The 115,343-nt window shown below is 72.0% G+C and carries 91 protein-coding genes, 2 tRNA genes and 2 pseudogenes (2 of these 95 cut by a window edge); 63 read left to right on the forward strand and 32 right to left on the reverse strand.

The features are described from left to right. Together ruvC and ruvA are read left to right on the forward strand one after the other, a co-directional pair. A protein-coding gene (gene ruvC, locus IPJ59_RS01010; RefSeq protein ID WP_293269373.1) for a crossover junction endodeoxyribonuclease RuvC crosses the window boundary here: on the forward strand, positions 1–368 show its 3' portion. Its footprint begins 139 nt before the window's first position; 368 of the gene's 507 nt are visible here — the last part of the coding sequence; the start codon falls outside the window, past its left edge; the stop codon is at positions 366–368. Positions 369–411: 43 nt separating this feature from the next. Next, positions 412–1,038: a Holliday junction branch migration protein RuvA gene (ruvA, locus tag IPJ59_RS01015; RefSeq protein ID WP_293256180.1), complete on the forward strand. Its 627-nt coding sequence runs from the start codon at positions 412–414 to the stop codon at positions 1,036–1,038. On the opposite strand, the gene IPJ59_RS01020 is transcribed toward ruvA, so the two are convergent. Genes IPJ59_RS01020 through IPJ59_RS01040 form a run of 5 tightly spaced genes read right to left on the reverse strand, consistent with a single transcriptional unit; the run spans position 1,020 to position 5,578 of the window. Beyond that, positions 1,020–2,402, reverse strand: a complete 1,383-nt coding sequence (locus IPJ59_RS01020) for a trypsin-like serine protease (protein WP_293269375.1) — start codon at positions 2,400–2,402, stop codon at positions 1,020–1,022. The genes ruvA and IPJ59_RS01020 overlap by 19 nt on opposite strands. After that, the gene (locus IPJ59_RS01025) at positions 2,399–3,310 is read right to left on the reverse strand and encodes a hypothetical protein (protein ID WP_293269377.1); all 912 of its coding nucleotides are present in this window, start codon (positions 3,308–3,310) and stop codon (positions 2,399–2,401) included. The genes IPJ59_RS01020 and IPJ59_RS01025 overlap by 4 nt, the downstream gene beginning before the upstream one ends. Before the next feature lie 15 nt (positions 3,311–3,325). Further along, the gene (locus IPJ59_RS01030) at positions 3,326–4,201 is read right to left on the reverse strand and encodes an HTTM domain-containing protein (protein WP_293269378.1); all 876 of its coding nucleotides are present in this window, start codon (positions 4,199–4,201) and stop codon (positions 3,326–3,328) included. A 49-nt stretch (positions 4,202–4,250) separates the two neighbouring features. Then, complete coding sequence (locus IPJ59_RS01035) at positions 4,251–4,826, reverse strand: hypothetical protein (protein WP_293269379.1); 576 nt, start codon at positions 4,824–4,826, stop codon at positions 4,251–4,253. Continuing rightward, positions 4,823–5,578, reverse strand: coding sequence for a DUF5995 family protein (locus IPJ59_RS01040; protein ID WP_293256165.1), 756 nt, complete (start codon positions 5,576–5,578; stop codon positions 4,823–4,825). Before IPJ59_RS01040 ends, IPJ59_RS01035 begins: the two co-directional genes overlap by 4 nt. Before the next feature lie 76 nt (positions 5,579–5,654). On the opposite strand from IPJ59_RS01040, the gene IPJ59_RS01045 reads away from it, so the two are divergent. The 4 genes from IPJ59_RS01045 to IPJ59_RS01060 all read left to right on the forward strand — a co-directional run bounded on the left by IPJ59_RS01045 (position 5,655) and on the right by IPJ59_RS01060 (position 12,750). Further along, positions 5,655–6,785: a hypothetical protein gene (locus tag IPJ59_RS01045; protein WP_293269381.1), complete on the forward strand. Its 1,131-nt coding sequence runs from the start codon at positions 5,655–5,657 to the stop codon at positions 6,783–6,785. 212 nt (positions 6,786–6,997) lie between these two features. After that, entirely contained in the window at positions 6,998–8,032 is a 1,035-nt protein-coding gene (locus IPJ59_RS01050; protein ID WP_293269383.1) for a penicillin-insensitive murein endopeptidase, read from the forward strand. Between the two features lie 41 nt (positions 8,033–8,073). Beyond that, complete coding sequence (gene hflX / locus IPJ59_RS01055) at positions 8,074–9,447, forward strand: GTPase HflX (RefSeq protein ID WP_293269384.1); 1,374 nt, start codon at positions 8,074–8,076, stop codon at positions 9,445–9,447. Positions 9,448–9,486: 39 nt separating this feature from the next. Further along, positions 9,487–12,750, forward strand: a complete 3,264-nt coding sequence (locus IPJ59_RS01060; RefSeq protein WP_293269386.1) for a DEAD/DEAH box helicase family protein — start codon at positions 9,487–9,489, stop codon at positions 12,748–12,750. Positions 12,751–12,757: 7 nt separating this feature from the next. Here the strand turns inward: IPJ59_RS01060 and IPJ59_RS01065 are convergent, their stop codons facing one another. Then, positions 12,758–13,018, reverse strand: a complete 261-nt coding sequence (locus IPJ59_RS01065) for a MerR family transcriptional regulator (protein WP_293256147.1) — start codon at positions 13,016–13,018, stop codon at positions 12,758–12,760. A 192-nt stretch (positions 13,019–13,210) separates the two neighbouring features. On the opposite strand from IPJ59_RS01065, the gene IPJ59_RS01070 reads away from it, so the two are divergent. The 3 genes from IPJ59_RS01070 to dpdA all read left to right on the forward strand — a co-directional run bounded on the left by IPJ59_RS01070 (position 13,211) and on the right by dpdA (position 15,331). Beyond that, the gene (locus IPJ59_RS01070; protein WP_293269388.1) at positions 13,211–13,459 is read left to right on the forward strand and encodes a hypothetical protein; all 249 of its coding nucleotides are present in this window, start codon (positions 13,211–13,213) and stop codon (positions 13,457–13,459) included. 324 nt (positions 13,460–13,783) lie between these two features. Further along, the gene (locus tag IPJ59_RS01075) at positions 13,784–14,020 is read left to right on the forward strand and encodes a hypothetical protein (RefSeq protein WP_293269390.1); all 237 of its coding nucleotides are present in this window, start codon (positions 13,784–13,786) and stop codon (positions 14,018–14,020) included. Positions 14,021–14,038: 18 nt separating this feature from the next. After that, entirely contained in the window at positions 14,039–15,331 is a 1,293-nt protein-coding gene (gene dpdA, locus IPJ59_RS01080; protein ID WP_293269392.1) for a tRNA-guanine transglycosylase DpdA, read from the forward strand. Here the strand turns inward: dpdA and IPJ59_RS01085 are convergent. From IPJ59_RS01085 to IPJ59_RS01095, 3 genes are all read right to left on the reverse strand, one after another. Continuing rightward, on the reverse strand, positions 15,300–19,130 hold the full coding sequence (locus tag IPJ59_RS01085) for a hypothetical protein (protein ID WP_293269394.1): 3,831 nt from the start codon (positions 19,128–19,130) through the stop codon (positions 15,300–15,302). The genes dpdA and IPJ59_RS01085 overlap by 32 nt on opposite strands. 130 nt (positions 19,131–19,260) lie before the next feature. Further along, complete coding sequence (locus tag IPJ59_RS01090; RefSeq protein WP_293269396.1) at positions 19,261–19,488, reverse strand: hypothetical protein; 228 nt, start codon at positions 19,486–19,488, stop codon at positions 19,261–19,263. Between the two features lie 41 nt (positions 19,489–19,529). Then, positions 19,530–21,950, reverse strand: a complete 2,421-nt coding sequence (locus IPJ59_RS01095; protein WP_293269398.1) for an enoyl-CoA hydratase-related protein — start codon at positions 21,948–21,950, stop codon at positions 19,530–19,532. Between the two features lie 238 nt (positions 21,951–22,188). Here IPJ59_RS01095 and IPJ59_RS01100 point away from each other — a divergent pair, with 238 nt between their 5' ends. From IPJ59_RS01100 to IPJ59_RS01120, 5 genes are all read left to right on the forward strand, one after another. Next, positions 22,189–22,461 (forward strand): hypothetical protein, encoded by a 273-nt coding sequence (locus IPJ59_RS01100; RefSeq protein WP_293253644.1) that lies wholly within the window; start codon positions 22,189–22,191, stop codon positions 22,459–22,461. Between the two features lie 179 nt (positions 22,462–22,640). Further along, on the forward strand, positions 22,641–23,369 hold the full coding sequence (rph, locus tag IPJ59_RS01105; RefSeq protein WP_293269400.1) for a ribonuclease PH: 729 nt from the start codon (positions 22,641–22,643) through the stop codon (positions 23,367–23,369). Positions 23,370–23,466: 97 nt separating this feature from the next. Then, positions 23,467–24,147, forward strand: a complete 681-nt coding sequence (locus tag IPJ59_RS01110; protein ID WP_293269401.1) for a non-canonical purine NTP pyrophosphatase — start codon at positions 23,467–23,469, stop codon at positions 24,145–24,147. 88 nt (positions 24,148–24,235) lie between these two features. After that, positions 24,236–24,312 (forward strand) — tRNA-Pro (locus IPJ59_RS01115). 1 nt (position 24,313) lies between these two features. Further along, a tRNA-Arg gene (locus tag IPJ59_RS01120) sits at positions 24,314–24,387 on the forward strand. A 58-nt stretch (positions 24,388–24,445) separates the two neighbouring features. Here the strand turns inward: IPJ59_RS01120 and rlmN are convergent. From rlmN to IPJ59_RS37475, 4 genes and pseudogenes are all read right to left on the reverse strand, one after another. Further along, a complete protein-coding gene (gene rlmN, locus IPJ59_RS01125) occupies positions 24,446–25,576 on the reverse strand; it encodes a dual-specificity RNA methyltransferase RlmN (RefSeq protein ID WP_293269402.1) in 1,131 nt (376 codons plus the stop codon). A gap of 59 nt (positions 25,577–25,635) precedes the next feature. After that, on the reverse strand, positions 25,636–26,055 hold the full coding sequence (gene ndk, locus IPJ59_RS01130) for a nucleoside-diphosphate kinase (protein ID WP_293253655.1): 420 nt from the start codon (positions 26,053–26,055) through the stop codon (positions 25,636–25,638). 124 nt (positions 26,056–26,179) lie between these two features. After that, complete coding sequence (locus tag IPJ59_RS01135; protein ID WP_293269404.1) at positions 26,180–26,653, reverse strand: periplasmic substrate-binding domain-containing protein; 474 nt, start codon at positions 26,651–26,653, stop codon at positions 26,180–26,182. 73 nt (positions 26,654–26,726) lie between these two features. Continuing rightward, positions 26,727–28,097, reverse strand: a pseudogene (locus tag IPJ59_RS37475) (ABC transporter substrate-binding protein); the annotation flags it as partial. Between IPJ59_RS37475 and dnaE the strand changes: the two are divergent. Beyond that, positions 28,035–31,700 carry a DNA polymerase III subunit alpha gene (dnaE, locus tag IPJ59_RS01145; protein ID WP_293269408.1) on the forward strand — a complete coding sequence of 1,222 codons (3,666 nt, stop codon included), beginning with the start codon at positions 28,035–28,037 and terminating at the stop codon, positions 31,698–31,700. The pseudogene IPJ59_RS37475 and the gene dnaE overlap by 63 nt on opposite strands. Positions 31,701–31,725: 25 nt before the next feature. Here the strand turns inward: dnaE and IPJ59_RS01150 are convergent, their stop codons facing one another. Beyond that, positions 31,726–32,502: a DODA-type extradiol aromatic ring-opening family dioxygenase gene (locus tag IPJ59_RS01150; protein ID WP_366524536.1), complete on the reverse strand. Its 777-nt coding sequence runs from the start codon at positions 32,500–32,502 to the stop codon at positions 31,726–31,728. Between the two features lie 200 nt (positions 32,503–32,702). Beyond that, positions 32,703–33,245 (reverse strand): hypothetical protein, encoded by a 543-nt coding sequence (locus IPJ59_RS01155; RefSeq protein WP_293269412.1) that lies wholly within the window; start codon positions 33,243–33,245, stop codon positions 32,703–32,705. 182 nt (positions 33,246–33,427) lie between these two features. On the opposite strand from IPJ59_RS01155, the gene IPJ59_RS01160 reads away from it, so the two are divergent. The 3 genes from IPJ59_RS01160 to IPJ59_RS01170 all read left to right on the forward strand — a co-directional run bounded on the left by IPJ59_RS01160 (position 33,428) and on the right by IPJ59_RS01170 (position 47,760). Then, positions 33,428–36,112: a penicillin-binding protein activator gene (locus IPJ59_RS01160; RefSeq protein ID WP_293269413.1), complete on the forward strand. Its 2,685-nt coding sequence runs from the start codon at positions 33,428–33,430 to the stop codon at positions 36,110–36,112. 76 nt (positions 36,113–36,188) lie between these two features. Then, complete coding sequence (gene rlmB, locus IPJ59_RS01165; RefSeq protein ID WP_293253674.1) at positions 36,189–36,902, forward strand: 23S rRNA (guanosine(2251)-2'-O)-methyltransferase RlmB; 714 nt, start codon at positions 36,189–36,191, stop codon at positions 36,900–36,902. 136 nt (positions 36,903–37,038) lie between these two features. Next, a complete protein-coding gene (locus IPJ59_RS01170) occupies positions 37,039–47,760 on the forward strand; it encodes a tetratricopeptide repeat protein (protein WP_293269414.1) in 10,722 nt (3,573 codons plus the stop codon). Between the two features lie 237 nt (positions 47,761–47,997). Here the strand turns inward: IPJ59_RS01170 and IPJ59_RS01175 are convergent, their stop codons facing one another. Beyond that, complete coding sequence (locus tag IPJ59_RS01175; protein ID WP_293269415.1) at positions 47,998–48,690, reverse strand: MopE-related protein; 693 nt, start codon at positions 48,688–48,690, stop codon at positions 47,998–48,000. A 92-nt stretch (positions 48,691–48,782) separates the two neighbouring features. On the opposite strand from IPJ59_RS01175, the gene IPJ59_RS01180 reads away from it, so the two are divergent. Genes IPJ59_RS01180 through IPJ59_RS01190 form a run of 3 tightly spaced genes read left to right on the forward strand, consistent with a single transcriptional unit; the run spans position 48,783 to position 51,765 of the window. Then, positions 48,783–49,283, forward strand: coding sequence for a hypothetical protein (locus IPJ59_RS01180; protein WP_293253683.1), 501 nt, complete (start codon positions 48,783–48,785; stop codon positions 49,281–49,283). Further along, on the forward strand, positions 49,280–50,431 hold the full coding sequence (locus tag IPJ59_RS01185) for a tetratricopeptide repeat protein (RefSeq protein ID WP_293269416.1): 1,152 nt from the start codon (positions 49,280–49,282) through the stop codon (positions 50,429–50,431). Before IPJ59_RS01180 ends, IPJ59_RS01185 begins: the two co-directional genes overlap by 4 nt. After that, complete coding sequence (locus tag IPJ59_RS01190) at positions 50,428–51,765, forward strand: AI-2E family transporter (protein WP_293269417.1); 1,338 nt, start codon at positions 50,428–50,430, stop codon at positions 51,763–51,765. Before IPJ59_RS01185 ends, IPJ59_RS01190 begins: the two co-directional genes overlap by 4 nt. A gap of 76 nt (positions 51,766–51,841) precedes the next feature. Here IPJ59_RS01190 and IPJ59_RS01195 read toward each other — a convergent pair whose 3' ends face one another. After that, positions 51,842–52,171: a YkgJ family cysteine cluster protein gene (locus tag IPJ59_RS01195; protein WP_293269419.1), complete on the reverse strand. Its 330-nt coding sequence runs from the start codon at positions 52,169–52,171 to the stop codon at positions 51,842–51,844. Positions 52,172–52,227: 56 nt separating this feature from the next. Here IPJ59_RS01195 and IPJ59_RS01200 point away from each other — a divergent pair, with 56 nt between their 5' ends. Both IPJ59_RS01200 and IPJ59_RS01205 read left to right on the forward strand, forming a co-directional pair. Then, complete coding sequence (locus IPJ59_RS01200; RefSeq protein WP_293269421.1) at positions 52,228–53,013, forward strand: hypothetical protein; 786 nt, start codon at positions 52,228–52,230, stop codon at positions 53,011–53,013. Positions 53,014–53,086: 73 nt separating this feature from the next. Continuing rightward, positions 53,087–53,533: a J domain-containing protein gene (locus tag IPJ59_RS01205; protein ID WP_293253698.1), complete on the forward strand. Its 447-nt coding sequence runs from the start codon at positions 53,087–53,089 to the stop codon at positions 53,531–53,533. Positions 53,534–53,599: 66 nt separating this feature from the next. Here IPJ59_RS01205 and IPJ59_RS01210 read toward each other — a convergent pair whose 3' ends face one another. Then, positions 53,600–57,841, reverse strand: coding sequence for a hypothetical protein (locus IPJ59_RS01210; RefSeq protein WP_293269422.1), 4,242 nt, complete (start codon positions 57,839–57,841; stop codon positions 53,600–53,602). 174 nt (positions 57,842–58,015) lie between these two features. Here IPJ59_RS01210 and IPJ59_RS01215 point away from each other — a divergent pair, with 174 nt between their 5' ends. The 15 genes from IPJ59_RS01215 to IPJ59_RS01285 all read left to right on the forward strand — a co-directional run bounded on the left by IPJ59_RS01215 (position 58,016) and on the right by IPJ59_RS01285 (position 70,890). Then, positions 58,016–58,807 (forward strand): YceD family protein, encoded by a 792-nt coding sequence (locus IPJ59_RS01215; RefSeq protein WP_293253704.1) that lies wholly within the window; start codon positions 58,016–58,018, stop codon positions 58,805–58,807. A gap of 245 nt (positions 58,808–59,052) precedes the next feature. Then, entirely contained in the window at positions 59,053–59,238 is a 186-nt protein-coding gene (gene rpmF / locus IPJ59_RS01220; protein ID WP_293253707.1) for a 50S ribosomal protein L32, read from the forward strand. Between the two features lie 31 nt (positions 59,239–59,269). Further along, positions 59,270–60,337 carry a phosphate acyltransferase PlsX gene (gene plsX / locus IPJ59_RS01225; protein WP_293253710.1) on the forward strand — a complete coding sequence of 356 codons (1,068 nt, stop codon included), beginning with the start codon at positions 59,270–59,272 and terminating at the stop codon, positions 60,335–60,337. 77 nt (positions 60,338–60,414) lie between these two features. Beyond that, positions 60,415–61,353 (forward strand): ACP S-malonyltransferase, encoded by a 939-nt coding sequence (gene fabD / locus IPJ59_RS01230; protein WP_293269424.1) that lies wholly within the window; start codon positions 60,415–60,417, stop codon positions 61,351–61,353. Positions 61,354–61,406: 53 nt separating this feature from the next. Next, positions 61,407–62,156 carry a 3-oxoacyl-[acyl-carrier-protein] reductase gene (gene fabG, locus IPJ59_RS01235; protein ID WP_366524537.1) on the forward strand — a complete coding sequence of 250 codons (750 nt, stop codon included), beginning with the start codon at positions 61,407–61,409 and terminating at the stop codon, positions 62,154–62,156. Positions 62,157–62,210: 54 nt separating this feature from the next. Beyond that, complete coding sequence (gene acpP / locus IPJ59_RS01240) at positions 62,211–62,456, forward strand: acyl carrier protein (protein ID WP_293253719.1); 246 nt, start codon at positions 62,211–62,213, stop codon at positions 62,454–62,456. A gap of 23 nt (positions 62,457–62,479) precedes the next feature. Beyond that, a complete protein-coding gene (fabF, locus tag IPJ59_RS01245) occupies positions 62,480–63,727 on the forward strand; it encodes a beta-ketoacyl-ACP synthase II (RefSeq protein ID WP_293253722.1) in 1,248 nt (415 codons plus the stop codon). 3 nt (positions 63,728–63,730) lie between these two features. Beyond that, positions 63,731–64,177, forward strand: coding sequence for a ribose 5-phosphate isomerase B (gene rpiB / locus IPJ59_RS01250; RefSeq protein WP_293269426.1), 447 nt, complete (start codon positions 63,731–63,733; stop codon positions 64,175–64,177). Positions 64,178–64,180: 3 nt separating this feature from the next. Then, entirely contained in the window at positions 64,181–64,789 is a 609-nt protein-coding gene (nrdR, locus tag IPJ59_RS01255) for a transcriptional regulator NrdR (protein WP_293253728.1), read from the forward strand. After that, positions 64,779–65,966 carry a bifunctional diaminohydroxyphosphoribosylaminopyrimidine deaminase/5-amino-6-(5-phosphoribosylamino)uracil reductase RibD gene (ribD, locus tag IPJ59_RS01260; RefSeq protein WP_293253731.1) on the forward strand — a complete coding sequence of 396 codons (1,188 nt, stop codon included), beginning with the start codon at positions 64,779–64,781 and terminating at the stop codon, positions 65,964–65,966. Before nrdR ends, ribD begins: the two co-directional genes overlap by 11 nt. A gap of 60 nt (positions 65,967–66,026) precedes the next feature. Then, the gene (locus IPJ59_RS01265) at positions 66,027–66,716 is read left to right on the forward strand and encodes a riboflavin synthase (RefSeq protein WP_293269428.1); all 690 of its coding nucleotides are present in this window, start codon (positions 66,027–66,029) and stop codon (positions 66,714–66,716) included. Then, entirely contained in the window at positions 66,713–67,870 is a 1,158-nt protein-coding gene (ribB, locus tag IPJ59_RS01270; protein WP_293269429.1) for a 3,4-dihydroxy-2-butanone-4-phosphate synthase, read from the forward strand. Before IPJ59_RS01265 ends, ribB begins: the two co-directional genes overlap by 4 nt. Next, entirely contained in the window at positions 67,863–69,197 is a 1,335-nt protein-coding gene (gene coaBC / locus IPJ59_RS01275; RefSeq protein WP_293253739.1) for a bifunctional phosphopantothenoylcysteine decarboxylase/phosphopantothenate--cysteine ligase CoaBC, read from the forward strand. The genes ribB and coaBC overlap by 8 nt, the downstream gene beginning before the upstream one ends. Before the next feature lie 248 nt (positions 69,198–69,445). Beyond that, a complete protein-coding gene (locus tag IPJ59_RS01280; RefSeq protein ID WP_293253742.1) occupies positions 69,446–70,201 on the forward strand; it encodes a uracil-DNA glycosylase in 756 nt (251 codons plus the stop codon). 53 nt (positions 70,202–70,254) lie between these two features. After that, complete coding sequence (locus tag IPJ59_RS01285) at positions 70,255–70,890, forward strand: HU family DNA-binding protein (protein WP_293269430.1); 636 nt, start codon at positions 70,255–70,257, stop codon at positions 70,888–70,890. Positions 70,891–70,998: 108 nt separating this feature from the next. Here the strand turns inward: IPJ59_RS01285 and IPJ59_RS01290 are convergent, their stop codons facing one another. Continuing rightward, the gene (locus IPJ59_RS01290) at positions 70,999–71,475 is read right to left on the reverse strand and encodes a hypothetical protein (protein ID WP_293269431.1); all 477 of its coding nucleotides are present in this window, start codon (positions 71,473–71,475) and stop codon (positions 70,999–71,001) included. Between the two features lie 313 nt (positions 71,476–71,788). On the opposite strand from IPJ59_RS01290, the gene IPJ59_RS01295 reads away from it, so the two are divergent. Further along, positions 71,789–72,232: a TetR/AcrR family transcriptional regulator gene (locus tag IPJ59_RS01295; RefSeq protein WP_293269433.1), complete on the forward strand. Its 444-nt coding sequence runs from the start codon at positions 71,789–71,791 to the stop codon at positions 72,230–72,232. Between the two features lie 145 nt (positions 72,233–72,377). Here IPJ59_RS01295 and amrB read toward each other — a convergent pair whose 3' ends face one another. The 3 genes from amrB to IPJ59_RS01310 all read right to left on the reverse strand — a co-directional run bounded on the left by amrB (position 72,378) and on the right by IPJ59_RS01310 (position 76,704). Then, positions 72,378–73,595, reverse strand: a complete 1,218-nt coding sequence (gene amrB / locus IPJ59_RS01300; RefSeq protein ID WP_293253754.1) for an AmmeMemoRadiSam system protein B — start codon at positions 73,593–73,595, stop codon at positions 72,378–72,380. Between the two features lie 82 nt (positions 73,596–73,677). After that, on the reverse strand, positions 73,678–75,270 hold the full coding sequence (locus tag IPJ59_RS01305) for a hypothetical protein (protein ID WP_293269435.1): 1,593 nt from the start codon (positions 75,268–75,270) through the stop codon (positions 73,678–73,680). 57 nt (positions 75,271–75,327) lie between these two features. Further along, entirely contained in the window at positions 75,328–76,704 is a 1,377-nt protein-coding gene (locus IPJ59_RS01310) for a hypothetical protein (protein ID WP_293269437.1), read from the reverse strand. 100 nt (positions 76,705–76,804) lie between these two features. Between IPJ59_RS01310 and queA the strand changes: the two genes are divergently transcribed. The 9 genes and pseudogenes from queA (at position 76,805) to IPJ59_RS01355 (ending at position 86,725) form a co-directional block, all read left to right on the forward strand. Continuing rightward, positions 76,805–77,839, forward strand: coding sequence for a tRNA preQ1(34) S-adenosylmethionine ribosyltransferase-isomerase QueA (gene queA, locus IPJ59_RS01315; RefSeq protein ID WP_293269438.1), 1,035 nt, complete (start codon positions 76,805–76,807; stop codon positions 77,837–77,839). Positions 77,840–77,960: 121 nt separating this feature from the next. Then, positions 77,961–79,124, forward strand: a pseudogene (gene tgt, locus IPJ59_RS01320) (tRNA guanosine(34) transglycosylase Tgt); the annotation flags it as partial. A 252-nt stretch (positions 79,125–79,376) separates the two neighbouring features. Next, a complete protein-coding gene (gene yajC, locus IPJ59_RS01325; RefSeq protein ID WP_293253769.1) occupies positions 79,377–79,736 on the forward strand; it encodes a preprotein translocase subunit YajC in 360 nt (119 codons plus the stop codon). A 6-nt stretch (positions 79,737–79,742) separates the two neighbouring features. Further along, on the forward strand, positions 79,743–81,884 hold the full coding sequence (gene secD / locus IPJ59_RS01330; RefSeq protein WP_293269440.1) for a protein translocase subunit SecD: 2,142 nt from the start codon (positions 79,743–79,745) through the stop codon (positions 81,882–81,884). Between the two features lie 16 nt (positions 81,885–81,900). Continuing rightward, entirely contained in the window at positions 81,901–83,334 is a 1,434-nt protein-coding gene (gene secF / locus IPJ59_RS01335; protein WP_293253775.1) for a protein translocase subunit SecF, read from the forward strand. Between the two features lie 76 nt (positions 83,335–83,410). After that, complete coding sequence (gene recJ, locus IPJ59_RS01340) at positions 83,411–85,288, forward strand: single-stranded-DNA-specific exonuclease RecJ (RefSeq protein ID WP_293253778.1); 1,878 nt, start codon at positions 83,411–83,413, stop codon at positions 85,286–85,288. 55 nt (positions 85,289–85,343) lie between these two features. Beyond that, positions 85,344–86,081, forward strand: coding sequence for a hypothetical protein (locus IPJ59_RS01345; RefSeq protein WP_293269441.1), 738 nt, complete (start codon positions 85,344–85,346; stop codon positions 86,079–86,081). Beyond that, entirely contained in the window at positions 86,042–86,257 is a 216-nt protein-coding gene (locus IPJ59_RS01350) for a hypothetical protein (RefSeq protein WP_293269442.1), read from the forward strand. Before IPJ59_RS01345 ends, IPJ59_RS01350 begins: the two co-directional genes overlap by 40 nt. Before the next feature lie 3 nt (positions 86,258–86,260). Continuing rightward, a complete protein-coding gene (locus IPJ59_RS01355) occupies positions 86,261–86,725 on the forward strand; it encodes a hypothetical protein (RefSeq protein ID WP_293253784.1) in 465 nt (154 codons plus the stop codon). Between the two features lie 7 nt (positions 86,726–86,732). On the opposite strand, the gene IPJ59_RS01360 is transcribed toward IPJ59_RS01355, so the two are convergent. Beyond that, positions 86,733–88,682: a CocE/NonD family hydrolase gene (locus tag IPJ59_RS01360; protein ID WP_293269444.1), complete on the reverse strand. Its 1,950-nt coding sequence runs from the start codon at positions 88,680–88,682 to the stop codon at positions 86,733–86,735. 94 nt (positions 88,683–88,776) lie between these two features. Between IPJ59_RS01360 and IPJ59_RS01365 the strand changes: the two genes are divergently transcribed. After that, positions 88,777–89,865 carry a 6-phosphofructokinase gene (locus tag IPJ59_RS01365; protein ID WP_463673342.1) on the forward strand — a complete coding sequence of 363 codons (1,089 nt, stop codon included), beginning with the start codon at positions 88,777–88,779 and terminating at the stop codon, positions 89,863–89,865. A gap of 91 nt (positions 89,866–89,956) precedes the next feature. Here IPJ59_RS01365 and IPJ59_RS01370 read toward each other — a convergent pair whose 3' ends face one another. Next, positions 89,957–90,466, reverse strand: coding sequence for a hypothetical protein (locus IPJ59_RS01370; RefSeq protein ID WP_293269446.1), 510 nt, complete (start codon positions 90,464–90,466; stop codon positions 89,957–89,959). Between the two features lie 216 nt (positions 90,467–90,682). Between IPJ59_RS01370 and IPJ59_RS01375 the strand changes: the two genes are divergently transcribed. The 6 genes from IPJ59_RS01375 (at position 90,683) to IPJ59_RS01400 (ending at position 96,573) form a co-directional block, all read left to right on the forward strand. Further along, positions 90,683–91,006: a PilZ domain-containing protein gene (locus IPJ59_RS01375; protein WP_293253793.1), complete on the forward strand. Its 324-nt coding sequence runs from the start codon at positions 90,683–90,685 to the stop codon at positions 91,004–91,006. Between the two features lie 19 nt (positions 91,007–91,025). Next, positions 91,026–91,724 (forward strand): sigma-70 family RNA polymerase sigma factor, encoded by a 699-nt coding sequence (locus tag IPJ59_RS01380; RefSeq protein ID WP_293253795.1) that lies wholly within the window; start codon positions 91,026–91,028, stop codon positions 91,722–91,724. Between the two features lie 65 nt (positions 91,725–91,789). Further along, positions 91,790–92,293, forward strand: a complete 504-nt coding sequence (locus IPJ59_RS01385) for a hypothetical protein (RefSeq protein ID WP_293269447.1) — start codon at positions 91,790–91,792, stop codon at positions 92,291–92,293. A 41-nt stretch (positions 92,294–92,334) separates the two neighbouring features. Then, entirely contained in the window at positions 92,335–94,800 is a 2,466-nt protein-coding gene (locus IPJ59_RS01390; RefSeq protein WP_293253801.1) for an Hsp70 family protein, read from the forward strand. A 2-nt stretch (positions 94,801–94,802) separates the two neighbouring features. Further along, positions 94,803–95,171, forward strand: coding sequence for a hypothetical protein (locus IPJ59_RS01395; protein WP_293253804.1), 369 nt, complete (start codon positions 94,803–94,805; stop codon positions 95,169–95,171). A 4-nt stretch (positions 95,172–95,175) separates the two neighbouring features. Then, positions 95,176–96,573 carry a hypothetical protein gene (locus IPJ59_RS01400; protein WP_293269448.1) on the forward strand — a complete coding sequence of 466 codons (1,398 nt, stop codon included), beginning with the start codon at positions 95,176–95,178 and terminating at the stop codon, positions 96,571–96,573. Positions 96,574–96,680: 107 nt separating this feature from the next. Here the strand turns inward: IPJ59_RS01400 and IPJ59_RS01405 are convergent, their stop codons facing one another. The 3 genes from IPJ59_RS01405 to IPJ59_RS01415 all read right to left on the reverse strand — a co-directional run bounded on the left by IPJ59_RS01405 (position 96,681) and on the right by IPJ59_RS01415 (position 100,038). Further along, a complete protein-coding gene (locus IPJ59_RS01405) occupies positions 96,681–97,676 on the reverse strand; it encodes a phytoene/squalene synthase family protein (RefSeq protein ID WP_293269449.1) in 996 nt (331 codons plus the stop codon). After that, entirely contained in the window at positions 97,676–99,202 is a 1,527-nt protein-coding gene (locus IPJ59_RS01410) for a phytoene desaturase (protein ID WP_293269450.1), read from the reverse strand. The genes IPJ59_RS01405 and IPJ59_RS01410 overlap by 1 nt, the downstream gene beginning before the upstream one ends. A gap of 104 nt (positions 99,203–99,306) precedes the next feature. Then, positions 99,307–100,038: a redoxin family protein gene (locus IPJ59_RS01415; RefSeq protein WP_293269452.1), complete on the reverse strand. Its 732-nt coding sequence runs from the start codon at positions 100,036–100,038 to the stop codon at positions 99,307–99,309. A gap of 123 nt (positions 100,039–100,161) precedes the next feature. On the opposite strand from IPJ59_RS01415, the gene IPJ59_RS01420 reads away from it, so the two are divergent. Then, on the forward strand, positions 100,162–100,554 hold the full coding sequence (locus IPJ59_RS01420; protein WP_293269453.1) for a hypothetical protein: 393 nt from the start codon (positions 100,162–100,164) through the stop codon (positions 100,552–100,554). 88 nt (positions 100,555–100,642) lie between these two features. Here the strand turns inward: IPJ59_RS01420 and IPJ59_RS01425 are convergent, their stop codons facing one another. The 3 genes from IPJ59_RS01425 to IPJ59_RS01435 all read right to left on the reverse strand — a co-directional run bounded on the left by IPJ59_RS01425 (position 100,643) and on the right by IPJ59_RS01435 (position 104,012). Continuing rightward, a complete protein-coding gene (locus tag IPJ59_RS01425) occupies positions 100,643–102,193 on the reverse strand; it encodes a vWA domain-containing protein (protein WP_293269454.1) in 1,551 nt (516 codons plus the stop codon). Positions 102,194–102,305: 112 nt separating this feature from the next. Next, positions 102,306–103,046 carry a phospholipase D family protein gene (locus IPJ59_RS01430; RefSeq protein WP_293253825.1) on the reverse strand — a complete coding sequence of 247 codons (741 nt, stop codon included), beginning with the start codon at positions 103,044–103,046 and terminating at the stop codon, positions 102,306–102,308. 54 nt (positions 103,047–103,100) lie between these two features. After that, entirely contained in the window at positions 103,101–104,012 is a 912-nt protein-coding gene (locus IPJ59_RS01435; RefSeq protein ID WP_293269455.1) for a cation diffusion facilitator family transporter, read from the reverse strand. 139 nt (positions 104,013–104,151) lie between these two features. On the opposite strand from IPJ59_RS01435, the gene IPJ59_RS01440 reads away from it, so the two are divergent. The 4 genes from IPJ59_RS01440 (at position 104,152) to IPJ59_RS01455 (ending at position 111,310) form a co-directional block, all read left to right on the forward strand. Then, entirely contained in the window at positions 104,152–105,015 is an 864-nt protein-coding gene (locus IPJ59_RS01440) for a P-loop NTPase family protein (protein ID WP_293269456.1), read from the forward strand. Continuing rightward, on the forward strand, positions 104,904–106,364 hold the full coding sequence (locus tag IPJ59_RS01445) for a Y-family DNA polymerase (RefSeq protein WP_293269862.1): 1,461 nt from the start codon (positions 104,904–104,906) through the stop codon (positions 106,362–106,364). The genes IPJ59_RS01440 and IPJ59_RS01445 overlap by 112 nt, the downstream gene beginning before the upstream one ends. Before the next feature lie 79 nt (positions 106,365–106,443). Next, on the forward strand, positions 106,444–109,644 hold the full coding sequence (locus tag IPJ59_RS01450) for an error-prone DNA polymerase (protein ID WP_293269457.1): 3,201 nt from the start codon (positions 106,444–106,446) through the stop codon (positions 109,642–109,644). A gap of 148 nt (positions 109,645–109,792) precedes the next feature. Further along, positions 109,793–111,310, forward strand: coding sequence for a right-handed parallel beta-helix repeat-containing protein (locus IPJ59_RS01455; RefSeq protein ID WP_293269458.1), 1,518 nt, complete (start codon positions 109,793–109,795; stop codon positions 111,308–111,310). A gap of 46 nt (positions 111,311–111,356) precedes the next feature. Here the strand turns inward: IPJ59_RS01455 and IPJ59_RS01460 are convergent, their stop codons facing one another. Then, positions 111,357–112,388: a hypothetical protein gene (locus tag IPJ59_RS01460; RefSeq protein WP_293269459.1), complete on the reverse strand. Its 1,032-nt coding sequence runs from the start codon at positions 112,386–112,388 to the stop codon at positions 111,357–111,359. A gap of 400 nt (positions 112,389–112,788) precedes the next feature. Between IPJ59_RS01460 and IPJ59_RS01465 the strand changes: the two genes are divergently transcribed. Together IPJ59_RS01465 and IPJ59_RS01470 are read left to right on the forward strand one after the other, a co-directional pair. Then, positions 112,789–113,181: a helix-turn-helix domain-containing protein gene (locus IPJ59_RS01465; protein WP_293253845.1), complete on the forward strand. Its 393-nt coding sequence runs from the start codon at positions 112,789–112,791 to the stop codon at positions 113,179–113,181. A 22-nt stretch (positions 113,182–113,203) separates the two neighbouring features. Further along, positions 113,204–113,797: a DJ-1/PfpI family protein gene (locus IPJ59_RS01470; protein WP_293253847.1), complete on the forward strand. Its 594-nt coding sequence runs from the start codon at positions 113,204–113,206 to the stop codon at positions 113,795–113,797. 12 nt (positions 113,798–113,809) lie between these two features. Here the strand turns inward: IPJ59_RS01470 and IPJ59_RS01475 are convergent, their stop codons facing one another. Next, positions 113,810–114,400: a 2OG-Fe(II) oxygenase gene (locus IPJ59_RS01475; RefSeq protein ID WP_293253850.1), complete on the reverse strand. Its 591-nt coding sequence runs from the start codon at positions 114,398–114,400 to the stop codon at positions 113,810–113,812. On the opposite strand from IPJ59_RS01475, the gene IPJ59_RS01480 reads away from it, so the two are divergent. Then, positions 114,390–115,343 carry the 5' portion of a hypothetical protein gene (locus tag IPJ59_RS01480; protein WP_293269461.1) on the forward strand. It continues 246 nt past the right edge of the window, so 954 of the gene's 1,200 nt are visible here — the first part of the coding sequence; its start codon is at positions 114,390–114,392; its stop codon lies off the right edge, out of view. The two genes, IPJ59_RS01475 and IPJ59_RS01480, sit on opposite strands and share 11 nt — an antisense overlap.

The raw sequence follows: 115,343 nt of genomic DNA on the forward strand, positions 1-115,343 counted from the left end.
CCCTCGCGGGCGAGCTGTCGGCGATCATCCACGAGTACCGCCCGGCGGTGGTCGCCCTCGAGACGGCCTTCCACGGGGTCAACGCCAGCTCGGCGCTCAAGCTCGGGCAGGCCCGCGGCGCGGTGATGCTGATCGCGGCGCAGCACCAGCTGGAGCTGGCCGAGTACGCGCCGGCGCTGGTCAAGCGGGCGGTGGTCGGGCACGGGCGCGCGACCAAGCAGGAGGTGCAGATCCGGATCCAGCGGCTGTGTCGGCTGAGCCGCGAGCCCACGAGCGACGCCGCCGACGCGCTGGCGCTGGCGCTGTGCCACGCGCAGCTCGGCGGCCGCGTCGACCTGTCCGCGAGGACAGCCCGGAGGCCGCGGTGATCGGCGGTAGCGACCTGTCCGCGAGGACAGCCCGGAGGCCGCGGTGATCGGCTGGCTCTCGGGGGTGGTGGTGGCCCGCGACGCGGCCCAGGGCGTGGTCGTGATCAACGTCAGCGGGGTCGGCTACGAGGTCCGGGTGTCGCTGCAGACGCTGGCCGAGGTAGGCGACCTCGACGAGCTGTGCACGCTGTGGATCTACACCTACGTGCGCGAGGACCAGCTGCTGCTGTACGGCTTCGCGTCGCCGGCCGAGAAGCGGCTGTTCCTGCTGCTCAACAGCGTGCCGAAGGTGGGGCCGAAGCACGCGCTGGCGGCCCTCGGCGGCTTCCCCTTCGCCGAGCTGGTCGATCATCTGCGTCAGGGCCGGCACGACCAGCTGCAGAAGATCCCCGGCATCGGCAAGAAGACGGCGGAGCAGATCTTGCTGTCGCTGGGGGACAAGGTCGGCGACCTGATCACGGGCGAGGCGATCGCGGTCGCCAACGTGCCGCGGGCGGACGGCGGCTCGGGGCTGCAGGACGAGGCGCGGGCGGTGCTGGTCGAGCTCGGGTGGCGGCTCAAGGAGGTCGACGCTGCGATCGCCCGGGTGGTCGCGGCGGGCTGGAAGGACGCGGACGGGGCGCTCGACGACCTGGTGCGGCGGGCCCTGGCTCAGCTGATGGAGCGCTGAGGGCGACGGCGTCGCAGCAGGAGTGCGAGTGGTGCGGCGGGCCCTGGCTCAGCTGATGGAGCGCTAGGCGACGGCGTAGCAGCAGCAGGGAGGCCGACGGTGGCCAGCGGGATGGTGGCCGGGGTGGCGGCAGCCGCAGCCCGTCGGCGAGCTCGGTCGTGCCAGGGTTCGCCGCTGGTGTCGCTGCTGGTGTCGCTGTTGGCTTCGCCGCTGCTGGTCGGCGCCTGGGCGGTCTCGATGTGGAGCTGCAGCGGGGGCGAGATGCCCTCATTGCCGGCGAGGTCGGTGGCGACGGCCTCCAGGGTGTAGGTGCCGGGCTTGAACTCGAGCGCGGGGTCGTCGTAGAGCACGGACGCGTCGATGCGGGTGGTGCCGGGGACGTCCTTGCCGTCGACGCGCAGGTGCAGGTCGCGGAAGCCCCAGCCGACATCGGCCGCCTCGACGGCGATCAGGAGGGCCTGCTTGGGCTGGTCGGTGACAAACACGCTGCCCTCGCCGGGCGCGGTGATCTCGACGGTCGGCGGGGTGGTGTCGGGGTCGGCCGGGAATGGCGCGCCGCAGCTCGCCGACCAGTCGGTGACGGGGCCGCCGCTGCAACCATTGTCCCAGGTGCCGGCGGGCGTGCCTGGCTCGATGGGGAAGTCGGTGCATAACGCGGACGGGGCCCAGTTGCCGTCGGCGTCGCCGCAGGGGGTGAGGTCGATGCCGGAGGCGGCCTCGAGCCAGGGTAGCTGTAAATGTAGCTGCGAATAGTAGGTGCCCTCGCCGCAGGGGCTGCCGTAGGAGACGATGCCGAAGCTGCGCCAGCTGCCGTCGTCGAGGCGGAGGAAGGCGGGGCCGCCGGAGTCGCCGTTGCAGGCGTCCATGCCGTCGCCGCCGATGAACACCTCGTCGTCGAAGAACTGCACGATCGGTGTGGTGGTGATGCGCTTGGGGCCCTGGGGCAGGTTGCCCTCGGCGAGGCCGAAGCCGACCAGGGTGGCCTTGCGCCCGATCTGGACGGCGTCGGCCTCGCAGGCCGAGAGCGCGGGCACGATCGGGACGTCGAGGATCGGCGTGGCGAGGCGGCAGAAGGCGACGTCGCGGCCGAAGCCGACGCCGCCGTCCGGGTTGACCTCGCAGTGCTCGACGGGCACGCGGCGGGCCGGGCTGCGAAAGTCCTCGCCGAGCTGCAGCTCGGTGACCTCGGCGCCGCAGTGCCACGCGTAGACGATTAGCTCCGGGTGGATCAGGGTGCCGGTGCAGGTGCCCTCGTCGATGCTGACGACGCTCGGCCAGGCGCAGGTGGCTGCATTGTCGCCGCCGTAGATCGGGGTGGTCGGCGCGAACGCGAGGGCGAGGGACAATGTGAGGATCGCGGTCATGGGCAGTCCTTCGGGTCGCTGCCCTCACCGCACAGGTCGGTGCCCTCGGGCTCGTCGCACTGATTGTCGTCGGCCCACGGGCAATAGCCGCAGTCCCAGATGTCGGAGCCGGGCGGGCACATGCCGCCCATGCCCATCTCCTCGCAGACGCCGTCCTTCGGGTGGGCGCAGCAGTCGACGGCGTCGGAGCCGGGCGGGCACAGGCCGTCCGAGTCCTCGATCTCGTCGCAGACGCCGTCCTCCGGGGTGGGGCAATAGCCGCAGTCGAACATGTCGCTGCCCTGCGGGCACTGGCCGCCCATGCCCATTTCGTCGCAGACGCCGTCCTCGATGCTGGCGCAGCAGTCGTTCTTGTCGGTGCCCGGGGCGCACAGGTCGGGCTCGTCGCAGCCGCCGTCGTCGGTATAGATGCAGTAGCCGCAGTCGAACATGTCGGTGCCGGGCGGGCAGTCGCCGCCCATGCCGAACTCCTCGCAGACGCCGGCCTGGGTGGCGCAGCAGTCGTTCACGTCGCTGCCGGCGGGGCAGAACTCGGGGACGTCGCAGCTGCCGTCGTCGGTGTAGGGGCACTGGCCGTCGGGTCGGCAGAGGTTGCCCGAGTTGCAGGCGAGGTCGGGGCCGCAGGCCGCCTCGGGGCCGCAGACGCAGCCGTCGCTGCCCGGCTCGCAGTCGAGGGCGATGCAGACGGCGAACACGCAGACGAGATCGTCGGCGCAGGCGAGGTCGTCGCCGCAGGGGCAGTTCTCCTGTCCCGAAGGACAGGTCGGGCCGGTGCTCGCGGTGGTCGTGGGTTCGCCCGCGGTGGTCCCCGCGCTGGTGCTGGCGTCGCTGGCGTCGCTCGAACCCGTGGCCGAGTCGCCGGGGGCGGTGCAGGCGAGGAGGGGGACGAGGGCGAGCCAGGGGCGCATCGAGCCCGAGTCATATCAGGAATGCGCGGGTCTTGGGGGCGGCTCTCGTCGACGAGCCCAGGGCGGCGAGTCGCCGAAGAATGTCACGATCCGCTGGGCCCGCACGGGGTCGACGAATACCGCGTAGAACGCGATCATCTGCAGGCTGAAGTAGATCAGCTGATACATGGTGAGGGCGACCAGGAGGTGCATGCCGACGCCGAGCAGGAAGCCGAGCGGGCGTAATCTACGTACGCCGAGCAGGAGGGGGGCCAGCAATTCGAAGCCGAGGGCGGTGTGCTGCTGGACGGTGAAGGTCCAGGTCGGCAGGGTGCGGACCATCCAGGCGGCGGCGTCGGTCATGTAGAGGCCCTGGATCTGCATCCACAGGACGTCGTCATGCGCGAGCCAGTCGCCGTAGGCGGCCTTGCACACGCCGGAGCCGGCGTAGTGGAGGAGCAGGCTGAGCTGGAGGACGCGGATCGGCCAGGCGGGTATGTTGGCACCCGCGGGGGCGAGCAGCAGGAGCGTGAGGGAGAAGATGTAGAGGCGATTGAGGGTGAACGCGGAGATCGGGTCGGCGAGGGTGACGTAGATGACGCAGGCGAGGGCGACGGCGGTCGCGGGCCGGCGCAGGCGGCCGAACATGGCGAGGGCGACGCTGGCGAAGCAGACGATCGCGAAGGGGACGAGCCACGATTCGGGGAGCAGCGGGACGCCGGGGGCGTGGCCGCGGTCGGCGGCGACCGAGGGGTGAAAGCCGATATCGGTGAGCCACTCGCGGGCGTAGGCGAAGCGGGCGGCGAGGTAGTAGGCGAGGGTCGCGAGCATGGCGACGCGAAACAGCTCGAGGCGGGCCGCCGGGACCTGGGCGTACCAGAACTCCTGCCAATGTGCGTACAGGCGCCTCACGGGGCCTCCGGGCGGTGCGTGCGCGAGGGCCAATGTGCGTACCGGCGCCTCACGGGGCCTCCGGGCGGTGGACGGAGAGGATCCGCATGCGATTGGCGGGCAGCTTCTCCACCGGCGGCGGGTCCCAGCGGCCGGGCGGGGGGCGGTCCTCGAGCGGGGCGAACCAGGTCCACACAAAGCGCAGCTCGCCGGGCTGGCGGCGATCGGGGTGGAGCTCGCGGTGGCGGGCGAAGATGAATGCGGCGACCTCGTCGCGGCCGCGCTGGCCCTTGCTGCCCCAGTCGATCAGGAAGCGGTGTAAGCGGGTGCGATGGCCGAAGGGCTGCATCGGGAAGTATTCGCGGGTGTCGAGGGTCTGCCAGTCGGGGCGACCGGGGCCGCGGACCTGCACGTAATAGGCGTTCCAGCTGGTTGGGCGGGTGGTGAAGAGGCAGGCGATATCGTGGCAGGCGTGGAGGAAGCGCGGCTCGGTCGGCCAGATGCGGCGGCTGACGGCGCCGTGCCAGAACACGGGGATCAGCCACAGGACCAGGAAGGCGGCCACGCAGAGGCGGTCCCACCAGCGCGGCCGGCCGGGAACGCTCGGCGGATCCTCGGGGCGCGGGCTGTCGCGGGGTGGGGTCATTGCACGCGCAGCAGGGCGTCGGTGAGGGTCGCCACGTCGTCGGCCTCTTGCAGGCGGATCAGCGCGAGCGCGGCGCTCGTGGTCGGATCGGGGCGGGTGATGAGGCGGCCGAGGGTGGCGGTCTGCTGGTCGAGCAGGGCGATCGCCATGCCGTGGTGCTCGGGCGGCAAGGTGGCGAGCACGGTCGCCACGCGCCAGGCCTGCTTGCGGGCCTTGGCGATGGCGAAGCCGGCGAAGGTCTCGTCGGCGGCGCCGCAGAAGCGATCGAGGGTGGCGAGCATCGGCGAGGCCTCGCCGAGCGCCGCCTGGACGCCGGAGAGCAGCTCGGCGAGGACGTCGTTGATGCGGTCGAAGTCGGCGTGGAGGCCCTCGATCGCCGGGCCGGGGCAGACGCTGGCGGCGGCGATGCCGAGGTCGAGGTTGATGTGGGCGTTCATCCCGAGCAGCAGGTGCTGCAGGCCGATCAGCGAGACGTCGTCGGACGCGGCGAAGGCCACGCGCCAGCTCTTGGTGACCGGGCCGCCGCGCGCGTGGCCAGCGAAGGCGTCGAGGTAGCGCGAGGCGAACACGGTGTCGAGCCGGTCCATGCGCGGGCCGTCCTCGAAGCGGCCGCGCTGGATGCCCTCACGCACGCGCGCGGTGACGAGGCGGTAGAGCGCGGCGAACAGGGACAGGCGGCTGCCGCGGGCGCGGGTGTCGGCGAGGATCTGGTCGAGGCTGACGAGGACCTCGTCGATGTTGGTGGCGGGCATGTGGTTCCTCGCGGCGAGGATACCCGCCGCTGTGCCGCTTGTGCAGCGCGGGGGCGCAGGCTAGCGTCGCGGCGCCATGTCCCCCCGCAATGTCTTCGTGGTCGCCGCGCTGGCGGCCGGGTGCTCGCTGTTCAAGGTCACGATCGACACGCCGGAGAGCCGGCGAAAGGCCGAGGAGGCGCGCCAGGCCGAGGCCGCGGCGGCGCAGCAGAAGGCCGCGGCGCAGGCCAAGGAGGCGGAGCAGCAGGCCGCGGCGGCGCAGCAGGCGAGGGACCAGGCGACGGTCGCCGAGCTCGAGGCGCTGCGGGCCGAGCTGACCCGCGGACCCGACGGGGGCAAGGCGATCGCGTTCGCGGACAAGGTGGCCGCCGCGAAGGACAGCCCGGCGGCGCGCGACGGTCGGCTCAATATGGACAGCCTGCACCCCGAGGCGCTCGGGTACCTCGAGCGGGCGATCGACGCGGCGCCGAGCCACGACCTGTTCCTCGCGCTCGACGTGGCGGCGGGCGGGGCCGATGGCGATCCGGTGGTGCGGCGCGCGTGCCCGCGGGTGCGCCCGGTGGTGCCCGGCGAGGCGCTGGCCGAGTTCACGGCGATCTGCCTGTCGCGCTCCGGCGGCGACGCGAAGCTGCTCAAGTGGCCGACGGCGAAGTCCGACCTCGCGGTGATGCGCAAGGCCCAGGACGCGCAGGCGAAGGCCGACGCGGCGGCCGCGGCTGCCGAGGCGAAGGCCGCCGAGGAGGCGCAGAAGGCCGGGGCCAACGGCGCGGTGCATGCGATCGCCGGGGTGTTCGCGGCCGGGCGCTGCGAGTTCAATGACTGCATGAAGAACGGCTGGACGACGCGCACCGACGCCGGCGAGGTGCGGGTGCGCTGCAACTTCGGCAACTGCCTCAAGGACGGCTGGACGGCGCAGCTGCCCGGCGGCGGCGAGGCGCGCACGCGCTGCAACTTCGGCGACTGCATGAAGGACGGCTGGGAGACCAGCTACCCCGACGGCAGCAGCGCCCGCACCCGCTGCAACTTCAGCAACTGCGGGAAGGACGGGTGGGAGACGACGCTGCCGAACGGCGGCTCGGCGCGCACGCGCTGCAACTTCGGCGACTGCTTCAAGGACGGCTGGGAGACCTCGCTCCCCGACGGCGGCAGCGTGCGCTGCACCTGCAACTTTCAGAAGTGCCTGACGGACGGGACCTCGTGCCAGTGAGCTGCGAGTGAAGTGCGCTGTACCAGGAAGGGTGGGGCGCGCCGCACGGACGGGACCTCGTGCCCGTGCGGGCGCTCGCGCGCGTGTGACGGGCTGACCGGGACGGGCTGGCGGGGCCTGTCATTTTGTCGCGCGGATCGTGCGCGGGCGATGGTGGATCAATCACTTGCGGGCGCGTCTGCTGGCCTGCTTCTTGCGGCGCAGCGCGACCCATGCGTCGCCGCCCGCTCGCTGCCCTCGCGCTCGCCGTGCTCACGGCCGCGGGGGCGTGCGGCGAGCCGACGCGTGATGAGGTCGCCGGTCCCTCGGGACATGTCCCTGCGGCCAGCCCCGGCGACAGCGGCGAGACCGGCAACACGGAGGAGGGGCTGATCGACCAGCGCGACGCGGGCGCGCCGGCGGCGGCCGCTGTGCTGGACCCGATCGCCGCGCTGCCGCCGACCGAGCTGCCGCTGACGCTGCTGGCGACGATGCGGGCGCAGGACCCCGCCGACGCGGCGGCGACGATCCGCAACGACGAGACGGGCGTGATCCGGCAGTACCGCGTCGGCGACCCGCTGGCCGAGGACGCGACCCTGGCGGCGGTGTCGATCGCGGCGGTCCAGATCCAGCGGGACGGCGACAGCGAGTCGCTGGCGATCCGCCGCACGTCGATCGAGCTGCGCGAGGGGGATGTGTACTATCCGGATCTGGTCGAGCCCGACGACTTCGTCGGCGTGCTGACGCAGGGGCTGCAGCTGCCGGCGGGGCTGCATTATGTGGTCAAGCGCCCGGACAACGCGTACGGCACGCCGCGCACGATCCGGGCGATCCAGGACAGCGTGCGTGCCTACCGGCAGAAGGTGCAGGGCGGGCCGCAGATCCACGTCGGCGACATCAGCCAGCGCGGCGGCGGGCACTTCCCGCCGCACCTCTCGCACCGCAACGGCCGCGACGTCGACGTGGGCTATGTGCTGCTGGGCGACGAGGCCGACGACCTGCGCTTTCGTCACGCCGGCCCGCACAACCTCGACGTCGCCCGCAGCTGGGCGCTGCTCGCCAGCTTCCTCGAGGCCGGCGAGGCGCATTACGTGTTCCTCGACTACGGGCTGCAGCGCCTGCTCTACGAGCACGCGGTCGCGGAGGGCGTGTCGGCGGAGCGGCTGGCGGAGGTGTTCCAGTACCCGCGCGGCCGCGGCGCGCCGCACGGCATCGTCCGCCACTGGCGCGGCCACAGCAATCATTTCCATGTCCGCTTCCGCGAGTGACCCCTTGTGGCCGGGCGGGCATGCCCTAAAGTCGGCGCCTCATGTCCGCGCCCAGGAGACCCCCCGCCGTGCTCGTGTCGGTCCAGACCCCGGACCGCAGCGACGAGCAACACACCGCCGACCTCGCCGAACTGAAGCGCCTGGTCGACACGCTCGGCTACGACGTGGTCGACACGGTGTCGCAGCGGCGCGAGGGGCTGTCGAAGTCGCTGGTGCTCGGCGAGGGCAAGCTGAAGGAGCTGGCGGCGCTGACCGGCGGCCGCGGGCACGTGGCCTCGGCGGTGCCGATCAAGAAGGACAAGGCCCGCCAGCGCCGCGGTGAGGGCGTCGACGACGAGCCCGAGGCGATCGAGGACGAGGAGGACGAGTACGTCGACCCGTCGGCGCCGCGGCGGCCGAAGTTCGTGATCGTCGACCACGAGATCACGCCGAACCAGGCCCGCAACCTCGAGAGCGCGACCGGGGCGACGGTGCTCGACCGCACCGGCGTGATCGTCGAGATCTTCCACCGCCACGCGCGCAGCAAGGAGGCCCGCCTGCAGGTCGAGTTGGCCCGCCTGGCCTACGTGGCGCCGCGCCTGCGCGAGGCCGGCGGCCCGAGCGAACACCAGGCCGGACGCGGCTCCGGCGAATCTGCGCTCGAGCTCGACCGGCGAAGGATCCGCGACCGCATGGCCGAGATCCGGCACGAGCTCGCCGCGATCCAGCGCGACCAGGGCACCCGCCGCGGCGGCCGACACAACACGCCGACGGTCGCGCTGGTCGGATATACGAATGCGGGCAAGTCGTCGCTGATGCGCGGCCTGACCGGCAGCGAGGTGCTGGTCGCCGACCAGCTGTTCGCCACCCTCGATACGACGGTGCGCGCGCTCCACCCGGAGAGCCACCCGCGGATCCTGGTGTCCGATACCGTGGGCTTCATCCAGAAGCTGCCGCACGACCTGGTTGCGAGCTTTCGTAGCACCCTCGACGAGGCCCGCAGCGCGGCGCTATTGCTGTATGTGCTCGACGCGAGCGACCCGACCTTCCGCCACGAGTATGAGGTGACCCGCAGCGTGCTCCGCGAGATCGAGGCCGACCAGGCGCCGTCGCTGGTGCTGCTCAATAAGATCGACCGGGTGGATGAGGCGCTGCGCGAGGCGCTGCGGGCTGAATTCCCGGACGCGATCCAGCTGTCCGCGAAGGACCCCGCGGATGTGGCGAAGCTGCGGCAGACGATCATCGAGCACGTGGCGAAGGAGATGACGGAGGCCGAGCTGTTCGTGCCGTATAAGAGCCACGGGCTGATCGCGTCGCTGCATGAGCACGCGCTGGTGCTGCGCGAGACGCATGAGGAGGAGGGGACGAGGATCGTGGTCCGGGCGCCCGAGGAGCTGCTCGAGCGGCTGCGCGGGCAGCTGGCGGCGGAGGGGTAGCGATTGCCCCTGGCATGGGGGCTGCGATAAGGTGCCGCGGTGCGCGAGCTGCCGGCCAACGAGCGTGCCCTGACCACCCGTGGCGACGACGGTGAGCTGCGGGTCGCGCCGCGGCGGATGGTGGGACGCTGGGCCGAGCTGACGCTCGAGGAGCGCGGCGATGTGCTGGCGCTGATCGATCTCCTCGGCGCGGACGGTGGGAGCGTGCACTTCGAGCTCGCGGCGCCGCCGGGGGAGCGCTGGTACGCGAGCGTGCGGCGGGGCGACGCGGACTTCGCGGCGCTGCCTGGCTTCGTGGCCGGCGAGGAGCAGCACTTCCTCGATGCGCTGCGCGGGGCGCTGGGACAGGCCGAGGCGGCGGATCTGCTGGCGGCCTTCGTGCAGCGCTCGGGCGTGCGGCTGCTGCGCGATGACATGGTGGACGCGCTGCGGCGCGGGGCGCAGCTGCGGCTGTTGACCGGCGATTACCTCGGGATCACGGCCCCGCAGGCGCTGCGCGAGCTGTGCGAGCTGGCGGCGGAATATGCAGGGTTGCAGGTCAAGGTGTATTGCAGCGAGGGGCGCAGCTTCCACCCGAAGGCGTATCTGTTTCGTCGCGGCGGGTCGGCGCTGGCGTATGTGGGCAGTAGCAATTGGAGCGAGGAGGCGTTGACCGACGGCGTGGAGTGGAACCTGCGGGCGATCGACGCGGTGCACCCGGGCGAGCTGAGGGCGATCGCGGCGCGCTTCGAGCGGCTGTGGCGGGCCCCAGCGGCGGTGCTGCTGACCCAGGCGTGGATCGAGGATTATTCGGCGCGGGCCCCGGAGGCGCAGCGGCTCGCCTGGGATCCGCCGCCGCCGCGACCCGAGCCGCACGCGATCCAGCGGCGCGCCCTGGCGGCGCTGGCGAGCACGCGAGAGGCGGGGCATGTGCGGGGATTGGTGGTGCTGGCGACGGGGCTCGGGAAGACGCTGCTGGCGGCCCTGGACGCGCTGCAGATGGGGGCGCGACGGGTGCTTTTTGTGGCCCATCGCGCGGAGATCCTCGAGCAGGCGCGGCGGGCCTTCGCGTGGGTGCTGCCGGATCGCAGCGCGGGGCGGTTCATGGGCGGCGTGCGCGAAACGGCCGCCGAGTTGGTGTTCGCGTCGGTGCAGACGCTGGGGCGGCCGGAGCAGCTGAGGCAGTGGGCGGCGGATCACTTCGACCTGATCGTGATCGATGAATTTCATCACGCGGCGGCGCTCGGATATCGCAGGGTGCTGACATACTTTCAGCCGCAGTTCATGCTGGGCCTCACGGCGACGCCGGAGCGCAGCGACGGGGCGGAGCTGCTGACGCTGTGTGACGACAACCTGGTCTTTCGCGCGGATCTCACGGAGGCGATCGCGGCGGGGCGCCTGGTGCCGTTCGCGTATCACGGGCTCAAGGACTCGGTGGATTACAAGGCGATCCCGTGGCTCTCGGGTCGCTTCGATCCCGAGGCGCTGAGCCAGGCGCTCGCCACCCAGAGCCACGCCGAGCAAGCGCTGCAGGGATACCTGGCGCACGCGCCCGATGGGCCGCGCCGCGGGCTGTGGTTCTGCGCGTCGATCCGCCACGCGGAGTTCATGGCGGAGTTCCTGCGCGAGCGCGGGATCCGGGCCGTGGCGGTGCACAGCGAGGGCGGGGCGCCGCGGAGCGCGAGCCTGCGCGAGCTCGAGGCGGGCCGGCTCGAGGCGATCACGACGGTCGACGTGTTCAACGAGGGCGTCGACGTCGCGGACGTGAATGTCGTGGTGTTGCTGCGGCCGACGGAGTCGCGGGTGGTGTTCTTGCAGCAGATCGGCCGGGGGCTGCGTCTGCCGGTGAATTCACACAAGCCGCGGCTGGTGATCCTGGACTTCATCGGCAACCATCGCAGCTTCCTGGCGCGGCCGCAGGCGCTGTTCGATATGCTCGGTGTGCATATGGGCGGACGGGCGGCGATCGGTCGCCTGCGTGACCGGAGCTTCGAGCTGCCGCCGGGGTGTAGCGTCGATATCGAGGTCGAGCTGATCGATATGCTCGCGCGGCTCGGGCGCGTGGAGGCCGGGGACCCGACGCTGGTGGCGGCGCGGCGCCTCCGCGACGAGCTGGGGCGTCGGCCGACGCTCAGTGAGCTGGGACGGGCAGGGGTGCAGGTCAGGGCGCCAGCGCGGAACTTCGGGTCGTGGTGGGACCTGCTCGCGGAGCTGGGGGCGCTCAGCGACGCGGAGGCGCGGGTGGTTGAAGTGCGGCGCGATGCCCTGGTGGCGCTCGAGCGGAGCGCCGTGCGCGAGGTGGGGCCGTGGACGGCGCTGCGCCGCTGGCTGGAGGCGGGTGGCGTCGCAGCGCCGAGCGGAGGCGTGGATGCGGCGACGCTGGCGACGCTGTGGCCCGCGGGTCTGCGGCGCAGCGGCGACGCGGTCGTGCTGCGCGTCCCGGTGGAGGTCGACGATCTACCTGTCCTCGAGGCCATGCTCGACGAGGTGGCGGCCGCGCGTGAGGACGAGGCCAGGCGTCGGGCTGCGGTCGCGGCGTTGCCGGCCGGGCTGCGCTGCAAGGTGGGCCTCAACGGACTGTGGCAGCCGAACGTCGTCGGCAGGTCCGGGAAAGCACTCAAGCCACCGAAGCCGATCCTCCGCTTCAAACGCGGCGCAATGGAAGAGGGCGTCCGCGAGGTGTGGGTCGAGGGCGACCCCTATCTGTTCGACTTCGTGTCGATCGCGGTGAATGTGGCGACGACGCGGGAGGGCGGGCCGAACGTGCTCGGAGCGATCCTCGCGGGGTTGTTCGGCCCCGATGCGGGCAAGCCGGGGACCGATCATTCGGTGGTGCTGCGCGAGCGCGAAGGCCGGTTGATGCTGGAGGTGGTGAACACGGAGGAGCCTGCGGAGGTGCCTGCGCTGCCGTATTTTGCCGATCTCGCGGTGGCCTGCGGGCTCGCGCCGGTGCAGCACGCGGACGCGGTGCCGCGGGCGATCCGGGTGCGCAGCGAGCTGCGGCTCGATCCGCGACGGCACTTCGTGGTGCGGGCGAGCGGTGACTCGATGAATGGGGGTGCACGTCCGATCCGCGACGGCGAGCTGGTGCTGTGCGCGCGGCTCCCGGCGGCGCCGCCTGACCTGGTCGACGGGAAGCCGTGCCTGCTGGTGGCGGCCGTCGGGCCCGATATGAGTGAGGCGATGATCAAGGTGCCGACCCGCGGGGCCGACGGGGCGTGGGTGCTACGGAGCTGGTCCGAGGGACAGGTCGATCTGGCGATCGATCGCTGGGAGGATCTGCGGGTCGTGGCGCGGGTGATCGAGGTCGTGACGCCGCTGTGAGCTGCGCTCACGGAGCTGGTCGGAATGCGCCGGCAGCGAGGGCAGCCTTGATCTCCTGCCAGGTCTGTCCGCGCTCGAACTGATCGCGGACCCAGGCGGCCTGCTCGACGGTGTATTCGGGCCAGAAGCTCTGCTTGCCGCGCTTGCCGCCGTAGACCAACTTCGGGGCGGGCAGCAGGCCGAGCTTCACCCAGCGAGCGACGGTTCGCGTGGTCACACCAGCGGCCTCCGCGATCAGCTTGGTCGAGACCTTGGGGGGCTCGGGCACGGGCGGAGTCTAGCGGCCGGGGCGCGAGCTTGCGCGGAGTCTCTTTTTGTTCTAAGGTGTCTCTAAATGACTCTGTTTCACGAAGAAGGGACCAGGGATGGCCGCCAGCGGCCTCCTGGTGATGGTTTGGAGCCGTTGACGCCCGCCGCACACCACGGGCCTCCGAACCTGGTCTGGAGATCGGGGTGTCGCGTGAGCGACGATCTTGATCTCGAGTTCGAGGACGCCGAGGCGGAGTACCTCGGCACCTTCGCTACGGTGGAGGATTACTTCCTCTCGCAGATTGAGCACATCTTGCAGCCCGAGGGGCTGTGGCTGCTCGAATGTCTGCACATGCCGTCGGTGCTGCTCAAGATGGAGGCCGCCGGCGCGGGGCGTCGATATCGCTACTTTGTCTGCGAGGGGAAGGTCTTTCGCGAGCTCGTCGGGGTCGCTCCATGAAGGTACCTGGCGGCACGTGCAACACCTCACCTACCTGGTTGCCAGCTGCAGCGATCGCAAGTGCGGTGTGATCGAGGAGAGGTTCCAGCTGCGCTCGCTGCGTGCCGAGGCGCCTGCGCGGCGAGTCGAGCAGTGGTGGCGTCGACTCGCGGATCCCACCGAAGCGCCGCGATATCCGGCGGTGCGCTGCTGCTCCCTATTCGGCGACGTTGCGCGGGTCCCCTACCCGTGGCGCCGGACGAGCCAGGGCGTGTCCGGGTCGAAGCGGTGTGGGCCGTGCTGGGGGTTCGGGCCGAGCTGGCCCGGGGGGGGGGGCCAGGGCCGGTGACACGGTGGTCCGCGGCGCCGGAGGCCAAGCACAACCGCGATCGCATGGACGACGAGCAAGTGCTCACATTCCTGCGTGCCGGTCTGCGCCAGGACCCGCGGGCTGGCTGGACCGTGCTGCTGCGCGCGCTGCGTGGTGACGGACGGGCTTGTGAGCAGCGCCGCCTCCGTGAGCTGCACGGCCAGGCCCGCGAGGAGCTCGCGTCCGCGGGTCGGGCGCTCGACAACGATTGAAGTTAGGTATCCACCAACATGCAGTATTTCCTCCCGGACAGCCAGGATCTCGTCGATCCCAGCTTCGACTTCACCAAGGAGAATCGCTGCGCCGATCGCCTGCGGCATCGAGACGACCAGTATGCGCACGAGGTCTTCTCGACCCGTGCATTCGATGGCATCCTCGTCTCGAAGGCGATCGTCGACGGCACCGGCGGCGCCGGCCAGGCCAGGTACACCCAGGCCCAGCGGCGCCGGCTGTTGCGTGAGGGGGTCCGCGCCTTCTTCCGGGCGGAGGAGCACCGCTGGGGCCCGCTGACCTTCATGGGCGACTGCGGGGCGTTCAGCTACGTGAAGGCCGATGCGCCGCCGTACACGGTCGATGAGGTTGTCGAGTTCTATGATCGGTGCGGTTTCGACTGCGGTATCTCCGTCGATCATGTGATCCTCGAGCATCGGCCCGAGTGGGAGGACGATCTGTTCGCGGGGGACGAGCGGGGCGTGCCCGCGGCGGTCCGTGGGCGTCAGCAGCTCACGCTGGAGCTGGCGCGCGAGTTCTTCACGACGATCAAGCGGGACAGGCTGAGGGTCATGCCGGTGGGCGTCGCCCAGGGCTGGGGGCCGCGCTCGTACGCGCATGCGGCGAGGGAGCTGCAGGAGATCGGGTATCGATATATCGCGCTCGGCGGCGTGGTGCCGTTGAAGACGCCAGACCTGCTCCGCTGCCTCGAGGCGGTCCACGCGATTCGGAGGCCGGAGACCAGGATCCACCTGCTCGGGGTCACGCGCATCGCTGCGGTGTCCGCGTTCGCCAAGTTCGGGGTCGTCAGCTTCGACAGCACCTCGCCGCTGCGCCAGGCGTTCAAGGACGACAAGGACAATTACTACACCCTCGATCGCACCTACAGCGCGATCCGGGTACCGCAGGTCCAGGGCAACTTTCGCCTCGAGGCCCGCGTTCGCTCCGGCGAGGTCGATCAGGACCTGGCCCGCGCAGCCGAGCAACGCTGTTTACAGCGGCTCGCCGAATACGACGCTGGCGCACGTGCCATCAAGAGCGTGCTCGAGGCGCTCCGAGCCTACGAGCTTATCCACGATCCTCGAACGGACCGCACCGAGATCTACCGAGAAGCCCTCGAAGCCAAACCGTGGAAGACGTGCCCGTGCGAGGTCTGCAAGCAGCTCGGGCACCACGTCATCCTATTTCGAGGTGCCGAACGCAATCGCCGCCGCGGCTTCCACAATGTGTGGACATTTTATCAGCGTCTCCGGCGCGGGCTCGCAGCGACGGCGGTTTTAGCTACCCCGGCTTGCGCTTCGCCAGCGCGCTGAAGCCCGCGACCAGCTCCGCGATGTGCTGCTCCGACTTATCGTCGTTCGCCAGGCTGTAGCCCGGCTCGCGCATCGCGGCGGGCAGCAGCGGCTTGAACATCGCGTCGAGGCGTTTCTCGACCTGGTGGATCAGCACCTCGGTGAACAGGCCCGAGATCAGCGCGCCGGCGTTATCGAGGTCGAGGTGGAAGCTCGCGTCGGCGAAGCTGTAGCGGACGCCGTTGAAGCTGTAGTCGATGCGAGCGGGGCCGTCGATCTTGATCGGGGGGTCGGCGGTGAAGCTGAGGGCGTCGGCCCGGAGCAGCATGATCAGGCAGGCTTTGGGCGGCAGCAGGAGGCTGACGAGCTTGTGGGCGAACAGGACGCGGCGGCCGTGCTCGTCGACGGGGAGCTGGTCGAGGAGGGAGCTGAGCGAGGTCTTGAGGTCGCCGGGGGACTCGCTGGCGATCTGGGGGACGTTGCGGAGCTGGCGGGCGACGACGGCCTCGAGCAGGGCGTTCTCCAGCTGGCCGAGGCCGCCGACCTGGATCTCGCCGCTTTGCAGGTGGTAGCGGACGCCGCGGAGGGACAGCTCGAAGCGCAGGCCGGGGAGGGTGGCGAACAGGCCGCGCTCGCTGATCACGGAGGCCTCCTCGTCGTCGATGCGGAGGGTGACGAGGTCGTCGGCGGGCATCGAGACGAGGACCTCGCCGAACTCGCCGGGCAGCTTCACGCGGACCAGGCCGATGCGGGTGGGGTCGCCGGCGGGGACGGGCGGCAGGGGGAACTGGCGCAGGCCGAGGCGGGCGGTCCAGGCGGGGGCGCGCGGGAGGGCGAGCACGCGGATCAGGTGGCCGAGGAGGGCGAGGGTGATCGGGCTGACGGCGTGCTTCTCGAAGTAGAGGATCTCCTCGATGCCGCTGATCTCGAGGGTCACGGCGCCGGTCTCGAAGGTGTAGCCGAGGCCGTGGAGGTAGAAGTCGGGGAGCCAGTCGATGCGGGCGCCGGAGATGAAGATGCCGGCCTTGCTGTGCAGGGCGACGCTGGTGCGGTCGAGGTGGAGGGCGATCGCGCCGTCGGTGGGGACGGAGATCCGCAGCGGGCCCCAGGCGGTGTCGCGGCCGAGGACCAGGAGGGTGTCCTGGCCGATCCTGGCCGACTCGCCGGTGGGCCAGAAGGCGTCGGCGTGCTGCTTGAGCAGGCCGCGCAGGGATTGCTCGAGGATGCGGTCGAACAGGGGGCCGGCGGGGGGCCTTGTCTGGACGTCGGCGGAGAGCGGGCGCAGGCCGACGCGGACGCCGTCGAGGTGGACGTCGAAGCCGGGGATGTGGGCGACCAGGCCGTGGCCGACGGTGATGTCGACGGCCTTGCGGGTGAGCTCGAGGTCGACGACGCGGCGCGGGTCGGCGGTGACGCGCAGGTTGCCGAGCTTCGGGACGGGGCGCTCGAACCACACGACGGAGCCGGGGACCGGTGGCGGGGTCGGGGCGGCGCCGCGGGTCGGGGCGGGCAGGGCGAGGTAGCGGGTGATGTTTGCCAGCAGATCGGGCGGGGCGAGGCGGTGAACGATGTGCTGCACGACCTCGGTGACGAGCGGGCCGACGGCGGGGTCGAACTCGGCGGTCCAGGTGTCGTCGCCGGGCTGCCAGCGCAGGCGGTGGAAGCCGATCACGGGCAGGTAGTCGGGGCGCTCGGGGCGGATCTCGAGGAAGGGGTCGACGCGCAGCTCGAGGCCGTCGTGGTCGCGCTCGAGGACGATCGCGCCGGCGGCGGGGAGGTTGATCTGGATCGGGCCGACGGGGCCGGCCTCGATGCGGGCGATCTGCCAGGGGCGGGTGGCGTCGGTGGGCGTGCCCCAGGTGGGCAGGCGTTGGCGCAGGGGGGCGAGGGCGGACTTCTCGAGGAGCCTGGTGATGATGGCGCTGAGGTAGCCGCCGAGGTCGTTGTCGGCGGACAGGCCGGCGCCGAGCTGGAAGCTCAGCTGCTTGAGCACGAGCGCGAGCTGAAGCTCGGGGATGAGGAGGGCGACGCCGGCGTCGCTGCGCAGCTCGAGGGCGGCGGGCGAGAGGCTGATGGAGATGTGGTCGGTGGGGTCCTGCTGGACGGTGAGCGGGCCGAGGACCTCGACGCGGTGGGCGTAGACGACGGCGGGGCGGGCGGCGGCGATCGTGGGGTCGATCGGGGTGCTGGCGGCGGGGCCCTTGAAGCCGAGCAGGTCGGGGATCTGGGCGACGGCGCGGTGGCGGAACAGCTGGCTGACGACCTGGTTGCCGAGGCTGCCGAGCTCCGGGGTGGCGTCGAGCTCGAGCTGGCCGCTGGCCCAGGTGTAGGTCAGGCCGCGGATCTCGGCGTCGGGCAGGAAGTCGAGGCCGGGGAAGGCGAGCTGCAGGCCGGCGGGGATCTCGAGGCGGAGGGCGTCCTCGCCGTGGCGCAGGACGATCTCCTCGTTGCGCGGGGTGTGGAGGGTGACGATCGGCTTGCCGAAGGTCGGGATGCGCAGGAGCTCGTCGGAGCTGCCGAGGGCGGCCAGGCGGGCGAGCGCGGCGCTCGGGAGCTTGCTGGCGAGGGCGCCGCGGGCGACGTGCTGGATCGCGGCCTGGGCGAAGCTGCCGAGCGCGGGCTCGGTGCGCAGCTCGAGCGAATAGGGGCCGAAGGCGATGGCGAGGTGGCGGATCTGGAGGGCTTCCACGCCGGGGAGCTCGGCGGCGCGGATGAACAGGCCGCCGGGGGCGTCGAGGGCGAGGCGGGGGCCGCGACGGCGCAGCTCGAGGTCGGCGTCGGCGGCGGTGCACAGGGCCAGGCTGCCGCGGGCGCCGAGGGGGATCACGAGGATCAGGCGGGTGTCGGGGGGGAGCGGGCCGGGGCTGAGGTGCAGGTGGGCGAGGGCGCGTAGGCGGGCGAGCGGGCTGTCTGAAGGGGCAGGTTGGGTGGTCGAAGGGGCAGGTTCGGACGGGCTGGCTGAAGGGGCAGGTTGGCTGGTGCTGTCTGAAGGGACAGGTTCGGACGATCTGTCTGAAGGGGCAGGTTGGGTGGTCGAAGGGGCAGGTTTGGCGCCGAGGCGGGCGGCGAGCTCGCTGAAGTGGGCGCGGCGGGCGGGGTCGGCGAAGGGGTCGTAGCCGGGGGCGGCGAGGGCGACGGGGAGGCGGGCGCGCAGCCAGCGGGTGGCGAACCAGGCGACCAGGCGGAGCAGGGCGTTGCGCAGCGGCTGGCCGGGCGGGCCCTCGAGCTCGAGGCGCTGGGTCGCGAACAGGTAGCGGACGGCGAGCAGGCCGATGCCGAGGCCGATGAGGCGGAGGTAGACGGCGTCGGACGCGGTGAGCTCGGCGTGCTCGCGGGCGAGGCTCAGGTCGAGGCGGGTGGTGGGTTCGAGCCACACGCTGGCCGGGCCGCGCGACCACACGCGGCGGCGACCGTCGCGGCGCGCGGGGGTGTTCTGCAGGAGGAGGTCGACGAGGCTGCGGCCGGGCTGCCAGTCGAGGACGTGGGTGAAGGCGAGGCCGAGGGCGACGGACGCGGCGCGGGCCTCGAAGGCGCCGAGGCCGACGGCGTCGTGCTGGAGGTCTGCGGTGGCGAGGTCGAGGCGGAGGTGGCGGAGGGAGAGGGTGGGGAGCTCGTCGCTGAGGAGGCGCAGGCCGCCGCCGGCGCTGACGCGCAGCTCGTCGCGGTCGAGGCTCAGGCGGATCGTCGCGCTGAGGCCGAGCTCGAGGCGCAGGGGCCCGAGCATCGGTGCGGTGAACTCGGCGAGCAGCTCGGCCGGCGGCGCCGCGGCGGCGTCGGCGGCGGGGGTGCGGTAGCTCGAGGTCGGCCGATCGTCGTCCATGCAACGGGTTTAATGGATCTGGGGCGAGGCGTGGCGGCGAGTTCTGGCGCGATCGCGGGCGGGACGACGCCGCGCGGGTCGACAGGGTGGGTCCTGGGGGCCGTGGCGGGCGCTTCGCGGGGCTTCGGGCTCAGCGGCGGGGACGTGGCGGAGGGCTCAGGCGAAACGGGTCGCTCGGGGCGGTGAGGCGGGGCTGCGCAAGTGGCGTGAAGGTCGACTCGATCAGGGCGCGCAGGGCCAGGTGCTGGCGCCGCAGGCTGCTGCGGTCGGCGGCGAGGAGGCTGGCGACGACGAGGATCGGCAGCAGGAGCGCCACGGCGGTGGTGGGCCCGGCGACGATGAGCTGGAAGCCGACCATGGCGAGGCCGATCAGCGCGATGAAGAGGAAGGCGCCGCGGGTCAGGGGGTGGAGCCGGAAGTGGACGACCAGGCGAGCGCCGCCGGGGATCGGGGCGAGGGCCGCCTCGCAGATCGCCCGCGTGCCGGGGCGCCACGCGCCCGGTCCGCCGGGATCGCTGGTGAGGGTGAAGCCGTGGGGGGTCGGCTCGAGCTCGTAGATCGGCTCGGCCGGGAGGGCGGCGCCCTCGTCCCGCAGGCGCACGCTGGCCTGCGCGAGCAGCTGAGGCACGACCTGCTCGGGGGGGATCGTGAGGGCGAAGGTGAGGTGGTCGCCGCGGCGGGCGAGGGCGGACGCCATGGGCCCGGCGAGTGTAGTGCAGGTGCGGGCTGGATCGTCGAGCCGGTGGTGCTCAGGCGAGGGGGTGTTCGAACTGCGGGGGCTTGCCGCGCAGCAGGGCCTGGACGCCGATCTTGCAGGAAGAGAGGGTGAAGCTCTCGGCGGCGCGATCGGCCTCGAGCTCGCTGGCGGCGGCGAAGGGGAGCTTGTTGCAGTCCTCGATGGTGCGGACCAGCAGCTCGCGGTGCTGGCGGTCGAGGGCGACGCCGGCCTCGTTGCGCGGGCTGATGTTGGGGTCGACGAGGAGCTCCGCGGGCTCGCTGCGGAAGGCCGGGGTGACGCCGCTGGCGGCCAATTCGGCGGCGAGGCCCATGCTCGCCGCGCGGGAGCTCGCGGACCGGGACGATCTGGCTGACGAAGCCCCAGGCGTGGGCCTCGGCGACCGGGAAGCTATTGCCGGTGAGCAGGAGCTCGTTGATCCGCGGCGCGGCGGCGGGGTCGCTGAGGCGGTGGATCTGGTGGCAGCCGCCGAGGCCGGGGAGGACGCCGACGGTGGCCTCGGGCTGGCCGAGCAGGGTGCCCTCGGCGGCGATGCGGGCGTGGCAGCTGGTGGCGAGCTCGAGGCCGCCGCCGAGGACGCGACCGACGAGCGCGGCGACGGTGGGCTTGCCGGCGCGGAGCTTGGCGAGGGTGGTCTTCCACTGCTGGATCAGCTTGAGCGCGCCGGGCTTGTCGCCGAGCACGGGGACGAAGCAGGAGAGGTCGGCGCCGTGGCCGAACTCGCGGCTGTAGGTGCCGTCGGGGGCGAGGACGATGGCGCGGACCTCGGGGTCGCGCTCGAGGGCGTCGAGCTGGCGATCGAGCTCGGCGATGAAGGTGAAGTTCACGGTGCTGCGCTTGAGCGAGAGCAGGCCGACGCCGTTCATGACGCTGCGACCGACGTAGACGGCGTGCCAGCCGAGGGCGGCGCCGGGGCCCTGCTCGTCGAAGACCTCGAGCGGGGCGACCTCGTCGGCGCGGGTGATCTGTTGGTTGTGCAAGAAGCTGCGGGTGAGCTCGGCGGCGCGGGCGAGGCCCATGGACTCGATGAGGGCGGGCGGGCCCTCGCGGAAGGCGAGCGCCTTCTCGGCGAGGAAGTTGATCGCGTCGAGGCCGGCGATGTTGTGGCGGGCCATGTAGGCGGTGAGGGCGAAGAGCATGCCGAGCATGCGCTCGCGGACGACGGGCAGCTGATCGGCGGGGCAGCGCTGGCCGCGTTCGTAGGGCCACTGCTTGCCGGGATCGGCGATGTACGGCTGCCAGGCGTCAGGGATGGTGTAGAGGCTGCTGTCGACCTCCTCTTGCATGAGCTCCATGCAGTGGGCCGAGAGGCTGTTGGCGCCGCGGATCAGGTTGTGGACGAAGAAGGGCTGGGTGCCGAGCAGCTGCTTGCAGGCGTCGTCGATCTGCGCGGGGCTGAGGCCGGTGCTGGCGTGGATCCGGACGGCCTCGAGCATCATGCCGCAGAACAGGCGATCGGCGGCGAAGGCCGGCACGTCGCGCACGGAGATGAGGTTCATGCCGGCGCGGGCGAGGAAGGCCTTGACCAGCTTGAGCTCGGCCTTGCCGGTGACGGCGCCGTGCTCGGGCAGCTCCCACAGCTTGTTGGTGAGGTGGGGGAAGAAGGGGTGCAGCACGCCGCAGCGCTCGCTGCCGGGGAGGCCCTCGAACAGCTTGCGGGTGGTCAGGCCCGAGGTCGCGGAGAAGATGAAGGCCTCGGGATCGCGGGCCCGCACGGCGGCGTAGAAGGGGCGCTTGATCGAGAGTTTTTCGGGGATGGCCTCGAACACGAGGCCGATCGCGAGGTCGGCGGGGACATCGGCGAGGGTGCCCTGGATCGGGTGGATCGCGGCGGTGATCGTGGCGATCTCGGCGGCGTCGAGGCGGGCCGAGAACTCCTTGGCGAGCCGCTCGCGGACGCTGTGAACGTCGGGCGAGAGGTCGAGGGCGATGACCGGGACGCCGTGGCGCGCGAGCACGCGCGCGAACTGGCCGAGCTTGCCGAAGCCGACGTTGCCGCAGCTGCCGGCGACCAGGAGGGCACGCACGGGGCCGGCGGGATCGGGCTGGAAGATCGCGGAGATCGAGGGGTCGCGGTCGGTCATCGCCGGCGAGCATAGAGGCAGGCGCGGCGGCTCAGGCGGGCCCGTGAATGGAGCTTTCCCACGCTCCAGGGGGCCTGCACGGGCAATTCTTCGATCTGGAGGGGCCGCGGCAGGGCACCGACCGCGCGAGGTGCGCTGTCGGATATTGTCGGGATCGTTGCTCGACTCCGGGGTCTTGGACTAAAGTCGCCGTCACGACTCGATCAACCCGATCCAGGCTCGTAGGAGATTTCTGTCCATGAAGCTGAACACCCAGTTCCTGTTTGCGGCCCTGACCGCTGTTTCCCTCATGACCCCCGCCTGCGGCGGCGACGCCGGCTCCAAGAAGGTCGAGGAGAAGAAGACCGACAAGATTGAGAACAAGGCCGACGGTTCCAAGACCGAGACCAAGACGGAAGAGAAGAAGACCGTCGAAGAGGTCAAGGCTGCCCCCGCCGCCGATCCGGCCGCTCCCGCTGCCGCCACCGCTGGCGCCGCCGCTCCGGCCGCTCCGGCCGCCCCGGCCCACTGACGGACGAAGGGCGAGCCCTTCGGTACGACAACACCAAGCAAGAGGGGCGAGGTGTCCACCCGGACACCTCGCCTCGTCTTTTAAGGACTTTGTGGGCGGGGTATCTCGCCGCGTCGTCGCGTGACCTTGTGGTGAGTGCATCGGGGCGTGGTCGCGCGCGTGCTAGGGTGCGCGCCGCAATGCGCAGCGACGGACGACGACCCGATGAGCTCCGACCCTTCTCGATCGAGCCTGGCTTCATCGGCTCGGCCCTCGGCTCGGCCCTGGTCACGGCGGGTGGGACCCGCGTGATCTGTACCGCGAGCCAGGAGGCGCGCCCGCCCGCGTGGCTCAAGGAGGGCGGCTGGGTGACGGCCGAGTACGCGATGCTCCCGGGCTCGGTGCGACCCCGCGGACGCCGCGAGTCGGGCGGCCGCGAGAAGGAGATCCAGCGGTTGATCGGGCGCTCGCTGCGGGCGGCGATCGAGCTGGCGGGGCTGATCGGGCCGGCGGGGCCGGTGTCGCTGGTGGTGGACTGCGACGTGATCGAGGCCGACGGCGGCACGCGCACGGCGGCGATCACCGGCGGCTATGTGGCGCTGTTCCTGGCGGTGCAGGCGTTGCTGCGCCAGGGCTCGCTGCTACAGGCGCCGACGCTGCGCCCGGTCGCGGCGGTGTCGGTGGGGATCGTCGAGGGCGCGGACGGGGTGGCGCGGGCGCTGCTCGACCTGCCGTACGCGGAGGACTCGCGGGCGGCGGTCGACCTGAATGTGGTGATGCTGGCGAGCGGGGGGCTCATCGAGGTGCAGGGGACGGGCGAGCGCAGCAGCTTCTCGCGGGCGCAGCTGGACGTGATGCTCGACCTGGCGGAGCGCGGGGTGGCGAGCCTCGCGGAGGTGCAGCGCGCGGCGATCGGGGCGGGGCGGTGAGGCGGGGAGACGAAGGTGTGAGCGACGGTCCCCGTGAGGCACCGCGGGCGGTGAGACGGGGATACGACGTGCAGTGGGCGGCGATCGGGGTGGGGCGATGAGACGCCTGGTGCTGGCCTCGGGCAACGCCCACAAGCTCGTGGAGCTGCGGGCGATGTTCGCGGCGGCGGGGCTGCCGTTCACGTTGCACGCGGCGCGTGAGCTCGGGCCGGCGCCGACGATCGCGGAGGACCAGGACAGCTTCGTGGCCCACGCGGCGCTCAAGGCCCGCGGGATCGCGGCGTGGTTGCGAGGGCGCGGCGAGGCGGGCGAGACGCTGGTGTTGGCGGATGACTCGGGGGTCTGCGTCGACGCGCTGGGCGGGGCGCCAGGGGTCGACTCGGCGGTGTTCGCCGGGCCGCAGGCGGACGACGCGGCGAACAACGCGGCCCTGCTGGCGGCGCTCGCGGAGCGGGGCCTGACGCGATCGCCGGCGCACTACGTGTGCGTGCTGGCGCTGCGCCGCGTCGACGGAGAACCGATGCAGCTGCACGGGTCCGACGCGCACGCGGTGGGCCCGGACTTGACGCTGTTCACCGCACGCTGGCACGGGGAGATCCGCTGCGAGCGGGCGGGCGCTGCGGGCTTCGGCTACGACCCGTACTTCTGGATCCCGGCCTGCGCCGGCGCGCAGGGGCCGACGACGGCGGCAGCGCTGACACCCGCCGAGAAGAACGCGTGCTCGCATCGCGGGCTGGCGGTGCGGGCCTTGATTGCCGGGCTCGCTGTCATGGCGTGACTCGTCGGGCTCGTGCTCGTCGGGCTCGCGTGGCGGCTGTGGGGGGTGGACCGGGCGGCGGCGGTGGTATATGGTGCGCGGGCCATTTCGGGGCGTAGCGCAGCCTGGTAGCGCGCCTGCTTTGGGAGCAGGATGCCGGAGGTTCGAATCCTCTCGCCCCGACCACGCGCCCATAGCTCAGCTGGATAGAGCATCGGCCTTCTAAGCCGAGGGTCCCAGGTTCGAGCCCTGGTGGGCGCGCTCCTGCGTGCTCACCGGGGTCGTGTGGGGCCGCCCGGGGCCAGCCCGGGGCCTCGTATCAGGCGTTGCCGGACTCGAGGGCGAGCTGGCCGCAGGCGGCGCCGATGTCGTCGCCGCGCGGGGTGCGGAGGTACACGAGCAGGCCGAGGGCGCGGCAGCGGTGGACGAAGCGCTGCACGCGGGTCGAGGAGGGGCGGCGGTAGGGGGCGTGCGGGTGCGGGTTGAAGGGGATGACGTTGACCTGGCAGCGCATGTCGCCGACGAGATCGAGGAGGCGCTGGGCGTCGGCGTCGCTGTCGTTCACGTCGGCGAGCAGGACGTACTCGAAGGTGACGAAGCGGCGGCGGTGCTGCGGGACCAGGCGGACCGCGGCGAGCAGGGCGGCGATGTTCCAGCGGGTGTTGATCGGCATGACCTCGTCGCGCACGGCGTCCGTGGTGGCGTTGAGGCTGATCGCCAGGCCGACCTCGAGGGCCAGCTCGTCGCGGGCGAAGCGCTCGATCGCGGGGACCAGGCCGGAGCTGGAGATGGTGATCCGCCGGCCCGCGATCGCGGCGCCGTGGGCGTGGGTGAGCAGCTGGACGGCGCGCTTGACCTGGTTGTAGTTGTGCAGCGGCTCGCCCATGCCCATGAACACGAGGTTGGTGATCCGGCCGGGGTACTCGGCGCCCTCGGCGATGGCCTCGCGTTCGAGCAGATCCTGGGCCTGGTAGACCTGATCGACGATCTCCCAGGTCGCGAGGTTGCGCTGGAAGCCGAGGCTGGCGGTGGCGCAGAAGCGGCAGGTGAGGGCGCAGCCGATCTGCGACGAGACGCACTGGGTGTAGCCGCGGTCCTCGTTGGGGATCAGCACGCTCTCGAGGGCGGCGCCCTCGGCGGTGCGCAGGCGCAGCTTGCGGGTGCCGTCGTGCGAGCGCAGCACGGCGTCGAGGTGGAGGCGGGCGAGCGAGGCGAGGCCGGTGAGGCGGGTGCGCTCGCCCGCCGGGAGGTCCGACATGACGGCGAAGTCCGGCGCGCGGCGCTGGTGCAGCCAGCGAAACAGCTGGTCGGCGCGGTGCCGCGGCGGCGGCTCGGGGCTGTGCTGCGCGAGCCAGGCGGCGAGGTCGGCGGGGTCGAGGTCGCGGAGGTTCTGCGCGCCCGCCCGCGGGATGCCGCGTGCGGGCGGGCGGATCGCTACGACCTGGTCCATGGGACAGCTTTCTGGCACATCGCGTAGCAGCGGAGGCGAGCTCCGGCGGCGGTCGGGCGCTACAGGCCGGCGAGCTCGAGGCCGTTGAAGAAGAAGCCGATCTCGTAGGCGGCGGTGTCGGGGGCGTCCGAGCCGTGGGTGGCGTTGGCCTCGATGCTGGTGCCGTAGGTGCCGCGCAGGGTGTTCTTCGGCGCCTTGGTGGCGTCGGTCGGACCCATGAGGTCGCGCCAGCGCAGGATGGCGTTGTCACCCTCGAGGATCATGGCGACCACGGGGCCCTGGGTCATGAAGGCGACCAGCGAGTTGAAGAAGGGGCGGGCGCTGTGGACGGCGTAGAAGCCCTCGGCCTGGGCCTTGCTGAGGCGCAGCGACTTGAGGGCGACCACGCGGAGGCCGGACTCCTGGATCTTGGCGATGATGCCGCCCTGGTGACCAGCGGCGACGGCGTCGGGTTTGATGATGGCGAAGGTGCGTTGCATGGCGTTTAGGCGCGCGGAAGCTAGCACGAGGGCTCGCGCGGCCGGTAGGCGGGGCCGCGTGACGCATCACTCGCGTGGGCGCGGGCACAGCAGGGCTCCAGCGGCAATTCGCCATTGGCGTGCATCACTCGCGTGTGCGTGGGCACAGCAGCTCGATGCGCAGGCCGGCGAGCGGGTGGCGGGTGACGCCCTGCAGCCACGGCTGGACGACGTACCAGGCCTCGGGCTGGTCGATCGGCCGCACGGGGACCTGGGCGCCGAGCTGGCGCTCGAGGGCGGCGGCGGCCTGGTCGCGCGCGGGGCCCGGCGGGATGCGGGTGAAGGCGGCGAAGGCGAGGTCGTAGGCGGGGTCGCAGAAGCCGCTGTAGTTGTCGGGCGCGGCGCAGGTGAAGGGGGCGAGGAAGCTGGCGGGGTCGAGGTAGTCGGCGTCGTAGCGGAGGGCGAACAGCTGGGCGTCGCTGCTGCCGGCGAGCACCTCGCCGAGGTAGTGGGCGCGGCGGGTGACCTGGAGATCGATGTCCAGCGGGCGCAGGGCGTCGCGCAGGATCGCGGCCTCCTGGGCCTCGGCCTCGTCGGTGCCGGTCCAGTAGCGCAGCACGCGGGGGCCGACGGATGTCGGCGGCGGCGAGGATCTGGCGGGCCTGCGGGAGGTCGGCGGCGGGCGGGGCGAAGCGGTGGAGGACGGCGTCGTCGAGGGCGCCCCCGAGGCCCTTCGGGACGATGCGGGCGCGCTGCGTGGCCCAGGCGTCGTTGCGGATCACGCGTTGGTAGCGGACGGCGTCGAAGGCGAGGGCGACGGCCTGGCGCAGGGCCCGGTGCTGGGCGTCGATCGCGGGGTCCGGGTGCTGGCCGAGCTCCGGGTCGCGCATGCGGAAGACGAGGAGGTCGGTGGCGAGGGTGGGGAAGCGCAGGAGCTGGCTGCCCGGCGGGGCGGCGCCGGGGCGGAGGCGGCCGGCGGAAGGATCGGCGAGCTGCGACTGGTTGAGGGCGGCGCCGCGGGTGGAAGGATCGGCGACGAGCTCGGCGAATTGCGACTGGCCGGGGGCGATGGCGGCGAGCTCTCCCGCCTGGAAGCTGCGCAGGGCGGGCTCGGGGTCGTGGAAGTGGGTCAGCGCGACCGGGCTGGCGCCGGGCAGCTGGGGGCAGCCGAGCGCGGCGAGGCGATCGGAGGCGGGGGCCTCGGGGCTGCGCAGCAAGAGGACCTCGCGCGGGAGCTCGCTGCGGGCGTGGTCGAGGACGTAGGGGCCGCTGCCGACGGGATGGCGGGCGAAGGGCGGGTGCTCGAGGTCGCGGCCGTCGTAGTAGGCGATGCACTCGGGCGGGACGATCGCCAACATCGGGCTGGCGAGGATCGCGGGGAGCTCGGGCTGCGGGCGGGTGAGCTGCAGGGTGATCGTGTTGCTGGCGTCGTCGGCCCGGATCCCGGGAACGGTGGCGCGTGTTCGGTGGTGCTCGTCGAGGCCGACGATGCGGTCGGCGAGCAGGGCGTAGGCGGCGTGGCGGGCGGGGTCGATGCGCAGCAGCGAGGCGGCGACGTCGCTGGCGCGCACGCGGCGGGGCTGTCCTTCGAGACAGGTGTCGGCGGCGAAGCGGCGGGCGTCGGGGCCGCTGCGCAGGGTCATCGTGATCGTGAGGCCGTCGTCGCTGATCACGGGGAGCTCGGCGAGCAGCTCGGGGCGGAGGCTCGTGCCGGCGGGATCCCAGTCGAGGAGGGTGTCGAAGATCTGCGAGGTGATCCGTCGGCTCACGGTGTCGCTGGCGGCGGCCGGATCGAGGGTGGGGATCGGCGTCTCGAGGGCGAGGCGCAGCGGGCCCGCGGGCGCGAGCGGCACGCTGTTCGCGTCGCGTTCGCCAGGGCTGTCGGCGTTGCAGGCGGACAGCGCGAGCAGCGCTAGCGCGGTGAATTCTGCCGCGAGGCGGCGCTGTGCGGGGCGTCGCGCGCAGGTGGATCGGCGGGGCGACGTGATAGGGTCCGCGCCATGGCCGAAGGCGGGAACGTCATCCCCGGGGCGTCGAGCGAGGCGGACTTCGCCCACTTGCATCTGCACACCCAGTACAGCCTGCTGGACGGGGCGATCCGGACCAAGGACCTGTGCAAGACGGTCAAGGAGCGGGGCATGAGCTCCGTCGCCGTGACCGATCACGGCAACATGTTCGGCGCGTTGCAATTCTATCAGGAGGCCAAGGCGCAGGGGGTCAAGCCGATCTTCGGCTGCGAGGTCTACCTGTCCGACGGCGACATGACGGCCCGCAGCGACCGCAAGAACTACCACCTCGTGCTCCTGGCCCGCAACGAGGTCGGTTTTCGCAACCTGCAGTATCTCGTGTCGAAGGGCCACCTGGAGGGGTTTTACTACAACCCGCGGATCGATCGGAAGCTGCTGCGGGAGCGCAGTGAGGGGCTGATCGGGCTGTCGGCCTGCCTCGGTGGGCACATCTCGAAGCTGATCAACGCGGGGGACATGGACGGGGCGCGGACGACGGTGCAGGAGTACACGTCGATCTTCGAGCCGGGGATGTACTTCCTCGAGCTGCAGCCGAACGGGATGGCGCTGCAGGAGACGGTCAACGCGTCGCTGGCCCAGCTCGGGGCCGACCTGAAGGTGCCGCTGGTGGCGACGAACGACTGCCACTACGTCAACCGCGACGAGGCGCACGCGCACGAGGTGCTGATGTGCATGGGTCAGGGGCGCACGCTCGACGACCCCAAGCGGATGAAGCACGAGTGCGACGCCTTCTACATCAAGCGCGCCGACGAGATGTCGCCGTACTTCCGCCAGTACCCGGGGGCCTTCGAGAACGCGGGGCGGATCGCGGCGATGTGCAACGTGGAGCTGAAGCTCGGGCAGCCCGAGCTGCCGGACTTCAAGCTGCCGCCGGGCTGCGAGGACGACCTGCCGGAGTACCTGCGCAAGGTCGCGTACAAGGGGCTGGAGGAGCGCTTCGGCGAGCTGCAGCGCCGCGGGCAGCGCTTCGATCCCGACCTGTACCGCGAGCGGCTGCGCTTCGAGCTCGACGTCATCGTGCAGATGAAGTTCCCGGGCTACTTCCTGATCGTGTGGGACTTCATCCGCCACGCCAAGCAGATCGGGGTGCCGGTCGGGCCGGGGCGTGGTTCGGGCGCGGGCAGCCTGGTGGCCTACGCGCTGCGGATCACGGACCTCGATCCGATCCAGTACAACCTGCTGTTCGAGCGCTTCCTGAACCCGGAGCGCGTGAGCATGCCCGACTGCGACGTCGACTTCTGCATGGACCGGCGCGAGGAGGTGATCCAGTACGTCACGCAGCGCTACGGGGCGGACCACGTCGGCCAGATTGCGACCTTCCACAGCCTGAAGGCGCGCGGGCTGGTGCGCGACGTGTGCCGGGTGATGGGGCTGCAGCCGTCGGAGGCCAACGACATCGCCAAGGCGGTGCCGGAGGGGCCGAAGGTGACGCTGTCGATGGCGCTGGCCGACCCGGCGGCGCTCAAGGAGAAGGTGAAGAAGAACCCGGAGCTGGCGGGCAAGCTGCAGGACGCGATCATGATCGCGGAGGGCTCGGGCAAGCTGCGGGCGCGGGCGAAGGAGGACGCGAAGGTCGCGGAGGTGCTGAAGATCGGGACGGCGCTCGAGGGCCTGAACCGTCACGCGGGCATGCACGCCGCGGGCATCGTGATCGGCAACCGGCCGCTGTGGGAGCACGTGCCGTGCTTCCAGGCGGACGGCAAGATCGTCACGCAGTACACGATGACGGACGTCGAGCTGGCCGGGCTGGTGAAGTTCGACTTCCTGGGCCTGAAGACGCTGACGGTGCTGTCGACCGCGGTGGGGCTCATCAACGAGTTGATGGCGAGCGAGCGGCGCGAGGCCTTCGACCTGGCGGCGATCCCGATGGACGACGCGGGAGTGTTCGACATGATCAGCCGGGGCGACACGACCGGCGTGTTCCAGCTCGAGTCGAGCGGCTTCAAGGACCTGCTCAAGAAGCTGCGGCCGGACTGCTTCGAGGACATCGTCGCCGCGGTGGCGCTGTACCGGCCGGGGCCGCTCGAGGGCGGGATGGTCGACCAGTTCATCGAGTGCAAGCACGGGCGGCGGCAGATCGAGTACCCGCACCCGCTGCTCGAGGGGGTGCTGCGGGAGACCTACGGGGTCTTCGTGTACCAGGAGCAGGTGATGCAGGCGGCCCAGGTGCTCGCGGGCGCGAGCCTCGGCTCGGCCGACATGATGCGCCGGGCGATGGGCAAGAAGAAGCAGTCGGAGATGGACAAGCAGCGCAAGCTGTTCGTCGCGGGCTGCGCGAGCCACTCGCAGATCGCCGAGGCGAAGGCGAGCGAGATCTTCGACTTGATCGACAAGTTCGCGGGCTACGGCTTCAACAAGTCGCACTCGGCGGCGTACGGGCTCATCACCTACCAGACGGCGTACCTCAAGCACCACCACGAGGCGTCGTTCATGGCGGCGCTGATGACCTGCGACAAGTCGAACAACGACAACGTGGTCAAGTTCATCGCCGAGGCGCGGGCGATGGGGCTGACGGTGCTGTCGCCGGACGTGAACGAGTCGGGGCGCGACTTCTCGGTGGTCCGGCGCAGGCGCGAGACGGGCGAGAGCGAGGACCAGATCCGCTTCGGCCTGGCCGGCGTGCGTGGGGTCGGCGAGTCGGCGGTCGACGCGATCCTGAGCGCGCGCAAGGCGGGCGGGCCGTTCGTCAGCCTGTTCGAGCTGTGTCGCCGCGTCGATCTAAAGAAGGTCAACAAGCGCACGCTCGAGGGCCTGACCTGCGCGGGGGCCTTCGACCTGGTGGCCGGCGGACGCGACCGGGCGGCGGTGATGGGGGCGATCGAGTCGGCGGTCGAGCAAGGCCAGGGGGCCTCGCGGGACCGCGACAGCGGGCAATTCGGGCTGTTCGACATGTTCGCCGCGGTCGCGCCGGTGTACGTCGAGAACTACCCGACGGGCGAGGCGTGGGCGCCGAAGATCAAGCTGCTCAAGGAGCGCGAGGCGCTCGGCTTCTATCTCACCGGGCACCCGCTCGACGCGTTCCAGAGCGACATCGACGCCGGGGCCAAGCGCACCGCCCAGCTGACGCGCGAGCACGCCGGGCAGGCGATCACGCTGGCGGGCGTGGTCTGCGACCTGCGCGAGGTGCAGACGCGCAGCGGCAAGGGCTCGATGGGCTTCTTCCAGCTCGAGGACCAGTTCGGGCGGGTCGAGTGCGTGGTGTTCCCGAAGACCTACGCGCGCACGGACGAGGCGACGGGGCTGAGCTTCAGCGACCGCTTGCAGTCGATCGGGGACGAGCCCGCGTTCGTGACCGGGAAGCTCGAGGTCGAGACCGACGACGATGGCGAGGCCAACAAGTTCAAGCTGCTGGTCGACGAGATGCGGCCGATCGCGGCCGTGCGCAGCGAGCGTACGCGCAAGGTGCTGCTGCGGCTGACGCTGGACCAGCTGACCGACGATCGCATTCTCCGACTGAAGCAGATCGTCGCGGACAACAGCGGACAGTGCACGATGGAGCTGAAGGTCAGCACGGATCGCTTCGGCGCCGATATCGTGTTCGGGGACCAGTTCAAGGTCTGCGCCGACGAGAACCTGATGCACGCGCTGGCGCGGCTGTTCGGGGACAAGGCCGCGGAGCTGGTCGGCGGCCCCGAGTAGCCCGAGGCGACCACCCCGTGGGGGGTCAGCCGAACTGGACCGATCGGCGGGTGAAGGAGCCGAACCAAAAGCCGGTGATCGGGAAGCGGACGGGGTCGGTCCCCGCCGCGCCGGCGGCGACGAGCACGGGGGCGAAGTGCTCCTCGGTCGGATGGGCGAGCTGCAGCGCGGGGGCGCGGCGGCGGTAGTCGAGCAGGGCGTCGTGATCGCGGCGCGTGAGCACGTCGGCGATCCAGTGGTCGAACTCGCTGGCCCACGTCGGGACAACGGGGCTGTTGCGGAGGCTGCGGAGGTTGTGGGTCAGGAAGCCGCTGCCGACGATGAGCACGCCCTCGTCGCGCAGCGGGGCGAGGGCCTGGCCGAGCGCGTAGAGATCGTGCGGATCGATGGAGGGCATCGAGATCTGCAGGACCGGGATCTCGGCTTGCGGGTACATGCACATCAGCGGGATGTAGGCGCCGTGGTCGAGGCCGCGCTCGCTGGCGTGGAACGGGATGCCGGCGTCGGCGACGAGCGAGCGCACGCGGTCGGCCAGCGCGGGCGCGCCGGGGGCGGCGTATTGCAGGCGGTAGAAGCGGTCGGGGAAGCCGTGGAAGTCGTAGATCAGCGGGACCGGGCGGGTCGCGCCGAGGGTGAGCGGGCGGGCCTCCCAGTGGGCGGAGATCATGAGGATCGCGCGCGGACGCGGGAGCTCGTGGGCCCACTGGGCGAGCTCGGCGATCCAGGCGGGGTCGTCGAGCAGGGGCGGGGCGCCGTGGGCGACGAACAGGACGGGGCTGCGTGGGGTGGTGACGGTGGGCATGACGATCTCCTCGCGGCCGCAGGCGAGGGCGCCGAGGCCGGGCAGGAGTCCGAGCAGGTCGCGTCGTCGCAGCATCGGGGAGAGCTTGGGGGGCGCGCGACGGTTGGCCAAGGCCGACCAGCGGCGCTTCGCTGCAACCGACTGTTGCGCGCGAGCACCTCGCCGCGCGTGCTACGAGCCCCTGGCGCCGCGCCGGGCCGCTACGAGAGGATGCGTTTGCGGCGACGCCGACGCGGACGGTCGTCGGCCTCGTCGTCGAGGCGGGGCTCGGGCGGCGGCTCGGGGTCGGCCGGGGCGATGGCCTCGTCGGGGACCTCGCCGCTCAGGGGCGGCAGGCCGAGGGCGGCGCGGCGGGTGTCGCCGAGCTGGAAGAAGTTGGCGAGCTCCTCGAGCACGGCGAAGCGCAGCTCCTGGTCGAACTGCTCGGCGCCACGGGCGAGGCGCATGAGGTTGCGGCGGTAGACGGCGAGGCCGGTGAGCTCGGGGGCGCGGTCCTCCTCGTAGTCGTGGTGGTTGCCGCGGGTGGCGAGGGCGATCGCCGGGACCCGCGGGTCGACGCCCTCGAGCACGAGCTCGAGCGAGGGGACGTCGTGGACCAGGAGGACCAGCGCGGCGCGGCGCTGGCCGAGCTCACGCAGGCTCTCGTCGGTGCAGGAGCTGAGGATGTGGACGACCTTGCGGTGGACCTGCGCGGGGCTCGGGAGCCACTTGGGGGCCTGGTTCTGGGCGTCGAGGCGGTACACGCGGAGGGCGGCGTGGCAGGCGGCCCGGGCGTCGCCGGCGAGGAACTCGGCCTCGCTGACGAGGTGCCAGGCGTCCGCGTTGTTGGGGAAGCGCTCGACGGCGGCGCGCAGGAGGGGAGGGCGCCCTCGGCCGAGCCGAGGTCGAGCCAGAGGCGGCTGAGGCGGAGGGCGACCAGGACGCGGTGGACCTGGGCGGTGCGCTCCTCGGGGTCGAGGGGCTCGCCGTCTTCGTCCTCGCTGAGCTCGGCGACGGCGGCCTCGGCGTCGTCCTCGGCGTCGAGCTCGTCGGCGGCCTCGTCGGGGCCGTGGGCCTGGGCGTCGCGGACGCGGACGCTGCGAGCGCGGCGGCGGGGCGGGGCGTCGTCATCGGCGGCGGCCGGCGGGGGCTCGTCGGCGTCGGCCTCGTCGGGGTTGGCCGAGCCCTCGGCGTCGCCGGCGGGCGGGTGGAGGATCGCGGCGAACAGCGGGTGCTCACGCAGGGAGTCGAGGCGGGCGCGGGCCTCGTCGTCGCGGCCGAGCGAGATGAGGCACTCGGCGCCGAGCAGCTCGAGGTCCATCGCGTCGATCGCCGAGACGGTGTCGAGCTCGAGGGCGTCGTCGCAGTAGTGGAGGGCGCGGCCGGCGTCCCCGAGATCGAAGAGGGCGACCTGGGCGGCGGCGGCGTAGGGCTCAAAGTAGTCGGGGTCGAGCTCGATCGCCTGATCGTAGAAGCGCAGGCTCTCGGCGGCGTCGCCCTCGGCGAGGGCGATCGCTCCCAGGAGGACGGCGGCGTCGGGGGCGTCCGGCCGGAGGCGCTGGGCGTGGGTGGCCGACTGGCGCGCCGCCTCGAATTCGGCCCGGTCGAGCAGCGACCAGCCGCGGTCGAGGTGCGCCGCATAACGGCTCGTCTCACCGAAGCCCGCGTCGTCCAGATCTTCGCTGTCGCCGATCGACATGATGCCGCTGGATATAGCACGGGGCGCCACGGGTCCGGCAGGGCCATCGTGGGCCAGAATTCGGGGCGCGGTCGCGCGACGTCGCGGGCTGGCGATTCGTTTGGGGGATCGCGGCGTGGGCACGTATGGTTGACCACCATGTCGCCGCGTACCGCTCGCCATCGCCATCGTTCGCCCTTCGTCCGCGGTCTGGCCGTCGCGCGCGTGGCGGCTGTGCTCGTCGTCGGCGTCGCCCCGGGGCTCGCGGCCTGTCGCACGCCGCAGAGCACCGGCAGCGGACCGGCGATGCAGGGCACCCTCGATCCGGGTCGCGTCGCGCCGGAGTTCGAGGCCGACTGGGACGCGGTGCGTCGGGCCCAGACGCAGGATCCGGCGGGGCCCGAGGTCGCGGCCGCGGCCGATCGCTTGCTGTCGCGCGAGCCGCCGTTGAACCTCCGCCTGGCGGCGTTGCAGGCGAAGGCCGAGCAGGCGCTGCGGGCGGGTGATTATCCGGCGGCGCAGCGGCACGCTGGGACGGGGCTCGCCGAGGTGGCGAAGGCGCGGAGCGCAGGCGGCGATCTGGCGGGGCCGGAGCAGGCGCTCGCGCAGCAGCTGGCCCGCGTGCGCGCGCTCGCCGAGGCGCAGGTCGGCGATCCACAGCAGGCGCTGCAGTGGTTGGCGGCGCTCCCGGTCGTGCCGGGTCCGGACCACGAGCGCCTCGCGGCCACGGCGTCGGCGCGTGAGCGGGCGGGCGATCGGGTGGGCGCTGTGCTGGCCCTGGCGCAGTGGCGGGCGGTCGCGCGCGACGACAGTCCCGAGGCGGCGCTCGCCGAGGCGCGCATGCGGGTGCTGTGGCAGGGGGTCGACGCGGGCGTGCTCGAGGTGGCCGCGCGTGGGGCCCCGAACACGGCGGCGGCGGCGTGCCTGCTGACGCGGGCCGGGCATACGCCCGATCCGCAGGCGCCTCCCTGGGCGAGGGCGTGTGGCCCGGGCGAGGCCCAGGTCGGCTTCCTGCTGCCGCGCTCGGGCAAGTTCGCCGGCTTGGCGGATGTCCAGCTGGCGGCTGCGGCGGCGGCGGTGCTGGTGTTGGCGCGGGGCAAACCGATGGAAGTGCAATGGCAGGACGCCGGGTCAACGCCGGCCGAGGTGGCGACGGCGACGGCGAAGTTGGTCCGGGCCGGGGTCGACGTGGTGGTCGGCCCGGTCGGGCCCGGCAACGTCGAGGCCGCGGTGTCGGCCGCGGCGGCCGCGGGCGGCAAGCCGAGCTTCGTCGTGCCGGGGGAGTCGAGCACGGCCGCGGCCGGCGTGGCGCCCACGATCGAGGCTCGCTCGGCCGCGCTGGTCGCCCAGCTGAAGCGCCTCGGTCGCGGCTCCGCGGTGGTCCTCGCGCCCGACAACAACTACGGGAAGCGGGCCGCGGAGGCGCTTGCGAAGTCGCTTCGTGAAAGCGGATCCAAATTATTGAAAACACTTTACTACCCGGATGACATGACGAGCTTCGCCAAGTTCGTCGCGCCGGCCCTCACGGAGCTGCGGGGGGACGCGGCGCTGATCGTCCCGGACCGGCTCGCCCGGATGGAGTTGTTGCTCAAGCAGATGGCCCGATCCGGCATGAGCATCGAGCGTGCCGGCGGCGGCAAGGGGGTGGCCGTGCTGTCGACGGGGGAGGGGCTCTCGGCCGACGCGATCGGCGCTGGCCACGACATCCTCGAGGGCGTTTGGCTGGCGCCGGTGGCATGGCCGACGCCGGACGCGGCCGCGTTCGCCGACGCCTACACCAGCCTCGAGGGACAGCCGCCAGGTGACCAGGCGTGGCTCGTGTGGCGGGCAGTGTCGGCTGCGTGGAGTGGGGGGGTCACGACCCCTCCCGTCGCCGCCGTGCTCAGGGTAGAAGGCGGGCACCTTGTCCCAGCCCCCGCGCAAGTCGACCTCCGGCCCCGCGAGACGCCCTGATCGCCGGCCGCCGCGTGGTGGTTCACAGGCGCCGGGCGCTGCGGGGCAGCTGTCCCTCAAGCCAGACGCGTACCTGGTGCCGGGTGAGCGCGCGGTCGTCGAGTTGTTGCGCGCGCAACCTCGCCGGGTCCGGCGCCTGCTGGTGCTGGCGGGGCGGGCGTCGGGCGAGGCCGAGGCGCTCGCGGCGGAGCTCGGGCTGGTCGTAACGCGGGTCGAACTGGACGATCTGGCGACCGTGATCTCGCCGGAGCTGGCGCGCGGGATCGTGGCCGTGGCCGTGCCGCCGCGCGAGCATGACATCGCCGACCTGCTCGCGTTGCGGCCCACAGACCCCGAAGGTAGGCGTGTGATCGTTGCGCTCGATGGGGTTCAGGATCCACACAACCTCGGCGCGCTGATCCGTAGCGCCGAGTTTTTCGGGGCGCTCGGCATGTTCTGGGCCCGCGACCGCTCCGCGAGCCTGTCGCCGACGGTCGTCCGGTCGTCCGCGGGGGCGAGCGAGCGGCTCCCGCTGGCACAGGTCACGAACCTCGCCCGCGCCCTCGCAGCGGCCAAGGACGCTGGTTTCTGGGTGCTCGGCACCGTCGCCGACGGGGGCACTTCACTGCGCGCGCTGGTCGCGAAGGGGCTCCCGGACGCGCTGGTCGTGGTGCTGGGCAGCGAGGAGCGCGGCTTACGACGATTGACCCGCGAAAACTGTGACTTTCTGGCCACGATCCCGGGCGCGGGCGGGGTCGCCTCGCTCAACGTCTCGGCCGCGGCCGCGGTCACGCTTTCGTGCGTGGCATGAGGCGCTCGCCGGTTTATCCTCGCCCCGACCGGGCCCCGCGTCGACCTAGATTCGAGGCCCGATCTTCGCCACCATAGGGCGGCCTTCATCCGCCGATCGGCGGCCGCGGGTCGCTCGCGCCGCCTCCGAGGCTCGTATGTCCGAACTGCGCTCCGTCCTCTTCCAGTACCTCACCTCCTCGTCCGACGTGGCCCGCCGCGATGCCCTGGGGACGGCCCTCGCCTCCGTCGATCTGGTGGCGGCCCGCGCCGAGGCCAAGCAAGATCCTGGATCGGGAGACGCCGCGGCGAAGGTCGTCGGGCGCCTGATCCTCGACGGCGCGCCGCATGAGGAGATCGTGGACGCTGCGAAGGTCGCTGCGCAGCGGGCCCCGCGAGAGGCCGCGGGCAACGACGTGGCCCTGCTGGCCGGCATGGTGGTGTGGCGGCTCGGCGTCGCCAGCGGTGGCACCAGCGCGTCGGCGCAGGCCGAGCCCTACTTCCGTCGCGTGCGGCGCAACGACCCGGCGGCCGCGGATGTCCTGGCGTTCTATCGCGACATGTTCTCGGGCGACAGCGACGCGAGCCAGCTGATGCAGGTGCTGGTGCAGGCGCGGCGGGCCCTGAAGAAGGAGGACGTCGAGCCGCGCTTCGCCCTCGCGCAGGAGATGGCCGACCTGGCGGAGAAGAAGCTCGGCAGCCTCGATCGCGCGATCGAGGTGTGGCGCTCGGTGCTGCGCGAGGACGGCTACGATCCGCGGGCCGCGAAGGCGCTCGAGCGGCTGTACCGTGAGGGCCAGAAGTGGACCGCGCTGGTCGAGCTGCTCAAGGAGGAGTACGACCGCGTCCCCGATCGCCCGGACACGCGCGAGGATCGCATCACCCGGCTGCTCGAGATCGCCGAGTTGTACCGCGACCAGCTGCGCCTCGACGCGATGGCGCTGGGGATGTTGCAGAAGATCCTCGACATCAACCCGCGTCACGCCGCGACGATCAAGGCCCTGGCCGACACCTACGGCAACGCCAACCGCTGGAACGATCTGCTCGCGGTCTACGGCCGCCTGCTCGACGCCGCGAAGGCCGAGAAGGACGGCCCGCGCCACGTCGACATGCTGCGTCGGATCGCCAGCATCTACGCTGACAACCTCAACAACAGCTCGAAGGCGATGGAGCTGCTGGCCGAGGCGATGACCCTGGCGCCGGGCGACAAGGAGTCGCGCAACATGCTGGCGCGCATCCACGAGTCGCGGAAAGACTGGCGCGCCCTCATCGACCTGCGCAAGTCGGAGCTGGCCACGGCGAGCGGCGCCGAGGCGCTCGAGCTGCGGTCCCAGCTGGCCCGTCTCGCCGAGGATCGCCTGGGTGACCGCGGCGAGGCGATCGCGACCTGGCGCGAGATCCTCGAGCAGCACGGCGACGTCGAGGTCGCGTTGCAGGCGCTGCAGAGCCTGTACGAGAAGGAGGGCAGGTGGAGCGACGCGGCCGAGATCCTGCGCCGCAAGGTCGCCCAGGCGAACGATGAGGCGTGGGCGGTCGAGCTGCTCACCCGCCTCGCGGACATGCACGCCGAGCGCCTGCAGCAGCCGGCCGAGGCCGTGCAGGTGTGGGCCGAAGTGGCCCGCCGCAAGCCGGGGCACGAGCGGGCCAACGCGGCCCTGCGCGCGGCCTACGTCGCCGCGGCGCGGTGGGACGACCTGGTCGCGCTGTACGAGCAGCAGGGCAAGTTGGCCGGCGTGCTCGACGTGCTCTACGCCGCCGCCGAACAGCAGAGCGACGAGGGCGAGCGCCTCGGCCTGTACCGCCGCATCGCCGCGCTCGCGCGCGACCGCGTGGGCGAGCCGGAGCGCGGGCTCAAGGCGCTCGAGCAGGTGCTCGCGCTGCAGCCCGACAATCAGCAGGTCGCGCGCCAGCTGCTCCCGATCTACCGCGAGCGCGGCGACTGGGCCCACGTGCTGGCGATCTACGAGGTCTTGCTGGTCAGCTCGGTCGACGACGACGACCGCCTCGACACCATCGCGGTGATGCGGGACGTCGCGCTGCAGAAGCTCAACGACCCGCGCCGCGCGCTGCACTGGGCCGGTCGCGCCTACCAGATCCGGCCCGGCGACGAGGTCCTGCGCGCCGGCCTCGAGTCGGTGGCCGAGCGGGCCGACGCCTGGGACGAGCTTGGAAAGTACTTCGAGGCCCGCGTCCAGAGCCCGGATTGCGACAACGGCGAGCGCCTCGAGCTGCTCGACAAGCTGGCGACCATCGCCCGCGAACGGCTCGGCCGGCCTGAGGACGCGCAGCGTTACCTGCGGAAGATCATCGAACTCGAGCCGACCAACCGCGCGGCGATGGCCTCGCTCGAGGAGATCTACACCGCCACCGAGCAGTGGCAGGACCTCGCCACGATCTACAACATTCGCCTCGGCGTCACGACCGATCCGGGCGCCCGTCTGGCGACGCTGCGCCGCCTCGGCATCCTGCAGGAGCAGCGCATCGGCGACCTCGATCAGGCGATCGACACCTACAAGCAGATCCAGGCCCAGGTCCCGAGCGACGCCGAGGCGATGGACAGCTTGACCCGGCTGTTCCGCGCCCGCGAGCGCTGGGCCGAGCTGGCGGAGATCCTGCAGCGCCGCCTCGACGCCCAGGAGCTCGGCACCGATCAGCTGTCGGACCAGATCCCGCTGCTCTTCGAGCTGTCGCAGATCTACGCCACCCGCCTGCGCTCGTCGCAGAAGGCGATCGCCGGCTTCCTGCAGATCCTCGACCTCGAGCCCGATCACCTGCCGACGATCGACGCGTTGCAGGTGCTGCGCCGCTCTGACCCGGGCAGCGCGCTCGCGGTCATGCGCGGGCTCCTGCCGTACTACCGCAGCATCCGCGACCACGGGCGCGAGGCCGAGGCGATGGAGGTCATCGTCATGGCCGAGCCCGACTCGGCCGCACGGACCTCGCAGCTGGTCAGCCTCGCCAACCTCTACGCGCAGATGGAGGGCCGTCAGCTCGACGCGCTGCGCGTGCGTCGCGAGCTGCTGGTCGCTCAGCCCGACGACGCCGTCCTGCGCGCCGAGGTCGAGCGGGCCGCCCGCGAGCTCGGACGCATGGACCTGGTCGCCAGCGCATACGAGCAGATGCTCCAGACGCTGCAGCAGCGGGCCGACGCCGCCGAGGCCCAGGGCCGCGCCGTGCCGCGCGAGGCGCTGGCCCAGGTCCGTGACCTGCAGCTGGCCCGCGGCGTGATCCTCCGCGACGACCTGCGTCAGGGCGAGGAGGCGGAGCACGCCTTCGCCGCCGTGCTCGAGCGCGAGGAGACCCACCAGGCCGCCTACGAGGCGCTCGAGGAGCTGCTCAAGATGCGCGGCGCCAACGAGGCGCTGATGAAGCTGTACCGCCGCCGCGTCGACGTCATCTTCGATCCCGAGGAGCAGAAGCGCCTGCTCAGCCGCATCACGTACATCGCCCGCGACGTGCTCGGTCAGCGCGAGGTGGCGATCCGCACCGCCGAGGAGCTGCTCGACCTGGTCCCGGACGACCTGAAGACGATGGAGCAGCTGGCGGCGATGTACGAGCTGTCCGACCAGCAGGACGATCACTACGCGCTCGAGGAGCTGCTCGGTCGCTGGGCCGACCTGGTCGAGGGTGACGAGCTGCGGCACAGCATCGCAACCCGCCGCGCCGCGCTGCGCATGGACAAGCTCAACGACGCCTTCGGCGCGGTCGACCTGCTCGGTCAGGTGCTCGCCGAGGACCCGAGCCACGCCGAGGCACGCCGCCTGCTCGAGCGCCTGCTCGACCACAAGGACGTGCAGCTGCAGGCCGCCGCGCTGCTCGAGCCGATCTATCTCGGGCTGCGCGACCACGCCAACCGCGTCCGCATCCTCGAGGCCCGCCGCGCCCACGCCGAGGAGCTCGGATCGACCGACGAGGCGACCGGCTACCTGCTCGAGATGGCGAGGATCCACGAGTTCGACCTCGACAACCTCGAGGCAGCGTTCGGAGCGGTGCGCCTGGCCTACCTCGCCGAGCCGCGGCGCAGCGACATCCGCAGCGAGCTGCAGCGCCTCGGCATCCAGCTGGAGAAGCAGCGCGAGCTGGTCGAAGTGTGGCAGGAGTCGCTCGACAAGCTGCCCGACGCCGGCGCGAAGATCGAGCTGCTCTCGCGCATCGCCGTGGTCCTCGACGACCACCTGCAGGACCAGGACGGCGCCCGCAAGGCCTACGCCGAGCTGCTCGCGCTCGACCCCCCGGACCTCGAGCTGGCCCGCCGCGCCACTGTGGCGCTGGCCCGCCTCCACCGCGCCGCCGGCGACGCTCCGGCGCTGATCGACGGCCTGCGTGCGCTGCTCCGCTTCATCGACAAGGACGTCGAGCAGGTCAAGATCCTGCTCGAGATCGCCGAGTTGCAGCGCGACAAGATCAGCGACGCCGAGGCGGCCGCGGGCACCTACCAGGAGGTCCTCGACATCGACCCCGGCAGCCTCGCCGCGATGGACGCGCTCGAGCGCATCTACGTCGGACAGGGCGCCTGGGAGCCGCTTTGTCGGGTCCTGCGTCAGCGCGTCATGGCCGTCGACGAGCCCGGCGAGCGCGCCCGCCTGTGGCGCAAGATCGGCGAGATCCAGCGCGACCACCTCAAGGACGCCTACCAGGCGATCGAGGCCTACCAGGAGATCGTCGACATCGGCGCTGGCGCCCACACCACGCTGCACGCGCTCGACGCGATCGTTCGCCTCAACGAGGGCCTCGAGCGCTGGCCCGAGGTCGAGGAGGGCCTGCGTCGCCAGCTCGAGCTCGCGGAGGACGACGAGAGCCGCGCTGCGTTGCTCGGCCGCGCCGCCGGGGTCGTCGGCGAGAAGCTCGGCCGCTACCCCGACGCCATCGACCTGCTCGAGCATGTGCTCAAGATCAACGCCGAGGACGCCGCGGCCCGCGGCACGCTCACCGAGTACCTGGGCCAGGACGACTCGCGCGAGCGTGTGATCGCGATCCTGCACCCGCTCTACGAGGCTGAGCACAACTGGCCCGCGCTGCTCGACCTCGAGGAGCGCCAGGCCCGGCACCAGCCGGCCGGGCGTCGCCGCCTGCTCGCGCTGCTGCAGGTCGCCCGCACCCACGAGGAGCGCTTGGGCGACGTCCAGCGCGCCTTCGCGGTGCTCAGCGAGGCGCTGGCCGAGGCCGGCGATCAGCCGGAACTCGCCGACATCCTCGATCGCCTCGAGCGCCTCGGAAGCCTCGACGGTGGCCGCGATGCGGAGCTGCTCGACGCGAACCTCAAGGTCGTCGACAGCGTCCAAGACCCGGCGCTGCAGGCCCGCGTGCTGCGGACGATCGGTCGCCTGGCGACCGGGCAGGGGCGCCTCGACGAGGCCCGTCGCGCCTACGAGCGGCTGCTCGAGCACGACGCCGGCGACGTCCCCAGCGCCGACGCGCTCGAGCAGGTGCTCGTGCGCCAGGCCGACCACGACGCGCTGGCGGAGCTGCTGGTCCGCCGCGGCGAGCGGGCCGAGGGCGACGCACGCGACGCGTTCTTCATGCGCGCGGCCGAGATCTACCGCGGCCAATTGAGCCGCCCGGAGGACGCGATCGGCCTCTACGAGCGCGTGCGGCCCGAAGGCGCCGCAGGTCCGGCCGCGCAGGCCGTGCTCGCGCCGCTCTACGAGGGGAGCGGTCGCTGGCACGACCTGGCCCGTTTCCTCGAGGGCAAGCTGGGCGGTCAGTCGGGCCGCGAGCGCACCCTGACCGAGCTTCGCCTCGCTACGATCTTCCGCGAGCAGCTCGGCGACCTCGGCGAGGGTCTGCGTCACTTCGCCGAAGCGCTGCGCCACGAGCCCGAGTTCGTGTCCGCGGGCCCCGACCTCGAGCGCTACCTCGGCGACGAGGACCTGCGCCCGCAAGTGATCGAGCAGTTGGAGCCCGTGTTCACCGCGGCCCAGGACTGGCCGCGCCTCATCCGCGTGCAGGAGCTGCGCCTCGCCGAGGCCGGTGACGACACCCAGGCCCGCATCAAGATCCTCACCCGGACGGCCCAGATTCAGGAGGACATGCTCGAGAATTACGAAGCAGCCTTCGACACCTACGGCCGTATCTTCAAGGAAGACCCGACCCATAAGTCGGCGCGTGACCAGCTCACCCGCCTGGCCCACGCACTCGCCCGCAGCGAGGCGCTGGCGGTGCTGCTCACCGCGTACGTCAGCGGCGACGCCGAGGGCGACGAGCGCGACGAGACCCTGGCGATCGTCCGCGAGGCCGCCGAGCTGTGGCAGAGCCTCGACCAACCGGCCCGCGCGGTGCCGCTGTACGAGCGGCTGATCCAGGCCCGCCCGAGCGACACCACCGTGTTCCCCGCGCTCGAGCTGGCCCTGACCCGCGCCGAGCAGTGGAAGGAGCTGGCCGAGGCGTACTGGCGCGAGGCCGACACCAGCCTCGACGAGCAGCGCCAGGTCGACGTGCTCATGCGCCTCAGCGAGCTCGCGCTCGGCATCCTCGGCGACTCGGAGCTGGCGATCCGCGCCTTCGTCCGCGTGCTCGAGACCCAGCCCGAGCAGTCGGTCGCGCGTGACCGGCTCGAGCGTGTGTACGAGAACCTCGCCCGCTGGGACGCGCTCATCGAGTCGTTGCGCCAGCGGCTCGAGCGCGCCGAGGACAGCGCGACGCGCGAGGCGATCCTGCTGCGCATCGCCGAGCTGCAGGACCAGAAGCAGGACAACCCCGACGCGGCGATCGACACCCTCGAGTCGCTGCTCGCCGAGCAGCCAGGCCTCGAGCGCGCCATGTTGGCGCTCGAGCAGCTGGTCGAGCACCGCGCCGAGCACCGCGTGCGCCTGTTCGCGATCCTGCGTCCGCTCTACGAGGCAGCGCAAGACGCGATGCGGATGGTCGCCGTCGACGAGTGGCAGCTGACCCAGACCGAGGATCCGGTGTCGCGTCACGAGCTGCTCCGCGAGATCGCGGCGCTGCTCGAGCCGCAGGGCGCCGACGGCCCCGGCTACGCCTTCCACGCCCTCGTGCGCGCGCTCGCGGAGCCCGGCCCCGAGGGCGCGCTCGAGGCCCTCGACAGCGAGCTCGCTCGCGTCTCGCGGCAATACGGCTTCGACTACGATCTGCGCCAGGCGCTGCTGCAGGCCGAGACCACGCCGGCGCTGCAGGCCGACGTCGCTCGCCGCGTCGCGCTGCTGCAGCAGGCCGCCCAGCTCGCGGTCAACGCGGCCGACAACGACGCCGCCACCACGATCCTCCGGCATGCGCTCACGGTCAGCCCGGACGACCGCGGCGCGCTCGCGCTGCTCGACGAGACCCTCGCGCTCGCGGCCGACTTCGAGGGCCTGCGCGCGGTGCTCGATCGCCGCGTCGAGGTCGCCACCGATGACGAGGAGCGCATCGACCTGCTGCGCCGCCTGGCCCGGCTGGTCGAGGAGGGCCTCGGCCTCCCCGAGGCCGCCGAGGCCGCGTGGCGCCGGATCCTCGACATCGAGCCGGCCAACAGCGACGCGATGCTGCGGCTGCGCCGGCTCTACGCCGCCAAGGGTGACCACGTCCAGCTGATCGGCGTGCTCGAGCGGCAGATCGAGAACACCGACGACCTGGCCCCGCGCCAGGCCCTGCGCAAAGAGCTGGCCCGGATCCACCGCGAGGGCACGCGCGACCGCGCCGCCGAGATCGAGGCGCTGCGCGCCTTGTTGATGGACACGCCCGACGATGATGAGGCCCTGAACGCGCTGGCCCAGGCCCTGCTCGCCGTCGAGAACTACCCCGAGGCCGCGACGACCCTGCTCGAGCGGGTCCAGATCACACAGCAGCGCGACCGCAAGGTGGCCCTGCTGCTCGAGGTGGCCCGTCTTCACACCGGGCCGATGAACGACGCAGGCGGGGCCATCCCGCACTATGAGTCGATCTTCGGGCTCACCGCGGCCCAGCCCGAGGCCGTCGCGGACCTGATGAAGCTGGTCCAGAACCCCGCGAGCTCCGAGTCGGCGGCGGCGCTGTTGATCCCGCAGCTCGACCAGGCCCACCGCTACAACGAGCTCGCCCAGGTGTGGGACGCCCGCGCCAAGCTGGCCGAGAACCCGGGCGACGCCGTCGAGGCGCTGCGTCAGCTGGCCAAGATCCGCTTCGAGCGCCTCGGCGACATCGCCGGCAGCCTCGCCGCCAACAACCTGCTGATGGATCGCGTTGGGCCGGACGACCTCCGACCTGTCCTCGAGGCCAGCAACAAGATGTCGGTGCGCCTCGACAAGGCCGAGGAGCACGTCGACGCGCTGGCCCGCCGGGCGGCCCGCGCCGAGCTCGACCCGCAGTCGCGGGTGATGATCGCCCAGTCGGCCGCCGACATGGCCGAGGGCATCCTCGGCGACCGCACGCGCGCGCTGAACCTGCTCGCGACCCTGCTCGACGCCGGCATCGCCGACGAGACGACCTGCCGGAACATCGAGCGCCTCGCCCGCGCCGCCAGCGACCGCAAGCTGCTGGCCCGCGTGCTCGCCGAGTCGGCCAAGCTGGCCGTCGGTCAGCCGATCCACCCGGACACGCAGGTCCGCCTCGGCGACGCCCGCTTCGACATCGGCGAGCTCGAGGGCGCCACCGAGGCCTACGCCGAGGCACTCGACGATCGCCCGGGCTTCGCCGGCGCCGTCGCGGGGCTCGAGCGGGTGCTCGACCGCTCGCAGAAGCAGGGCCTGGCGATCGGCGCCCGCCTGCTCGAGGCCCTCGACAACGCCTACCACGTCGCCGGCAACAAGCCCGGACTGACGAAGATCGCCCGCCTGCGCCTCGAGGGCGCGACCGGGGCCGACCGTATCGCCGGCCTCGAGGCGCTGGCCCGCCTGTGCGATGAAGGTGGCGGCAGCGCCGACGAGGCGCTCGACGCCTGGGGCGCGCTCATCCTGCTCGACGCCGAGTCGCCGCTGGCGATCGAGCGGATCGTCGCCCTGTCGCGCACGCCTCAGCTGCTGCTCAAGGGCGTCAAGTACCTCGCCGGTGGCATCGACGCCGCCGTCAGCGAGAGCCGCCCCTGCACCGCGCTGTGCCTCGAGACCACGCGCATCTTGCTCCGCGACCTGCGCAAGCCGGCCTCGGCGCTGCAGGCCCTGAACCCGGCGCTCAAGGACAACCCCGACAACCTCGAGGCGCTCGAGCTGCAGATCATGGCCTCGCGCGCCGACGGCAACCTCGAGATCCTGCACGACGCGCTGACCCGCTACGCCCGCCTGTCCAACAACCCGGATCTGGTGGTGCCGCTGCTGCGCGAGGCGGTCAACGTCGCCGAGGCGATGGCCAACCCGACCCTCGCGCTCGCCGATCTGCGCGCCCTGATCGACGTCGACCAGAACGACGGGGCCGCGTGGGAGGGCCTTCTCAAGCTGCTGCAAGGCACCGGTGACCTCGAGGGCCTGTCCGCGGCGCTCGAGCAGCGCATCAGCATCACCACCGACAGCGACGAGCAGCGGATCTTGCGTCACCGCCTGGCCAACTTGATGGTCCATCTCGGCGGTCTCGACGAGGCCATCACGGTCTACAACGACATGCTCGAGGCCCGCCCGGACGACCTCCAGGCGATCCAGGAGCTCGAGGCCCTTCACCGGCGCCTGAAGAACTGGAAGGAGGTCCGCGACGTGCTCGAGCGCAAGCTCGACCACCTGAGCGGACCGCAGCGCGCACCGGTGCTCGAGGAGATGGCCCACCTCGCCGAGGAGCAGCTCAGCGACCTCGACGACGCCGCCGCGCTGCACCGGCGCCTGCTCACCGAGGCGCCGACGCACACCCCGAGCCTGGTCGCCCTGTGGCGCCTGCTCGACGCGGCCGAGAAGTGGAACGAGCTCGCCGAGCTGCTCGAGCAGTTCATGGCCGTGCTCCGCGATCTCGGCGGCACCGACCAGATCCGCGAGGTCGGCCTCCGCCTCGCCGAGCTGTACGGCGAGCGCCTCGCGGACCCGGAGAAGGCGCGCCAGATCCTCGTCGAGCTGCTCGAGGGCGACGCGGACTTCGTCCCCGCGATCCTCGCCCTCAGCACCATCGAGGAGCAGCAGGGCAACGACGAGGCGATGCGCGCGCTGCTGCTGCGGGCCCAGGCCCTCCAGCCCCAGGGCGTGATCGGGGCCAGCTTGCAGCTGCGTCTCTCGGTCTTCGCCGACAGCCCGGAGAAGCGGCGCGAGCACCTGGAGACGGCGCTGCACCTGAACCCGGCCAACGTCGACGCTGCTCGCCAGCTGCTCGAGCTGAGCCGCAAGGAGGGCTACTGGGAGCAGGTCGCGTACCTGCAGGCGCTGCTGGCCCAGTACGTCGAGGACGACGGCGAGCGCAAGAAGCTGATCCTCGAGCGCGTCGACATCCTGATGACCAAGGTCGGCGACCCCGAGGAGGCCCTGCGCGCCCTGGCCCCGGTCTATGAGGCCGTGCAGGACGACGTCGAGGTCAACCGCCGCATCGCCGACGCGCTGTTCGTCAGCGAGCGCTTCGACGAGGCCGGGGGCATGTACGGCTGGCTCATCGAGGTCGCCTCGGCGGCCCCGAAGAAGACCAAGATGCTGTCGCACTATCTCACCCGCATGGCTCGCATCCAGCTCAACGCCGGTGATGTCGACACGGCCCTCGACCGCCTCAAGGAGGCCTACCGCATCGACACCACCAACCCGGAGACGCTGGTGCTGCTCACCGACGTCTACGCCCACAAGAACATGTGGGAGGAGTCGCTGAAGACCGCCCGGGCGATGCTGCTGCAGAACGTCGACCAGTCGGGCCTGGTCCGCCGCGGCGACATCTACATGCGCCTGGCCGCCGCCCACGTCGGCTTGAAGGAGCAGCAGAAGGCGCTGTCGATGCTCAAGCGCGGCCTCGAAGAGGATCCGCAGCACCCGGAGATCCCGGCCCGCATCACTGCGCTGCAGACCGGCGCCTGAACGCGAGCGCCACCCCTCGCGCGAGCCTCAGCCTCGCGCGAGCCTCAGCCTCGCGCGAGCCTCAGCCGCGCGAGCCTCACACCCCCGCGCGAGCCTCAGCCTCGCGCGAGCCTCACACCCCGCGTGAGACGCTCATGTTCGTCGTCGACCACGACAAAGCCCGACCTTCGCTACGAGGGTCGGGCCTGCTGTTGTCACCCGCCCGAAGCGGGAGGCCGGTGCGGGGAGGGCAGGGGATCAGGGCTTCTTGAGCTTGGCGGCCTCTTCGGCGGTGAGGCAGCGGTCGTCGACGGCGTTGTTGCAGTCGTCGTCCTTCTGGTTGCAGATCTCCTGCGAGGGCTGGATGTTCTGCGCGCACTGGAGCTGGCCGCCGAGGCACTTCATCAGGCCCTCCGCGCACACGCCGGTCTTGCCGGTCGAGCAGCTGCCGCCGGTGCCGGGCACTTCCTCGTCGATCTGGCCGTCGCAGTCGTTGTCGATGCCGTCGCACTTCTCCGGCTGGGTCGCCGGCAGCGGGGCGTCGCAGGTGGTGCCCGAGCCGTCCGGCTTGCAGCGCCAGGTGCCCGAGCTCTTGCACTGACCGGTGCCGATCGAGCAGCTCGCACCGTCGCGCTCGAAGTTGTTGTCGACGATGCCGTCGCAGTCGTCGTCGGTCTTGTTGCAGGTCTCCTTGCGCGGCTGGACCTCGCCGCCGCAGGCGCCCCACACCGCGTCGTTGCCACAAGTTCGATTGCCGCCCTTGCAGATGCCGCGTCCCGAGGTCCCGGGCGCGCCGTTGTAGCAGGCCTCGACGATGCCGGGCCGGCACTGCGCCGGCTTGTTGGTGCCGGCCGCGTTCACCTCATCGAGGAGCCGCTGGCGTTCGACGTTCTGATCGGTGCCCGCGCAGGCCCCAATCACGAGGCCGCCGAACAGCCCCACGGAGCACATACGACGCAGCAGAGCGCCAGGAGAGAGAACTTCGCTGCTGGGATTTCCCATGGCCGGAGCATACACGGCTTTGATATAACTCCGCGAACTTCGTGTCTGCGCTGGGCAAAGTCTATCTGCTCGTCAGCCTTGGCCTCGTCGTCCTCGGGCTGCTGTGGGCCGTGATGACCTTGCGGGACAACAATGCCTGGGTGCCGATCACCCTGTGGATCCCCGTCTGGACCGAGACTGGCCTGTGGCAATCCCGCCACTACGAGGTCAGCGCCTCGGCGCTCCTCGCCGGCTGGCTGACCACGCTCGGCCTCATGGCGATCTACGCGATCCGCGCGCCGTTCAGGATCCGGGCCGCGGCCGTCGCGCAGAGGCGCCTCCGCGGCCTCGAGCGTGAGGTCCTCGAGCTGCGCACCTTGCCCCTGCGCCAGGCCGAGGAGGACGACATGCTCGCGGCCGAGGCTCGCCTCGATGTCGGCCAGCAGCGGGTGATGCAGGAGCACTACGCGGTCGCCGTGCCGGTGATGGCCGCGGCCGCGGCAGGTGCGGGTACGGGTACGGGTGCGGCGCCGGGCGCCGTCGCGGGACGAGGCGCCGCGTGAGCGCGCTCTGGATCGTGCTCCTGGCCGTGGGCAGCCTGGCTCTCGGGGCAGCTGCGGCGTACTGGCGGACGGCCGCACGCCAGCCAGCCGCGGCCGCGGTGGCGCGTCGCAGCCACGTGCTCTACGCGCTGGCCGAGGGCGACATCGAGAACGTGGCCCACGAGCTCGAGCAGATCGCCGAGGCCGAGCCCGGTGACGCCACGGTGTTCCTCGCGCTCGCGGCCCTCGATCGCCGTCGCGGCCGGGTCGAGCGCGCCAAGGCGATCCACCGCACCGTGCTCGCCGGCGCCGACCTGGCCGCCGAGCTGCGCGTCGCCGCCTTCGTCGGCCTCGGTCGCGACTTGCTCGCCCAGGGCCACCAGGAGGCCGCCGTCGGCGCCCTCTCGCGGGCCATCAGCCTCGCCCCGCAGTCGCTCGCCACCCTCGAGACCCTCGCCCGCGCGCTCGAACAGGCCGGCGCGTGGGATCGGGCCGCGGCCGCGTGGGAGCGCCACGAGAAGCTGGTCCCGGCCCGGCGCCGCCGCGACAGTCGCATCGGCCGCGGCCACGCCCTCGCCGGTCAGGCCCTCGCCGCCCTCGACGAGGGCGACGCTCGCAAGGCCGAGCGGCTCATCGTTCGCGCCCTCGAGCTCGCCCCCGACAGCGGCCACGTGTGGACCGCCCGCGCCCGCGTGGCCAGCAACCTCGGCGACGCGGCGGGTTCGTGTCTGGCCTGGCAGCGCGCGTGGGAGCTGACCCCCGCGGCGGCGACGCCTCTGGTCGGCGAGGCGCTCGAGGCCGCGGCCGAGATCGGCGGCCTCCCGGACCTGCACGAGCGCATGCTCGCCAGCCTCCGCAGCGGCGAAGACGCTGCCCTGGTCGTCGCGCTGGCGCAGCGCCTCGGCGCCAGTCACCCCGAGGCCGCGATCGCGGCGCTGCAGCGCGTGCGCAGCCGCTCCCCCGCGGCGGCCCTGAGCCTGGTACGCTTGCGCCTCGCTCAGGGCCAGCGCGACCAGGCCCTCGACGCCGCGATGATGGAACTCCCCCCACCGATCGTGGTCTGCCGGGCGTGCGCCCGGGAGATGCCACGATTCCGCTTCCGCTGCGACGAGTGCGGCGCGTGGGATAGCGCCATCAACCTCGACGCCCACCGGAGGGCCGAGGCGTGAGCCGCGAGCAGTCCGGCGTCTATCCGCGGCGTCGCAGCGAGCTGCTCAGCACCACCAGCAGGTTCCTCCGCCAGTGGGGCTTCGCCCTGTTCATCGTCGCGATGATCCTCGCCTTCCGCGAGGTGCTGATCCCCTTCGTCTTCGCCTTCGCGCTGGCGTACCTGATGGCGCCGGTGATCCACCGCCTGCAGCCCCGGCTCGGGCGCGCGCTGTCGGTGATCCTCGTCTACCTCAGCCTGTTTGGCATCGTCACCGCCTTCGTCATCGTGTTCTTGCCGGCGCTCGTGCAGGACTTCTCGCGCCTGCGGGACACCGCGCCGGCGGCGATCGAGTACGTCGACAAGACCTACCTGCCGCAGGCGACCCAATGGTTCGAGGAGAACTTCGGCACGCTCAACCAGGGCGCGCCGCCGCCTGAGACGCCGCCGCCCTCGGAGCTGATCGCCCGGCCTGGACCCGACGGCAGCTGGTCGATCAGCCTCGAGCACCTCAAGCTCTCGCTCGAGGACGGCGGCAACGGACGCTGGAAGGTCCACCCGCCGTCGCAGCACGTCGAGGCTGGCCTCACCGACACCCTGCGCAAGCTGGTGATGACCAAGGGCAGCGAGTACACCGGCCAGATCGCCGGCTTCCTGCGCGCCCTGATCAGCGGCGTCACGGCCTTCCTGACCAACTTCGTCATCACCCTCATGCTCGCGGCCTTCATCCTCATCAACCCCGCGCGGGTGATGAACTTCGCCCGCGGGCTGGTCCCGCTGCACTACCGGGCCACCTACGAGGAGCTGGTGCTGCTGCTCGACGTCGGCCTCGCCGGGGTCATCCGCGGGCAGCTGCTCATCTGCCTCGTCAACGGCGTGCTCACCTACATCGGCCTGGTCGTCTTCGGCATCAAGTACAGCTTCCTGCTCGCGGTGGTCGCCGCGGCCTTCAGCCTGGTGCCGATCTTCGGCACGATCATCTCCTCGATCCCGATCATCGTCGTCGCCCTGGTCTCGAACGAGGAGGGCCTCGCCTTCGGCCCGCCGCTGCTGATGCTCGCCTGGATCGCCGGCATCCACCTGCTCGAGGCCAACATCTTCAACCCCAAGATCATCGGCGACGCCGCGCACATGCACCCGGTCGTCGTGATCTTCGCGCTGCTGGCCGGCGAGCACGTCTACGGCCTGACCGGCGCGCTGCTGGCCGCGCCGGTCGCGAGCATGGCGCAGACCGTGTTCCTGTTCGCGTACCGCCGCTCGCGCTGGCACGCGCCCGGCAACCTGCGCGTCGAGGACCTGCCCGAGCCGCCGCCGGACCAGAGCTCGGCCACGATGACCACCGCCAACGTGCGCTGACCGTCGGACTCAGGGCCGCGGCAACAGCAGGCGCGGCAGCCTGGCGTCGCGGTGGTCGGTGAGGACCCCGCGGCGTTCAGGCGCGCAGGCCGTGGGCGCTGCGATAGCGGCGGCACAGCGCGCTCCCGGCCTCGACCTTGCGGCAGGCCTGCGGGCGGTCGCTGTAGATCGTGCAGCGCACGCGCTGACCGACCCGCCCGCGCAGCGCGAGGCAGCGACCGTCCGGGTGCAGGCGCAGGTGGGCCGCGCCGTCCTCGTTGTAGACGACCAGCCGGCGCACCAGCTCCGGTCGGCGCAGCAGGGGCGCACGCGCGTCGACCTCGATGTAGTCGGTGAATCCCTCGGCCCGGTTCGCCGGCAGGTTGCAACAGCACGCGCCGCACTGGACGCAGTCGTAGCGGGACACGAGCGCCACGATAGCAGGCGCTTGACCGCCTCGCGGCCGCGGACGATGCTGCCCGCATGCTTCGCGCCTCCCCTTGGTTGTCCCTCGCCGCGCTGCTGGTGGCCTGCAACGGCGGCATCGGCGTCACCGACGCGAGCAGCTACGGCAGCACCACGAGCCACCCCTCGACCACCAGCCCCAGCGGGTCCCCGACCACCGGCGATGAAAGCGGTGGCAGCGGCAGCGCCACGAGCACGAGCACGAGCACCGGGGGCGCCGACGGCAGCGGCAGCAGCGGCACGCCGGTGACCACCGCGCCGACCTCGGGCCCCGCGACGGGTGACACCGGCAGCAGCAGCGTCGGCGACCCCAGCACCGGCGATCCCGTCGGCTGCGTCGACGTCAGCGGTGACTACGGCGCCTGCGATCTGTTCCTCGGCTACGGCTTCGATGGCACCAGCTGCCGCGGCTTCAGCGGCTGCGACTGCGCGCCCAACTGCGAGCACTTCGCGGCCAGCCCGGTCGCCTGCGCCAGCAGCTGCGCCGCGGCGGGCGAGTGCAACGACGCGGCGATCCACGCGGCCGCGCTGGCGATGGACCCGGTGCAGGTCGGCAGCTTCTGCGACGAGGTCGACGCCTGCGCGGTCAAGGACAGCGAGGCCAACGCCTGGCTCGCCGAGCTGTACCCGGGCCTCCAGTGCGAGGGCGGTAACTTCTGCAAGATGGGCCAGCCCTGCGTCCTCCAGTTCGCGGGCATGATCGACGCCGGCCAGTGGCAGCAGCTGTGCGCCGCCAGCCTGCTGCCCGGGGCCGAGCTCTACTGCGTCGTGTTAAGGGGGTCCAGCGTCGTGTTCGGGCCGTGACCGCGCCCGCAGGGCCGTCGGCGCGCGCGGCGAAGGGGTGCGCCGCGGCGCGGAGTTTGGCATGCTGGCCGCCATGTCCGGCTTCGTCGACCATTACGCGGTGCTCGGAGTCCCGTCCTCCGCCACGACCCCGGAGATCCGCCGGGCGTACCGCCGCCTCGTCGCCGAGGACCACGCGGACCGCCACGGCGGCGACCTCCGGGCTGTCGAGCGCACGCGCAACCTGAACCTCGCCCGCGACGTGCTCGTCGACCCGCTGCGGCGCGCCCGCTTCGAGCGCGAGCGTCGGGCCCAGCTGCCACGCGCCGCCGCCAGCGACCCGCTGTTCGACACCCTGGCCCGCACTTTCGGCGTGGCCCCCGGCGGGGGCCCGGCTCCCGCGGGTCCTGACGATGCGCCGCGGTGGCTCACGGGCGTCGCCGTCGGCCTGTTCGCCGCCGCGACCGCCTTCAGCGTCGGTCTCAGCATCGCGGCCGCGATCAAGAACGCGGCCCGCGACCTCCGCCGCGACGACGCCTGACGCCGGATCGCGTCACGGCCTGGCCAGCAGGACAGGTTGTAAGCGACATGTCCGCAAGGACATGTCTCAACGGCCCGGCGGGCTCGAGCTCGGCGGCGTGGCGGACGGAGTGGCCGGCGGTGATGATGCCGGCGGTGACGATGCCGGCGACGAGGCCGGCGAGGCCGTGCTGACGCCGGGCCGTCCGAGCGGCGAGGCACCGGACCACGGCGTCGCGGGCGTCGCGGGTGTGCTCGCGGGCGTCGCGACCGGCGCCGTCTCGGCGGGCACGGGGGCAGCCGTCGATGCGCCGGCGGGCGGCGTGGCAGGCGGCGTGGCAGGCCCCGTCGCCGGCCCGTTCCCCGGCTTCGCCGGCGCTGGCTTGGTCTCGACCGGCACGAGCGAGCGGCCCGGGGCCGCCGGCCGCGTCGGCGCGGTCTCCTGCTTGGCCGCCGCCGCCTCGGCCGCGCGTCGCTGCTTCTCGGCCCGCAGCTTGCCTCGCCGCGACTCCCACACCGGCCTGGGCTTGAGCGCGATGCGCCCGCCGAACAGCGAGAAGTAGCGCTTTCCGGCCTCGTTGCCGCCGCCGATCAGGCCGAACAGCGCGCGCCAGTGCAGCCCCTCGGCCTTGCCGTGCTTGCGCGTCCACCAGCCGAGCCCAGGCCCGACCACGTTGAGGGCGTCGCCCGCCTTGTTGACGTGCCGGACCATCAGCGCCGGGATGACCTGCGTGATCGTCTTCTTGCGGCGGACGTCCCACCACAGCGCCGCGCCCACGGTGCCCGAGTTCTCGCCGCGTTCGATGTGCCACAGCAGCGGGAACTGCACCCAACTCTGATCCTCGCCGTTGCGCCGCTGCACGACCAGGCCCGGCGGGACGATGGTGAGGCTGCGGTCCTTCGCCCAGTTGTTGCTGCGCAGGAACAGCGGGATCGTCCACGTCATCCGCTTCTCCGCGTAGGCGTGGCTGGTGAAGAAGATCGGCGGCGCGACGGCCGTGGTGACCTTGTGCGGCCGGCGGAAGTTCCAGAACAGCAGGCCCGCCTCGAACCAGCGGTACTCCTCCTTGCGCCGGCCGACGTAGAGCGGCGGCAGCACGACCGTGGTGCTGCGGTCCTCGCTGCGGTGCGCCTTGCGGAAGAACAGCGGGAACACCACCGTCGTCGCGTGCGTGCGCGTGACCGTGCGGCCGACGTTGAGCGCGTACCAGGTCAGGCGCTCCTTCGGCCGCACGTTCGCGCCGCCGAGCAGGGTGTAGAAGCGGGTCCCGCCCTTGTCCTTGTCGAAGTAGTAGAGGCCCAGCGCGCCGTGAGTACGCCGGCCGAGGCCGTCACGACCGGCGAGGAACAGCGGGAAGCTGCCCCACAGCGTGTAACGGCAGCGATCGTCGTCCTCCTCGCGGAAGCCGCACTTCTGGTGGCGGAACAGCAGCGGCGCGAAGCCGGTGAAGCGGAAGTTCTTGCCCAGCCGGTGCGCGTCGACGAAGCCCGGGGGGAGCAGGCTAAAGCGCGTGAAGTTGTGCTGACCCTTGGTGCCGATCACGAAGGGCAGGGCGACCCAGGTGCGGCGCCCGTTGGCGCGGCGACGGTCGAACCAGAATGGCACGGCGATGGTCGTGTGCTCGAGCGTCTGCTTGTTCTTGAAGTGGACGACGATCGGCAGCGAGACCAGGCGCCGCTGCGTGCTCGAGTCCATCCACCAGGCCAGCGGCACGATCCCGGTGTGCAGCGACTTGCGGCTCAGGCGGTGGAAGAAGGGCCCGGCGATCAGCGTGTGCGTGTGCCGGTCGCGGTCGCGGCTGTAGAAGAAGGGCAGCGCGAGCCCGGCGTCGAGGTCGATCCCGCCGGGCTGGCGCTGGCGGAAGTACAGCGGCACGACCGCGAGGTTCTTGCGCGGCTTCTCGCCGCGCGTCGCCGTGCGCCACACCAGCGGTGACCACATGTCGAGGTCCTCGGCCGGGGCGCGGTGGAAGGCGAACAGCGGCGCTGCGACCAGGTTGCGCGCGACCCCGCCGTCCTGCGGCCGGCGATCGTAGAACACCAGCGGGACCAGGCCGAAGCTGCGACGTCGCTGCGCGGCCGGGCCCGAGCGGTCGCTCGCGCCGTACAGCAGCGGCGTCGCCATCCACGTGCTGCGATCCTTGGTCCGCAGGCCGCCGCCGAGCGGCGTGATCGTCAGCACGCGGTCCGCGTGCTGGCGCCGGTAGAACAGCGGGAACAGCACGCTGTGGCGCTCGTCGCCCTTGCGCTTCACGTCCCAGAACAGGTTCAGCACGCCGATCGTCCGCTGGTCCGGTGACTTGGAGCGGGCGAACAGCGGCGAGATCGTGAGCCGGCGCTGCTCCTTCACGTAGGTGACGTCGCCGAACAGCAGCGGCGGCAGCACCGTGTAGCGCAGCACGTCGTCGCGGCCAAACGCAGCCACCGGCATCAGGCCGGCGTGCCAGCCGGGGATCGTTCGCTTGACATACACCGGGCCGGCGACCCAGGTGTCGTGCCAGCGCGCGCGGTCGGTCTCCAGCACGTGCCCGAACAGCAGCGGCGCGAGCACCTGGTAGCGTCGCGTCGCGTCGCGCCCGAAGAACGACAGCAGCGGCAACGCGGCGACGTCGCGGCGCGGGCCCTGCTGGTTGTAGACGAACAGCGGCGGCAGCACGACCTGCTGCGAGCCCTGGCCGGCGTAGGCCGTGCGGTCGCGGAAGCGCCAGAACAGCGGCGTGACCACCTGAAAGCTGCGCCCCTTCGGGTCGTGCCGCGCCACCGTGAGCAGCGGCGGCAGCACCATGCCCCACGCGCCGCCAGGCCGCCGCGTGCCGCCCCCCAGGGGGAACACGAAGGCCGTGCGCGCGCCGGTCCGGAGGTCATCGAACTGCCAGTACAGCGGGAACAGCACCCGATTGCGCTGGTCCGGGTCGCGGTACGAGACCCACGGGAACGCGGCCCACGCGGTGCTGCCCTTGATCTTGTCGACGCTGCGCCACACCAGCGGCGTGACCGACAGCAGCGCCCGCTCCGGCGTGTCCTGCTGGAAGCTGAGCAGCGGCGGCACGGCCCAGGTGTGACGCTTGCGGGCGAGGTCGCTGCGCTGCAGGTAGAGCAGCGTCCACAGCTCCTTGCGGTTGCCGAACTCGCGCGACTGCCAGTGCACGAACGGAAACACCGAGCGGTGCACCAGGCCCTTGGCCTTGTCCGCGCCGCCGACATAGAAGGGCAGGCCCACGGTCGTGCGCGTGACCCCCTGCGTCAGCTGAAGAAACAGCGGCGCGCCGACGAAGTAGCGCAGGTCGTTGAGCGGGTCGGCGTCGGTGGTGTTCTTGTGCCCGTACCAGAACAGGATCGCGTCGAAGCCCCGCAGGCTGTCGGGCGTCTTCTGGTGGTAGTGGAAGGGGACGACGACGAGGTTCTTGACCTGCTTGTTGCCCCACCGCCACACGAAGGGGAACTGGCCGAAGTTGTACTGCTCGCCGGTCCGCTTGTAGCCCATGAGCAGCGCGGCGGCGGCCCACGCCGAGGTGCGCTCAGAGAAGGAGCCGAAGAACAGCGCCGCCGGTGCGAGGTAGCGCCGCTTCTGCGCCCGCTTGCTGTACCAGCCGATCGTCAGCGACAGATCGAAGTGGGCCAGCTTCTCCGGGTTGTTGGCCCCGCCGCTGCGGTGAAAGCCGAACGGCGGCAGGGTCAACGCGCGCGTGCGGTGGGTCGTCCAGGTGCGGTCGATCCAGAACGGCGGCACGCTCTTGCCGCGGACGAAGCGCGAGGGTCCGGTCTCCACCGGCGCGAGCGGCTGGGTCGACGGCGGCGGCCCCGACTCGCTCGGCAAGGCCCGCTCCATCTCGGCGGCCGAGGGCCCACTCGCGGGCTCGTCCTCCGCGGGCGCCGCCTCGAGCGCCGCCGCGGCCTGGTCCGGCACGGGCGCCGCGTTCGGCCGCGGGATCACGCGCGGTCCGCCCGGCGTCGCCGCGCTCGCGTCAGCATCCGCGTCGGGCTCCGCGGTTGTCGGCGTCGCCACGCTGCTGTCTGAAGGGACAGGTGAGCTGGCCTTTGGGTCAGCCTCGCCGCCTTGCAGTTGTGCACCGGCGACAGGCTCGCTGCTCGGGGCGCGCCGCGGCGTGCGGGTCGGCGGTCCGATCAGCGGAGCGACCCCGCCGCCGCGGAAGAAGGCCCGGAAGGTCGCGTCGAAGCCGAGGCCGCCGTCGGCCGCGCGTGCGAGCGTCGGCGTGCACACGAGCCCCAGCACCGCGAGCCCCCACAGCGCCGTGCAACGGAGCTCAGGCGTGGCGACGCGGCCCCCGATTCGTGGAGCTCCGCACGCGATGGGCTCAGAGGCATCCACGGGCCGGGAGGGGATAGCGAATCCTCGTTTGCCGTGTCAACCCTGGCCAGTCGGCCACGACCTCACGCGGCGACGCGACCAGCGGCCGGTTTGACTTCGCCGGGCCACGGCGCTATGGCAGCATCCCCTTGGCCCTGGTGGCCTGCTATGGCACGCGACGCGACAGACCGAGAATTGGACCGAGAGCTGGCCGCCGACCTCAACCTCGATCTCGTCGCCCTCGCACGCGGCGGGCCCGGGCCCTACCGCGTCCAGGCGCAGCTCCCGGTCGCCTGGATCGCCGCCCGCCTCGCCCACACCGACGCAGAGATCCAGCGTCCGGCGCGGGTCGACCTCGAGGTCACCGTGATCGGCGAGGGGGCCAGCGTCCTGGTCCGCGGCGCCCTGCACCTCGAATTCACGGTCCCGTGCGCTCGCTGCCTCGAGCCTGCCCTGGTGCCCGCCGGCAGCGATCTGTGCGTGCACTACGTCCGTGGTGCCGCCCACAGCGCCCGCGGTGACGGCGACGAGGACGGCGACGAGGTCGACGCCACGGCGCCCGACGAGCGCAGCTTCGCCGGCAACCACGTCGACCTGCGGCCGATGCTCGAGGAGCAGATCCTGGTCGCCTACCCGATCCGTGCCCTGTGCGGCCGCGGCGAGGACTGTCTGGGTCTGTGCATGCACTGCGGCGCCAACCTCAACGAGCAGGCGCCCGGCGAACGCTGCGCAGCGTGCGGTCAGCCCGGAGCCCGCGTCCCCGTCGTCAACGCGCCGGGTCACGCCGAGGGGGACGACGACGAGGATGCGGAGCAGCACGCCGGCTCCGGGAATGTCAGCGCCGCAGCTCCAGTAGTAGAAGGTTTCGCCGCCGAGGACTCCCCGTGGAAGCAGGCGCTCCGCGGCCTCAAGGGCCTCGGCCTCGACGCGGCGAGCGGCTCGCCCCAGTCGCCGAACGGCAAGCCGCGCAAGAAACCACCCAACTGATCACGATCTCGTCAGCCAATCTGCGGGCGATCGGCCAGCCGCGATCTGGACCTTGAGAATCCGCATTCACAGCGCCCAGGCCCTCCACTCCCGCAATTCGCCGCCCCACGCGCCATCTGGCCCATCTGGCCCATGTCTGGCCCATGTCTGGCCCGGCAAGAAAACCCTGCCTGGCGAAAAAAAAAACTACCCGTTCGGCAAAAGTCGCTATCCTCCCGCCCCTCCGCTAACCCGGTTACCTCGCCATGGCCGTCCCGAAGAAGAAGCAATCCCAATCCCGCCGCGACATGCGTCGCGCCAACCACGACAAGCGCGATCCGCCGACGCTCGTCACCTGCTCGAACTGCGAGGAGAAGGCCCTCAGCCACCGCGTGTGCCCCGCCTGCGGGTTCTACAAGGGGCGCCAGCTGATCGCGGTGGCTCAGGAGTAGTTCGCCGAGCCCCTCGGAGGATCCGGGCCGCGTGCCGACGACCATCGCACTGGACGCCTTCGGCGGCGACGATTGCCCCAACCCCGAGGTCGACGCCGCGCTCCTGGCCGCGCGCGACGGCATGCCGGTCATCCTCGTGGGTGACCGCGACAAGCTAGCCGCCGCGCTGGCCCGGCGTGGGCTGCATCTGAGCGACAATCGTGCGCCCGACATTCCGCTGCGGGTGCACCACGCGTCGGAGCTCATCACCATGGACGACGCACCGTCCAAGGTGGTGCGCAACAAGACCGACGCGTCGATGCTCATCTGCTTCGATCTGGTCAAGCAAGGCCAGGCCCAGGCCGTCGTCTCGGCTGGCAACTCGGGCGCCATGCTGGCCTGCGGCCTGCTGAAGTACGGCCGTATCAAGGGCATCGATCGGCCGGCGATCAGCGCCACGATCCCGCGGATGCGCGGCCAGTGCCTGCTCCTCGACGTCGGCGCCAACGTCGAGTGCAAGACCATCAACCTGGTCCAGTTCGCCGTGCTCGGGGCGATCTTCGCCCGCGTCGCCCACGACGTGGCTCGCCCCCGCGTCGGCCTCCTGGCCAACGGCACGGAGGAGGGCAAGGGCACCGAGCTGACCCGCGCGGCCCACCGCGCCCTCGCGGCCCACCCCAGCGCCGACTTCGCCTACGTCGGCTATGTCGAGGGCAAGGACATCTTCCGCGACGATCGCTGCGATGTCGTCGTGACCGACGGCTTCACCGGCAACGTCGCGCTCAAGGTGATCGAGGCCACCGCGGTGTCCTTCGCCGGGCAGCTGCGCGCCGCGATCGGTGAGCGTACCCTCAGCAAGGTCGGCGCCCTGTTCATGCGCCCCGCGCTCGCCTTGTTCAAGCAGCGCCTGAACCCCGACAGCCACGGCGGCGCCCCGTTGCTCGGCGTCGACGGGGTCGCGATCATCAGTCACGGCGGCGCCAGCCCGACGGCGCTCTACAACGCCATCCGCCTGGCCACCCATCACGCCGCCCGCGATCTGACGCCAGCCCTGCGCGCCGGCGTCGCGGCCCACAAGGACCTCTTCGCGGCGAGCAAGCGCGAGGCGGGCGGGGCCTAGTGTCCGATCGAACATGTCCGCGGGGACAGCCCGCGAGCTCCGGCGGCTATCGCCGACGTCCCCTATCGAGGTGAGCGATGAGCGATCTGTTGGCCTTCGTGTTCCCGGGTCAGGGCAGCCAGAAGGCGGGCATGGGCGCCGCCCTGGCCGCCGAGTTCCCCGCCGCGCGGCGGATCTTCGCGGCCGCCGACGAGGCGCTCGGCGAGCCGCTCTCGGCGCTGTGCTTCGACGGCCCGGACGAGCAGCTCGCCCTCACCGCCAACACCCAGCCCGCGATCCTCACCTGTTCGGTGGCGGCGTGGACCGTCGTGCGCGAGGAGCTCGGCCTCGTGCCAGGCGTGTGCCTCGGCCACAGCCTCGGTGAATTCTCGGCGCTGGTCGCCGCCGGTGCCCTCGACTTCGCCGACGCCGTGCGCCTGGTCCGCCTCCGCGGTCAGGCGATGCAGGAGGCGGTGCCCGCCGGCCTCGGCGCGATGGCGGCGGTCGTCGGCCTCGAGGCCGGGCCGCTGGCGACGTTGTGCGCCGAGGCCAGCGACGCCGGCGGCCAGGTCGACATCGCCAACGAGAACGGCGGCGGACAGATCGTCGTCGCCGGCCACGCGGAGGCCGTCACGCGCCTGATCGCGGCGGTCAAGGCCCAGCGCGCCCGGGCGATCCTCCTCAATGTCTCGGCACCCTTCCACTGCTCGTTGATGCGGCCAGCCGCCGAGCGCGTCGCCGCGGCGCTCGAGCAGATCACGATTCACCCTCTGCGCGTGCCGGTGATCGCCAACGTCGACGCCGAGCCCAACCTCGAGCCCACACGCGTGAAAGACCTGCTCATCCGACAGATCACCGGTCGCGTACGCTGGGAGGCGTCCGTGCGCAAGGCCGTGCACATGGGCGCCACGCGGTGTCTCGAGCTCGGCCACGGCAGAGTGCTCGCGGGCTTGATTAAACGCATAGCGCCTGAGCTGCCGACCCTGGCCGTCGGTTCTCCGGACGATATTCATGTGCTAAAGGTCGACGCCTCTTGACCGAGCAAACCCATGCGAGCGCCGCAACTGCCAGCGACTCTTCGCTGGCCAGCCTGCTGCTCACCGGGCGCGTCGCCCTGGTCACTGGCGCCTCGCGGGGCATCGGCCGCGCCATCGCACGCACGCTCGCCGCCCGCGGCGCCGCGGTGGCCGTCAACTACAGCCAGCGCGAGGACGCGGCCCGTGAGCTCTGCGAGCAGATCGTCGCCGACGGCGGCAAAGCGATCGCCGTCGGCTTCGACGTAGCGAGCCCTGCTGCGGTCGACGCGGGCATCCAGCAGGTCATCGCCGCGCTCGGCGGTCTGCACATCCTCGTCAACAACGCCGGCGTCTCGATCGACGCGCTGCTCATGCGCGCCAACCCGGACGACTTCTCCCGCCTCCTCGACATCAACCTCAAGGGCGCCTTCCTCTGCTCCAAGGCCGCCGCGCGCCATCTGCTGCGCGCCCGCGCGGACGGTCGCATCATCAACATCAGCAGCGTCGTCGGCGAGCAGGGCAACGCCGGCCAGGCGATGTACGCCGCCGCCAAGGCCGGCGTCCTCGGCCTTACCAAGTCGCTCGCGCGTGAGCTGGCCAGCCGCGGCGTCACCGTCAACGCCGTCACGCCTGGCTTCATCGACACCGACATGACCGCGGCGGCGCTCAAGGGCGACGCCCGCGAGGCGCTCCTCAAGCAGATTCCGCTGGCCCGCATCGGTCGCCCCGAGGAGGTCGCCGAGGCGGTCGCCTTCCTCGCTGCTCCCGCGGCCAGCTACATCACCGGCCACGTCTTGCGGGTCAACGGCGGCCTGCACATCTAAACACTCCCGCACCGGAACACGCTCCCGCCTGGGGCTCCAAGAGGAAATCAAGCCATGAACGCCAAGGACATTCATCAACAGGTCAGCGAGATCATCGCCGACCAGCTCGACGTACAGTGCGAGGACGTCACTCCCGACAAGAGCTTCACCGAGGACCTCGGCGCCGACTCGCTGGCCATCGTCGAGCTGGTGCTGGCCCTCGAGGAGAAGTTCGACGTCAAGATCCCGGACGACGAGGTCGACAGGATCAAGACCGTCGGGGACGCCGTCAAGTTCATCGTCGACCACACCAAGGCGTGAGCCTGGTCGGGCGAGAGGTCGCCGTGGTCACACGCAGGGTCGTTGTCACAGGCATGGGGGCGCTTAGCCCCCTCGGTATCGGGATCGCCGAGAACTGGCGTCGCCTTTGCGCAGGTGAGTCGGGGATCGGTCCGATCACTCGCTTCGACACCAGCGAGTATCCGACCACGATCGCCGGGGAGGTCCGAGGCTTCGATCCCACGCGGTGGATCGCCAAGAAGGAGGTCCGTCAGATGGACCTCTTCATTCAGTACGCGATCGCCGGCGCCGCGATGGCCGTCGCGGACGCGGGCCTCGAGCAGAGCCCGCCCGCCGACCTCGAGCGCTACGGCGTGTTCGTCGGCGCCGGGCTCGGCGGCATCAGCACGCTGGAGACCACAATCGCGGCGCTGCGCGAGAAGGGCCCGCGCCACGGGATCAGCCCCTACTTCGTGCCAGCGATCATCGTCAACCTCGCCGCCGGGCAGATCTCGATCCGCCACGGCTGCAAGGGCCCGAACCTCAGCCACGTCTCGGCGTGCTCGACCGGCGCCCACTCGATCGGCGAGGCCTTCCGAACCATCGTCCATGGCACCGCCGACGTGATGATCGCCGGCGGCACCGAGTCCACCGTGTCGCCGCTCGGCGTCGGTGGCTTCTGCTCGTCACGCGCCCTGAGCACCCGCAACGATCAGCCCACCCGGGCCTCGCGACCCTTCAGCGCCTCGCGCGACGGCTTCGTGCTCAGCGAGGGCTGCGGCATCCTCGTGCTCGAGGAGCTCGGCCACGCCCGGGCCCGCGGCGCCCGGCCACTCGCCGAGATCGTCGGCTACGGCCTCACCGGCGACGCGCATCACATCACCATGCCGCCGCCGGGCGGCGAGGGGGCCCAGCGCTGCATGAAGATGGCCCTGCGCGACGCGGGCATCGCCCCGGAGCAGCTCGGCTACATCAACGCCCACGGCACCTCGACGGCCGCCGACGCGATCGAGACCCACGCGATCCGGGCGGTCTTCGGCGCTCATGCCGACAAGCTCGCCGTGTCCTCGACGAAGTCGATGCACGGTCACCTGCTCGGCGCGGCCGGCGGGCTCGAGGCCGCCATCAGCGTGCTGGCGATCCAGCACGGCATCCTTCCGCCGACGATCAACCTCGACGACCCCGATCCTGCCTGCGACCTCGACTACATCCCCCACGTCGCGCGCGCGCACCAGGTCGAGTACGCGATGTCCAACAGCTTCGGCTTTGGCGGCACCAACGCGGCCCTGATCTTCCGCCGGCTGGAGCCCTGACCGATGGCCCGTCTCCACATCGGCAGCGACCACGCAGCGATCGAGCTCCGCCACGAGCTCGTCGCCGCGGCGCTGGCCGCCGGCCACACCGTGGTGAGCGAGCTCGGCCCGGGTGATCCCGGCGACTCGATCGACTACCCGGACATCGCCGCGCAGGTCTGCGAGCGCGTCCACAGCGACCCCGGCACCCTCGGCGTGCTCGTGTGCGGCACCGGTCAGGGCATGGCGATGGCGGCGAACAAGCACGCAGGCATCCGCGCCGCGGTCGTGCTCGACTGCTTCAGCGCCCGCATGGCCCGCGAGCACAACGACGCCAACGTCCTGTGCCTCGGCGCCCGCGTGGTCGGGCCTGGGCTCGCGCGCCTCCTCCTCCAGACCTTCCTCTCGACCCAGTTCGCGGGCGGCCGACACGCCCGCAGGGTCGCCAAGATCGACGCCTCGGGGAGCTAGCGGATGCTCTGTCCGGTCTGCCGCGGCGCGAACATCAAGGTGCTCGACTCCCGCGACAGCCGCGACGGCGTGGCGATCCGCCGCCGCCGCGCCTGCTCCGACTGCGCCCATCGCTTCACCACCTACGAGCGCATCGAGACCAGCCTGCCGGTCGTCGTCAAGCGCAACGGCGGCAAGCAGGCCTTCGACCGCAACAAGATCCTCGCCGGCCTCAAGCTCGCCTGTCGCAAGCGCCCGGTCGAGGACGAGCAGCTCGAGATGATCGTCGCCGCCGTCGAGCTGTGGGCCGCCACCCGCGGTGAGCGCGAGATCCAGGCCGAGGAGATCGGCGAGCGCATCATGCAGCACCTGCACGTGCTCGACCCCGTCGCCTACGTCCGCTTCGTCTCCGTCTACCGCAGCTTCGACTCCGTCCAGGCCTTCTCGCACCTCCTCAACGAGATGGAGAAGGCCGCCCAGGCCAACCCCGAGGGCCAGCGCACGCTGTTCGAGATCGACGCCCGCGGGCACATCCAGCTGACCCCGCGGCCCGAGGACCTCGGCGAGCCCAGCGGCGAGGTGACGCCCGAGCTGGCCGGTGAGCTGGCCGGGGAGCCCGGCGATGCCACCTGAGCTGCCGGAGCTCTCCGCTCTCCGGGCCCTGATCGCCGGCGACCCGCAGGGCCACGGAGACATGTCCTCGAGGACAGCTGTACCGGACGACGAACCGGACCTCGCGCTGATGGCCGCGGCCGTGCGCCTGGCCAGCGCCGCGACCGGCGCGACCTACCCGAACCCCTGCGTCGGCGCGCTGGTCGTGCAGGCCGGGCGCGTGGTCGGGGCGGGGCACAGCGCCGCCACCGGGGGCCCGCACGCCGAGGTGCACGCCCTCGCCGTGGCCGGTCCGGCGGCCCGCGGCGCGACCGTCTACATCACGCTCGAGCCCTGCTCGCACCACGGCCGCACACCGCCCTGCACCGACGCCCTGATCGCCGCGGGCGTCGCGGAGGTGGTCTTCGGCGTGCGCGACCCGGCCCGCCACGCGGCTGGCCGCGCCCGCGCCGTGCTCACGGCCGCCGGCATCCGCGTGCGCGAGGGCGTTGGCGAGGCCATGTGCGCCGGCCTGCACGAGCACTACCTGCACCACGAGCAGCAGCGCCGTCCCTTCGTCACGCTCAAGGCCGCGACCTCGCTCGACGGCCGCATCGCCGCCCGCGGCGGCGACAGCAAGTGGATCACGGGCGAGCCGGCGCGCCGCGTCGGTCACTGGTTGCGCGCCCGTCACCACGCGATCGCCGTCGGCGTCGACACGCTCCTGCGCGACGATCCTCGCCTCGACGTACGCCTGGTCCCGGGCGTCGACCCGTGGCCCGTGATCGTCGACAGCCAGCTGCGCAGCGCCCTCGCCGAGCCCCGCCCGCAGCGCCTGCGCGCCGGCGCGATCGTCCTCCACACCCCACATGCCCCCGAGGACAGGCGCCGCAGCCTCGGAGATGCCGGCCTGCAGCTGATCGAGGTGCCCGCCGACGAGCACGGCCGCGTCGCCATCGCGCCGGCCCTCGAGGCGCTCGGTCGCCTGGCGATCCGTTCGCTGCTCGTGGAGGGCGGCGGCCGCCTGATCGCCAGCTTCGTCGCCGCAGCCGCGTGGGACCGCTGGTACTGGTTCCAGGCCCCGTGTCTGCTCGGCGAGGGCACCCCGGTGCTCCCCGGACTGCACTGGCCGAGCGTCGCGCAGTCCCCGCGATTGCGCGTCGAACTGCGTGTCAGCGTCGGCCTCGACGATCTTCGCGTGCTGCGTCCCGCCCTGTGAGCTTGCCCCGCAGCGCCCACTCGTGCCGCCGCGCGCGGGTCTGTGCAATAACCCCCCGGCATGTTCACCGGGCTCGTGAGGTCGGTCGGCCGCGTCGAGGCCGTGCACGCCAGCGCCGAGCAGCGAACCTTCGTCGTCGCCGCGACGCTCGACCCCGTCGAGCGCGCCCTCGGTGCCAGCGTCAGCGTCGCTGGTGTCTGCCTCACGGTCACCGCCGCGACCCCGCACAGCTTCACCGTCGAGGCCGCCTTCGAGACCCTCGCGCGCACCAGCCTCGGCGCGCTGCAGGTCGGCAGCCGCGTCAACCTCGAGCCCGCGCTGCGCATCGGCGACGCGCTCGGCGGCCATCTCGTCTCCGGCCACGTCGACGGCCTCGCGCGCCTGCGCAGCCGCAGCGCCCGCGGCGACGCTGTGCTGATGTGGTTCGACGTCCCGCGCGAACTGCTGCCCTTCCTCGCGGTCAAGGGCTCGGCCTGCGTCGACGGTGTCAGCCTCACGATCAACTCCGTCGACGCCAGCGGCTTCGCGGTCGGCCTCATCCCACACACCCTCGCGGTGACCACTCTCGGCGAGCGTGACATCGGCGACGCGCTCAACCTCGAGGTCGACCTGCTGGCCCGCTATGTCGCGCGCCTGCTCGAGTTCAAGGCTGCCATGGCGCCGGCGTCGATCTCCGCGGGCGTCACCCGCGAGACGCTGGTCCAGGCCGGCTACCTCCCGGACGACCGGGCCGAAGGGACAGGACCATGAGCGAGCACAACTTCGATCACGTCGAGCGCTGCATCGAGGTCATCCGCCGCGGCGGCATGATCATCCTCGTCGACGACAAGGACCGCGAGAACGAGGGTGATCTCGTGATCGGCGCGCAGGCCTGCACGCCGGAGCACGTCAACTTCATGTGCCGAGAGGGCCGCGGCCTCATCTGCCTCGCGCTCACGCCGGAGCGGGTCGCCGAGCTGCGCCTGCCGATGATGGTCCCGACCGACCCGGGGCACATGGGCACCGCCTTCACCGTGTCGATCGAGGCCCGCCGCGGCGTCACCACTGGCATCTCCGCGGCGGACCGCGCCCAGACGATCCGCGTCGCCAGCGACGACACCTTCGGCGCCGCCGACATCGTCAGCCCTGGCCACATCTTCCCGCTGCGCGCCCAACCCGGGGGCGTGCTGGTCCGCTCCGGCCACACCGAGGGCTCGGTCGATCTGGCCCGCCTCGCCGGTCTGCGCCCCGCCGCCGTGATCTGCGAGATCATGCGCGACGACGGCGAGATGGCGCGCATGGACGACCTCGAGCGCTTCGCCCAGCGCCACGATCTGCCGATCCTCAGCATCGCCGACCTCATCGGCTACCGCCTGCAGCGCGAGCTCCTGGTCGAAGAGTTCGCGTCGGCACCGTTCGTCTCGCCGCTGCTCGGCCTGCGCGCCAGCGACGGCTGGACGATCCGCAGCTACCGCTCCAAGGTGCAGCCGCACAGCTTCTATGTCGCGCTCTGCAAGGGCGACCTCCAGCAGTCGCAAGACGGCGACGACAGCGTGCTGCTGCGGGCCCAGCGGGCCCAGCTGCTCGGCGACGTGTTCGGCCTCAGCGACGACGACAGCGCCTCACGCATGCGCGCGAGCATCCGCCAGATCGAGCGGGCCGGTCGCGGGGTGTTCCTCTACGTGCTCGGCCACCGCTGGCCGCCCGAGCCCCTGCTGCAGGCCCCGACCACCGTCGCCGCGCCCTCGCTCAAGCCCGCCGAGGCCGGCTTCCGCGAGTTCGGCCTCGGCGCTCAGGTGCTGCGCAGCCTCGGCATCCACCGCATCCGTGTCCTCACCAACCATCCGCGCAAGATCGTCGGGCTGTCCGGCTTTGGCATCGAGACAGTCGGTGCGCTCGCGTTCGAGGAGGACGCCAGTGGCTGAGACGCCGTCCGTGGCTGTCCCTGGGGACAGGTCCGGACGCCGGCGCGTGCTGCTGATCGTCGCTGGAGGCATCGCCGCCTACAAGGCGCCCGAACTGGTGCGCGCCCTGATCGCGGCCGGCTGCGCGGTCCAGGTCGTGCTCACCCCGGCCGCCCGCGCCTTCGTCAGCGAGCTCTCGCTCGCCGTGGTCTCGACCCGCCCGGTGCGCAGCAGCCTGCTCGATCCAGCCGAGGAGGGCAGGGTGGGGCACATCGAGCTCGCCGACTGGCCCGACCTCGTGCTCGTTGCCCCCGGCACCGCGGACCTGCTCGCTCGCGCCGCGGCCGGCCTCGCCGACGACCTCGCGGCCACCGTGCTGCTGGCAACCCGTGCGCCGGTGATGTGGGCCCCGGCGATGAACACCAACATGTGGCAGCACCCGGCGACGCAGCACAACCTCGCCACCCTGCGCGCGCGCGGGGCTGATTTCGTCGGGCCCGACCGCGGCTCCCTGGCCTGCGGCTGGATCGGCGAGGGCCGCATGATCGACCCGGCCCAGCTCGTCGCCGCGGCGCTCGAGCGGCTCGACCACCTGGCCCAAGAGACAGCTTCTGCGGGCGCCTGGTCCGGACGCCGTGTGGTCGTCTCCGCGGGCCCGACCCGTACGTACATCGATCAAGTGCGCTTCATCGCCAACGCCTCGACCGGCGCGATGGGCTTCGCCCTCGCCGGCGCCGCACGGGCCCTCGGCGCCGACGTCACGCTGGTTGCGGGGCCGGTCGAGCTCGCCACCCCGCCGGGCGTGCGCCGCGTCGACGTGGAGACCGCGGCGCAGATGCACGCGGCGATCGAGGCCGCGATCGTCGAGGGCCCCACCGACCTCGTGGCGATGGTCGCCGCCGTCTCCGATCTCGACGTCGACCCTGTCCCTGACAAGCTCGAGAAGGCCGCGCTGCTGCCCGCGCTCGCCGGGCTGCGCTGGCGCGTCGGCGTCGACATCCTCGCCGCCCTCACCGCCCGTCACACCGCCGCCGACCGACCCCGCTTCCTCGGCTTCGCCGCCCAGACCGTCGCGGACGGCCTCGACGCCCAGACCGTCGAGGCCGAGCTGCTCCGCCTCGCGCGGCTCAAGCTGATCGCCAAGCGGGTCGACGCGCTGTTCGTCAACCGGGTCGGCGTACCCGGCCTCGGCTTCGCCAGCCCGACCAACGCTGGCTACCTGCTCACGCGTGACCCGAGCGGTGCGATCGCCGTGGACCCCTCCGGACCGCCAGTGGCCAAGGACCGCCTCGCCGGCTGGCTCCTCGCGCGACTGAGCGCCGCGCTGTGGCCCGGAGCTTCCGCGTGAGCCGCGACGAGGCCCGCGTCCTGGCGCGGCAGTTCGCTACCTACCTCCGGCACCTCCGCGACTTCCACGGTGGGGCCTACGTCGGCGCTGCGCCGCTGCCGACCCGCGCACGTCACCCCGCGACGCCCGATGCGACCTGGCCTTTGGGACAGGCACCGGGGGCTCCAGACGTTGCGCCGGGGGAGCCGAGATCTGCCCGACCAAATCTCGGATCGACGGGGGCTCGATCGACCACACCTCGAGACACGATGCCTGTGCGCGAAGCTGCGCCGGTCGTGCGGTCGGCCGAGCCAGTGCGCTTGCCGCAGGCAGCGGCCGACGCGGTGCCGGCGATGGCCGAGACAGCGGTTCGCAACTCGGCCAGCCAGTGGAGCGCAGCGGAGAAGCTCGACTACCTGCGCCGCAAGAACATCGGCAACTGCCAGCGCTGCAAGCTGTCGACGACCCGCAAACAGATCGTGTTCGGCGTCGGTGACCCGGAGGCCGATCTCATGTTCATCGGCGAGGCTCCCGGTTTTGACGAGGACCGCCAAGGCGAGCCCTTCGTCGGCGCAGCCGGCCGCCGACTCACGCAGTGGCTTGGCCGCCTCGGCCTGCGCCGCGACCAAGTCTACATCGCCAACGTGCTCAAGTGTCGGCCGCCCGGCAACCGCGATCCGGAGGCTGACGAGGTGGAACGCTGCTCACCATTCCTACGGGCCCAGATCCGTGCGATCGCGCCGAAGGTGATCGTGTGTCTCGGTCGTTATGCCGGCATTTTGTTGCTCGGCAGGCCTACCGACACCACGCTGCGGGAAATGCGAAGCCGCAGTTGGCGCTACGTCGATCCCTCGGGCGCCCACGAGGCCTCGCTGCACGTCACCTACCACCCGTCCTATGTCCTCCGACGCGAGCAAGAGCTGGCGCCGGGTCAACGAAACCCCGCCGACGACACGGTGATGTCCGATCTGCAACAAGCGCTGAGCAAGATCCGTGTCGGTGCTGCAGCTCCGCAAAACAGTTGACGCTGCGACGACGCTTTTCTAAAGTCCTGGGTCCGCGCTGGCGGTGCTGACCGATGACCAAGGCTGAACTCATCGAGAAGATTGCACGCTCACGCGAGCTCCCGCCGGATGTCACCAAGAAGTGCATTGGCCAGATCCTCGACCTCGCCTTCGAGGAACTCGGGGCCTACTTCGTGCGGGCGCGAGTCACACGCACGCAGTGCCCGCGCTTCACCTTCCCGGCGTTCGGCACCTTCACCAAGAAGAAGCGCAGCGCTCGCAAGGGCATCAACCCCCGTACGCTCGAGCCGATGACGATCGACGCCGCCTTCACGATCGATTTTCGTCCCGGCACCGAGCTCCGTCAGCACCTGAACCTCCGCGCTGCGCCGATGAGCGCGGGCAAGGGTAAGCGTGGCACCGCGAGCTCCGTTGGCGTCGATGCGAACAACGACAGTGAGCGCCTCACACTGCTGCCGGGGTCGCCGGAGCTCAACAGCAGCGACGACGATGACGATGACGCAGTGCCGATCGAGCGCCGCCGCTTCACGCACCGCGACGATCTGCTCGACGATGACGATGACGAGCTCGGTGATGATCCGATGGATGGCAGTGGCGAGCCTGCCGATGGGGTCAAGTATGATCTAGCGCCCGCGCCGATGCAGCGAGCTCGGGTTCGCGGCGCCAGCTCGACGCGTACCGGCTCGTGACCCTGGCGTGTAGCTGATTGACGATCAAACGCGACCTCGCCACAAGCAACTCGACCCGGGCCGGATACCGGCTCGGGTCGATGTTCTTCGGCGCCGATGCGCCCACGCTCACTTCGCCGGCGCGAGCTTGTTGACCGGCGCTGCGGGCTTGGCCGGGGCAGGCTTGAGGCCCTTGGGGTTTTCGGCCTGCGGGCTGGAGGCGACCCCGATTGTGCCACTCGGAGTCGGCTCCGGCTTGCTCGGCTTCGAGGTCAGGGTGCTGTTGGTGACGCCGATCGATGCGGTGGCCGGCTCGTCGGTACGACCAACACGTGTCGGCTCCTTGTCAGCGGCGGGCGGCGTCTCCGGAGCGGGCTTCGGCTCGACGGCGGGCTGCGGCGTCGGAGTGTGGGCGGCCGGCTTGCCGCTGTCTGCGACGTGATGGGCCGGCTTGCCTTGCGAGTGATGGGCCGGCTTGCCCGCGCCATTGGGGTTGGCCGTGCTCCCGTTTCCGGAGCCCCACGATCGGGAGGAGGAGAAGGAGCAGGCCGTCAGGCCCATCCGACCCACGGCGGCAACAAGCAGAGCCGAGCGAACGTTGCGCATAAAACCTCGGGGGCCAAAGACGGGTGACCCGAACCCCTATTAACGCTAAAGGTGGGTGCAGGTGTCAAATTGCACCGGCCGAGCCCGCGCCCGATTCTTACGAGATCGCCCGCAGATCGGGCTGATTACGCCCTGTAGGCCAGTTTGCCTGCGGGCCGGCCCCCGGGCCCGGGCCCGCCTGGGTACCGCGAAATGGGCCCTCCGGGCCGCTCCTGCAGGAAAATTGCGGCTCCGTCTGGACAAACCCACCGGACCTCGCGCTAGCGTGTTCCCAGCGTAGGGGCGTCGTAGGGCGCCGGGAGGGTGGGGAGCAGTGACGACACGCATCAAACCTGATGAGCAGCGCAAGCAGCAGATCCGTGCTGCCGCGACGCGGTGCTTCGTTCGCCGTGGTTTCGCGGCGACACGTCTCCTGGACATCGCCCGCGAGGCGGGCCTCAGCAAGGGAGGGGTGTACTTCCACTATCGGGCCAAAGAGGCGCTGTTCCACGACATCCTGGAGGCCCAGTTCGCGGCGCTTCAGGATCGTTGGGACGCCGCGCAGGACACCGACCAGCCGGCCGATAGGGCGCTGCGCACCCTGGTGCTGACCCACGTGCAGACGCTCGAGCAGAGCCCCGATGAGGCCCGCTTCTGCAACCTGATGATAGCGATGGCCAGCCAAAATCCCGAGTTTCGCGAGAAGTTCCGAACACTCGCTCACGATGATGCGGACCCGCTACGTCGACCTCGTGTTGCGCGGCGGCTTCGCAGGTGACCCGGTGGTCCTCGCCCGGGCGATCATCGCGTTGATCTACGGCATCGCTGCTCAGAGCGCAGCCGACGGACAGGCGAGTCTGCCACTCACCGCGGAACAAGTGGCCGACCTGGCGATCCGTCTCGCAGGCGCACCAGCGTGAGGCTCACTCGTCGTCGTCGACAGGGGCGACGCCGCGGAAGCGCATGCCGACCAGGCCGAGCCAGCCCTCGTCGGGGCCCGGCGGACGTGCCGTGAGGTACTCGACCAACTCGGCGCGGTAGCCGACGGGCAGCAGGCGGGCGAGCGTCGAGAGGGCCGCCGCGCCGCTCGGGTGGCCGAGCTGATCGTCGTTCTCCAGGCAGCGAGCGGCGAGCTGCTCGGGTCGCCCGGCGCACAGCGAGTCGAGGCACCCGAGGTCGCGCTCGGCCAGCGCACGCACGCCTTCAGGCGCGAGCGCGGGGCGTCCGAAGGCGGGGCCGGCGTGGCTCAACTCGGCCGAGATCCACCACAACACGCGCCTGCCCTCGAGGACATGTTCCATTGTCGCGAGGAAGGCGTCGGTGGCCGTCTCCTCCTCACCAGTGCCAAGCGCGGCCTGGCCGCACAGCACCGGCAGCACTGGCGGGCACGCGTCGCCATAGACATGACGCAACAGGAGCGCGGCGAGCTCGAGGCTGGTCGACTCACGGTGCCGCAGCTCCTCGCGGCGGATCCACGGCAGCCTCCGATCGAGCGCATCGACCACCGCACGTGCGTTCGCTACTTGGCCGAGCGGGGTGTCGTACGCCTTGTCCGTGATGGCGAAGGGCAAGCGACCTGGATGGTGATCGGTGCCGAGCAGCACCACCAGGTCGAGCGCATCGGCGGGGGGCAGCCCCTGCAGCGTAGTGTTCACCAGCGCGGCGACCCGGCCCTCGATCGGCTGGTAGGGCAGCAGTACACCGATGACCTCGCTGCCGGGTTGGAGGCGAGCCGCAGGGTCGGGTAGGGCGTCGCGCAGCGCGGCGCGTAGGGCCGTCGGATCGGCCGGGTAGAGCAGGCCGGCGAAGCGCGGAGCCCGGACTGCGCTGGCCATGAACTCGCGACGCGTGGCCTCCCACATGCCGCGGAAGCGGTCGTCGTCGAGGAAGCCAGCGTCGCCGAGCTCGGTGAGCAGACCCAGGACATCCTCGAGGCTGAGATCCATACGCCCGCGCAGGAGCAGTGATTGCCGCAGCTGTGCGGGTGTGCGCTGACCGTCGAGCATGTCGAGCACCTGCGTGGCCTCCTGCGCGAAGGCGGCAGGCTCGCTGATCCCAAGCGGGTCGCGGAGCACGACCAGGACTTCGTCACCGCGGCGCAGCACTGTGCGGTCGAGCTTGCGGAGCTTGGGCCGTTCCATGGGCGGGGCAGGAGGCTACGGCGCTTCGCGGCGACCGGCAATGCCCCGTCCCTGGGCCATCTGTGGCCCAGGGGGGCCTCTCCTACTGCATATACACCCGCGGCTTCTCCGGGTCCGGCCGCTCAGGGGTGCTGCGTTCGCCGCACGGCGCGTCCTCACCCGGCAGCAGCGCAGCGATCGCCTGGCGTGCTGCGGCCGCGGTCTCGACCGCCTCGGTGGCGCTGCACAGGGCCTCGCGAACCGCGGGCGTGGCCGCCACATCGCTCCGCTGCAAGGCCCGCAGCAGGCGGAGCGCCAGGCCCGTGTCGGGCGTGCGGTTCAGGGCGGCCGCGGCCGCGTCGGCGCCGACGCTGCCGAAGTACTTGATCAACTGGCGACCCGCCTCGGCCCGGCGATCGCCCTCTTGATCGGCGGCGTCGAGCAGATCGGTGAGCGCGCGACGGGCCTGCTCGCCGCCGCAGCGTCCGAGCGCGGCGATCGCCTCCCGCGCGACGATCGCCTCGGCCTCGCCGTGGCGTCCGGTGGCGTCGGCGATCTTCGCCAGTTGCTTGACCACCGGCGCGCCGCAAGGGCCCGCCACTCGCGCGAGGGCTGCGCTGCGGACCTCGGGCCAGGGGTGGGTCTGACTCGTCGTCAACCACTCGCCGCCAGCGGGCAGGTCGGCCGCGCCGTAGGCCACGCTGGCGATCCGCGGCGCGTCGGCGGCGAGCAGCGCGAGGCGATTGACCAGCCCGCGGGCGACCGCGCCGGCCAGCCCTTGCAGCGCGAGCGCTCCGAGGATCTCGCTCGCCTGTCGCTCGCGCACAGCCGGATCGAGGTGACGTGCGGCCAGGCCCTGCAAGCTCGCCTGTACCGCTGGGTCGGCGGCGCGTGTCAGCAGGACGCGCAGCGCCGCGACCCGCACGATGAAGGGCGCCGCCTCGTCCCCGGCCTCGCGGATCATCGCCGCCGTGAACTCGCCGTCGCTGTCTGCAGCGATCGCGGCGCGCAGTCCGATCAGCGCGGCGCGGCGCGGCGGATCGCCCGTGGCGATCGCGGCCTCCACCGCGGCGATCAACGCGGCGCGCTCGCTCGCGCTGGTCTGCGCCCGCTTGCCGAGCGCCTGGCGCAGCGCGACGCGCAGCTCCGGCGCGCCCGCCCCGACCAGCGCGACCAGCTCGGGCAGGCGCTCCGGCGGGGTCGCCCCGACCATGTCGGCGATCAGCAGGGCCCGGAGCTCGGGCGAGAATTCGCGGTCACCGACCAGCGCCGTCAACACAGGCAGCGCCGCGGCGCCCTGTTCCCGGAGGATCGTCCGCCAAGGCGCCGCGGCGCGGAGTTCGTCGCGCGCGCCGGGCGTCTGGTGGTGGCTCGCGGCGACGTCTCGGCGCAGCTGGGTCGCGAACATCTCGAGGTCCTCACTGCGGGCCATGCCGGCGAGCAGCGCGAGCAGGCGACGCTCGTCGGCGGGCGTCGGTGCGGGCACTCGGCGCAGGCGTTCGGCGATCCGCGGGGCGGCGAGCGCCGGCCGGGCCTCGAGGCGCGCGCGGGCCTCGAGGTAGGCCTTGCCGCGCTCGCTGAGCACCGCGTCGAGGTCGGCCTCCACCTGCGAGGCCTCGAGGGTGGGCGCGATCGCGGGCGCCGTCGGAGCGGTGGCCGACGGCGGCGCGAGGAGCACGGCGAGGAGCACAAGCACCGCCCCAGGCTGCCACAGCCGGCGCGTCGCTGCGAGGCCGGCGATCCTGTGTTCGCCTCACTTGAGCAGGGCTTGCTCGATCTGCCCCGGCGTCAGCACGTAGCCGAGAAGCAGCGCGCGGCGGTCGGTCGCCTGGGCCACGTCGAGCAGGCGCAGCGTCTCCGCCGTCTCGGCGTCCGACTCCGACTGGCTGGCGATCATGCGGCGGGCGATGTCGACGAGCATCCCGGCCTTGACGGGCGTGTCGGTCGGCATGCGGATGAACAGCCCGAAGTACTCGTGCACGACGCCCGCGACCTGCACGCCCTCGGGGTGGGGCAGGAGCATCTCGAGCAGCTTGCGGCGCCCCCTCGACATCCCGGAGAAGCCGAGCTCGCGGATCGCGGCCTCGGTGGCGACCGCGAAGAAGCCGGCGTCGACCGGCACGCCGAGGACCAGGCGCTCGACCTCCCGCGACAGGCTGCGCTTGCCGCGGGCATGGCTGGCCGCGATCGCTGGCATCACGCGCTGCGGCGCGATGACCAGCTCGTCCTGCTCGAAGCTGGCGACCTGCACCGCCCCGCCCTCGTACAGCTGGCCAGCGATCGTCCAGGTGTTCGCGTCCACCGGGATCAATCGCCCCGCGGCCACGCCAGCGGCCACCCGCTCGGCCAGCCCCTTGATCTCGGCGATCGCTACCGAGCGGGCGAAGTCGCCGTGATGGAAGCCGAGTGCGACGCGGGTCCAGCCCTCGACCGTCGCGTCGCCGAGGGCGAGGGCCGTCGCGCACATGCCGTCGGCGAACACCGGCTTCGGCTGGCGCTTGCGCTGCTGGTCGCGCTCCGCCGTGCGCTTGCGCCGGGCCGCATCGGACTTGCGGTCCGCGGCGCTGAGCTCGTCGAGCGTCGCCTGCAGCGACTTGTTGTTCGCCCGGGCCTGCTCGTCGGCCCGGCGATACAGCCGCAGGTCGTCGAGCTCGCGCCGACGGGCGTCGTCGCAGGTGAGCACGTACTCGCGGAGCTCCGGCGGCAGGCGCCGGGTCAGCGGCGCCTGCATCATGCGCGTCATGTTGGCGACCGCGAGCATGTCGAAGTCGTTGGGCAAGAAGCGGGTCGTGTAGGGTAGGTGACCGCGGCGCATGCGACCGCGTCCGGCATCCCAGAAGCGGCGCATCACCGACTTCACCGCCTCGTCGTCGCCCGCCTTCTCGTACAGCTTGATGAGCCGCAGCAGCGCGTCCGTGATGAGCTCGCGGTCCTCGGTGCGCTCCTCCAGCAGCGCCTCGAAGTGCTCAATGGCACACTCCGGCCGCTCGATCTCCTCCATGCAGTGGACCCCGCGCCGGTGCAGCTGCTGCGCCGCGCTTTCGCCTGGCTGAGGCCGTGGCGTGGCCGCATCGACCGGGCCTGCGCACAGCAGGGCCAGGGCCACGGCGAGCGGGCGGGGCAGCGACACGGGCGCAGCATGCCACCGGTGCCCGACACCGGCCATGCTCGCCGCGCGTGCGTCCACCGCTTGTGTCGCGGCCTTGCCTGTGCAATGGCAGGCCGCGCGTATGATCGGTCCCGAGGCCTTCGACTTCGATCTGCCCGCCGCTCAGATCGCCCAGCACCCTGCGGAGCGGCGCGGCGACGCGCGCATGCTGGTGCTCGGTGACCCCGGCGCTGCCCCGGCGTGGGTGCACGCCGCGGCCCGCGACCTGCCGCGCTTCCTCCCGCCCGCGGCGCTCGTCGTCCTCAACGACTCGAAGGTGGTGCCCGCCCGCGTCTACCTCCGCGGCCCGGGTGCTCGCCGCTTCGAGCTCCTCGTCTGCGATCCGCGTCCGGGCCTCGGCGTCGGCGGCCGCTTCTCGGCCTGGGTCCGTGGCGCCCGCCACCTCCGCCCTGGCGACCGTCTCGACGACCTCGACTTCACCTGCATCTACATCGGTCCGGATCCCGTCGACCCGCGCGCGCGCGGTTTCGAGGTCGTCGCCGGCGAGCTCCTGCCCACCCTGCATCGCGTCGGTGAGACCCCGCTGCCGCCGTATATCCGCCGCGAGGCTGGCCCCGACGCCCGCGACCTCGAGCGCTACCAGACCCTGTACGCCGCCCAGCCTGGGTCGGTCGCTGCACCGACCGCGGGGCTGCACTGGGAGCCCGAGGTCCTCGCGCGTCTCGACCTCGTGCGGATCACCCTGCACGTCGGGCCTGGCACCTTCCTGCCGATGGAGGCCGCCGACGTGCGAGACCACCGCGTCGGCGCCGAGCGGGCCGAGATCTCGGACGCCGCCGCCACCCGCATCCGGGCCGCCCGCGCCGACGGCCGCCCGATCGTGGCGATCGGCACCACCGCCACGCGCGCGCTCGAGGCCGTCGCGGCCATGCACGGCGAGCTGGTCCCCTACAGCGGCCCGGTCGACCTCGTGATCACCCCCGAGCACCGCTTCCGCGTCGTCGACCGCCTCGTGACCAACTTCCACCTCCCGCGCAGCTCGCTGCTCATGCTGGTGTGCAGCCTCGGCGGCCGCGAGCGCGTGCTCGCCGGCTACCGCGAGGCCGTGCGCGCCGGCTACCGCTTCTACAGCTACGGCGACTGCATGCTCGTGTGAGCGTCACGCGGCCAACGACCGCGGCAATCATGTTGGTGGCAACGCTGATTGTTGCCACGTGTGAGCGTCACGCCTGGCCCCCTTGTCTCGCGCCGATGCGCGTGGCATGCCTGCCCGCCGCATGAGCGAGATCCCCCGCGTCGACCCCTGCGCCGATCTGGCCTGCAACGCCCAGCTGCAGCCGCGGGCGCCCGGCAGCTTCGAGCTGCTGGCCAGCCACGGCGACGCCCGCTCCGGTCGCCTGTGGACCGCCCACGGCCCGATCGACACGCCCTGCTTCATGCCCGTCGGCACCTACGGCGCCGTCAAGGGCCTCGACCCCGACGACCTGCGCGCCTGCGGCTCGCAGATCATCCTCGGCAACAGCTACCACCTCGGCCATCGCCCCGGCGCGCCGCGGGTCGCCGCGCTCGGCGGCCTCCACCGCATGATGGCCTGGGACCGACCGATCCTCACCGACAGCGGCGGCTTCCAGGTGTTCAGCCTGCGCGGGCTCCAGCGCCTCGATGACACCGGCGTCGACTACCAGACCCACTTCGACGGCTCACGCCACCGCATGACCCCGGAGAGCGTGCTGCGGACCCAGGCCGCGCTCGGCTCCGACATCTGCATGATCCTCGACCACTGCCCGCCCGGCGACGCCGACCCCGCGCTCATGCGTCAGGCCGTCGATCGCAGCACCCGCTGGGCCCATCGCGCGCTCGAGCTGCGCCCCGCGATCCTCGCCGCGGACCAGCTCTGCTTCGGGATCGTACAAGGCGGCACCGACCTGCGCCTGCGTCGACAGCACCTCGCCGAGCTCGCCGGCCTGCCCTTCGAGGGCCTCGCGCTCGGCGGCCTCAGTGTCGGCGAGCCGATCCCGGAGATGCACGCGACCCTCGCCGAGATCGCCCCGGAGATGCCGGCGGAGCGCCCGCGCTACGTCATGGGGATCGGCACGCCGTACGACCTCCTCGCCGCCGTGCGCTCGGGCGTCGACATGTTCGACTGCGTGATGCCCAGCCGCCACGCCCGGAACGGTCAGCTCTTCACCTTCGCGGGCCGGCTCAACATCCGCCAGTCCCGCTTCCGCGACGACCCCGAGCCGGCCGACCCCGGCTGCGCCTGTCGGGCCTGCCGCAGCCACAGCCGGGCCTACCTCCGCCACCTCCACGAGCAGAACGACCCGCTCTACGGCCGCCTGGCCACGATCCACAACATCTACTTCTTCCATCAGTGGGTCGGGACCCTGCGCACGGCCCTGCGGGAGGGCCGCTTCGGCGAGGTCAGTGCGCTGTATTCGGACATCATCACGGAGCATTATCTGCGTGGTCCTCAACCAAGTTCGAGCCGACCCGCGGGCGGCTCCGAGGCGAGCCGCGAGCCGGACGCCGCCAAAGCCGCCGCCAAAGCCAGTGACACCGGCGCGGCTTCCTGATAGGCCCCTGCGGTCGACCCACGCAGGCGCCCGCCTGCGTTTTTGCACGCGCCCGCGGGCACCCGTGGCCGTCAGAAGCCCGGGCCGCCGGTAGATACTGCCCCCACTCGAGCGACCGCCATGCTTGCAACCACCCTGTTCCTCCTCGCCGAAGGTGCCGCCGCCGCGGCCAGCCCCTTCAGCGGCTTCCTGCCGATCATCCTCATGGTCGGGGTGTTCTACTTCCTGGTCATCCGCCCGCAGAGCAAGCTGGAGAAGGATCGCAAGCTGCGGCTGAGCAAGCTCGACAAGGGCGACCAGGTGCGCTTGAACGGCGGGATCCTCGGCCGCGTGGCCAGCATCGAGGATCAGATCGTCCTCGTCGAGATCGCGGACAAGGTCAAGATCAAGGTCCTGAAGGCCGAGATCGCGGACAAGTGGGAGCCGCCGGCGGTCAGCGGCACGGTCGTGAAGACCGACGGCACCGAGGTTCGGAGCTAGAGCCCCATGCGTCGCTTCCTCAAGACCAAGGCGCTGCTGCTGCTCACCCTGATCGGGCTCAGCATCCTCATGGTGGTGCCCTCGATCGCCCAGATCCTCGGCCGCGACAAGGACTTGCCGGCCTGGATCACCACCACCTTCAAGAGCCGCTTCAAGCTCGGCCTCGACCTCCAGGGCGGCCTCCACCTCGAGTACTCGGTCGCCGTCGACGAGGCCCTCGAGAACAAGCTCGAGCAGATCGCCAGCGAGCTGCAGTCGGCCTTCAAGGAGAAGAAGAACGTCATCGTCGACGCCCAGCGCGTCGGCCTCGATCGCGTCGACATCAAGTTCGCCGACCCGACCCAGATCGCCACCGCCGAGGACGACGTGCTTGGCATCGCGCTCTCGGACATGGAGCGCGTCGACACCCAGGACGAGGCCAGCGGGGTCATCCACCTCAAGATGCTCGACGCCCGCCTGGCCGAGAACCGCAGCTCCGCGGTCAGCCAGGCGCTCGACACGGTGCGCCGCCGCATCGACGCGATGGGCATCGCCGAGCCCAACATCTACCCGAAGAACCGCCAGATCGTCATCGAGCTGCCGGGCCTCAGCGACACCACCACCGAGATCAAGGCGGCCCGCAAGGACCTGATCGCCAAGCTGCGACCGATCCTCCTCGCCGCGGGCGCCGGTCAGATCACCGTCGCCGAGAGCCCCCGGGAGCCCGAGGCCTTCAAGCTGACGGTGCCCGGCACCACCGCCCGCGAGCTGCTCGCCAGCGCCTTCAAGGACGGCCTGCGCAACGACAAGCTCAACGACGACCGCCTCGGCCTCGAGCTCGAGATCCTCGCCGACGACGCCGGCGCGGGCGGCAGCCCCGACGTGGTCAACCTCCGCATCTCCGAGGCCGCCCGCGACAAGGTGCTCGAGGAGTCGAGCGACTTCCGCCGCCTGCTCAAGGTCATCGAGCGCGCCGCGGTGCTCGAGATGCGCATGGTCGACGACGAGACCCCGTTCGGCGACACCGGCAAGCCCTACCTGCGGGCGCTCTACGAGGCCGGTATGGTCACCGAGGGCATGGGCATCGCGGTCAACGAGACCGGCGACTACGGCAACGAGAAGGGCTTCACCGTCAAGGAGCCCTACGCCTTCTACGCCCGCGAGCGCGCCAACCTCGAGGCCTTCTTCGACAACCTGCCCCCCGAGTGGCGCCTGCCGGCCACGCACATGGTCGCCTACGGCATCCAGCCGATCGTGACCCGCCGCGGCGCCGAGCCCGAGGCAATCTGGCGCACCTACGTCGTCAAGTCGCGCGCCGAGGTGACGGGCGAGAGCATCGTCACCGCCAACGTCGGCTTCGACTCCCAGACCGGCACCCCCGAGGTCAACCTCAAGCTCGACCGTGCCGGCGCCGACCGCTTCGAGGCGATGTCGGGCGAGAACATCGGCCGCAAGATGGCGATCATGCTCGACGACGAGGTCAGCTCGGACCCCGTCTTCAACGACCGCATCCCCGGCGGCAACGTCCGCATCACCATGGGCCAGACCCCGGGCCAGAGCGTCCGCGAGGCCGCCAACGACCTGGTCAAGGTGCTCAAGAGCGGCAGCCTCCCGGCCCGTCTGGTCAAGGAGTTCGAGATCCGCGTCGGCGCCGACCTCGGCAAGGACGCGGTCGAGAGCGGCTTTTGGGCCTTCGTCTTCGGCCTCGGCGCGGTGGTCCTGTTCACCGGCGTCTACTACCGCATCGCCGGCGTCATCGCCGTGTTCGCGCTGATCCTGAACGTCCTCCTGATCCTCGCGGCGATGGCCTTCTTCCAGGCCACGCTGACCCTGCCTGGCATGGCCGGCATCGTCCTCACCCTCGGCATGGCGGTCGACGCCAACGTCATCATCTACGAGCGCATCCGCGAGCTCCTGCGGGACGGTTACACCGCTCGCGCGGCGATCGAGGCCGGCTACGACCGCGCCTTCACCACCATCCTCGACTCGCAGCTGACCACCGCCATCGCCGGCATCGTGCTGTGGCAGGACGGCTCGGGCCCGATCCGTGGCTTTGCGATCACCCTGCTGATCGGCATCACCACATCCATCTTCACGGCGGTCTTCTGCACCCGCCTGTTCTTCGACTTCCAGGCCAACCGCCGCGGCTTCGACCGCGTGTCGATCTGACCCCGGGACCTTCGCCATGAAGTTCTTCGAGCTCATCCCCCCGGGCACCAAGTACCCGTTCGTCCGCACCGCGCGGCACTTCATCGTCATCTCGGTGCTGTTGATCCTCGGATCGATCGCCGCGATGGTCTTCAACTACAGCACCCGCGGGCAGGTGCTCAACTTCGGCATCGACTTCGCGGGCGGCTCGGCGGTCCGCGTGGCCCTCGCGGCCGACAAGGAGGTGCCGATCCAGGAGGTCCGTGAGGCGCTCGAGGCCGCCGGCTACGAGGGCGTCTCGGCCGTCACCGTGCCGGACGCGCAGAACCAGATCCTGGTCCACGTCAAGGACGTGGCCAGCATCGACAAGGCCCAGGGCGACGCCTGCAAGGTCGCGGTCGAGGCCTACCCGAAGGCCAAGCTCAAGCGCTTCTCGTACACCGATGGCGCGAGCAAGATGTTCATGCTCTTCGACGCCCAGCCGATCTACAGCGAGCTGGAGACCCTGCTGCGCAAGGCGGGCTGCGAGGGCAAGGTCGACAAGGGCACCGGCAAGCTCGGCGAGTTCCCGGTCGAGCTCAGCCTCATCGGCATCGGCGCCAAGATCGAGGAGGACCTCGACAAGGCCTTCGGAGCCGGCACTGTCGCCGACATCGTGTCGTCCGAGACGGTCGGGGCCAAGGTCGGCAACCAGCTCAAGAACGACGGCATCAAGTCGCTGCTCTACGCGATCGGCTTCATCTTCCTCTACGTGATGCTGCGCTTCGACCTGCGCTACGCGCCGGGCGGCATCGTCGCCCTCGCGCACGACGCCGCGATCACGATCGGCGCCTTCGCCCTCACCTGGAAGGAGTTCAACCTCCAGACCATCGCCGCCCTGCTGACGATCATCGGCTACTCGATCAACGACACCATCGTCGTGTTCGACCGCATCCGTGAGCGCGTCACCCTGCACCGCGGCGAGGACATTGTCGAGACCGCCGACACGGCGCTCAACGAGACCCTCAGCCGCACGATCCTCACCTCAGGGACCACGCTGCTGGTGGTCATCGCCACCTGGGCGCTCGGCACCGGCGCCATCAAGGACTTCGCGTTCGCCCTGTTCATCGGCATCACCGTCGGCACCTACTCGTCGCTGTTTATCGCCACGCCGGTGTTCCTGTGGGTCAACCGCCGCTTCTACGGCGGGCTCGGCCACCTCGAGGCGGCCGAGGCCGCTGACGCCGCGGCGGGTACCGGCACATTGCTCGGCGCCGGGAGCAACATGGAGATCGGCGCGGACGGGCAGATCACGGGCGGTGACATCGCGGCGCTCGAGGCCCAGGCCGCCAAGCTGCGCGCCGAGAAGCTGGTCGACCCGGACGCCGATCCGGGCGCAGGGTCCGCGGGCGCCTCGGCGGGCGAGGGCGGCGACGAGGGCGGCGAGGGCAAGGCCAGCCGCCGCCGTCGGCGCCAGCGACCGTCGTCGTGACGCAGCTGTGATCGGTCCCTTGGGGGCGGGTCGGGCGAGCGAATGTGTGTGATGCTCCGGTCGTGAGCGCCGCCCCATGAGCCCCCGTCCGCCCCTCACGCGCGCCGAGACGCCGGGTGCCGAGCCGGGTCCGGCCGTCCGTGCGGCGGCGGTGCTAGCCGGGCGATCGGCGCGGGCCGAGGCCGCGGCTGTGCAGTACGACCGCATCGAGGTCCCGGGCGAGCCCGGCGACTCCGCGGCGCCGCGCCTGGCCCTGCGCGCGCCGCCGCAGCCGGAGCGGGTGCGCGAGCACGCCGCCCGCCTCGGCGTCGCCGAGCCCGCGGTCCAGATCCTGTTCGGCCGCGGCATCACGGCGCTCGACGAGCAGGAGCGCTTCCTTCGCCCGCGCATCGCCGATCTGCGGCCGCCCTCGGGGATGGCGGGCTTCGAGGCGGCGATCGATCTGCTGCGCACGGCCTGGCGTGAGCGCTGGCGGATCGGCGTGTTCGGCGACTACGACGTCGACGGCGTCACCACCACGACGATCCTCACCACGTACCTCGAGGCGCTCGGCGTCGAGGTCGTCGCCCGCGTGGCGACCCGCGAGGGCGGCTACGGCTTCTCGCGTGCCGAGGCCGAGCTGCTGCGCGAGGCCGGCGTGCGCATGGTCCTGACCGGCGACTGCGGCACCTCGGATCACGACGCCCTCGGCTGGCTCGCCGGCCACGGGATCCCGACGATCGTCATCGATCACCACCAGGTCCCCGAGCAGATGCCGCCCGCCGCGGCGCTGCTGAACCCGCATCAGCTCGGCTGCGCCTTCCCGTTCAAGGGCCTGTGCAGCGCTGGCGTGGCCTTCTACCTGTGCGCCTCGCTGCGCAGCGCGCTGGCCCGCGAGGTCAGCACGCCGCTGCCCGATCCGCGCCAGTGGCTCGACCTCGTCGCGCTCGGCACCGTCTGCGACATGGTCCCGCTGGTGGCCGAGAACCGCATCCTCGTGCGTCACGGCCTGCAGGTGGTCGGTCAGCGGCGGCGGCCCGGTGTGCGTGCCCTGCTCGAGTACGCGGGCGTCGGCGCCGACGAGGCGATCGACGAGGGCCACCTCGGCTTTCGCCTCGGGCCGCGGCTCAACGCCCCGGGCCGACTTGGGCCCGCCGAGCCCTCGCTCCGCCTGTTGCGCGCCAGCAGCGTCGCCGAGGCGCGGGCGATGGCCGAGCGGGTCGAGGGCTTCAACAGCCACCGCCGCGAGCACCAGGACGAGATCGTGCGCGAGGCGATGGCCCTGCTCGCCGCCGACCCGCGCACCGAATTCCGCCATGGCATCGTCATCGGCCACCAGCGGTGGTTGCACGGCATCGTCGGCATCGCCGCGGCCGGCATCGTCGCCCGCTATCGCCGGCCCGCGCTGGTCCTCGCGTTCGACCCGGAGCGGGGCGAGGCCCGCGGATCGGTGCGGACACACGGAGAGGTCGACGTGCTCGCGGCCCTGCGTGCGTGCGCCCCGTTGCTGCGCCGCTTCGGCGGGCATCGGGCGGCGGCTGGCCTCAGCATGGCGCTGGCTGACGTGCCGGCGCTCGTCGAGGGCTTCGACGCCGCGGTCGGCTTGCAGCTCGGCGGGCGGCTCCCCGGCGACGTGGCCGTCCTCCACGACGGCGCCCTCGAGTTCTCGGCGCTCGACGAGACGATGCTCGCCAGCCTCGAGGGCCTCGGCCCGTACGGGGTTGGATTCGCCCCCCCGCGTTACCTCTGCGAGTCGGCGGTGGTCGAGCGGGTGCGGGTGCTCAAGCAGCGCCACCTCGGTCTCCTGCTGCGCCAGGGCGGCCTGGTCTTCGAGGCGATCGCGTTCAGCCAAGCCGAGCAGCACCCCGGGCTCGCGCCAGGCGAGCGCGTGGCCTGCCTCTACTTGCCAGCGCGCTCCAGCTGGCGCGGACGGGTCCGGATCCAGCTCCAGGTCGAGTCGATGTGGCGCCTGTGAGCCGGCAGATGGCAGTTTTTGACGCCGGAAAACGCCCGGGGCTATGCTGGGCCGCGTGAAGCCCCGATCGGACCTGCCCCGCCTCGCCCTCGTCGGCGCGCTCGCCCTCGCCGCATGCGGCCTGCGCAGCGACGCCGACGACGACGAGTCCGGCGGCGACGAGACCTCCGGCCTCGACACCGAGGCCGACCCACGCGAGGGCAGCTGCGACACGCCCTACGTGCTGCCCTTCGCCAACTTCGAGGTGCGCGGGCGCCTGCTTGGTCCCGGCAAGGTGCGCGGCTGGTGCGGACGCGACGCGGCGGACGATCCAGATGCTGGCCCCGAGGACAGCTACATCGTCACGCCCACCTTCAACGTGGACGTCCTCGTGGTGATCCCCGAATCTGAGTTCACGCCGACGCTCCGTGTCACGCGCGACGGATGCCAGGAGGATGTGTTTCCGCAGGTGTGCGCGACGCCCGTGGCAGCCGGCGACCTGTGGCACTTCTTCGCCGAGACCGGCCACAGCTACACGATCACCATCGACTCGCCCGAGGGCACCGACGGCCACTACACGATGCAGCTGCTCTACGGCGACCCGGGCGTCGCCGCCTGCCCGATCCACCCGAGCGTGATCGATCAGAAGCCGGGCGGCTCCTTCGCATGGGCGAACAGCTTCGGTCGGCGCCAGGGCCAGGTCGACGGCGCCTGCGGGGGTCCGGGCGCTGAGAACATGTTCCAGCTCAACGTCTTTATCCGGGCTCGATCAACATGCGCGTCACCGCCGACGACAGCTTCAAGCCGGTGCTGAGCCTGCGCACCGGCTGCGGCGGCGCGACCGAAGTACAGTGCAGCTCGGCCGAGTTGACCGGCAGCAACGTCGTCGAGATCAACCAGTTCTTCGAGGCGCCTGGCACCTACTATGTCGTCGTCGACCAGGGCGGCGTCGAGGGTGGTTCGTACTCGCTGGACGTGTTCACCGAGTAGGCGATGTTCATCCGCCTCCGCACCGCGCGGCCCGACGACTGGAGCGGCAAGCTCACCGACCTCGCGGTCACCGTGCTCGCGCTGATGATCCTGATCGTCGTGCTGCTCGTGCGCCTGCCCGAATCGTGGCTCGCCCTGGCGGCGGGGCGCGGCTGGATCGTCCGCGTGGTCCTGGCGCTCGCCGCATGGTGGCTGTTCATGTGGCTGGACAACGCCCTGCGCGTGCTGCTGCCGCGCACGCCGTATTTGTTCGGGCGCACCCTGACGATCCGCGCGCGCGGCCGGCGGGTGCCGCTGCCCGTGCGCGAGATCCAGGCGATCCACGTCGAGACCCGCCCGCCCGACGAGCGCGAGACCTTCGTCGTCGAGCTGCGATCCGGCGAGCACCACGACCTCTGCCCGGTGCACTGGCAAGGCGCCGGTCGCATGTACCGGCGCATCGCCCGGGCCCAGCGCCTCGCTCGCTGAACGCGATCTATGGCGCGAGCACCGGCAGCGTGATCTTCGAGGCCCGCGCGCGCCCGCGGTGCACGCGGTGGGTGGCCCGCTGGAAGTCCTTCTCCGTGGCCTCGAAGATGTTGGCGACCCAGCGCTGGGGGTTGCGATCGACGAAGGGGAACCAGGTGCTCTGGACCTGGACCATGACGCGGTGGCCCTTCTGGAAGGTGTGCATGACGTCCTGCAGCGGCACGCGGACCTGCGTCGGCTGTCCGGGCGTGAACGGCTTGGGCTCGCTGTAGCTGTCGCGGAAGCGGCCGCGAAAGGCCTCGCTGCGCACCAGCATCTGGTAGCCGCCGAGGTGCACGCCGCGGCGCAGGCCCTCGGGATCGGGCGTGTCCGGTGGCAGCACGTCGATCAGCTTGACGATCCAGTCGGCGTCGCCGGCGGTGGTCGAGACCCACAGATCGGCGAGCAGAGGCCCGGCGAGCGTGAGGTCCTCGGTGAGCGGCGGCGTCTGGTACACGAGCACGTCCGGTCGGCGCGAGGCGAAGCGCTGATCCTCGGTCATGTACTCCTTCGGCATGCCGGTGTGGATGTCCTGGGTCGCCGGCACCGGCTTGTTCGGATCGCTGATGAACTCGTCGAAGCCGGGCCCGACCGGGGCCGCGTCGAGCAGCGCCTCGCCGTCACCGAAGTACAGCGTCCGCGGCCGGGTCGGCGGCGGCCACTGCGAGAAGCCGCGCCAGCGGTTGACGCCGGTCTCGAACACGCTGGCCTCGGCCAGATCGCCAGCGGGAGCGTCCTTGAGGTGGTGCTCGAAGAAAGGCAGCTCGATGTGTTGCTGGTAGTGCTCGGAGGTCTTGCTGCCGAAGCTGATGTCGCCGAGGCGCTCGCCGGTGGTGCGGGTCCAGCCGCCGTGGCCCCACGGGCCCATCACCAGCGCGTTGGCGATCCCGGGGTTCTGCCGCTCGATCGCGGCGTAGATGTGCAGCGGGCCGTAGAGGTCCTCGGTGTCGAACCAGCCGCCGACCGTGAGCACCGCGGGCGCGACCTTCTTGAGGTGGGGCAGGAGGGCGCGCGACTGCCAGAACTCGTCGTAGTTGGGGTGGCGGGCCGCCTCGCGCCAGAACGCGATCTGGCCCTTGAGGTGGCGCGCCTCGAGCTCGCGCAGCGGGCCCGCGTCGAGGAAGAACTGGTAGCCGTCCGGCGTGGGGTGACGAAAGCCCTGGTTCCACGCGGTGACGCGGCCGCTGCGAGGCTGGCCGAAGCTGGCGAAGAAGTTGAAGGTGTGCGGCAGGAAGAAGGCGCCGTGGTGGTGGAAGTCGTCGAAGAACCAGTCGGCGATCGGCGCCTGCGGGCTGACGGCGCGCAGGGCCGGGTGGGCGTCGATCATGCCGGCGGCGGCGTAGAAGCCGGGGTAGGAGACGCCGTACATGCCGACACGGCCGTTGTTGCCCGGCAGGTTGGCGACCAGCCAGGCGATCGTGTCGAAGGTGTCGGTCGACTCGTCGATGTCGGCGGGTCCGGCCTTGATCGGCCGGTGCGGGCGCATGTTGACGAATTCACCGTCGGACATGAAGGTGCCGCGCACGTCCTGGACGACGAAGATGTAGCCGGCCTCGGCGAAGGGGGCGCTCGGACCGAGGCTGTGCGGGAAGGCGTCCGGGCCGTAGGGCGCGCAGCTGTACGGCGTGCGTCGCAGCAAGATCGGATAGCTGCGCGAGCGGTCCTTCGGCGTGTAGACGGCGGTGAACAGCTCGACCCCGTCGCGCATGCGGACGCGGTGCTCTTGCTTGTCGTAGCGGGCGCGCACGAGGGCCGCCAGCGCGTCGGCGGGCGTCGGAGGAGGCGCCGGGCTCAGCGTCTCGGCGACGCACACCGCAGCCGTGGGTGCCACGGTGGGCGCCACCACGGAGGGGCGACAGGCGACGAGCGCCGCGGACCAGCCGAGCGCGAGACCTCGCAAGATCTGGGCAACCGACACCGCTCCGGTATACTCCCGCCCCCGGAGCCGAGGCCAGCGAATGAGTGTAGGGATCCTGACCAGTGGGGGCGACGCCCCCGGCATGAATGCAGCGGTGCGCGCCGCCTTTCGCAGCCTCAAGATGCGGGCGCCGGACTGCGAGTTGATGCTGTTTCGTGACGGCTTTCGCGGCCTCGCGCGCCGCCTCGACTCGGCCTCCGACCGGAGCGTCGACCGCAAGGACGTCCGCGACATCATCCACCGCGGCGGCACCTTCCTCGGCACCGGGCGCGTGCCGGAGCTGTACATGCCGCCGGCCGACGCCCCCGACCTGGCGGAGCGCCTGGCCGCGCGCGAGGCCTTCCTGCGGGTCGCGGCGGTGAACCTGTTCCAGACCCGCGTTGAGAGCCTGATCGTGATCGGCGGCGACGGGTCCTTCCGCGGCGCGCGGGCGATCGCGGCGGCCTATCGCGAGACCTTTCCCGGCCGGCCCTTCCGGGTGATCGGCCTGCCAGGCACGATCGACAACGACCTCCACGGCACCGAATTCTCGATCGGCTACGACACCGCGCTCAATAACGTGGTCGACGCGATCCGCAAGCTGCGTGACACGATCGAGTCGCACCGGCGGGCGATCATCCTCGAGGTGATGGGCAACACCTCGGGCTGGCTGGCCCTGACCTCGGCGATCGCCGGCGGGGCCGCGGCGGTGGCGATCCCGGAGGTCGAGGAGACCTGGGACCAGGACGAGCTCATCCGTCGCCTCATCGCCGGGGTCCGTCGCGACTACCGCTACTTCATCATCGTCGTCGCCGAGGGCGTGCTCAAGCGTGCGGGCGCCGACTGGTCGCAGCGGTTGGCGCGGCGCATCGAGACGGCGGCGCCGATCCAGGAGATCCTCGGACACGCGATGGAGGCCCGGATCAACTCGGTCGGCCACGTCGCACGGGGTGGCAGCCCCTCGGCGCTGGACAACACGCTGGCGGGCCTGCTCGGGGCGGCCGCGGCCGACGTCGCGCAGCTCGGCAGACTGGCCCACGGCGAGCCGATCGCGGGTGATGTGATGGTCGGGACCCGCGGCACGCGGGTGATCGTGACGCCGCTGGACGAGGTCATCGAGCACTCGCCGCGCCTGGTCGAGCGCGAGAGCGACCTGTTCCAGCTGTCCAACAAGCTGATGCTGTCGGCCGGGCAGGCTTTCTAGCGAACTGGTGGGCCCACGGCGGGCCCACGGCGGGCCCACGGTTGGGCCCACGGCGGGCCCACGGCGGGCCAGCGCAAGCTCGGGGGGCGGGTCAGATGCCCTTGGTGATCAGCCACGAGTCGCCCTCGCGGATGAGCTCGAACTTGGCGAAGTCCTGCTTGGGCACCACGCGGGCGCTGACGCGGGGCAGGCCGTCGTCGCCGAGCACGGGCTTCATGCGGAAGCTGGCGTCGATCCACACGTGCACCGTGGCGCGATCGCGGCGGATGAAGACATCGAGGTACTCGATGGTGAAGCGGACCGACTCGATCTGGGCGATGCGGCGACCGAGAGTCTGACCGAGCTCCTCGAAGACGATGTCGTCGCTCGGGTCATCGGTGCCGGACTCGTCGTAGTAGGTCGGGTGCGCGGTCGAGAGGATGACGGCCGGGTCCTGACGCACGAAGCCGCCGCGGAAGCGCTCGAGGACCTGCAAGATCTCCCGGTTGTCGGCCGTGTCCGGGACCTCCGTGCCGGGGATCATCTGGACGTTCTTGCAGGCGGAGAGCACCGGCGCGGCGAGCAGGACGGCGAGGACAAAGGCTGGGGTGCGACCGAACATGCGGAGGAGGTGCTGCGCCTGTGCAAGCGAGTGACCGGAGCATCCGTCGCCCACTTCGGGCGGGGAATCAAGCACTTCCTCGTCAATTTCTCGCTGCCATCGCCGGGCTTCCTTGTCAAAATGGCACGCAGCCGCTGCGGTGCTTGCCAGGCCGTCGTACCTTCGCCCGCGCCGCCGTCGCGCTGCAGGTGGGCGAGCCGCTATGATGCGGCGACCATGCCCGAGGCCCGCTATCACCCCCGGCTCCGCGTGCACGCGCACGCGGACGTGATCGGCGCGGAGGTCGTGTTGTGGCGGCCGCTCGAGGATCTGAGCCTCGGCGGCTGCAGGCTCGCCGGACCAGCGTGGGAGGACGCCGGCGCCGCGGTGCAGGTGGTGCTCAGCTTCCCGGCGATCGGGGCGAGCGTGCCCCTGCCAGCGGTGGTGGTCCGTGGCGGCGCGCGGGACATGGCGCTGCGCTTCCACGGCATCAGCGAGGAGCAGCGGCAGACGCTGCGCAAGCACATGCAGGACAGCCACGACGCGGTCGCGGCGGGCTGAGGCGCAGGAGAGCCGTCGCATGGACTCCGCGTCGACCGAGCTCCGGCTCACCCGCGATCAGCAGGCCCTCGTGGAGCGCGCCGTACATCGCGTGCCGCAGATCGCCCGCCAGATCCGCCACCTGCTCGGCGGGATCAGCTTCGAGGAGTGCGAGAGCGCCGGCTACGAGGCGCTGGTGCGTTCGGCGCTGCGCTACGACCCGGCCAAGGGCGTGCCGTTCACCGGCTTCGCGTACCCGCGGGTGCGCGGGGCGATGCTCGACGCGGCCCGCCGGGCCTCGCCCGATCGCCGGCGGCTCAGCCGGGCGATCAAGCTGGTGGAGTCGGTCGAGGCGGTGCGCCGTGACCACGAGGCTTCGCCGCTTGGAGGCGACCCGCGGACGCTGGCGGAGCGGGTCGAGGCGGCGGCGGCGATGATCCGCGAGGTCACTGCGGCGGTGGTCCTGACGCGGATCGCGGCGGTGGAGCCCGAGCGGCTGGCCGACGGCGCGGCGCCGGTCGACGAGGCCGTGGCCGATGCGCAGTCGCAGGCGATGGTCCAGAGGGCGCTCGCGCGCTGCGAGCCCGAGGAGCGTGAGATGTTGGCGGCGATTTACTTCGGTGACCAGTCGATGCACGACTACGCGGCGACGATCGGGGTCAACGTCAGCACGGTGTCGCGGCGGCACAGTCGGGCGCTGCGCAAGCTGGCGGCGTGGTTCGCGGAGCGGCCGCCGTGAGCCGAGCGGCTGGCCTTCGGGACATGTCCTGGGGGAGCGGTGAGACAGAGGCTGGCCTTCGGGACATGTCCCGGGGGACCTGCGGGGTGGCGGTGCTGGTGCTGGCGCTCGGCTGCGAGGCCCGACCGCCGGCGCCGATCGCCGCCGGGCCGGACAAGCGGGCGCTGTATGGCGACCCGGGGCTGGTGCCGACGCGGGCGGGCGAGCGAGCGCGCGAGGAGCTGGCGCTGGCCGGCAGCGTCGCGGCCGCGCTGCGGGCGCGGGCGGAGGTCACGGCGCTGGCGGTCGAGGTGCGGCTGCCTGCTGCGGGCGATCCGGGCGCGGCCGTGGTCGCCGGCGAGCTCTCGCTCGATGTCCACGACGTCACGCGGATCGCCGAGGGCGTGCTGGGGCCGTGGAGCGCGGGGCGCGTGCAGGTCGAGTTGACGCCTGCGCGGGTCGGCGCGCCAGAGCGCCCGGAGGCGCCGGGCTCCCTGCGCTGGCCGCTGGCGCTGGCGCTGGTCGGTCTCGGGGCGTCGGCCGGGGTCTCCATCGAGCGCCTGCGGCAGCGTCGCGCCCGGCGTCGCTGAGGCGTGGGCGGCCGTGGGCGGCGCCTGTATGCTCTCGGGCGATGAGCAGCCAGAACCTCGTGTACGTCGGCATCGATCTCGGCACCACGAACTCGACGGCGGCGGTGTTCGACGGCGACAAGGTGACGCTCGTACGCAACGCCCAGGGCTCGCCGATCACGCCGTCGGTGGTCCGCATTGACGCGCGCGGCAACCTCAGCGTCGGTGCTCGTGCTCGCCGCTTCCTCGAGAGCGACCCGGATAACACGCGCGGCGAGTTCAAGCGCTTGATGGGCACGGCGCAGGCGCTGCGCTTCCCGGCCAGCGGCGCGGAGAAGCGGCCCGAAGAGCTGGCGGCGGAGGTGCTGCGATCGCTGCGCAAGGACATCGAGGACCAGCTGGGCTTCGTGCCGGCGCGGGCGGTGATCTCGGTGCCGGCGCTGTTCGAGCTGCCGCAGTCGAGCGCGACCTCCGAGGCGGCGCGTCTGGCTGGCTTCGAGCGGGTCGAGCTGCTGCAGGAGCCGATCGCGTCGGCGCTGGCGGCGGGCTGGACGATCGTCGACTCGAGCGGGAGTTGGCTGGTCTACGACCTCGGCGGCGGGACCTTCGACGTGTCGCTGCTCGAGACGCGCGACGGGCTGCTGCGGGTGGTCGGGCACGACGGCGACAACTTCCTCGGCGGTCGCGACTTCGACTGGGCGATCGTCGACTGGGCGCTCGGCGAGATCGAGCGGGCCGAGGCGGTGAAGCTCAGCCGCAGCGACTCGGCCCACGCGGCGACGATCCGGCGGATCAAGCTGGCGGCCGAGGAGGCGAAGATCGAGCTCAGCCGGGTCGAACAGACCTCGATGGCGATCGCGGGGCTGAAGGTCGGTGATCGCAGCTTCGACCTCGACCTCGCGCTCGACCGGGCCACGCTCGAGCGGCTCTGCAGCCCGGCGATCGAGCGATCGCTGGCGGTGTGCCGGCGCCTGCTGGCGGCCCACGGCGTGCCCGACGGCGGCCTGACGCGGGTCGTGATGGTCGGCGGGCCCTCGGTGATGCCGGTGGTGCGGCGCTACGTCAGCGCGGCGCTCGGGGTGCCGCCGACGGAGGGCCTCGACCCGATGACGCTGGTGGCCCAGGGCGCGGCGATCTACGCGGCGACCGCGGGGCTCGAGGCGCGGCCGGCCGCGCTCGAGCCGCTGCGTGGGTGCAAGCTGTGGCTGCAGTATCCGGCGATGTCGTCGGACCTGACCCCGCACGTGGTCGGCCGTCTGGTCGACCGCGGGGCCTCGGGCAGCGCGGTGGCGACGGAGCTGCGGCTGACGCGGGCGGATGGCCTTTGGGACAGCCCGTGGATCAGCCTCGACGAGGAGGGGGCCTTCGTCGCCGCAGTGTCGCTGCTGGCGCGGCGGCCCAACGTGTTCCGCGTCGAGGGCAAGAACGCGACCGGCGGGGCCGTGGTGATCGATCCGCCGACCCTGACGATCGTGCAGGGGCTGACGATCAGCGACCCACCGCTGTCGCGGACGATCGGGGTGGCGACCGCGGGCGACGACGTGCGGGTGTACTTCGAGCGCGGCGCGCCGCTGCCGGCCCGCCGCACCTTCACGCTGCAGACGGTCGAGACGGTGGCGAAGGGCAGCAAGGAGAGCCTGATCAAGATCCCGATCGTGCAGGGCGAGTACGACGCGGCGCACCTGTGCCGCCTCGTCGGCGCGCTCGAGATCAGCGGCGCCGAGCTGCGCCAGACGATGCCCTCGGGGACCGAGCTGGAGCTGACGATCGAGCTCGACCGCGGCGGTCGGATGTCGGCGCGGGCGCTGGTGCCGGGCTCGGGGCAGGTGTTCGAGCACGTCGCGCATTTGCTGGTCCCGGAGGCCGCGCCGGAGGTGCTGGACGCCCAGCTGGTGGCGATCCGCGGGCGCCTCGGGGAGCTGCGGACGGACGCGTTCCGGCGCGGTCTGGCCGGGGTGATCGACAAGCTCGGCAAGGTCGAGGCGGCGCTGGTCGACCTGGCGCTCGACGTCGGCGCGGCCAAGGGTGGCGACGCCGACGCGGCGCAGAAGGCCCGTCGCAGCCTGATCGAGCTCGACGCGACGCTCGAGTCGGTGGAGCTCGATCGCCGCTGGCCCGAGCTCGAGAAGGAGGCGCGCGAGGCGGTGGTGTACGCGACGATCGTGATCCACGAGCACGGCCTGGCGCACGAGCAGAGCCTGTTCGCCGAGACGGCCCGCGCGGTGGAGAAGGCCCGGATGGGCCGCGACCCGCTCGAGCTGCAGCGCCAGCTGCGGCTGCTCAACCGGCTCGCGTACGCGGCCGGCTCGCGCGACCCGGAGGTGTGGAAGCGGCGCTTCGAGCACGCAGCGGTCGACATCGGCAACACGACGGACCCGGCCAAGGCGCAGACGCTGGTCAAGGAGGGCCGCGAGGCGCTGGCCAGGGGCGACGGCGAGGCGCTGCGGCGGGTGGTCCAGAAGCTGTGGCAGCTGTCGCCCGGAGATCCGGAGCAGCGCCGCCTCGGCTACGACTCGGGGGTCCGCTGAGCATGAGCGCGGGGCCGGCCGATCCGCAGCGGCGACTCGCCGACAACCCGTTCTACGTGCTCGGGTTGCGGCCCGAGTGTGGTCGCCTCGACGTCGAGCGCGAGGGTCAGAAGCTGCTCGGGATGCTCGAGCTCGGGCTCAAATCGGCGGCCAGCTACATGACCCCGCTCGGCCCGCAGCCGCGCAGCGCCGACAAGGTGCGGGCGGCGATGGCCGAGCTGCGCAGCCCCGATCGCCGGCTGTTGCACGAGTTCTGGGCCCTGCTGCCGCCGAAGCCGGAGCCGCCGCGCCCGCAACCACCGCCGAAGCCTGAACATGACCTGGAGCCCTTCGCCGGGGCCTTCGCCGCGCACGGCTGGAAGCGACCGTGATCGCATGAGCTTCGCAAGCTTGCTCGGCCTGGTGATCCTGGTGCTCGCGCTGGCGGCGTGGCTGTTGTTGTTGTGGTCGGCGATCGAGCCGCTGCTGTGGCTGGTGATCCGTCGGATCGTCGCGCCGCGAGGGTTGGTGCGCACGGCGGCGACGCTGGCTCGCCTGTGCCGCGGCGGCTTCGAGCACGACCTCCGCGGCGGGTCGGCGCTCGCCGGGGCGCTCGCGCTCGCGGCCCGCGGGGCCCACGACGAGCGCCTGGCGACCTGGCTCGAAGGACAGCTGGGCAAGCCGGGCGCGCTCGGGGCCGCGGGTGTGGTCGCGGCGGGGCTGATCGCCGCGAGTCGGGGCCAGCGCGACGCGGCCCGCGACCTCATGCACAACGCGGCGGGCTTCGACGCCGAGCGGGCGCCCGCGGCGGCGCGCGTGGTGGCCAACGAGTGGTTGGTGGCCGACGCGGCGGAGCGCGGCGACTGGGGGACGGTGATGCGCCTGGGCGTGCGCCGCGACGTGGCCTCGGCGCAGACGCGCTTCCTCGCGTTCGCGGCGGCGCGGGTGCGTCGCCAGCCCTTGATCGACGAGCCGTCGGCGACCGACGCGGGGCTGCGCTGGTTGTGGTGGCGGACGCCCGACCGTGGACGCACGCGGCCCTTGCTGCTGCAAGCGCTGGCGACCCCGCGGGTGATGCACTCGCGCAAGCCGACGCCCAAGCCGCCCGAGCCCGCTCCGCCGCCGCTCGACCCCGCGGAATTCGCGGGCGATCCGGTGGCCTACGCGCAGGCCCTACACGCGCTGTGGACCGCTGCGGAGGCGGCCTGGCGCAACCTGAGTCCGACCCACCTGGCTGGGCTGTGCAAGGCCTGGGACGCGGCCTTCGCCGGCCCGGCGCTGGCCCGGCTCGCGGCGAGGGTGCAGGTGCTGACAACCGTGACGAAGGCCGAGGCGGCGCTGGCCCAGATCCGCCGCAGCGTCGCCGACGATCTGGCGCAGCTGGCCTCGCGGGCGCAGATCCCCCTGAGCGCGCTGACGGAGGCGGGTGGCGTGGGGGCCGAGGCGGGTCTGCTGCTGCGCGCCGAGCTGCTCACCGAGGTCGAGAAGCAGAACCAGGCGCTGCGCCTGCGCACCCAGCAGAAGCGCAAGCTGCCGGCGGTCGAGGAGCTGCGCGAGTGGAACAGCCTGCGCCGCGCGTACGAGCGGGCCGTGCTGCTCGGCGGGCTCGAGCTGCGGCGCCTGATGTTCCCGGACATCCACCTGCACGTCTGCAACTACGCGGTGTGGCTGTGGAACGACCGCAAGGAGTACGGCATCTCGGGGCCGCTGTTCCGGTGGTTGCTGACGGAGGCGGAGGCGGTCGGCGACGAGGAGGCGATCGTGCTCCAGCGCAAGAACGTCGGCGTGAAGTGAGACAGCTCAGTGATCTGGCCTGAAGGACAGCTCGATGATCTGGCCTGAAGGACAGCTCGATGATCTGTCCTGCGGGATAGCTCGGTGATCTGGCCTGAGGGACAGGATCAGCCCCCGCCGGGGCGGCTCGAGATCAGGCGCGGGAAGCCGGCGAAGCGGGACTTGCGGGGCCGTGGGGTGCCGTCGTCGGCGCCGGGGAGGTCGGCGATGTGGCGGTGCAGCGCGGGGTCGTGGCGCGGCGCGGGAGCCGGGAGCAGGGTGAGGCCGAAGCGCAGCAGGGCGGCGCTGCTGCACGCCAGCTTGAGCCAGGGCGGGGCGACTGCGCGGCCGGCCAGGGCGTCGCCGTCGCGGGCGCGCAGGACCAGGCCGATCGCGCGGTAGACCCGGCTGGCGACCAGGATGGCGAGGCGCGAGGGCCAGGGGATGAAGCGCATGCCGGCGTCGGCGCTGGCGTAGTGGCGGTCGGCGAGCTCGAGCAGGTCGAGCACGATCGTGGCGATCGCGGCGCGCGGGGTCCGGCGCTGCAGCAGGGCCTCGCTGTCGCTGCCGAGCTGCGCGAGGCGGGCCCTGGGCAGGTACACGCGGCCGCGGTCGGCGTCCTCGGCGACGTCGCGGCAGACGTTGGTGAGCTGCATGGCGATGCCGAGGTCGAGCGCGAAGGCCCGGGCCCTGGGGGCGCGCACGCCGAGCACGCCGCACATCATCAGGCCGACGGTGCCGGCGACGCGGTAGCAGTAGCGCAGCAGCTCGGCGTCGTCGGCGATGGCGACCGGGCCGGCGTCGGAGCGGACGCCGGCGATGAGCTCGAGCGCGGCGGCCCGCTCGACGTCGTGGTCGTGCAGCTGGGCCGCGAACACCTCGATCAGCGGGCGCGGCGGGGCCTCGCCGCGCAGCTCGGCCTCGACCTCGGCGAGCGCGCGAGTGCCAGACTCGAGGTCCGTGGCCTCGTCGACGAGGTCGTCGACCAGGCGGCAGAAGGCGTAGAGCACGGCGGCCTCGTCGAGCTGCTCGCGTCCGAGGAAGCGACCGGCAAGGTTGAAGCTGCGGGCGTGCCGGGCCAGCACGGCCCGGCTCTCGGCGACGACGCGGGCCCGGTCGACCATCAGGAGGCGGCCCGGGTGACGCGCGTGGGGCCCGGCACGGGCACGCGTTGTTGTGGCCCCGGCATCACGCGCTCGAGCACCTTGGCCGACGAGAGCACGCCCGGCATGCCGGCGCCGGGGTGAGTGCCGGCGCCGACGAAGTAGAGGCCGGCGACGTCCTCGGAGCGGTTGTGGTAGCGGAAGAAGGCCGACTGGTGGAGCAGCGGCTCGGGGCCGAAGGCGGCGCCGCGGTGCGATCGCAGGGTGGTCTCGAAGTACTGCGGGGTGATGTGCCTGCGGGTGACGATGCTGTCCTTGAGGCCAGGTACGTGCTCGGCGTCGAGGAAGTCGAGGATCGTGGCGAAGTAGCGCTCACCGATCGCCTCCCAGTCGATCTTGCCGAGGGTGTTGGGCACCGGGGAGAGCACGTAGAAGTTCTCGTGACCGGGCGGGGCGAGGCTGGGGTCGCTGCGGGTGGGCGCGTGCAGGTACAGCGAGAAGTCGTCGGCGAGGATCTTGCGCTCGAAGATGTCCTCGAGCAGCTCGCGGTAGCGACGGCCGAGGATGATCGTGTGGTGGGCCAGCTGCGGCCAGGTGCCGCGGGCGCCGAAGTAGCCGACGAACAGGCCCATCGACAGCTTGCGCTGCTCGACGACGAAGTCGCGGTTCCAGCGGCGGTGCCTCGCGGCGACCAGGCGGGTGTAGACGAAGGCGGGGTCGGCGTTGCTGACGACGGCGCTGCAGGCGATGCGGGCGCCGTCGCCGGTGCGCACGGCGACGGCGCGGCCGGCCTCGACCTCGATCTCGGTGACCGGGCTGTTGCAGCGGACCTCGACGCCGATCTCGGCGAGCAAGCGGACCATGGCGCCGACGATCGCCGTGGTGCCGCCCTTGGCGAACTCGACGCCCCACTTGCGCTCGAGCCAGTGGATGAGGGCGTAGATCGCCGGGGCACGGAAGGGGTTGCCGCCGATGAGCAGGGGCTGGAAGGTGAAGACCTGGCGCAGGCGCTCGTCGGCGATGTACTGGCTGACCCAGCTGTAGACCGACCGCCAGCAGCCGAGGCGGACCAGATCGGGGACGATCTTCAGCATGTCGGTGAAGCGGTCGAAGGGCTTGTCGACCAGCTGGGTGTAGCCGACGTCGAAGATGCGGCGGGCGTGGTCGGCGAGCTTGCGGTAGCCGTCGACGTCGCGCGGGTTGAAGGCGGCGATCTGGGCGAGCAGGCGGTCCTCGTCGCCGACGTAGTCGAAGCGCTCGCCGTCGGGGAAGACCACGCGGTAGAAGGGGTCGACCGGGATGAACTCGACGTAGTCGCGGCGGTCGCGGCCGACCAGCGCGAACAGCTCGTCGAACAGGTAGCTGGCGGTGACGACGGTGGGGCCGGCGTCGAAGGAGAAGCCGTCCTGCTTGAACACCGCCGCGCGCCCGCCGGGCTGGTCCATGCCCTCGAGCACGAGCACCTGGTGGCCGCGGGCCCGCAGGCGGATCGCCGCTGCGAGGCCGCCGAGGCCGGAACCGATGACGATGACTGGATCGCTGCGCATCGTGGGCGGCCTCCTGAGGGGCGGGGCCCCAAGCCAAGCCCAAGATAGTCAAGCTCGGCCGTTTCGCCCGGCGTGCGGGCCTGCGTAACGTCACGCGTGCGCACTCAGTGGGCGGCGGGCTTGTCGTACTTGACGCTGCACCCCCAGGCCTTGGTCTCGGGGGTGGCGACCGGCTTGCCGGCGGTGAGGGCCGCGAGCGTGTCCTCGAGGTAGGCGATCCGTGTGCCGCCGTCGGGCTCGCCCATCGGCGCGTTGTCGAGGGCGCCGCGGTAGACGAGCACGCCCTTCTCGTCGACGACGAAGACGTGCGGGGTGTTGGTGGCGTCGTAGGCCTTGCCGACGTAGCCGCCCGCGTCGAGCAGGATCGGGTGGCCGAGCTTCCACGTGGCGGCGGCCTGCTTGTTGACCTCGGCGCCGTGGCCCTGCTTGCCGGGCGCGCCGCTGTTGATCGCCAGCCAGACGACGCCGGTGGCGGTGGTGCGGGCCGCGAGGTCCTTCAGGGCGCCGTCGCCGTGGGCCTGCTTGACGAAGGGGCACTCGGGGTTGAACCACTCGAGGACGACGCGCTTGCCCTTGAAGTCGGAGAGCTTCACCTTGCTGCCGTCGGCGGCCTCGAGGGTGAAGTCGGGCGCGGGCTGGCCGATCGCCGCGACCGCGCCGGGCTCGGCGAGCGGGTTGGCGATGGGGGCAACGGGTGTGGCGGCGGGCGTGGTGGCCGGTGTGGCCGGGGCGCTCGCGGGGGCGGCCTTCGCGGCCTCGGGCGGCTTGGGGCCGCTGTCACAGGCGAGGGCGAGGGCGAGGCTGAGGATCACGAGGGGCACGAGGGGACGATGCATGCGGGGCTCCGGGGGCTTTCTACCACCGCGTGCTCGAGCTGTCGCACGGGCTGCAGGCGACGGTCGGCACCTGACCGATGAGACAGGTCGGCGGTGGGCGGGTCCGTGGTAGGCTGGCGGTCGATGGCGAGCGACGAGATCCCCGAGCGTGGTGAGGCGGAGCTGCCGGTGGTCGCTCGCCTGGTGATCGAGATCCGATCCGACGGGAGCAGGACGGTGGCTCGCGGGGCGCTCGAGCAGGCGACGGCCGCGGACGGGGCGGCCGAGCGCGTGGCCGTGGAGGCCCGCGGCGGCAGCCCGGCCGCGCTCGCGGTCGACCTGCTCCGGGCGCTGATGACCATGCCGTTTCAGGCGAGCCTGGCCCGCTGGACAGGTCGTGAGGGACAGGTCGCAACGGCCAGCCTGGTCGAGGAGACGAGGCCGGGGTCTGACGTGGGGCCCAAGCTGGGGCTGGCCGGGCGGGTGCGACGCGAGCTGTCGGGGCGCCTGCGGCGGCGGCTCGGGCTGACCCGCTGAGCCGCGGGGCGGGTGCTCGGAGGCTTGCGAGCTCGCCTGGCCGCGCGTGCTCGGAGGCTCTCGAGCACGCCCGCTGGGCCGTGGGTGCTCAGAGGCTCTCGAGCACGCTGCGGATCTCGGCGAGGTCCTTGTCGCCGGGGTTGCTGGCCTCGGCGGCGGTGAGGCTGGCGAGGGCGAGCTTGCGGGCGGCGTCGGCGTCGGCGCTGCCGGCGTTGTCGCGCACGATCTTGAGCGACTCGGCGTACTGGAAGATCGCGGCGCCCTTCTCGAGCTGGGGCCCCGGCTTGGCCACGGCGGCGGCGATGAAGAGGCTGCTGGCGACCTCCTTGGCCTTGAAGCTGCGGGCGTCGAGGTAGCGGGCGGTGACCTTGATCTCGGAGGCCTCGGCGATCTGCGCGGGGGCGCAGGTGGCGATGGTCTGGTGGAAGACCATCGCGTCGTTGGGCGCGAGGTGCTGCGGCTCGACCTCGGCCGGGTCGGTGCTGTACTCCTCGCCGCTGAACTTCACGATCTTGAAGCCGGGGGGCATGTCGAGCTGGACCTGCACGTCGCGGGCGGCGACGTGCATGGTGCTGACGAAGCGCTCGCCGAACATCTTCTCGGCCTCGGCCTCGCTGGGGATGAAGAGCGAGGCGCCGCGGCCGGCGTCGGTGACGCTGTCCATCAGGGTGTCGTTGTAGGAGCCGGCCTCGCCGACGCCGACGCCGACGAGGTAGATGCCATCTTTGTCCTGATCGCCGGCGCCGCCGGAGATGGTGTCGATATCGGTGACGCCCGCGTTGGCGCCGCCGTCGCTGATGAGGACGACGCGGTTGATGCGGGTCTGGTCGTACTGCTTGTGGGCGAGCTCGTAGCCGGCGTTGAGGCCACCGTTGAGGTCGGTGCCGCCGCCCGCGGCGAGCGCGTCGATCTGGTCGAGGAGGGTGGGGTCGTCGGCGGCGGTGATGACGTGGGCCTCCATCTTGACCGCGTTCTCGGTGTCCCAGCCGACCATCGAGACGACGTCGCCCTTGCGCAGGCTGCCGGCGATCGCCCGGCACGCGGCCTTCTGCATCGCCATCGCCTGGCCCTCCATCGAGCCCGACTCGTCGAGGACGAGGGTGATGTTCATGAGCGGGCGATCGGCGTTGGCGATCTCCTCGCTGCTGACGCCGATCTGGAGGGTGAAGGTGTCCTGGCTGTCGCCGACGCGGGCGAGCTGCGGGGTGACGACGACCTCGCCGGGCTTGGCGTGCGGGTAGTCGAAGCCGTAGTAGTTGAGGAACTCCCAGGTGCGGATCGGGGCGTTGTAGAGGCCGCCGCCGTGCAGCACGGCCTCGCGCACCTGGACCGGCGAGGAGGTGGAGTTGGAGTCGTCGGGGGAGAGGTAGAGGACGACGGGGGTCTCGGCGTCGCAGGCCGCGGGCTCGCCGGTGCTGGCGTCGCCCGTGCTCTCGGCGCCGCCCTCCGCGTCGTTGGGGTCGCCGCCCTCGTTGGCGCTGTCGCCCGCGCCGGTGCCCTGCGGGCTGCTGTCGCCGGCGCTCACGCTGTCGCCGGCGCTCTCGTAGAGGCCAGCGTCGCTGACGCTGCTGCAGCCGGCGGCGAGGGCGAGCAGGACGGGGGAGACGAGGAGGACGAGGGGGCGGGTCTGGGTGCGCATGGTAAGTGAGGACGGCCTTGCGAGGTCCGTGGCGGCTCGCTCTGCAAGAACAGAACCGTCAATGATCTCGGAGCTGAGGGCCGTGCACGGCCCTTGCGGCATGACACGGCTGTCACGCCCGGCGGCGGGGGAGGCTGGCCTTCGGGACAGGTGCATTCGAGGCGCGGGTGTCCTTTGGGACAGGTGCCTTTGGCTTGGGGCTGGCCTTCGGGACAGGTGCACGCGATGTGCGGATGTTCTTCAGGACAGGTGCCTTGCGGGCGGGGCCGGACGTGCCGAGGACGACGTCGATCGGGGCCTCGCAGCCGGAGTCGCGCAGCTTGCAGCGGCGGCAGGCGGCGCCGGTCCAGATGTGCTCGTAGAGGGCCTGGACCTGGTCGATGATGTCCTCGTCGTCGGTGAGCAGGCCGAGCTCGAAGTTGCGGCGGTCCTCGCCCTTGGCGCCGAGGCCGGCGCCGGTCCAGTTGGCGCTGCCGAGGTAGCAGAGGCGGCCGTCGACGAGCACGGTCTTGAGGTGGACGCGCGGGCACTGGCGCAGCTCGAGGCCGCCGGCGACGAGGCGGGGGCGGCGGTCGAAGCTGCTGCGGAAGGGGCCGGAGGGGGCGCTGGCGTGGAGGATGCGTAGCTCGACGCCCTGGCTGGCGAGGCCGTCGAGGACGGCGAGCACGGAGTGGAAGCGGGCGCGGGCGCGGGCGGTCGCGCGGGTGTCCTCGACCAGCAGCTCCTTGAGGTTGGCGGTGGCGATCCACACGCTGGTGCGGGCGCCGCGGACGGCGCGGATGACCTGATCGTAGTGGCCGCGCCCGGACAGCAGCGACATGCGCACGGGGCGAGCGGGCAGGGCGAAGTCCACGCGGGAGGGTATGGCCCGCGGCGAGCGAGTCGCAACTTTCAGGCCGTGTGGTGATCAGCTGCGCGGGACGTCGGGCTCGATGAAGCTCCAGCGGACCTCGGGGCAGCGGCCGCGCAGGCGGTCCTCGAAGTCGTTGATGGCGCGGGCGACGTCCTCGACGCTGAGGCCGGGGGCGAAGCTGGCCTTCATGATGAGCAGGACCTCGGCGGGGCCCTGCTGGATCGTGATCATGTGGAGGACGCGGGTGAGCCGGGGATCCTCGGCGGCGGTGGTCGTGACGGCCGCGGCGATCTCGGGGTCGGCGGCCTCGCCGATGATCAGCGACTTGACCTCGATGGCGAGGAAGATGGCGACGCCGATCAGGACCACGCCGATGAAGAGGCTGCCGATCGCGTCCCAGGAGCCGTCGCCGGTGAGGGCGGCGAGGGTGATGGCGAGGAGGGCGATGCCGAGGCCGAGCACGGCGGCGGCGTTCTCTCCGAACACGACGACCAGGTCGGAGTCCTTGCTGTCGCTGAGGAAGCGGAAGAAGGGCCGACCCTTGCGCCGCTTGTTGAGCTCCTGGACGTTCTTGAGGGTGGCCCAGCCCTCGAGCACGAGCGAGAAGCCGAGGATCGCCAGGGCGAGGCGCATGTCGCCGACCGGCTCGGGGTGGCCGAGCTTGTGGATCGACTCGTAGATCGAGAACACGCCGCCGCCGGTGAACAGCAGCAGGGCGACCATGAAGGACCAGAAGTACAGCGCCCGCCCGTAGCCCAGCGGGTGCGCGGCGGTCGGGGCGTGACGCGACTTCTTGACGCCGAGGAGGAGGAGCAGCTGGTTGCCGCAGTCGGCGAAGGAGTGCAGCGTCTCGGCGAGCATCGAGCCGGAGCCGGACAGCAGCGCCGCGACGCCCTTGGCGGCGGCGATGATGAGGTTGACCATCAGCGACTGGATGATGTGGCTGGTCGAATGGTCCTCGGCCATGGAGGCCGGGTTGTACCATGCAGGCAGGCTGGGTCTGGCGGGCGCGAAACTAAGCAAAGCGCGGTTCTGATACGGTCATAAGCGTGTTTTAGATTACACAATACTTGGTTGCTGCGCTGTTGTTCAGTACCCTGGACCCATGAAAACGCTGGCGCTTGAGCTGGGTGGGGAGCGCTTCGAGGAGGCGCTGGAGGGGTCTGGGGTGCCTCTTGGACAGCTTGCGACGCCGGGACGGGTGCTCGAGCTGTCGGGTGTCGGGGCGGCGGCCCGGCACAGCACGGCGGCGGCGCTGGTCCGGCAGGCGCAGCAGGAGGGCGAGACGACGGTGTGGGTGCAGCTCGCGGGCGGGCCCTTGTATCCGCCGGACCTGGCGGAGTCGGGGGTCGACCTGGACGCGCTGGCGGTGGTGCAGGTGCCGGAGGAGCGCGGCGAGGTCGGGCTGGCGCGGGCGGCCGAGCTGCTGCTGCGCTCGGGGGCCTTCGGGCTGTGCGTGGTGGATCTCAGTGCGCCGCCGATGTGTCTGGAGGGTCAGGTCGCAAAGGACATGTCCGAAAAGCCAGCGAGGCCGCCGCGGCTGCGCGGGGAGGTGTGGCAGGCGCGGCTGGCCGCGCTGGCGCGCATGCACGCGAGCCGGGTCGTGCTGCTGACGCGGGCGGCGAGCGGGCGCAGCTCGCTGGGGCCGATGGTCGGGCTGCGGGTCGAGCCGCGGCGCGTGCGGCGGGCGCCGGGGGTGTTCGCGATCCGGCCCGAGGTGGTGAAGCACAAGGGGGCGCCGCTGCTGGCCATGTCGGCGCTGCGGCGCGGGCCGTGCGGCGGCGCGGGCCGTGGGGGCTGGCGTAGATGGTGGAGCGGGTCGCCTGCGTTGACTTGCCGGCGTTGCCGCTGCAGTGGTTGCTGCGGGCGCGGCCGGCGTGGCGTGCGGGGCCGGTGGCCGTGCTGGCGCGGGGTGATCTGCAGGGCGAGGTGTTGCACTGCAACACGGCGGCGCGGCGCTGCGGGGTGACGCCGGGGATGCGGCACGGGGCGGCGCTGGCGGTGGCGCCGGGCCTGCAGGCGGAGGTGGTGCCGGCGGAGGCGCTGCAGGCGGCGGGCGAGGAGCTGCTGGCGCTGCTGCTGCGGCGGGCGCCGCGGGTTGAGCCTGGTGGATCGCCGGGGGTGTTCTGGATCGATCCGTCGGGGCTGGAGCGGCTGTTCGGCGATCTCGGGCGCTGGTCCGAGGGGCTGCTGGCGGAGCTGCAGGCGGCCGGGTTCACGGCGGGGCTGGTGATCGGCTTTCATCGCCACCGCGCGCACGCGCTGGCGCGGATGGTCCGCGGGGCGCGGGTGCTCGCCAGCCCCGAGGCGGAGGCGAGCCTGCTCGGGCAGGTGCCGCTGGCGCGGGTCGATCTTCCACCTGGCCTTTTGGACAGTTTGGCGCAGCTGGGGATCCACCACCTCGCGGGTTTTTTGGGGCTGCCGGCGGCCGAGCTGCGGGCCCGCTTCGGGCTGGCGGCGGCGCTGGTGCAGGCGCGTTACCTCGAGGCCGCGCCGCCGCTGCGGCCGACGCTGCCGCGCGAGCCGGTGACCGAGGGCTTCGAGCAGGAGCCGCCCGACGATCACTGCGAGCGGCTGCTGTTCGCGATGCGGCCGAAGATCGATCGGCTCTTGCAGCGGCTGGCGGCGGAGGGGGAGGCGCTGGTGGCCCTCGATGTCGAGATGGAGCTGGACCACGCGCCGACGGTGCGCACGCGCATCGAGCCGGCGGCGCCGGCGGGGCCGAGTGAGTCGCGCGGGCTGACGGAGCTGCTGCACCTGCGCCTGGCGGGGACCGAGCTGGCGGCGCCGGTGCTGCGGGTGCGCCTGACGGCGATCGGGGCGCGGGTGCGGGCGGAGCAGGGGGCGCTGCTCGGCGGGGCGCGGCGCGACCTGCAGGCGGCCGGGCGGGCGCTGGCCCGCGTGCGCGCGGCCTTCGGCGAGCAGGCGGTGACGCGGGCGCGGCTGCGGCCGGCGCACCTGCCGGAGGCGGGCTTTCGCTGGGAGCCGATCGCGGAGATCAGCTGTCCCAAAGTACAGGAGCTGCCGGCCAACCACCACGAGGCCCTCGCGGCGCCGCCGCTGTGTCGGCGCATGCTGCCGCGGCCGCGGCCGCTGACGGCGTGGACCGGGCGTGACGACGGGGACTGGCTGGCGCGCACGGGGCTGGTGCGCGGGGCGGTGATCCGGATGGACGGGCCGCACCGGGTCAGCGGCGGCTGGTGGGCGCGCACGGTGGAGCGCGACTACTACTACGCGGAGACCTCGGCCGGCGACATCGCGTGGGTCTACCACGACCGGGCGCGCGCGCGCTGGTTCCTGCACGGGCTGCTGGACTGACCCATGGGACAGGTGAAGCGCGCGGCGGGAGAGGCTGGCCCATGGGACAGGTGAAGCGCGCGGCGGGAGGGGCTGGCCCATGGGACAGGTGAGCTACGCGCCGCTGTGGGTGAAGAGCAACTTCTCGTTCCTTGAGGGGGCGTCGCACCCGGAGGAGCTGGTCGATCGGGCGCAGGCGCTGGGGCTGCGGGCGCTGGCGCTGACGGACCGCGACAGCGTGTCGGGCAGCGTGCGCGCGCACGTGCAGGCGCTGGGCTGCGGGCTGCCGCTGATCCACGGGGCCCAGATCAGCGTCGGCGAGCCGGATGAATTGCTCGGGCTCGGCGAGATCGGCGGGGTGAAGTCGGCTGTCCGAAAGACCAGGTCGAAGGCGAGCGCGTGGAACCTGCGGGGCGGGGCGCCGCTCGGGGACCTGTCCGTGGGGACAGGTGGTCCGCGCGGCGGGGCGCTGCCGGCGGGGCGCCCGGTGATCGCGCTGGCGAGCGACCGGAGCGGGTGGGGGGCGCTGTGCGGGCTGCTCTCGCGCGGGCGGTTGGCCTGTCCCAAAGGACATGCCCGGGTGCGGCTCGGGGAGCTGGCGGCGGCGGGGCCGGGGGTCATCGCGCTGGTGGTCGATCCGGACATGCTGGCGGCGCTGCGCGAGCCGTTCGCGGGCCGGCTCTACGCGCTGGTGACCCGGCACCGGAGTGCGGCGGAGCTGCCGGCGGAGGCGCGGCTGCGGGCGACGGCGGCGCGCCTGGGGGTGCCGGTGGTGGCGGGCAGCGAGGTGCTGTACCACGACGCGGCGCGGCGGCCCTTGCAGGACGTCGTCACCTGCGTGCGGCTGGGGCTGACGCTGGGGACGGCGGGCACGGCGATCCGCGGCAACGCGGAGCACGAGCTGCGGTCGCCGGCGGCGATGCAGGCGCTGTATCACGACGATCCGGAGGCGCTGGCGCGGACGCTGGAGGTGGCGGAGCGCTGCAGCTTCTCGCTGACGCAGCTGCGCTACCGCTACCCGGCGGAGTCGGTGCCGGAGGGGTCGAGCGAGCCGGAGTGGCTGCGCCAGTTGACGCTCGAGGGGGCGAGGTGGCGCTACGACGGGGCGGTGCCGCTGCACGTGCGGGCCCAGCTCGAGCGCGAGCTGAAGCTCATCGCGGAGCTCGACTACGGCGGCTACTTCCTGACGATGTGGGAGATCGTGCAGTTTTGCCGGCGGGCCGGGATCTTGTGCCAGGGGCGCGGCAGCGCGGCCAATTCGGCGGTCTGCTACTGCCTCGGGATCACGGCGATCGATCCGGTGCGGATGGACCTGCTGTTCGAGCGCTTCATCAGCCGCGAGCGGGCGGAGCCGCCGGACATCGACCTCGACATCGAGCACGAGCGGCGCGAGGAGGTGATCCAGTTCGTGTATCAGCGCTACGGTCGGCGGCGGGCGGCGATGGTGGCGATGCTGACGCGCTACCGCCCGCGCTCGGCGCTGCGCGACGTGGGCAAGGCGCTGGGGCTGCCGCAGCCGACGATCGATCGCGTGGCGAAGCTGCAGAGCTCGTACGGCGGGGCGATCGACGCGGCGATGGTGACGGCCGCGGGGGTCGACGCGAGCACGCCGCTGTTTGGCCACTGGCTGCGTCTGGCGGGTGAATTGGAGAATTTTCCGCGGCACCTGGCGACCCACCCGGGGGGCTTCTTGCTGGGGCACGAGCCGCTCGACTCGCTGGTGCCGCTCGAGCCGGCGGCGATGGCGGGGCGGACGATCGTGCAGTGGGACAAGCATGATGTCGAGGATCTCGGGCTGTTCAAGGTCGACCTGCTCGGGCTCGGGGCGCTCAGCCACGTGCGCGGGTGTCTGGGGCTGCTGCGCGAGCACCACGGGGTCGACCTGACGATGGCGACGATCCCGGCGGAGGATCCCGCGACCTACGCGATGCTGAGTCGGGGTGACACGCTGGGGGTGTTTCAGGTCGAGAGCCGGGCCCAGATGGCGATGCTGCCGAGGATCCGTCCGCGGACCTTTTATGACCTGGTGATCCAGGTGGCGATCGTGCGGCCGGGGCCGATCCAGGGCGACATGGTGCACCCGTACCTGCGGCGGCGAAACGGCGAGGAGCCGGTGGTGATGCCGCATCCGAGCCTCGCGCGGGTGCTCGGCAAGACCCTGGGGGTGCCGCTGTTTCAGGAGCAGGTGATGCGCCTGGCGATGCTGGCGGCCGACTACACGCCGGGCGAGGCGGACCAGCTGCGCCGCGACATGGGGGCGTGGAAGGTCGAGGGGAAGATCGAGGCGCACCACGACCGCATCGTCGAGCGGATGGTGGCGAAGGGGATCGAGCGAGAATTTGCGGAGCGGGTGTTCGCGCAGATCCGCGGCTTCGGCGAGTACGGGTTCCCGGAGAGCCACGCGGCCTCGTTCGCGCTGATCGCCTACGTGACGGCGTGGCTGCGCTGTCACTATCCGGCGGCGTTCACGGCGGCGCTGCTGAACGCGCAGCCGATGGGCTTCTATCACCCGTCGACGATCGTGAGCGAGGCGCAGCGGCGCGGGGTGGAGCTGCGGCCGATCGACGTGCAGCGCAGCGCGTGGGACTGCACCCTCGAGGCGGGGGCGCGGCCGGGGCAGCCGGCGCTGCGGATGGGGCTGCGGATGATCAAGGGGCTGGGGGCGGCGGAGCAGGCCGCGTTCGCAGCCGAACCTGGCCCTTACGCCAGCCTCGAGGAGTTGGTGCGGCGGACCCGGCTGGGGCGGCCGGCCCTGCAGGCGCTGGCCGAGGCGGGGGCGCTGGCGGGCTTCGGGCTCGATCGGCGGGCGGCGCTGTGGGCCGTGCGCGGGCTGGCTGTCCTGAAGGACAGCCCGCTGGCGCTGCCGACGGCGATGGTGGCGGGGGCGCAGCAGCCGTTGTTCACGCCGCTGTCGGACGGCGAGGCGGTGGCGTGGGACTACCGCAGGACGCAGCACAGCGTGCGCGGTCACCCGCTGGCGGCGTGGCGCCCGGCGTTGCAGGCGGTGGGGCTGCGCGACACGGCGGGGCTGCGGCGCTTGCAGGACGGGACGCCGGCGGAGGCGGTGGGCGCGGTGACCTGCAAGCAGCGGCCGCAGACGGCCCACGGGGTGACGTTCTTGACGCTCGAGGACGAGGCCGGGATGTTCAACGTGATCGTGTGGGCGGCGGTGCGGGAGCGGCACGAGCTGCTGCTGCGGACGGCGGCGGTGCTGGGGGTGAGCGGCAAGATCCAGTCGGCGCACGGGGTGGTGCACCTGGTGGCGGAGAGCCTGTGGGATCCGCGGGCTGCGATCGCGTGATCGCGCCCACTGCACCCACTGCACCCACTACACCCACTACACCCGCTGCACCCACGGCACCCACGGCACCCACGGCACCCACTACCCACTGTAGGTGAGGCCTGGCGTCGACATTGACGCGGGCCGTGATTGCGGGCAGACGGGAGGCATGGAATTTCCGCTTGGGGCGAGCTTGGGGCGGGTGCTGGGGCTCTCGGCGATGGTGGCGTGGGTGCCGGCGATCGCGTCGGCGGGGACGCTGACGGTGGGGCCGGGCAAGACCTATCAGAAGGTCAGCGACGCGGTCGCGGCGGCGCAGGCGGGCGACACGATCGAGGTCGACGCGGGCGAGTACGTCGACGACATCTCGTCGATCAAGGTGAGCGACCTGACGATCCGCGGGGTCGGGGGCCGGCCGCACCTGAAGGCCACGGTGCCGCCGCCGAACAAGAAGGGGATCTTCGTGGTCGAGCAGGGGGTCGGGCCGGTGACGCTCGAGAACCTCGAGTTCTCGGGCGCGCAGATCAGCGAGGGCGACGGCAACAACGGGGCCGGCGTGCGGGCGCAGGGGACCGACCTGCGGGTCAAGGGCTGCTACTTCCACGACAACCAGAACGGCATCCTCGCGGGCGACGGGCTGATGACGGTGGAGGGCTCGGAGTTCGCGTACAACGGGCAGGCGGGCTACGAGCACAACATCTACGTCGGGACCGCGCCGAAGTTCGTGTTCCGCGGCAACTACTCGCATCACGTGAAGTCGGGGCACGCGCTCAAGTCGCGGGCGCTCGAGAATCACATCGAATACAACCGGCTGATGGAGGAGGCCGACGGCACCGGGTCGGCGCTGATCGACCTGCCGCAGGGCGGGCTGTCGTACGTGATCGGCAACCTGATCCAGAAGGGGCCAATGGCCGAGAACAAGAACCGGGTGATCCTGTACAAGGGCGAGGGCCAGACCAACCCGGAGCTGCGGCTTTATGTCAGCCACAACACCTTCGTCAACGACGGCTCGCCCAACGTGGTGTTCGTCGACGCGCCGGTGGTCGACGAGATGGTGGTGGTCAACAACCTGTTCGTCGGCATGGGCACGGCGATCCAGGCCGGCGGGATGCCGATGCTGACCGACGCGGGCAACCTGCTGTTGCCCGACATGGCGGGGCTGGTCGACCGCGCGGGCTACGACTACCGGCTGCTGGCGGACGCGCCTGGGATCGACATGGGCGTGGCGACGGACGTGCAGACGGCGGCGCTGTCACAGTATGTGCACCCGGTGATGATCGAGGCGCGGCCGGTGGTCGGGGCGCCGGACGTCGGGGCCTATGAATTTGGCGAGGAGCCGATGGGGACCACCGGCGGCGAGTCGAGCGGCGGCGGCGAGGCGAGCGACGGGTCGGCGACGGGCGGCGGCGAGACGGGCGGGGCGACGGGCGGCGAGCTGACGAGCGCGGGCGACGAGGCCGGCGGCACGGATGCGCTGCCGACCAGCGACGGTGGGGCGACGGGTGGCGCGACGGGCGGGGCGACGGGCGGGGCGAGCGACACCGGTGAGGCGAGCGACGACGGCGGCTGCAGCTGCGCGAGCGGTCGCGGCGGTGGGTCCGGCCCGACGGGGTTGTTGGGGCTGCTCGGGCTGTTGCTGCTTCGGCGGCGCGCTGCGCAGCGTCGCCGCGTAGCGACCTCGCCGTAGTGTGCTGGTGCGTGCGCTGCGAGGGCCGTGGGAGGGCGCCCCCGGATCACTGTGGCGCGCAGGTCGAGACGCCGGCGCCGACGATGCGGATCGGGGCCTCGTCGACGATCGTTGTGATGGCCTTGCCGGCGCCGTCGCTCTCGTCGAAGTCGACGTGGATGACCTGGCTCAGGCCGACGCCGAAGTCGTCGGGGTGGGTCATGAACAGGTAGAAGTCGCCGCCCCAGGAGGCGAAGGCGAAGGCGTCGGGGTTCTCGAGGCCGGGCAGGGGCCAGGTGCCGAGCACCTCGCCGGTGGCCTTGTCGTACTCGGCGATGTGCGGGGGGGCCTGGCCCTGAAACGCGTAGAGGCGGCCGTCGCCGGTGCCGGTGAGCTCGCCCCAGGCGTAGTCGATGCTGGCGATCTCGCTCAGCACGAGGGTCTTGGGGTCGATGACCCCGAGCGCGCCGACGTCGGGGCCGATGAGGCCCGGGTCGATCGCGGAGTGGGCGTGGAGCTTGTCGCAGGGGTCGTCGACGCTGTTGGCGACGAAGGCCATGCCGAAGTTCGGGAACAGCGGGTCGGTGTTGTTGAAGCCGGGGTCCTTGCAGGCGGTGCCGGGGTCCTTGAGGTCGACGGTGAACAGGTCGCCGGTGACGTACTGGACCCACGCGCGGCCCTTGCGACTGACGCCCATCGAGAAGGTCTCGCTCATGCCGCCGCAGACGATGTCGGTGATGAAGTCGAAGCTGGTGTCGGTGGGGTCGAAGCTCCACACGCTGCCGGTGCTCGAGAGGACATAGATGTCCTCGTTGTCGGCGACGCAGGGGCACTGGTCGCTGTCGGGCAGCTCGTTGTCGGCGCCGGTCGGCTCGATGCCGGTGGTCGGCGGATCGGTGTCGCTGTTGCTGTTGCTGTTGCTGTTGCTGTTGCTGTCGCCGCCGGCGTCGGTGACGAGGTCGGTGGTGAAGGTGTCGCTCCACGCCCCGTCGCCGCCGTCGCCGTCGCCGTCGTTGCTGCTGCCGAACAGGCCGCCGGGGCAGCCGGTGAGGAGCAACGCGAGGCACAGGGGACGGTGGTCGCGGGCGGCAGCGGGCATGTTGGCCAGAGTACGTCAGCGGCGGTGGGCGGGCTCAGGTCGGGATCGGAACGCGATCAGGCGGTGGGCACGGCGGCTCGCGGGGCGCGTCGGCGCGGGGACCGGGCGGGTGGCCGGGTTCCGTCGCACCGCCGCGGGGTGGCGGGTGGCGGCGGGTGGCCTGGCCCAAAGGCCATGCCGCCGAGGCGGGTCGGCGGCGCGGTGAGCCAGCGACCGGACCCAAGGGCCAGGTTGGCGTCGACCCGCCTTTGGGACAGGTGCGAGCTCCGGAAGGCGCTTGCCGCGGGCGCGGCCCGCCTGTTAGAGTGTCCCAAGCGCCAGGAATGATGCGTCATGTCCTGGAGGCCATCTTCTCTCCTCCTCCTCCCGCGAAGCAGCTCCTCCACAAACACGACGGCCCATGACAGACAACGAAGTAGCCCAGGAAATCGGACGACGGATCAGGCACTGGCGCACCTCGAGCCCCCCGCCGAAGACGCGGCGCAAGCGGCAGAACGAGACCGGCTGGCGCCCGCACCTCACGATCGAGGAGCTGGCCAAGGCGACCGGGTTGACGGTCACCACCGTGAACAAGCTCGAGCTCGGCTACAAGTCGCCGCGCATCGAGTCGCTGCTGCTGCTGGCGCAGGCCTTCGGCTGCGAGCCGAGCGAGCTGCTGCCGCGCAACAAGCACCGCAACTCGGGCAAGGCGGACCTGCTCATCGAGCTCGGTGCGGCGGCGGCGTCGCTCGGCGCCAAGCAGCTGCGCGAGCTGATCAAGGCCGCACGCGCGCTCGAGCCGGCGGCGACCTGAGGGTCCCCCGGGGCGGTGCGACGTGGCGGCGATCGGGATCCTGATCTTCGAGGGCGTCGAGGAGCTGGACTTCGTCGGGCCGTGGGAGGTGTTCACCGCCGCGGCGCACCTCGCTCGTGATGGTAGCGACAGCGTGCGCCTGATCGCGGCAACGGACGGGCCCGTGCGCTGCGCGAAGGGCATGCGCGTGCTGCCCGACTGCGGGCTCGCCGAGAGCGAGTTCGATGTGCTGGTGGTGCCGGGCGGCATCGGCACGCGCAGCGCGGCGAACAACCAGGCGCTGCTGGCCTGGCTGGCCGCGACGGCGGCGAAGTGCCAGTGGGTCAGCAGCGTGTGCACCGGGGCGCTGCTGCTGCACGCCTGCGGGGTCGCGCGCGGGCGCAGGGTGACGACGCATCACAGCTTCGTCGAGACCCTGCGTGCGCGCGGCGAGGTCACGGTGCTCGAGGGGGTCCGCTTCGTTCGCGACGGCAACGTGGTGACCGCGGCTGGGGTGTCCGCGGGGATCGACATGGCGCTGTGGATCGTCGGCCAGCTGCGCGACCCGGCGTTCGCGCGCGAGGTCCAGCGCTACATCGAGTATCACCCGGCGCCGCCGTACTCGGCCGAGCTGTGAGCGGCGCGCGGGTCAGGTGCCGGGCATGCGCAGGGGTTCGGCGGCCTCGTAGACGAGGTCGCTGCGCATCGCGTATTTGCGGCCGCTGTGCACCACGCAGCCCTCGTGGCGCAGCTTGTGCTGGAACACGAGGGCAGCGCCGCGACGCGGGATGATCGTGCGCTCGATCGGCTCGAGGAAGCGGGTCTCGCCGCCGCTGAAGTCGTCGTTGAAGTAGACGAGGACGCTGTGCAGGGTGATCCGGCGATCGTCCGGGCGGCGTGGCGCGTGCCCGCTCGGGGGCAGCGCGGGCTGTTCAGCCCGGCGGCCGCGTAGTAGCGTCCGCGTCATGGTGGTCGATCGACGGGTGGGTGTGGTGCTGGCGCTGGTGCTCGGCTGCGGCGACGCTGGCAGCGGTGGCACGAGCGGCGGGGCCAGCGAGACGGGGGCGAGCGCAGGTATGACGAGCTCGGGCGGGTCGACGCCGACGAGCGGGGCGGGCACGACGGGCGCGGGCATGACGGGGAGCGCGAGCGTCGCTGAGACGGGGAGCGCGAGCGTCGCGGAGACCGGGAGCGTGAGCGTCGGCGACACGGGGAGCAGCGGGTCGGTCGTGACGGACACCGCGGAGGCGACGAGCACGAGCGGCGACGTGAGCACGAGCGGCGCCGGGACTGACGAAGCGAGCACGGGGATGCTGAGCGCGAGCAGCGGGGCGGGCAGCACGGGTGAGCCGGGGTGCAAGGCGGCGAAGGACTGCCCGGCGCCGGGCGAGTGCCTGACGGCGACCTGCGAGGCCGGGCTGTGCGGGCAGGCGCCGGCGCCGATGGGCATGGCGTGTGGGCTCGGCCAGTGCGACGGGCTCGGGCAGTGCGTCGAGTGTCTGATCGACGCCGACTGTGCGAGCCAGGTGTGTCAGGCAGGGGTGTGCGCCCCCGCGGGCTGCGGCGACGGGAAGAAGAACGGGGGCGAGAGCGACGTGGACTGCGGCGGTCCGTGCGGCGGCTGCGACGTGGGCGAGGGCTGCGGGGCGCCGGCGGACTGCCTGAGCGGGGTGTGCACGGGGGGCAAGTGCGCGGCGCCGGGTCCGGCGTGCGCGCAGGGGCCCGCGGATGTGGCGACCGGGCAGCGCTGCCCGCTGTTCATGGCGTGCACGCAGAGCGTCGAGTGCGGCGACTTCCTGGGCTGTCAGCAGTGGTTCTGCAACAACACCAAGACCTGCGAGCTGAACGCGAAGGTCGACTGCTGGACCGACAAGGGCGGGGGCTGCAACGCGGAGGTGGTGTTCACGCAGCACACGCTGCCGCCGGTGGCCAAGCGCTTCGTGCCGCCCGACAACGTCAACTTTCGCGAGCTGGCGTCGCTGGCGTTCACGGTCAAGAACAACACCGGGAGCGACCTGTACCTCGACAAGCTGCCGCTGCAGCTGGAGCTGATGGGCGGCGGGTCGAAGTTCGATGTGTCGTCGGTGAAGATCTTCGACAACTCGGGTGGCACCGAGCACGGGCCGGGCGACCTCCTGGTGTGCCTCACCGCGGACCCGTTCTCGTTCCCGGCCAACGGGGTG

Origin of the sequence: Nannocystis sp. (assembly GCF_016714285.1) — a bacterium.
Taxonomy (GTDB): domain Bacteria; phylum Myxococcota_A; class Polyangia; order Nannocystales; family Nannocystaceae; genus Nannocystis.

What these genes read in the sequence shown, in the direction of transcription:
- IPJ59_RS01385 (WP_293269447.1), top strand. Translation starts at nt 91,790, where the DNA reads ATGTCCCGGGGGACCTGCGGGGTGGCGGTGCTGGTGCTGGCGCTCGGC.
- IPJ59_RS01050 (WP_293269383.1), top strand. Translation starts at nt 6,998, where the DNA reads ATGCGTCGCCGCCCGCTCGCTGCCCTCGCGCTCGCCGTGCTCACGGCC.
- ribB (WP_293269429.1), top strand. Translation starts at nt 66,713, where the DNA reads ATGAGCGAGCACAACTTCGATCACGTCGAGCGCTGCATCGAGGTCATC.
- queA (WP_293269438.1), top strand. Translation starts at nt 76,805, where the DNA reads ATGATCGGTCCCGAGGCCTTCGACTTCGATCTGCCCGCCGCTCAGATC.
- IPJ59_RS01455 (WP_293269458.1), top strand. Translation starts at nt 109,793, where the DNA reads ATGGAATTTCCGCTTGGGGCGAGCTTGGGGCGGGTGCTGGGGCTCTCG.
- yajC (WP_293253769.1), top strand. Translation starts at nt 79,377, where the DNA reads ATGCTTGCAACCACCCTGTTCCTCCTCGCCGAAGGTGCCGCCGCCGCG.
- IPJ59_RS01095 (WP_293269398.1), bottom strand. Translation starts at nt 21,950, where the DNA reads ATGACCGACCGCGACCCCTCGATCTCCGCGATCTTCCAGCCCGATCCC.
- IPJ59_RS01200 (WP_293269421.1), top strand. Translation starts at nt 52,228, where the DNA reads ATGCTTCGCGCCTCCCCTTGGTTGTCCCTCGCCGCGCTGCTGGTGGCC.
- IPJ59_RS01370 (WP_293269446.1), bottom strand. Translation starts at nt 90,466, where the DNA reads ATGTTCGGTCGCACCCCAGCCTTTGTCCTCGCCGTCCTGCTCGCCGCG.
- amrB (WP_293253754.1), bottom strand. Translation starts at nt 73,595, where the DNA reads ATGGAACGGCCCAAGCTCCGCAAGCTCGACCGCACAGTGCTGCGCCGC.
- IPJ59_RS01390 (WP_293253801.1), top strand. Translation starts at nt 92,335, where the DNA reads ATGAGCAGCCAGAACCTCGTGTACGTCGGCATCGATCTCGGCACCACG.
- hflX (WP_293269384.1), top strand. Translation starts at nt 8,074, where the DNA reads ATGTCCGCGCCCAGGAGACCCCCCGCCGTGCTCGTGTCGGTCCAGACC.
- IPJ59_RS01045 (WP_293269381.1), top strand. Translation starts at nt 5,655, where the DNA reads ATGTCCCCCCGCAATGTCTTCGTGGTCGCCGCGCTGGCGGCCGGGTGC.
- IPJ59_RS01425 (WP_293269454.1), bottom strand. Translation starts at nt 102,193, where the DNA reads ATGCGCACCCAGACCCGCCCCCTCGTCCTCCTCGTCTCCCCCGTCCTG.
- IPJ59_RS01355 (WP_293253784.1), top strand. Translation starts at nt 86,261, where the DNA reads ATGTTCATCCGCCTCCGCACCGCGCGGCCCGACGACTGGAGCGGCAAG.
- IPJ59_RS01265 (WP_293269428.1), top strand. Translation starts at nt 66,027, where the DNA reads ATGTTCACCGGGCTCGTGAGGTCGGTCGGCCGCGTCGAGGCCGTGCAC.
- dnaE (WP_293269408.1), top strand. Translation starts at nt 28,035, where the DNA reads ATGGCCGAAGGCGGGAACGTCATCCCCGGGGCGTCGAGCGAGGCGGAC.
- IPJ59_RS01435 (WP_293269455.1), bottom strand. Translation starts at nt 104,012, where the DNA reads ATGGCCGAGGACCATTCGACCAGCCACATCATCCAGTCGCTGATGGTC.
- IPJ59_RS01110 (WP_293269401.1), top strand. Translation starts at nt 23,467, where the DNA reads ATGAGACGCCTGGTGCTGGCCTCGGGCAACGCCCACAAGCTCGTGGAG.
- IPJ59_RS01100 (WP_293253644.1), top strand. Translation starts at nt 22,189, where the DNA reads ATGAAGCTGAACACCCAGTTCCTGTTTGCGGCCCTGACCGCTGTTTCC.
- IPJ59_RS01440 (WP_293269456.1), top strand. Translation starts at nt 104,152, where the DNA reads ATGAAAACGCTGGCGCTTGAGCTGGGTGGGGAGCGCTTCGAGGAGGCG.
- IPJ59_RS01380 (WP_293253795.1), top strand. Translation starts at nt 91,026, where the DNA reads ATGGACTCCGCGTCGACCGAGCTCCGGCTCACCCGCGATCAGCAGGCC.
- rpmF (WP_293253707.1), top strand. Translation starts at nt 59,053, where the DNA reads ATGGCCGTCCCGAAGAAGAAGCAATCCCAATCCCGCCGCGACATGCGT.
- IPJ59_RS01020 (WP_293269375.1), bottom strand. Translation starts at nt 2,402, where the DNA reads ATGACCGCGATCCTCACATTGTCCCTCGCCCTCGCGTTCGCGCCGACC.
- recJ (WP_293253778.1), top strand. Translation starts at nt 83,411, where the DNA reads ATGAGCCCCCGTCCGCCCCTCACGCGCGCCGAGACGCCGGGTGCCGAG.
- dpdA (WP_293269392.1), top strand. Translation starts at nt 14,039, where the DNA reads ATGCAGTATTTCCTCCCGGACAGCCAGGATCTCGTCGATCCCAGCTTC.
- IPJ59_RS01170 (WP_293269414.1), top strand. Translation starts at nt 37,039, where the DNA reads ATGTCCGAACTGCGCTCCGTCCTCTTCCAGTACCTCACCTCCTCGTCC.
- IPJ59_RS01035 (WP_293269379.1), bottom strand. Translation starts at nt 4,826, where the DNA reads ATGACCCCACCCCGCGACAGCCCGCGCCCCGAGGATCCGCCGAGCGTT.
- IPJ59_RS01410 (WP_293269450.1), bottom strand. Translation starts at nt 99,202, where the DNA reads ATGCGCAGCGATCCAGTCATCGTCATCGGTTCCGGCCTCGGCGGCCTC.
- nrdR (WP_293253728.1), top strand. Translation starts at nt 64,181, where the DNA reads ATGCTCTGTCCGGTCTGCCGCGGCGCGAACATCAAGGTGCTCGACTCC.
- fabD (WP_293269424.1), top strand. Translation starts at nt 60,415, where the DNA reads ATGAGCGATCTGTTGGCCTTCGTGTTCCCGGGTCAGGGCAGCCAGAAG.
- IPJ59_RS01150 (WP_366524536.1), bottom strand. Translation starts at nt 32,502, where the DNA reads ATGCCCACCGTCACCACCCCACGCAGCCCCGTCCTGTTCGTCGCCCAC.
- rpiB (WP_293269426.1), top strand. Translation starts at nt 63,731, where the DNA reads ATGGCCCGTCTCCACATCGGCAGCGACCACGCAGCGATCGAGCTCCGC.
- acpP (WP_293253719.1), top strand. Translation starts at nt 62,211, where the DNA reads ATGAACGCCAAGGACATTCATCAACAGGTCAGCGAGATCATCGCCGAC.
- IPJ59_RS01175 (WP_293269415.1), bottom strand. Translation starts at nt 48,690, where the DNA reads ATGTGCTCCGTGGGGCTGTTCGGCGGCCTCGTGATTGGGGCCTGCGCG.
- IPJ59_RS01450 (WP_293269457.1), top strand. Translation starts at nt 106,444, where the DNA reads ATGGGACAGGTGAGCTACGCGCCGCTGTGGGTGAAGAGCAACTTCTCG.
- ndk (WP_293253655.1), bottom strand. Translation starts at nt 26,055, where the DNA reads ATGCAACGCACCTTCGCCATCATCAAACCCGACGCCGTCGCCGCTGGT.
- secF (WP_293253775.1), top strand. Translation starts at nt 81,901, where the DNA reads ATGAAGTTCTTCGAGCTCATCCCCCCGGGCACCAAGTACCCGTTCGTC.
- IPJ59_RS01290 (WP_293269431.1), bottom strand. Translation starts at nt 71,475, where the DNA reads ATGCGCAACGTTCGCTCGGCTCTGCTTGTTGCCGCCGTGGGTCGGATG.
- IPJ59_RS01420 (WP_293269453.1), top strand. Translation starts at nt 100,162, where the DNA reads ATGGCGAGCGACGAGATCCCCGAGCGTGGTGAGGCGGAGCTGCCGGTG.
- IPJ59_RS01405 (WP_293269449.1), bottom strand. Translation starts at nt 97,676, where the DNA reads ATGGTCGACCGGGCCCGCGTCGTCGCCGAGAGCCGGGCCGTGCTGGCC.
- IPJ59_RS01465 (WP_293253845.1), top strand. Translation starts at nt 112,789, where the DNA reads ATGACAGACAACGAAGTAGCCCAGGAAATCGGACGACGGATCAGGCAC.
- IPJ59_RS01090 (WP_293269396.1), bottom strand. Translation starts at nt 19,488, where the DNA reads ATGGTCGGCTTCCAGCTCATCGTCGCCGGGCCCACCACCGCCGTGGCG.
- IPJ59_RS01025 (WP_293269377.1), bottom strand. Translation starts at nt 3,310, where the DNA reads ATGCGCCCCTGGCTCGCCCTCGTCCCCCTCCTCGCCTGCACCGCCCCC.
- IPJ59_RS01085 (WP_293269394.1), bottom strand. Translation starts at nt 19,130, where the DNA reads ATGGACGACGATCGGCCGACCTCGAGCTACCGCACCCCCGCCGCCGAC.
- secD (WP_293269440.1), top strand. Translation starts at nt 79,743, where the DNA reads ATGCGTCGCTTCCTCAAGACCAAGGCGCTGCTGCTGCTCACCCTGATC.
- rph (WP_293269400.1), top strand. Translation starts at nt 22,641, where the DNA reads ATGCGCAGCGACGGACGACGACCCGATGAGCTCCGACCCTTCTCGATC.
- IPJ59_RS01350 (WP_293269442.1), top strand. Translation starts at nt 86,042, where the DNA reads ATGCGCGTCACCGCCGACGACAGCTTCAAGCCGGTGCTGAGCCTGCGC.
- IPJ59_RS01280 (WP_293253742.1), top strand. Translation starts at nt 69,446, where the DNA reads ATGCCTGTGCGCGAAGCTGCGCCGGTCGTGCGGTCGGCCGAGCCAGTG.
- IPJ59_RS01395 (WP_293253804.1), top strand. Translation starts at nt 94,803, where the DNA reads ATGAGCGCGGGGCCGGCCGATCCGCAGCGGCGACTCGCCGACAACCCG.
- IPJ59_RS01460 (WP_293269459.1), bottom strand. Translation starts at nt 112,388, where the DNA reads ATGCCCGCTGCCGCCCGCGACCACCGTCCCCTGTGCCTCGCGTTGCTC.
- IPJ59_RS01375 (WP_293253793.1), top strand. Translation starts at nt 90,683, where the DNA reads ATGCCCGAGGCCCGCTATCACCCCCGGCTCCGCGTGCACGCGCACGCG.
- IPJ59_RS01415 (WP_293269452.1), bottom strand. Translation starts at nt 100,038, where the DNA reads ATGCATCGTCCCCTCGTGCCCCTCGTGATCCTCAGCCTCGCCCTCGCC.
- ribD (WP_293253731.1), top strand. Translation starts at nt 64,779, where the DNA reads ATGCCACCTGAGCTGCCGGAGCTCTCCGCTCTCCGGGCCCTGATCGCC.
- rlmN (WP_293269402.1), bottom strand. Translation starts at nt 25,576, where the DNA reads ATGGACCAGGTCGTAGCGATCCGCCCGCCCGCACGCGGCATCCCGCGG.
- IPJ59_RS01400 (WP_293269448.1), top strand. Translation starts at nt 95,176, where the DNA reads ATGAGCTTCGCAAGCTTGCTCGGCCTGGTGATCCTGGTGCTCGCGCTG.
- IPJ59_RS01205 (WP_293253698.1), top strand. Translation starts at nt 53,087, where the DNA reads ATGTCCGGCTTCGTCGACCATTACGCGGTGCTCGGAGTCCCGTCCTCC.
- IPJ59_RS01040 (WP_293256165.1), bottom strand. Translation starts at nt 5,578, where the DNA reads ATGCCCGCCACCAACATCGACGAGGTCCTCGTCAGCCTCGACCAGATC.
- IPJ59_RS01285 (WP_293269430.1), top strand. Translation starts at nt 70,255, where the DNA reads ATGACCAAGGCTGAACTCATCGAGAAGATTGCACGCTCACGCGAGCTC.